The 115343-nt window shown below is 66.6% G+C and carries 103 protein-coding genes and 2 tRNA genes (2 of these 105 only partly in view); 45 read left to right on the top strand and 60 right to left on the bottom strand.

Annotated features, from left to right (window positions below; all coding sequences use genetic code 11):
- A protein-coding gene (locus tag WFL22_RS04820; RefSeq protein ID WP_336991691.1) for a PAC2 family protein crosses the window boundary here: on the bottom strand, window positions 1–826 show its 5' portion. The gene continues 143 nt to the left of window position 1, outside the view; the window shows 826 of its 969 coding nt (coding positions 1–826); its start codon is at window positions 824–826; its stop codon lies off the left edge, out of view.
- Window positions 827–985: 159 nt separating this feature from the next.
- Between WFL22_RS04820 and WFL22_RS04815 the strand changes: the two genes are divergently transcribed.
- The 8 genes from WFL22_RS04815 (at window position 986) to lnt (ending at window position 11020) form a co-directional block, all read left to right on the top strand.
- Entirely contained in the window at window positions 986–1693 is a 708-nt protein-coding gene (locus WFL22_RS04815; protein ID WP_336991690.1) for an HAD family hydrolase, read from the top strand.
- Window positions 1690–2847, top strand: coding sequence for a tRNA (adenine-N1)-methyltransferase (locus tag WFL22_RS04810; protein ID WP_336991689.1), 1158 nt, complete (start codon window positions 1690–1692; stop codon window positions 2845–2847). Before WFL22_RS04815 ends, WFL22_RS04810 begins: the two co-directional genes overlap by 4 nt.
- 74 nt (window positions 2848–2921) lie before the next feature.
- Window positions 2922–3848 carry a peptidylprolyl isomerase gene (locus tag WFL22_RS04805; RefSeq protein WP_336991688.1) on the top strand — a complete coding sequence of 309 codons (927 nt, stop codon included), beginning with the start codon at window positions 2922–2924 and terminating at the stop codon, window positions 3846–3848.
- Between the two features lie 7 nt (window positions 3849–3855).
- The gene (locus tag WFL22_RS04800) at window positions 3856–4959 is read left to right on the top strand and encodes a helix-turn-helix transcriptional regulator (RefSeq protein WP_336991687.1); all 1104 of its coding nucleotides are present in this window, start codon (window positions 3856–3858) and stop codon (window positions 4957–4959) included.
- Window positions 4952–5923: a helix-turn-helix transcriptional regulator gene (locus WFL22_RS04795; RefSeq protein ID WP_336991685.1), complete on the top strand. Its 972-nt coding sequence runs from the start codon at window positions 4952–4954 to the stop codon at window positions 5921–5923. Before WFL22_RS04800 ends, WFL22_RS04795 begins: the two co-directional genes overlap by 8 nt.
- A gap of 9 nt (window positions 5924–5932) precedes the next feature.
- Window positions 5933–6796, top strand: a complete 864-nt coding sequence (gene tatC / locus WFL22_RS04790) for a twin-arginine translocase subunit TatC (RefSeq protein WP_336650880.1) — start codon at window positions 5933–5935, stop codon at window positions 6794–6796.
- Window positions 6797–6834: 38 nt separating this feature from the next.
- The gene (locus WFL22_RS04785; RefSeq protein WP_442918960.1) at window positions 6835–9195 is read left to right on the top strand and encodes a DEAD/DEAH box helicase; all 2361 of its coding nucleotides are present in this window, start codon (window positions 6835–6837) and stop codon (window positions 9193–9195) included.
- Between the two features lie 13 nt (window positions 9196–9208).
- A complete protein-coding gene (lnt, locus tag WFL22_RS04780) occupies window positions 9209–11020 on the top strand; it encodes an apolipoprotein N-acyltransferase (protein ID WP_336991683.1) in 1812 nt (603 codons plus the stop codon).
- A gap of 102 nt (window positions 11021–11122) precedes the next feature.
- On the opposite strand, the gene WFL22_RS04775 is transcribed toward lnt, so the two are convergent.
- Window positions 11123–11479 (bottom strand): RNA polymerase-binding protein RbpA, encoded by a 357-nt coding sequence (locus tag WFL22_RS04775; RefSeq protein WP_336650883.1) that lies wholly within the window; start codon window positions 11477–11479, stop codon window positions 11123–11125.
- Window positions 11480–11659: 180 nt separating this feature from the next.
- Between WFL22_RS04775 and WFL22_RS04770 the strand changes: the two genes are divergently transcribed.
- The 5 genes from WFL22_RS04770 to WFL22_RS04750 all read left to right on the top strand — a co-directional run bounded on the left by WFL22_RS04770 (window position 11660) and on the right by WFL22_RS04750 (window position 21356).
- Window positions 11660–12427, top strand: coding sequence for an SDR family oxidoreductase (locus WFL22_RS04770; RefSeq protein ID WP_336657448.1), 768 nt, complete (start codon window positions 11660–11662; stop codon window positions 12425–12427).
- A gap of 362 nt (window positions 12428–12789) precedes the next feature.
- On the top strand, window positions 12790–17445 hold the full coding sequence (gltB, locus tag WFL22_RS04765) for a glutamate synthase large subunit (RefSeq protein ID WP_336991682.1): 4656 nt from the start codon (window positions 12790–12792) through the stop codon (window positions 17443–17445).
- Window positions 17438–18907, top strand: coding sequence for a glutamate synthase subunit beta (locus tag WFL22_RS04760; protein WP_336991681.1), 1470 nt, complete (start codon window positions 17438–17440; stop codon window positions 18905–18907). Before gltB ends, WFL22_RS04760 begins: the two co-directional genes overlap by 8 nt.
- Window positions 18908–18995: 88 nt before the next feature.
- Window positions 18996–19640 carry an NAD(P)-dependent oxidoreductase gene (locus WFL22_RS04755; protein WP_336991680.1) on the top strand — a complete coding sequence of 215 codons (645 nt, stop codon included), beginning with the start codon at window positions 18996–18998 and terminating at the stop codon, window positions 19638–19640.
- Between the two features lie 111 nt (window positions 19641–19751).
- Window positions 19752–21356 (top strand): DUF7059 domain-containing protein, encoded by a 1605-nt coding sequence (locus tag WFL22_RS04750; protein WP_336991679.1) that lies wholly within the window; start codon window positions 19752–19754, stop codon window positions 21354–21356.
- Window positions 21357–21369: 13 nt separating this feature from the next.
- Here WFL22_RS04750 and WFL22_RS04745 read toward each other — a convergent pair whose 3' ends face one another.
- On the bottom strand, window positions 21370–22122 hold the full coding sequence (locus tag WFL22_RS04745) for a sulfite exporter TauE/SafE family protein (RefSeq protein ID WP_336991678.1): 753 nt from the start codon (window positions 22120–22122) through the stop codon (window positions 21370–21372).
- Window positions 22123–22274: 152 nt separating this feature from the next.
- Here WFL22_RS04745 and hisD point away from each other — a divergent pair, with 152 nt between their 5' ends.
- From hisD to WFL22_RS04730, 3 genes are read left to right on the top strand one after another with little or no spacing between them, the layout of a single operon-like run.
- Window positions 22275–23600 (top strand): histidinol dehydrogenase, encoded by a 1326-nt coding sequence (hisD, locus tag WFL22_RS04740; RefSeq protein ID WP_336991809.1) that lies wholly within the window; start codon window positions 22275–22277, stop codon window positions 23598–23600.
- Entirely contained in the window at window positions 23600–24082 is a 483-nt protein-coding gene (gene nrdR / locus WFL22_RS04735; RefSeq protein ID WP_336991677.1) for a transcriptional regulator NrdR, read from the top strand. The genes hisD and nrdR overlap by 1 nt, the downstream gene beginning before the upstream one ends.
- Before the next feature lies 1 nt (window position 24083).
- Entirely contained in the window at window positions 24084–25130 is a 1047-nt protein-coding gene (locus WFL22_RS04730; RefSeq protein ID WP_336991676.1) for a quinone-dependent dihydroorotate dehydrogenase, read from the top strand.
- A gap of 82 nt (window positions 25131–25212) precedes the next feature.
- Here WFL22_RS04730 and WFL22_RS04725 read toward each other — a convergent pair whose 3' ends face one another.
- Window positions 25213–25791 (bottom strand): DUF3043 domain-containing protein, encoded by a 579-nt coding sequence (locus tag WFL22_RS04725; protein ID WP_336650892.1) that lies wholly within the window; start codon window positions 25789–25791, stop codon window positions 25213–25215.
- A 164-nt stretch (window positions 25792–25955) separates the two neighbouring features.
- On the opposite strand from WFL22_RS04725, the gene erpA reads away from it, so the two are divergent.
- From erpA to WFL22_RS04695, 6 genes are all read left to right on the top strand, one after another.
- Entirely contained in the window at window positions 25956–26327 is a 372-nt protein-coding gene (gene erpA / locus WFL22_RS04720) for an iron-sulfur cluster insertion protein ErpA (RefSeq protein WP_336991675.1), read from the top strand.
- Window positions 26328–26479: 152 nt separating this feature from the next.
- Window positions 26480–27334, top strand: a complete 855-nt coding sequence (gene ctaC, locus WFL22_RS04715) for an aa3-type cytochrome oxidase subunit II (RefSeq protein WP_336650893.1) — start codon at window positions 26480–26482, stop codon at window positions 27332–27334.
- 16 nt (window positions 27335–27350) lie between these two features.
- Window positions 27351–28988 carry an aa3-type cytochrome oxidase subunit I gene (gene ctaD, locus WFL22_RS04710; protein ID WP_336650894.1) on the top strand — a complete coding sequence of 546 codons (1638 nt, stop codon included), beginning with the start codon at window positions 27351–27353 and terminating at the stop codon, window positions 28986–28988.
- Between the two features lie 20 nt (window positions 28989–29008).
- Window positions 29009–29431 carry a cytochrome c oxidase subunit 4 gene (locus WFL22_RS04705; RefSeq protein WP_336650895.1) on the top strand — a complete coding sequence of 141 codons (423 nt, stop codon included), beginning with the start codon at window positions 29009–29011 and terminating at the stop codon, window positions 29429–29431.
- 10 nt (window positions 29432–29441) lie between these two features.
- Window positions 29442–29885: a GNAT family N-acetyltransferase gene (locus WFL22_RS04700; protein WP_336650896.1), complete on the top strand. Its 444-nt coding sequence runs from the start codon at window positions 29442–29444 to the stop codon at window positions 29883–29885.
- Window positions 29882–30337: a TetR/AcrR family transcriptional regulator gene (locus WFL22_RS04695; RefSeq protein ID WP_336991673.1), complete on the top strand. Its 456-nt coding sequence runs from the start codon at window positions 29882–29884 to the stop codon at window positions 30335–30337. Before WFL22_RS04700 ends, WFL22_RS04695 begins: the two co-directional genes overlap by 4 nt.
- Window positions 30338–31230: 893 nt before the next feature.
- On the opposite strand, the gene qcrB is transcribed toward WFL22_RS04695, so the two are convergent.
- The 4 genes from qcrB to ctaE are packed head-to-tail and all read right to left on the bottom strand — an operon-like array spanning window position 31231 to window position 35448.
- Window positions 31231–32844 (bottom strand): cytochrome bc1 complex cytochrome b subunit, encoded by a 1614-nt coding sequence (gene qcrB, locus WFL22_RS04690; protein ID WP_336650899.1) that lies wholly within the window; start codon window positions 32842–32844, stop codon window positions 31231–31233.
- Window positions 32841–33956 (bottom strand): cytochrome bc1 complex Rieske iron-sulfur subunit, encoded by a 1116-nt coding sequence (gene qcrA / locus WFL22_RS04685; protein ID WP_336650900.1) that lies wholly within the window; start codon window positions 33954–33956, stop codon window positions 32841–32843. The genes qcrB and qcrA overlap by 4 nt, the downstream gene beginning before the upstream one ends.
- Window positions 33957–34002: 46 nt before the next feature.
- Window positions 34003–34812 carry a cytochrome bc1 complex diheme cytochrome c subunit gene (gene qcrC / locus WFL22_RS04680; protein ID WP_336650901.1) on the bottom strand — a complete coding sequence of 270 codons (810 nt, stop codon included), beginning with the start codon at window positions 34810–34812 and terminating at the stop codon, window positions 34003–34005.
- A gap of 21 nt (window positions 34813–34833) precedes the next feature.
- Complete coding sequence (gene ctaE / locus WFL22_RS04675; RefSeq protein WP_336651628.1) at window positions 34834–35448, bottom strand: aa3-type cytochrome oxidase subunit III; 615 nt, start codon at window positions 35446–35448, stop codon at window positions 34834–34836.
- Between the two features lie 266 nt (window positions 35449–35714).
- Between ctaE and trpD the strand changes: the two genes are divergently transcribed.
- Entirely contained in the window at window positions 35715–36782 is a 1068-nt protein-coding gene (gene trpD / locus WFL22_RS04670) for an anthranilate phosphoribosyltransferase (protein WP_336991672.1), read from the top strand.
- 69 nt (window positions 36783–36851) lie between these two features.
- Here the strand turns inward: trpD and WFL22_RS04665 are convergent, their stop codons facing one another.
- From WFL22_RS04665 to WFL22_RS04640, 6 genes are all read right to left on the bottom strand, one after another.
- The gene (locus WFL22_RS04665; protein WP_336991671.1) at window positions 36852–37730 is read right to left on the bottom strand and encodes a M23 family metallopeptidase; all 879 of its coding nucleotides are present in this window, start codon (window positions 37728–37730) and stop codon (window positions 36852–36854) included.
- 60 nt (window positions 37731–37790) lie between these two features.
- The gene (locus WFL22_RS04660; RefSeq protein WP_336991670.1) at window positions 37791–38513 is read right to left on the bottom strand and encodes an alpha/beta fold hydrolase; all 723 of its coding nucleotides are present in this window, start codon (window positions 38511–38513) and stop codon (window positions 37791–37793) included.
- Between the two features lie 125 nt (window positions 38514–38638).
- Window positions 38639–39247 (bottom strand): phosphoribosylanthranilate isomerase, encoded by a 609-nt coding sequence (locus WFL22_RS04655; RefSeq protein ID WP_336991669.1) that lies wholly within the window; start codon window positions 39245–39247, stop codon window positions 38639–38641.
- Between the two features lie 46 nt (window positions 39248–39293).
- Window positions 39294–40598 carry a DUF418 domain-containing protein gene (locus WFL22_RS04650; RefSeq protein ID WP_336991667.1) on the bottom strand — a complete coding sequence of 435 codons (1305 nt, stop codon included), beginning with the start codon at window positions 40596–40598 and terminating at the stop codon, window positions 39294–39296.
- Between the two features lie 436 nt (window positions 40599–41034).
- Window positions 41035–41817 carry a phosphatase PAP2 family protein gene (locus WFL22_RS04645; RefSeq protein ID WP_336991666.1) on the bottom strand — a complete coding sequence of 261 codons (783 nt, stop codon included), beginning with the start codon at window positions 41815–41817 and terminating at the stop codon, window positions 41035–41037.
- 233 nt (window positions 41818–42050) lie between these two features.
- Window positions 42051–43283: an MFS transporter gene (locus WFL22_RS04640; RefSeq protein ID WP_336991665.1), complete on the bottom strand. Its 1233-nt coding sequence runs from the start codon at window positions 43281–43283 to the stop codon at window positions 42051–42053.
- Between the two features lie 221 nt (window positions 43284–43504).
- On the opposite strand from WFL22_RS04640, the gene WFL22_RS04635 reads away from it, so the two are divergent.
- Entirely contained in the window at window positions 43505–44170 is a 666-nt protein-coding gene (locus WFL22_RS04635) for a FadR/GntR family transcriptional regulator (RefSeq protein WP_336991663.1), read from the top strand.
- Between the two features lie 51 nt (window positions 44171–44221).
- Here WFL22_RS04635 and WFL22_RS04630 read toward each other — a convergent pair whose 3' ends face one another.
- Both WFL22_RS04630 and WFL22_RS04625 read right to left on the bottom strand, forming a co-directional pair.
- Window positions 44222–45043, bottom strand: coding sequence for a TrmH family RNA methyltransferase (locus tag WFL22_RS04630; protein ID WP_336650910.1), 822 nt, complete (start codon window positions 45041–45043; stop codon window positions 44222–44224).
- A complete protein-coding gene (locus WFL22_RS04625; protein WP_442918959.1) occupies window positions 45040–45888 on the bottom strand; it encodes an alpha/beta fold hydrolase in 849 nt (282 codons plus the stop codon). The genes WFL22_RS04630 and WFL22_RS04625 overlap by 4 nt, the downstream gene beginning before the upstream one ends.
- A 141-nt stretch (window positions 45889–46029) precedes the next feature.
- On the opposite strand from WFL22_RS04625, the gene WFL22_RS04620 reads away from it, so the two are divergent.
- Window positions 46030–46728 (top strand): exonuclease domain-containing protein, encoded by a 699-nt coding sequence (locus WFL22_RS04620; RefSeq protein WP_336991661.1) that lies wholly within the window; start codon window positions 46030–46032, stop codon window positions 46726–46728.
- Window positions 46729–46786: 58 nt separating this feature from the next.
- Here WFL22_RS04620 and WFL22_RS04615 read toward each other — a convergent pair whose 3' ends face one another.
- Entirely contained in the window at window positions 46787–47035 is a 249-nt protein-coding gene (locus WFL22_RS04615) for a type B 50S ribosomal protein L31 (protein WP_024355846.1), read from the bottom strand.
- Window positions 47036–47173: 138 nt separating this feature from the next.
- The gene (locus tag WFL22_RS04610; protein ID WP_336991660.1) at window positions 47174–47959 is read right to left on the bottom strand and encodes an ABC transporter ATP-binding protein; all 786 of its coding nucleotides are present in this window, start codon (window positions 47957–47959) and stop codon (window positions 47174–47176) included.
- Between the two features lie 24 nt (window positions 47960–47983).
- Between WFL22_RS04610 and serB the strand changes: the two genes are divergently transcribed.
- Window positions 47984–48622, top strand: a complete 639-nt coding sequence (serB, locus tag WFL22_RS04605; RefSeq protein WP_336991659.1) for a phosphoserine phosphatase SerB — start codon at window positions 47984–47986, stop codon at window positions 48620–48622.
- Between the two features lie 80 nt (window positions 48623–48702).
- On the opposite strand, the gene fabG is transcribed toward serB, so the two are convergent.
- Window positions 48703–49413, bottom strand: a complete 711-nt coding sequence (fabG, locus tag WFL22_RS04600; RefSeq protein ID WP_336650915.1) for a 3-oxoacyl-ACP reductase FabG — start codon at window positions 49411–49413, stop codon at window positions 48703–48705.
- 96 nt (window positions 49414–49509) lie between these two features.
- On the opposite strand from fabG, the gene WFL22_RS04595 reads away from it, so the two are divergent.
- The 5 genes from WFL22_RS04595 (at window position 49510) to WFL22_RS04575 (ending at window position 52591) form a co-directional block, all read left to right on the top strand.
- The gene (locus tag WFL22_RS04595; protein ID WP_336650916.1) at window positions 49510–49914 is read left to right on the top strand and encodes a DUF3099 domain-containing protein; all 405 of its coding nucleotides are present in this window, start codon (window positions 49510–49512) and stop codon (window positions 49912–49914) included.
- A complete protein-coding gene (locus WFL22_RS04590; protein ID WP_336650917.1) occupies window positions 49911–50156 on the top strand; it encodes a hypothetical protein in 246 nt (81 codons plus the stop codon). Before WFL22_RS04595 ends, WFL22_RS04590 begins: the two co-directional genes overlap by 4 nt.
- Window positions 50149–51018, top strand: a complete 870-nt coding sequence (locus tag WFL22_RS04585; protein WP_336650918.1) for an SURF1 family cytochrome oxidase biogenesis protein — start codon at window positions 50149–50151, stop codon at window positions 51016–51018. The genes WFL22_RS04590 and WFL22_RS04585 overlap by 8 nt, the downstream gene beginning before the upstream one ends.
- A gap of 37 nt (window positions 51019–51055) precedes the next feature.
- The gene (locus WFL22_RS04580; RefSeq protein WP_336991658.1) at window positions 51056–51952 is read left to right on the top strand and encodes a cutinase family protein; all 897 of its coding nucleotides are present in this window, start codon (window positions 51056–51058) and stop codon (window positions 51950–51952) included.
- Between the two features lie 141 nt (window positions 51953–52093).
- Window positions 52094–52591 carry a hypothetical protein gene (locus WFL22_RS04575; RefSeq protein ID WP_336991656.1) on the top strand — a complete coding sequence of 166 codons (498 nt, stop codon included), beginning with the start codon at window positions 52094–52096 and terminating at the stop codon, window positions 52589–52591.
- 36 nt (window positions 52592–52627) lie between these two features.
- On the opposite strand, the gene WFL22_RS04570 is transcribed toward WFL22_RS04575, so the two are convergent.
- From WFL22_RS04570 to sufB, 10 genes are all read right to left on the bottom strand, one after another.
- Window positions 52628–54226: an ABC-F family ATP-binding cassette domain-containing protein gene (locus WFL22_RS04570; protein ID WP_336650921.1), complete on the bottom strand. Its 1599-nt coding sequence runs from the start codon at window positions 54224–54226 to the stop codon at window positions 52628–52630.
- A 135-nt stretch (window positions 54227–54361) separates the two neighbouring features.
- A complete protein-coding gene (gene pgl / locus WFL22_RS04565) occupies window positions 54362–55096 on the bottom strand; it encodes a 6-phosphogluconolactonase (protein ID WP_336991655.1) in 735 nt (244 codons plus the stop codon).
- Window positions 55096–56547: an NADP-dependent phosphogluconate dehydrogenase gene (gene gndA / locus WFL22_RS04560; protein ID WP_336991654.1), complete on the bottom strand. Its 1452-nt coding sequence runs from the start codon at window positions 56545–56547 to the stop codon at window positions 55096–55098. The genes pgl and gndA overlap by 1 nt, the downstream gene beginning before the upstream one ends.
- Window positions 56544–57476: a glucose-6-phosphate dehydrogenase assembly protein OpcA gene (locus WFL22_RS04555; protein ID WP_336991652.1), complete on the bottom strand. Its 933-nt coding sequence runs from the start codon at window positions 57474–57476 to the stop codon at window positions 56544–56546. The genes gndA and WFL22_RS04555 overlap by 4 nt, the downstream gene beginning before the upstream one ends.
- On the bottom strand, window positions 57473–59002 hold the full coding sequence (zwf, locus tag WFL22_RS04550; RefSeq protein ID WP_336991650.1) for a glucose-6-phosphate dehydrogenase: 1530 nt from the start codon (window positions 59000–59002) through the stop codon (window positions 57473–57475). Before zwf ends, WFL22_RS04555 begins: the two co-directional genes overlap by 4 nt.
- A gap of 12 nt (window positions 59003–59014) precedes the next feature.
- Window positions 59015–59374, bottom strand: coding sequence for a metal-sulfur cluster assembly factor (locus tag WFL22_RS04545; protein WP_024355859.1), 360 nt, complete (start codon window positions 59372–59374; stop codon window positions 59015–59017).
- Window positions 59375–59391: 17 nt separating this feature from the next.
- Window positions 59392–60150 (bottom strand): Fe-S cluster assembly ATPase SufC, encoded by a 759-nt coding sequence (gene sufC, locus WFL22_RS04540; protein ID WP_336650926.1) that lies wholly within the window; start codon window positions 60148–60150, stop codon window positions 59392–59394.
- A complete protein-coding gene (locus tag WFL22_RS04535) occupies window positions 60147–60479 on the bottom strand; it encodes a non-heme iron oxygenase ferredoxin subunit (RefSeq protein WP_336650927.1) in 333 nt (110 codons plus the stop codon). Before WFL22_RS04535 ends, sufC begins: the two co-directional genes overlap by 4 nt.
- Complete coding sequence (sufD, locus tag WFL22_RS04530; RefSeq protein WP_336650928.1) at window positions 60479–61657, bottom strand: Fe-S cluster assembly protein SufD; 1179 nt, start codon at window positions 61655–61657, stop codon at window positions 60479–60481. The genes WFL22_RS04535 and sufD overlap by 1 nt, the downstream gene beginning before the upstream one ends.
- A 2-nt stretch (window positions 61658–61659) precedes the next feature.
- Window positions 61660–63078 carry a Fe-S cluster assembly protein SufB gene (sufB, locus tag WFL22_RS04525; protein ID WP_336650929.1) on the bottom strand — a complete coding sequence of 473 codons (1419 nt, stop codon included), beginning with the start codon at window positions 63076–63078 and terminating at the stop codon, window positions 61660–61662.
- Window positions 63079–63328: 250 nt separating this feature from the next.
- Between sufB and WFL22_RS04520 the strand changes: the two genes are divergently transcribed.
- Window positions 63329–64285 carry a COX15/CtaA family protein gene (locus tag WFL22_RS04520; RefSeq protein WP_336991646.1) on the top strand — a complete coding sequence of 319 codons (957 nt, stop codon included), beginning with the start codon at window positions 63329–63331 and terminating at the stop codon, window positions 64283–64285.
- Window positions 64286–64302: 17 nt separating this feature from the next.
- On the opposite strand, the gene WFL22_RS04515 is transcribed toward WFL22_RS04520, so the two are convergent.
- Both WFL22_RS04515 and WFL22_RS04510 read right to left on the bottom strand, forming a co-directional pair.
- Entirely contained in the window at window positions 64303–66150 is a 1848-nt protein-coding gene (locus tag WFL22_RS04515; protein WP_336991644.1) for a KAP family P-loop NTPase fold protein, read from the bottom strand.
- A 35-nt stretch (window positions 66151–66185) separates the two neighbouring features.
- Entirely contained in the window at window positions 66186–67124 is a 939-nt protein-coding gene (locus WFL22_RS04510) for a heme o synthase (RefSeq protein ID WP_336650932.1), read from the bottom strand.
- A gap of 83 nt (window positions 67125–67207) precedes the next feature.
- Here WFL22_RS04510 and tkt point away from each other — a divergent pair, with 83 nt between their 5' ends.
- Genes tkt through WFL22_RS04495 form a run of 3 tightly spaced genes read left to right on the top strand, consistent with a single transcriptional unit; the run spans window position 67208 to window position 72019 of the window.
- Window positions 67208–69304, top strand: coding sequence for a transketolase (gene tkt / locus WFL22_RS04505; RefSeq protein WP_336991642.1), 2097 nt, complete (start codon window positions 67208–67210; stop codon window positions 69302–69304).
- Entirely contained in the window at window positions 69301–70401 is a 1101-nt protein-coding gene (gene tal / locus WFL22_RS04500; protein WP_336991640.1) for a transaldolase, read from the top strand. Before tkt ends, tal begins: the two co-directional genes overlap by 4 nt.
- Window positions 70402–70432: 31 nt before the next feature.
- Window positions 70433–72019 (top strand): glucose-6-phosphate isomerase, encoded by a 1587-nt coding sequence (locus tag WFL22_RS04495; protein WP_336991638.1) that lies wholly within the window; start codon window positions 70433–70435, stop codon window positions 72017–72019.
- Window positions 72020–72111: 92 nt separating this feature from the next.
- Here WFL22_RS04495 and WFL22_RS04490 read toward each other — a convergent pair whose 3' ends face one another.
- The 9 genes from WFL22_RS04490 to uvrA all read right to left on the bottom strand — a co-directional run bounded on the left by WFL22_RS04490 (window position 72112) and on the right by uvrA (window position 82485).
- A complete protein-coding gene (locus WFL22_RS04490; RefSeq protein WP_336991636.1) occupies window positions 72112–72468 on the bottom strand; it encodes an RNA polymerase-binding protein RbpA in 357 nt (118 codons plus the stop codon).
- A gap of 84 nt (window positions 72469–72552) precedes the next feature.
- The gene (gene secG, locus WFL22_RS04485) at window positions 72553–72801 is read right to left on the bottom strand and encodes a preprotein translocase subunit SecG (RefSeq protein ID WP_336650937.1); all 249 of its coding nucleotides are present in this window, start codon (window positions 72799–72801) and stop codon (window positions 72553–72555) included.
- A 93-nt stretch (window positions 72802–72894) separates the two neighbouring features.
- On the bottom strand, window positions 72895–73692 hold the full coding sequence (gene tpiA, locus WFL22_RS04480; RefSeq protein WP_336991635.1) for a triose-phosphate isomerase: 798 nt from the start codon (window positions 73690–73692) through the stop codon (window positions 72895–72897).
- Window positions 73689–74891 carry a phosphoglycerate kinase gene (locus WFL22_RS04475; RefSeq protein WP_336650939.1) on the bottom strand — a complete coding sequence of 401 codons (1203 nt, stop codon included), beginning with the start codon at window positions 74889–74891 and terminating at the stop codon, window positions 73689–73691. Before WFL22_RS04475 ends, tpiA begins: the two co-directional genes overlap by 4 nt.
- 12 nt (window positions 74892–74903) lie before the next feature.
- Complete coding sequence (locus tag WFL22_RS04470) at window positions 74904–75521, bottom strand: superoxide dismutase (RefSeq protein WP_336650940.1); 618 nt, start codon at window positions 75519–75521, stop codon at window positions 74904–74906.
- 116 nt (window positions 75522–75637) lie between these two features.
- On the bottom strand, window positions 75638–76618 hold the full coding sequence (whiA, locus tag WFL22_RS04465; RefSeq protein ID WP_336650941.1) for a DNA-binding protein WhiA: 981 nt from the start codon (window positions 76616–76618) through the stop codon (window positions 75638–75640).
- Window positions 76619–76673: 55 nt separating this feature from the next.
- A complete protein-coding gene (rapZ, locus tag WFL22_RS04460) occupies window positions 76674–77552 on the bottom strand; it encodes an RNase adapter RapZ (RefSeq protein ID WP_336650942.1) in 879 nt (292 codons plus the stop codon).
- Complete coding sequence (uvrC, locus tag WFL22_RS04455) at window positions 77549–79567, bottom strand: excinuclease ABC subunit UvrC (protein ID WP_336991632.1); 2019 nt, start codon at window positions 79565–79567, stop codon at window positions 77549–77551. The genes rapZ and uvrC overlap by 4 nt, the downstream gene beginning before the upstream one ends.
- The gene (gene uvrA / locus WFL22_RS04450) at window positions 79564–82485 is read right to left on the bottom strand and encodes an excinuclease ABC subunit UvrA (RefSeq protein ID WP_336991807.1); all 2922 of its coding nucleotides are present in this window, start codon (window positions 82483–82485) and stop codon (window positions 79564–79566) included. The genes uvrC and uvrA overlap by 4 nt, the downstream gene beginning before the upstream one ends.
- A gap of 181 nt (window positions 82486–82666) precedes the next feature.
- Between uvrA and WFL22_RS04445 the strand changes: the two genes are divergently transcribed.
- The 3 genes from WFL22_RS04445 (at window position 82667) to WFL22_RS04435 (ending at window position 84760) form a co-directional block, all read left to right on the top strand.
- Window positions 82667–83308, top strand: a complete 642-nt coding sequence (locus tag WFL22_RS04445; protein ID WP_336650944.1) for a hypothetical protein — start codon at window positions 82667–82669, stop codon at window positions 83306–83308.
- Window positions 83305–83991, top strand: coding sequence for a hypothetical protein (locus WFL22_RS04440; protein WP_336991631.1), 687 nt, complete (start codon window positions 83305–83307; stop codon window positions 83989–83991). Before WFL22_RS04445 ends, WFL22_RS04440 begins: the two co-directional genes overlap by 4 nt.
- A gap of 358 nt (window positions 83992–84349) precedes the next feature.
- Complete coding sequence (locus tag WFL22_RS04435) at window positions 84350–84760, top strand: VOC family protein (protein ID WP_336650946.1); 411 nt, start codon at window positions 84350–84352, stop codon at window positions 84758–84760.
- Here WFL22_RS04435 and WFL22_RS04430 read toward each other — a convergent pair.
- The 13 genes from WFL22_RS04430 to WFL22_RS04370 form a co-directional block, all read right to left on the bottom strand.
- On the bottom strand, window positions 84746–85480 hold the full coding sequence (locus WFL22_RS04430) for a helix-turn-helix transcriptional regulator (protein WP_336991630.1): 735 nt from the start codon (window positions 85478–85480) through the stop codon (window positions 84746–84748). The two genes, WFL22_RS04435 and WFL22_RS04430, sit on opposite strands and share 15 nt — an antisense overlap.
- A 64-nt stretch (window positions 85481–85544) precedes the next feature.
- Window positions 85545–87635, bottom strand: a complete 2091-nt coding sequence (gene uvrB, locus WFL22_RS04425) for an excinuclease ABC subunit UvrB (protein ID WP_336650948.1) — start codon at window positions 87633–87635, stop codon at window positions 85545–85547.
- Window positions 87636–87707: 72 nt separating this feature from the next.
- On the bottom strand, window positions 87708–88913 hold the full coding sequence (locus WFL22_RS04420) for a winged helix-turn-helix domain-containing protein (RefSeq protein ID WP_336991629.1): 1206 nt from the start codon (window positions 88911–88913) through the stop codon (window positions 87708–87710).
- A gap of 10 nt (window positions 88914–88923) precedes the next feature.
- Window positions 88924–89340 carry a nucleoside-diphosphate kinase gene (gene ndk, locus WFL22_RS04415; protein ID WP_336650950.1) on the bottom strand — a complete coding sequence of 139 codons (417 nt, stop codon included), beginning with the start codon at window positions 89338–89340 and terminating at the stop codon, window positions 88924–88926.
- An 84-nt stretch (window positions 89341–89424) separates the two neighbouring features.
- On the bottom strand, window positions 89425–89967 hold the full coding sequence (locus WFL22_RS04410; RefSeq protein ID WP_336991628.1) for a DUF4233 domain-containing protein: 543 nt from the start codon (window positions 89965–89967) through the stop codon (window positions 89425–89427).
- Complete coding sequence (locus WFL22_RS04405; protein ID WP_336991806.1) at window positions 89964–91310, bottom strand: bifunctional folylpolyglutamate synthase/dihydrofolate synthase; 1347 nt, start codon at window positions 91308–91310, stop codon at window positions 89964–89966. The genes WFL22_RS04410 and WFL22_RS04405 overlap by 4 nt, the downstream gene beginning before the upstream one ends.
- A gap of 5 nt (window positions 91311–91315) precedes the next feature.
- A complete protein-coding gene (gene ileS / locus WFL22_RS04400; protein WP_336991627.1) occupies window positions 91316–94735 on the bottom strand; it encodes an isoleucine--tRNA ligase in 3420 nt (1139 codons plus the stop codon).
- A gap of 345 nt (window positions 94736–95080) precedes the next feature.
- Window positions 95081–96145 carry a hypothetical protein gene (locus tag WFL22_RS04395; protein ID WP_336991626.1) on the bottom strand — a complete coding sequence of 355 codons (1065 nt, stop codon included), beginning with the start codon at window positions 96143–96145 and terminating at the stop codon, window positions 95081–95083.
- Window positions 96146–96201: 56 nt separating this feature from the next.
- Complete coding sequence (locus WFL22_RS04390; protein ID WP_336991625.1) at window positions 96202–97533, bottom strand: hypothetical protein; 1332 nt, start codon at window positions 97531–97533, stop codon at window positions 96202–96204.
- Window positions 97530–98528 (bottom strand): class C sortase, encoded by a 999-nt coding sequence (locus tag WFL22_RS04385; RefSeq protein ID WP_336991623.1) that lies wholly within the window; start codon window positions 98526–98528, stop codon window positions 97530–97532. The genes WFL22_RS04390 and WFL22_RS04385 overlap by 4 nt, the downstream gene beginning before the upstream one ends.
- A 314-nt stretch (window positions 98529–98842) precedes the next feature.
- On the bottom strand, window positions 98843–99265 hold the full coding sequence (locus WFL22_RS04380) for a SpaA isopeptide-forming pilin-related protein (protein WP_336991622.1): 423 nt from the start codon (window positions 99263–99265) through the stop codon (window positions 98843–98845).
- Between the two features lie 46 nt (window positions 99266–99311).
- Complete coding sequence (locus tag WFL22_RS04375) at window positions 99312–100013, bottom strand: hypothetical protein (protein ID WP_336991621.1); 702 nt, start codon at window positions 100011–100013, stop codon at window positions 99312–99314.
- Between the two features lie 234 nt (window positions 100014–100247).
- Window positions 100248–102149, bottom strand: coding sequence for a hypothetical protein (locus tag WFL22_RS04370; protein ID WP_336991619.1), 1902 nt, complete (start codon window positions 102147–102149; stop codon window positions 100248–100250).
- Between the two features lie 531 nt (window positions 102150–102680).
- Between WFL22_RS04370 and WFL22_RS04365 the strand changes: the two genes are divergently transcribed.
- The 7 genes from WFL22_RS04365 (at window position 102681) to WFL22_RS04335 (ending at window position 110245) form a co-directional block, all read left to right on the top strand.
- The gene (locus WFL22_RS04365) at window positions 102681–104018 is read left to right on the top strand and encodes a quaternary amine ABC transporter ATP-binding protein (RefSeq protein ID WP_336991618.1); all 1338 of its coding nucleotides are present in this window, start codon (window positions 102681–102683) and stop codon (window positions 104016–104018) included.
- A complete protein-coding gene (locus WFL22_RS04360) occupies window positions 104018–104932 on the top strand; it encodes an ABC transporter permease (protein ID WP_336650959.1) in 915 nt (304 codons plus the stop codon). The genes WFL22_RS04365 and WFL22_RS04360 overlap by 1 nt, the downstream gene beginning before the upstream one ends.
- 77 nt (window positions 104933–105009) lie before the next feature.
- Entirely contained in the window at window positions 105010–105909 is a 900-nt protein-coding gene (locus WFL22_RS04355) for a glycine betaine ABC transporter substrate-binding protein (RefSeq protein ID WP_336650960.1), read from the top strand.
- Between the two features lie 297 nt (window positions 105910–106206).
- Complete coding sequence (locus tag WFL22_RS04350; protein WP_336650961.1) at window positions 106207–106680, top strand: GyrI-like domain-containing protein; 474 nt, start codon at window positions 106207–106209, stop codon at window positions 106678–106680.
- 177 nt (window positions 106681–106857) lie between these two features.
- On the top strand, window positions 106858–109446 hold the full coding sequence (gene valS, locus WFL22_RS04345; RefSeq protein ID WP_336991617.1) for a valine--tRNA ligase: 2589 nt from the start codon (window positions 106858–106860) through the stop codon (window positions 109444–109446).
- 2 nt (window positions 109447–109448) lie between these two features.
- Window positions 109449–109730 carry a Fe-S oxidoreductase gene (locus WFL22_RS04340; RefSeq protein WP_336991616.1) on the top strand — a complete coding sequence of 94 codons (282 nt, stop codon included), beginning with the start codon at window positions 109449–109451 and terminating at the stop codon, window positions 109728–109730.
- Between the two features lie 11 nt (window positions 109731–109741).
- Window positions 109742–110245, top strand: a complete 504-nt coding sequence (locus WFL22_RS04335) for a hypothetical protein (RefSeq protein ID WP_336991614.1) — start codon at window positions 109742–109744, stop codon at window positions 110243–110245.
- 44 nt (window positions 110246–110289) lie between these two features.
- Here WFL22_RS04335 and clpX read toward each other — a convergent pair whose 3' ends face one another.
- The 7 genes from clpX to WFL22_RS04300 all read right to left on the bottom strand — a co-directional run.
- Entirely contained in the window at window positions 110290–111561 is a 1272-nt protein-coding gene (clpX, locus tag WFL22_RS04330; protein ID WP_336650965.1) for an ATP-dependent Clp protease ATP-binding subunit ClpX, read from the bottom strand.
- 151 nt (window positions 111562–111712) lie between these two features.
- Window positions 111713–112351 (bottom strand): ATP-dependent Clp protease proteolytic subunit, encoded by a 639-nt coding sequence (locus WFL22_RS04325; RefSeq protein ID WP_336991613.1) that lies wholly within the window; start codon window positions 112349–112351, stop codon window positions 111713–111715.
- Between the two features lie 27 nt (window positions 112352–112378).
- Entirely contained in the window at window positions 112379–112999 is a 621-nt protein-coding gene (locus tag WFL22_RS04320) for an ATP-dependent Clp protease proteolytic subunit (protein WP_336651631.1), read from the bottom strand.
- A 130-nt stretch (window positions 113000–113129) separates the two neighbouring features.
- Window positions 113130–114488, bottom strand: coding sequence for a trigger factor (gene tig / locus WFL22_RS04315; protein WP_336650967.1), 1359 nt, complete (start codon window positions 114486–114488; stop codon window positions 113130–113132).
- Window positions 114489–114539: 51 nt separating this feature from the next.
- A tRNA-Pro gene (locus WFL22_RS04310) sits at window positions 114540–114617 on the bottom strand.
- A 381-nt stretch (window positions 114618–114998) separates the two neighbouring features.
- A tRNA-Gly gene (locus WFL22_RS04305) sits at window positions 114999–115069 on the bottom strand.
- A gap of 77 nt (window positions 115070–115146) precedes the next feature.
- Window positions 115147–115343 carry the 3' portion of a gamma carbonic anhydrase family protein gene (locus WFL22_RS04300; RefSeq protein ID WP_336991612.1) on the bottom strand. Its footprint extends 361 nt past the window's final position, so the window shows 197 of its 558 coding nt (coding positions 362–558); the start codon falls outside the window, past its right edge; the stop codon is at window positions 115147–115149.

The following is a 115343-nucleotide window of genomic DNA, read 5'->3' as shown; positions in this document are numbered from 1 at the left end:
CCATCGCTTCGTCACGCGACTCTTCCAGGCCGCGAATGTAGCGCGACATGTCTTCGTCTGCCGCCGCAATCCGGTTGATGTTGGCCTCCCACTCGTTGGCCTGCACCAGGAGTTCGCCGCGCGGAATGACCACGTCGAGCAGCTCTTCGAGCTTGTCGAGCAGAGCGAGCGTGGCCTTCGGCGAGGGTGCGCTGTGCACGTAGTGGGGCACCTGTGCCCAGAGCGAGATCGCCGAAATGCCCGCCTGCGCGAGCGCGAGATCGACCACCGTGGCAATGCCGACGGGGCCTTCGTAGCTGCTGCGCACGGCCCCGGTTTCGGCGCGCAGCTCGGGGCTTTCGGTGGAGACCGAGACCGCGATGGGGCGCGAGTGCGGGGCGTCGGAGAACATCGCACCGAGGATCACGACAGTGTCGACACTCCACACATCGACAAGTTCGACGATCTCGTCGGCGAAGTTCTGCCAGTCGCGGGCTGGCTCCACTCCGGCAAGCAGCAGCAGTTCGGTGACGGGGCTGCCGTCGATACGCCGCAGCGTCTCCTCGTCGGGCCGAGGGGTGGCTACCGCTTCACCGGGCCGCTGCACGGTGCCGTAGAGGCGCGTGTCCGGCCACTCGAGCACCCTGTTGCCGTCGGCGTCGAACACGAGCTTGGGGCGGTGCACCTGGAAATCGACGTAGCCCTCGGAGCCGATGACGTGCAGCACTTCCGCGTCGATCAGCCCGCCCAGGTGCTGCAGCACCTCGGTGGTGGCGTCGCCGGCGTCGCTCCAACCTTGGAAAGCGACGATGAGCACGCGGGGCTGGGAGGAAGCGGTCTCGGACATACCTTCCAGGATATCGATACCGCTCCCTGTCTCAGACGCGGGAGCTGCCGTTGCTATGGGATCTGCCGACGCTATGCCGATTCGGGGCGGATCAGGCATAGCGACGGCAGATCCCATATCTTGGGCGCCGGCTCCAGCCGCGCCGCTACACTGAGGCGGATGAGCGTTCTTTCTCTGCACGAAGCGCCCGCGGCCGTCCTCTGGGACATGGACGGCACTGTGATCGACTCTGAACCGCTGTGGCTCAACGCCGAGCTGTCGATGCTCGCCAGGTACGGCATCGAGTTGAGTGACGAGACCCGCGACCGTCTGATTGGGTCGGGTCTGCGCCGCGCGGCGCGTATCTTCCAGGAGTTGGGCGTGCCGCTCGGCATTGACGAGATCATTGCAGAGTGGGAGGCCAGCGTGATCGCGGGCCTGCGTGAGGCAGGCCCGCAGTGGCGGCCTGGTGCCGTGGAACTGCTGGAGTCTTTGGCGGGGGCGGGAATTCCGAGCGCTCTGGTGACGATGGCGGTGCGTTCGATCGCCGATGCGGTGGTGGAGTTGCTGCCCGAGGGGGTGTTTCGGGGAATCGTCGCGGGTGACGAGGTCGCCCATGAGAAGCCGCACCCCGACCCCTATCTGCGTGGCGCGGGGCTCCTCGGGGTGCCGATTGGTCGCTGCCTTGCGATCGAGGATTCGCCCACGGGTCTCGCCTCGGCGCAGGCGTCGGGTGCGATCGCTATCGGCGTGCCGAATCTGCTTGAACTTGATGAGGCCTCGGCGCATGAGCTGTGGCCGACACTTGTCGGCGTCGACGCGGATAGACTTTCGGAGCGTTTCCGCGGTCTGCGGAACGCCGATCAGACGACGGGAGCGCAGCGGTGAGCGAGCAGCAGATCATGGACGACCAGGTCTCGGAGGCGGGTATCGCCGGGCACGAGCCGGCCGGCCAGGCCTCGGCGGAGCATGCGCCCGCCACGCGCGGCCCGCTGGGATACGGCGACAGGGTTCAGCTGACGGGCCCGAAGGGGCGCCTCAATACGATCACGCTGGTGCCCGGCGGTGAGTTCCACAGTCACCGCGGCATGATCCGCCACGAAGAGATCGTGGGCCTGCCCGACGCCTCGGTGCTGACCAACAGCAACGGCGAAGAGTACCTCGCACTGCGCCCGCTGCTGTCGGATTTCGTGATGTCGATGCCGCGTGGCGCGGCGATCGTCTACCCGAAGGATGCCGCGCAGATTTTGTCGCTCGCCGATATCTTCCCCGGCGCTCGGGTGGTTGAGGCCGGTGTCGGATCGGGTGCGCTGTCGTTGCACCTGTTGCGCGGGATCGGCACCGAGGGGCAGTTGTTCTCGTTCGAGCGTCGTGAGGAGTTCGCGGATATCGCCCGCGGCAATGTGGCGGCGTTCGCGGGGCGTGCTCCCGAGAACTGGACGGTGACCGTCGGTGATCTGCAAGAGACGTTGCCCTCGACGTGCGAGGCAGGGTCGGTTGACCGCGTGGTGCTCGACATGCTTGCGCCATGGGAGTGCGTGGATGTTGCGGCGCAGGCGCTGGCCCCTGGTGGGGTGCTGATCTGCTATGTCGCGACGGTGACGCAGCTTTCGCGCACGGCTGAGGAGATTCGCCGCATCGGCTTGTTCACGCACCCGCAGTCGTCGGAGACGATGGTGCGCGGTTGGCATGTTGAGGGTCTCGCGGTGCGTCCGGATCATCGCATGGTGGCGCATACCGGCTTCTTGATCACTGCGCGCAGGCTGGCGCCTGGCACGCAGTTGCCTGAGCTGAAGCGTCGTGCTTCGAAGAGCGAGTTCACCGAGGAAGATCTCGCGAGCTGGCTGCCCGATATGGGGGAGCAGGGCGATGCTGGTGCGTGGACGCCGCAGGCTGTGGGTGAGCGAGGCAAGAGCGACAAGGTGCTGCGCAAGAAGGTGCGGGAGACGCAGCGTTTCGCGCGCGAGCGCGGGGCTGACTCCGGGGCCGTGTCTGGTGCCGAGGCTGACGCGGATGCCAGCGACGCGCATTCCGCCAGCTGAGGTTCGATAGGATAGCCGGGTTCAGTTCGGCCGGCCAGCTTCGGCGGTCGAATCGGCTTCTCCGAGAGGTGCTCATGCTTCGTCGACTCGTTCCCGCTACTGCAGCCGCCGCGCTGCTCCTCGCCGGTGCTACAGGCTGCAGCGCGCAGCAGGCTTCGGCGGCAGATTGCGAGCCGACGCTCCACCCCGGTGCGCTGAGCGACAGCGTCACGGTGACGGGCAGCTTCGGTGAGGCCCCTGAGGTGTCGATTCCTGATGATCTGCGGGTGCTCACCACGCAGCGCACGGTGGTTGAGCAGGCGGCGGATCGCAGCAACCTTGTCGAGGATCAGTCGCTCGTGGGTGTCAACATGGCGTTCTTCGATCAGGCGAGCGGTGAGCGCATGTACGAGAGCCCCGGTTTTGCTGCCGCAGATCAGTCGGCGGAGTTCCTGCTGGTGTCTGATGATGCCTCGAACCCGTTGAGCGAGTCACTGCGTTGCGCGGCTCCCGGTGACCGTGTGGTGGTTGCGATGGCGCCTGATGAGGGCGGCCAGCTGGCGATGCAGCTCGGCGGCGATCCTGAATCTCCGCTGATTGCGGTGATCGATGTGGTATCGGCGGGTCCGCTTGCGGCCAAGGGCCCGGTGCGTGGTCTTCCGAACGGCTTCCCGGCTGTGGTGACCAATGATGAGGGTCGCCCCGGCATCGTGTTGCCTCCGCGGTCGGCCCCTGAGGGCACCACTGCGGCGGTGCGCGTGGAGGGCGATGGTGCTGAGGTCGGTGCCGACGACAATGTCATCGCGCAGGTGCTCAGTGTCGGCTGGGATGGCACGGTGCAGACCAACAGCTGGGAGTCCGGCCTGACGGGCTTGGGCAATGAGCAGCAGGTTTCGCAGTCGGGCAATACCTTCCGCAATCAGCTGACCGGGGCGAAGGTGGGTTCGCAGCTGGTGATCATCGAGAACGAGGCTGACGCCGAGCCGCGCGTGGTGGTCGTCGATATCATCGGGGTCGGCTGAGGTTCGGGTGACCGGTCGCGTTCCTGGCGAGCAGCGCGTCTTCAGCCTGGTTCTCGCACTCGTCGTGAGCCCGCAGGGGCTCACGAAGCAGGAGCTGCTGTCGACGGTGCACGGCTACGCCGAGCGATCGGGGTCGTTGTCGGCGTCTGAGCGTGCGGCTCGTGACAGGCTGTTCGAGCGCGATAAGGAGCAGCTGCGCGAGCTCGGCATTCAAATCGAGACGCTCGATTCGCCGATGCAGCCTGGCAATAATCAGCTCACCAGGTATCGCATTTCGAAGGAGCAGCTCGAGTTTCCGAGCGAGTTGCGTTTCGATGAGCAGGAGTTGATGCTGCTTCGTCTTGCCGCGTTGGCGTGGAGCGAGGGCAGTTTGAGTGCGGCGTCGCGTCGTGCGGCGATGAAGCTTGAGGCTTTGGGTGCTGGACTCGATGTGCAGCATTTGGGGGTTGCTCCAAGTTTGGGCACGGCTGAGCCTGCGGCGGTGCCGTTGCAGCGCGCGATCGATGAGGTTCGTGTGGTGCGTTTCGATTACGCGCTTCCTGGCCGGGATGCTCCGCTTGAGCGTCGGGTGGCTCCGCTGCGGTTGCACCGGGTGGATGGGCGCTGGCATCTGATTTCTTGGGATCTTGATCGCGAGGCGGATCGGGTGTTTTTGCTGTCTCGCATCGTGGGTGGTGTGCGCTTGGGGTCTGAACGTTTCGATTCGGCGCTGCTAGATCGTGGGGAGTCGGCGGTTGCTGATCTGCTGGCGCTGCGTGAGCGGCAGCAGACGGTGGTGTTGGTGCGACGCGGCAGTGTCGCTGAGGCGCGGCTGTCGCCGAGGGCCGTTGGCTCCGAGCGGGATGTGCGCCGCGAGTGGGTGCGGCTGACGGTCGGGGTGCTCGACCTCCACCTGTTCGCCGAGGAGCTGATCGGCTATGGTGCTGATGCTGCGGTGGTGTCGCCGGATTCGGTGCGGGGGCTGGTGCATGATGGTTTGCGGCGGATCGCGGCGGTTCACGGGACTGGCCTTTCTGGGCCTGTTTCTGCCCCGGGGCCAGAACCGAGTGGGGTGACCGAAGCGGAGGCGCCGGCGGGCTCTGCTGAGCCGAAGGGAGTCGGCGATGCGTAAGCGTGTGCTCGCCCCGGATCGTGTGATGCTGCTGTTGGCGCTGGTGCCGTATTTGCGCGAGCACGGCCCGACGCCCGTGCCGCAGCTCGCTGCGGCGTTCAATGTCGCCCCTGATCTGCTGCGGGAGCTGGTGCGCTTTTTGGGTACGGCGGGAGTGCCAGGGGAGACGCTGAGCTACCAGGATGAGGATCTTTTCGATATTGATTGGGATGCGCTCGAACGCGACGATGTCGTGAGTGTGACCCGCACGGTCGCCGTCGATGACGCACCGCGCTTCGCGCCCGCCGAGACTGCGGCGCTGATTGCTGGGCTGCAGGCGCTCACACCGATGCTGCCCGATGAGTACGCGCGTGGCGCGCAGCAGGCTGCGGCGAAGCTGGGCACGGCTTTGGGGGCTGCGGCGCCGATGTTATCGGTGACGGCGGATCCGCAGGACCCGCGGATCCCTCTGGTGGTGTCGGCGATCGATGCCGGCCGGGTGCTGGCCTTTGAGTATCGCGATGCCGCGGGGCGTTCGAGCCGACGCACGGCCGACCCGATCGCGCTCACGCAGCATGCTGGATCCTGGTATTTGCGGGCGCACTGCCGCGATCGCGACGCGGAGCGCAGGTTCCGTGTGGAGCAGATGAGCGGGGTGCGGGTGCTTGACATTGCGGCTGAACCGCATGCGCCGGCGGGTGAGGAGACGCGGCCTGCGTTCGATCTGGTGGTGTCGCTTCCCGCGCACGTGGTGCCGAAGGTTCGCGGCTTCGATCCGGAGGTGATCGGCGAGGATGCGGCCGGTCGGGTGCGCGTGCGCGTTGAGGCTTGGCATGAGGGGGCTGCGATCAGGCTCGTGCAGGCTGCTCCTGGCGAAATTGTGGTGGAGGCGCCTGAGCGTGCCCGTGAGGCTGTGCGGGCGTGGGCTGTGCGTGCGCTCGACGCCGCTGAGCGGGTGCCCGGTTCTGCAGGGTCGCTGGGATAAACTGAGCGAATGGCAGAACAGGCGCGGAAGAAGCGCAATCCTGAGGCGAGGATGAGCCTCGGGGACCACCTCGTCGAACTGCGCAAGCGTCTCATGATTTCCGCTCTCGCGATCGTCGTGGGCCTTGTGGTCGGCTTCATCCTCTCGCCGTACGTGTGGGATGTGCTGCGCCAGCCCATTTACGACATCGCTCGGGAGCAGGGGCGCACGGCGCAGATCAATTACGACGACATCACCGGCGCCTTCGACACGCGGGTGCAGATCGCACTGTTCATCGCGGTGATTATCTCGTGCCCGGTGTGGCTCTACCAGATCTGGGCGTTCCTCGCCCCCGGTCTCACCAAGCGCGAAAAGCTCTACGGGGTGGGGTTCCTGTGCACGGCCATCCCGCTGTTTTTGCTGGGTGCTTACGCCGGCTGGCTGGTCATCCCCAATATTGTGCGCCTGCTCACGAGCTTCGCCCCGCCCGAAGACGCGGCGTTCATGAGCGCCCGCAAGTACCTCGATTTCTCCACGAAGCTGTTGCTGGCCATTGGTGTCGGTTTTGTGATGCCGGCGCTGCTGGTCATGCTCAACTTCCTCGGTGTGCTCCGCGGCAAGTCGATTCTGAAGAGCTGGCGAGTCGCGATCCTCGTCATCATCTTGTTCGCCGGGATCGCGACGCCGGCTGTCGACCTCATGAGCATGTTCCTGTTGGCGGCACCGCTGATCGTGCTCTACTTCGGCGCTGCCGGGATCGCGATTCTGCACGATCGGCGCGTCGACAAACGCCGTGCTGCCGATCTGGCCGAGTACGGCCTCGACGACTCCGATCCAGACGAGAATGCCGATGGCGGCGGTCGCACGCGGGGGCGCCTGGGGAAGCAGTCGTGACGCAGCCGACCGGGGCAGAGGCCGGGCCGAGCGGGCCCGTGACCGGGCCAGACACGACCGGCCCGCAGACGGCGCTCGATGCGTTCGCGGCACGCGTCGGCTATCCGCTCGACGCCTTCCAGCGCACCGCCTGCGAACGGCTCGAAGAGGGGCGCAGCGTGCTCGTGGCGGCACCTACGGGCTCAGGCAAAACCACCGTCGCGGAGTTCGCGGTCTATCTCGCGCGCCGCGAACGCGATGCCCGCATCTTCTACACGGCCCCCATTAAGGCGCTCTCGAATCAGAAGTTCCACGAGCTCTGCGACGAGTACGGCGAAGATGAGGTGGGCCTGCTCACGGGTGACGTGAACCTGCGCGGGGACGCCCCGATCGTGGTGATGACCACCGAAGTGCTGCGCAACATGATCTACGCCGAGGGCGATGCAGGCCGTGCAGGCAGCCCGCGTGATGCGCTCGACGGTCTCGCTTTCGTGGTGCTCGACGAGGTGCACTATCTGGGCGACCGCTGGCGCGGTGCTGTGTGGGAGGAGATCATCCTGCACCTGCCGCCTGAGGTGCGGCTGGTGTCACTGTCGGCCACGGTGTCGAACGCCGAGGAATTCGGCGACTGGATGCACGCGGTGCGCGGCGACACCGATGTGATCCTCTCGGAGCACCGTCCCGTGCCGCTCTACCAGCATGTGCTCACCTCGAAGGCGCTGCTGCCGCTCTTCGTGGGCCGCGACGGCGAGACCGCCGCGTCGGGCGGAGGCGGTCGCATCAACCCCGAGCTGCGCCAGCTCGACGGTGGGCGACGCGGCGACGATCGTGGCCGCGGGGGTCGCTCCGATCGCGGCGCGAGTGAGCGCGGGCGCGACCGCGGTCACGGCTTCGCTGATCGTGGCCGCACCCGGGGCCGTCCGCCGGTGCGGCGCACGCGCCGCGTATCCCGCGCCGATATCGCGCGCGCCCTCGACGAGACGCGGCTGCTGCCCGCGATCGTGTTCGTGTTCAGCCGCAACGGTTGCGACCAGGCGGTGCGACAGTGCCTCTTCGAAGGCATCGCACTGACCACGCGCGAAGAGCGCGAGGAGATCAGGCGTGTGGCGCGATCCGCCACCATCGACATGAGCGATGAGGAGCGCCGCGTGCTCGGCGTGCGCGAGTGGATCGCGGGCCTCGAGCGGGGCATCGCTGCCCACCACGCGGGGCTGTTGCCCACGTTCAAGAGCGTTGTTGAGCAGCTCTTCCAGCGGCGCCTCGTGAAGCTCGTCTTCGCCACCGAGACCCTGGCCCTCGGCATCAACATGCCGGCGCGCGCCGTGGTGATCGAACGGCTCGACAAGTTCAACGGCGAGCAGCGCGTGCCGCTGTCCTCGGGGGAGTACACGCAGCTGACGGGTCGTGCTGGGCGACGCGGCATCGACACCGAGGGCCACGCGGTCGTGGTGTGGAGCGACGGGGTCGACCTCGAAGCGCTCGCCCACCTCGCCGGTGCGCGGTCGTTCCCGGTGCGGTCGAGCTTCAGGCCAACGCCCAACATGGCCGTGAACCTGCTACAGCGCATGGACATGGAGCGCGTGCGCGAAACCCTCGAACTCTCCTTCGCGCAGTTCCAGGCCGACCGCGCCGTGGTTGATCAGGCCCGCGAGCTGCGCGCCGAGCAGGAATCCCTCGCCGGCTATGACGCCGCGGCGGCGCGGTCGCAGGGGGCGGATCGCCGGCGCTGGGAAGACCGCGCGCGCAAACTGCGGCGACGCATCGAGCGCGGCCGCCGCCAGATTGCCTCGCGCACGGGCACCATTGCGCGCACCTTCGACCGAGTGGTCGAATTGCTGTTCGACCTCGACTATCTGCGGGGCCCGTCGTCGGAGCCTGAGGTGGCGCCGTGGGGTGAGTTGCTGCGCCGCATCTACGGCGAACGCGACCTGCTCGTGGCAGAGTGCCTGCGCCATGACGCACTGCGCGGTCTCGATGCCGCCGGTCTCGCCGCGATGTGCTGCGTGCTCAGCTATGAGCCGCGACGCGACGACGAGGGCGAGCCGCGCCTGCCGGGAGGGCGCCTCTTCGCAGCCGCGCTCGACAGGGTGCTCGACCTGTGGGTCGAACTCGACGACCTCGCCGAACGGTATCGGCTGCCGCGCAGCGAGATGCCGCACGCGGGACTTGCCGCTGCGATGCATGCCTGGGCGGCGGGCACCCCGATCGAGCAGGTGCTCGAACGTTCGGGTATTGGCGCGGGCGACTTTGTGCGATGGAGCAAACAGACCATCGATATGCTCGACCAGATCGCGCAGGCGTGCGAAACCGCCGTGCGCGGCGGCCTCGACGAAGATCGCCTGGGGGAGCTCGCGAAACTCGCCCGCGAAGCGAAGCGCGGCGTGCGCCGCGGCATCGTCGAGGCGTCGAGTGCTTCGTGAGCGGCGTCGTGTGATGGGTGCTGTGCAGCGTTTGCCGTGGTGGGCGTCGCTGATCGCGGCCGCCGCCGGCGGTGCGCTGCTCGACGTGGCTAGCCCGGGTGTCGCCTGGTGGCCGGCGGCGTTCGCCGGAGTCGCGCTCGTGCTCGCGGCGGTGTGGCAGCAGCGCTGGCCGATCGGGTTGCTTGCCGGTATCGCTGCCGGTGCCGCGTTTTGGATGCCGCACATCTCCTGGCTCACCCTCTATCTGGGGCCGGTGCCGTGGTTAGGGCTCAGTGCGGTGATGATCTTCTGGTTCGCGCTGTTCGGGATCGCGGCTGCTGGTACTACTTCCGCGTTGGGTTCCCGCGCGCTTGGAGAGATCGCTGAATGGGGGCGTTCCATCCGACTCGCTTCGCTCGCTGCCAGACCCAGCCAGTCACGCCCCCATTCGGCGATCTCCCCAAGCACTGACCGGTTCGCCGATGTCTCCGAGACTGCGCGAACTCGCCGGTGGCGAGGGTGGAAGGTTGCGGTGGCGCAGGCGCTTGCGGTGGCGGGGCTGTGGGTGCTCCGCGAGCAGGTGCAGGGATCGTGGCCCTACGGCGGTTTCGCGTGGGGTCGTCTTGCGCACACGCAGGCCGACGGGCCGCTCGCGCAGGCGGTGTCGTGGACCGGCTTTGCCGGCCTCTCTGGGCTGATCGTGTTCGCCTGCGCGCTGCCGGTCGCCGCAGCGTTTGCGGGGCTTTCGGTGCGCGGTGTGCAGGCGGGGGCGGATCCGGCGGCGCGAGGGACGCTGAGTGCTCGCCCCAGGCGCATCATTTTGGCGGGGGGTGCCGCAGGGGTGGTGATCCTGCTGGTGCTCGCGCTGCTTCCTGCTGCATCGCTGCAGCAGACCGGATCGCTGCGGGTTGCCGCCGTGCAGGGCAACTCGAAGTCTGGCATTTTCGATGATCGCGAATCGGGTGATGTGCTGCGCGACCACATCGCGGCAACCGAAGATCTGCTCGATCGTCTCGAAGCCGATGACGAGACCGTCGACGTGATCGTGTGGCCTGAGAACAGTGCGGAGTTCGGTCTGCCGGCCAGCCCGCTGGCGTCGCAGCGGGTTGCGAAGCTTGCGAAGCGGGCCGGGGCACCGATCGTGGTCGGCACGATCCTCGAGAATCCCGACGGCAGCTACACGAACAGCTCGCTCGTGTGGGGCTCGTCGGGCTCCGAGCCCGCACGGTATGACAAGCGCTACCCGGTGCCCTTCGCCGAATACATGCCGAACCGCGAGTTCTTCCACATGCTCGCCCCCGACCTCGTCGACCTCGTGCAGTTGGAGTACACGGCGGGAACGCTTCCGGCTGCGTTCGAGGTGCCGACAGCGGTGGGCCCGGTCAAGGCCGGAATTGCGATCTGCTTCGACATCATTTTCGATGCGCAGGCTGTCGCGATGGTCGATGCCGGCGCTGAGGTGATCTTCGCGCAGACCAACAACGCCGACTTCGGCCGCACTGATGAGAGCGCGCAGCAGCTCGCCATCGCCCGGCTGCGTGCGATCGAAACGGGGCGCGCCCTCGTCAACATCTCCACGGTCGGCACGAGCGCCGTGGTCGCGCCTGACGGCCGCGATCTCGCCGCACTCGAACCGTTCACCTCCGGCGCGATGGTGGCCGAGGTGCCGCTCGTCACTGGGCGCACCCCCGCACTTCTTGCCGGATCCGCCATCTCCAAAATTTGGATGGTGCTGGGCGGCCTGGGGATCGCCGCGGGCGTCGCCTCAGCGGTGAGGTCGCGGGTTCAGCGCGGGGCTGTTGAGGCCGATGGAGATCACGGCGGCGAGGCTCAGAGGGATGCGTAGCGGATCGACGTGTTGAGTGGCGGGCAGCAGCAAGCCGGTGGGGGAGCGATCGAAGCTCCCTCACCGGGTTGCTGCTGCGCCAGCGGTGGGTGAACGGCTCGGCTACTTCGCGCCGCGGCGGGCGCGCAGCAACTGCAGTCGCTCTTCGAGCAGTTCCTCGAGCTCTTCTCGCGTGCGACGTTCGATGAGCATGTCCCAGGGCGTGCGCTGAGAAGATTCCTTCTCCTCGAACTCGGCCCGCGCCGCGCGACCGGCCTCGTCATCGAGGAAGCCGATCTCGCCGCTCTTCTGGTCAACCCATTCGGCCGGCGGTTCGGCGTCAGCGTCGAAGAGCACCCTGAATCGCACCCCCCGGTCGGTCAGATACTCGACGGCGCGTCTGGGCGAGAGCTCAACGCCCTCCTCGCCTTGCAGACTCGTCGCGCCGATGCGCGTTCCTCGTAGAGTTCGATCAGCCATGCTGGACCTCCTCGCCGGTGGTGAGCGGGCCGGAACGCTCGCAGACTCTGCGGGTGCCCCTGCCGTTCATTGCAGCGTACTCGCTCGCGTCGGGTTCGCGATACCCCTGTGCATGGGGTGCTCGGGATGCTGGGTCCACTACTCTGGGAAGCACGTAATTCGAAACGACGAGGAGCACTTGTGACTCAGATTCTTGAACCGGGCAGCCTCGCCGGCCGCCGCGCGCTCGTGACGGGCTCGTCGCGGGGCATCGGCGCCGACACCGTCCGGTACTTCGCCGAGGCGGGAGCCGACGTGGTCGTGAACTTCCGCAACAAGGCTCCGCGCGCCGAAAAGCTAGCGGCGCAACTGCGGGAGCTGGGCGTGCGCGCCCTCGTGCAGGGCGCAGACCTCACCGATCCCCAGTCGGTTGCGGCGATGATGGACGCCGTGCGCGAGGAGTTCGGCGGCCTTGACGTGCTCGTGCTCAATGCCTCGGGTGGCATGGAGGGCGGCATGGAGGAAGACTACGCGCTGAAGCTCAACCGTGACGCGCAGCTTGCGGTGCTCGACGCCGCGCTGCCGCTGATGGGTGAGGGATCGCGTGTGGTGTTCGTGACCAGCCACCAGGCGCACTTCATTCGCACCACGCCCACGATGCCGGAGTATGAGGGCGTGGCGCTCTCGAAGCGCGCCGGTGAGGATGCGCTGCGCGAGCGCATTCCCGCTCTCGAAGAGCGCGGCATCGGTTTCACCGTGGTCTCGGGTGACATGATCGAGGGCACCGTCACCGCGACCCTGCTCAACCGTCTCAGCCCCGGTGCCATCGAGGAGCGCCGTGAGCAGGCTGGCAAGCTCTACAACGTCTCTGAGTTCGCGGCAGAGGTGGCGCGTGCAGCGGTCGATCCCGTTCCTGCCGATCACACCCGCCTGGTGGGTGATACCCGGAGCTTCAACGGCGAGGGCTGAGGCTCCGCGACATCGACCAGCCGGTGTCCGATAGTCGAACGCGCTGCGGCGCGTCATGGTGACTATCGGACACCGTTTTTTCTACGCCTGTTTCATCGGGGCGACAGCAGTGTTTCGGTTGTGTTTCGTGAAATGCCCTCGTTCGGAAGTCGTCAAGATCCTCCGAAGATAATTCTGAAAGTTTGGGTCGGTCGGCGAATCATGTGCATAAAGTGCGTTGCTCAATTCGTTTCACCGAAGAAGCTGCTGGTAACCTGAACTCTCCGCAGTCACTGCGGGCCTCCGCGACGGCGCTGTTGCGGGTGCGGCTCGTGCGTGGCTCCGCCCGGGCCGCCGACGTCCCGCTGAGAGAGAGGACGTCGATGAGCCACACCGCCGCGACCCCCACCGCACGCCCAGCAGGCTTCCCGGAGCGCACCGGGCTGTACGATCCCGCTGATGAGCGCGACGCCTGCGGCCTCGCCTCGGTCGTATCGCTCACCGGAGAGCCCAGCCACGAAATCGTGTCGCTCGCACTCGCCGCGCTCGAACACCTCGAACACCGCGGCGCAGTCGGTTCCGACGCCGGCACCGGTGACGGTGCAGGCATCCTCACCGACCTGCCAGACCATCTCATCCGCGAATCGTTGCACGAGAGAGATCCCGGCCTCCGACTGCCGGCTCCAGGCGGTTACGCCGCGGGCCTCGCCTTCCTGCCGCAGGCCTCCACCGAGCGGCAAGCCGTGCGCTACCGCATCGGCGCGATCGCTGCAGAAGAAGGTCTCGCCGTGCTCGCCTGGCGCCCCGTCGCCGTGCGGCCCGAGGTGCTGGGGGAGAGTGCTCGCGCGGTGAGCCCGGTGATCGAGCAGCTGATCCTCGTGCCGCAACCGCGTGCTGGCGACAGCGGCGGGCGCAGCGGATCACCGGCGCTCGACGGGGCCGCACTCAGCAGCGCCGCACTCGATACCGACGCCCTCGAACGCCGCGCATTCCGCGCCCGCAAGCGCATCCAGCACGAAACCGGCTGCTACTTGCCCTCGCTCAGCGCCCGCACCATCGTCTACAAGGGCATGGTCACCACGCTGCAGCTGCCCGGCTACTACCCGGAGCTCTCTGACGAGCGCTTCGAGAGCCGTTTCGCCATCGTGCACTCGCGCTACTCCACCAATACCTTCCCCTCGTGGCACCTCGCACAGCCGCTCCGGCTCGTTGCACACAACGGCGAGATCAACACCGTGCGCGGCAACCGCAACTGGATGCGCGCCCGCGAAGCCAGGCTCGAAAGCCCGCTGCTCGGCGATCTGCGACAGCTCTCGCCGATCTGCTCCGAAGGTGGCAGCGACTCCGCCAGCTTCGACGAAGTGCTTGAACTGCTGGTGCGCGCCGGCCGCTCGCTGCCGCACGCGCTCGCCATGATGGTGCCCGAGGCCTGGGAATCCGAAACCGGGCTGCACCCAGACCTCGTGAACTTCCTCGAGTATCACTCGCTCGTCATGGAACCGTGGGACGGGCCGGCCGCGATGATCGCTACCGACGGCGTCGAACTCGTCGCCACCCTCGACCGCAACGGCCTCCGGCCCGGCCGGTTCCTCATCACCGACGACGGCATTCTCGTGATCGCCAGCGAAACCGGCGTGCTCGACATCGCGCCCGAACGAGTGATCCGCCGCGGCCGCCTGCAACCCGGCCGCATGCTCGCCGTCAACCTCGCAAGCGGCACCATCCGCGACGACGACGCAGTCAAGCGCGAACTCGCGCAGCTCGCGCCCTGGGGCGAGTGGCTTGAGGAAGGGCGGATCCGCCTCTCCGAGCAACCCGAGCGCGAGCACCTTGTGCACCCGCCCGCCTCGATCAGCCGACGCCAGCGCACCTTCGGATACACCGAGGAAGAGCTGCGGTTGCTGCTCACTCCGATGGCCCGCGACGGCGTCGAACCCATCGCCGCAATGGGCACCGACACTCCCATCGCCGTGCTGTCAGAACGCCCCCGCCACCTCTATGACTACTTCGTGCAGCAGTTCGCACAGGTCACCAACCCGCCACTCGACGCACTGCGCGAAGAGCTCGTCACGAGCCTCGTCACCAGCATCGGGCCCCAGCAGAACCTGCTCAACCAGTCGGCCGAGCACGCGCGCCAGGTGATCCTCGACTTCCCCGTCATCGACAATGACGCGCTCGCTCGCATCCAGCACTTCGGCGACGACCCCGAACGGGAGCGCGCCGTCACCATCCGCGGCCTGTACCCGGTCGACTTCGCGGCGAGAGGCCTCGCCGACAGGCTCGAAGCGATGTGCTGGGAGGCGAGCGCCGCAATCGACGCCGGTGCCGAGTTCATCATCCTGTCCGATCGCGACTCCAACAAAGACCTGGCGCCAGTGCCGTCGCTGCTCGCGATCTCTGCCGTGCACCACCACCTCATCCGCGAGGGGCAGCGCATGAGCGTCGCGCTCATCGCCGAGGCGGGTGACGTGCGCGAGGTACACCACGTCGCCGCACTCATCGGCTACGGTGCCGCAGCCGTCAACCCCTACCTGGCGATGGAGACCGTCGGCCTGCTCGTGCGCGACGGCTCGATCACGGGCGTCACCGAGCAGGAAGCGATCGCCGGCCTCATCAAAGCACTCGGCAAGGGCATGCTCAAAGTGATGAGCAAGATGGGCATCTCGACAGTCGCCTCCTACTGCGGCGCGCAAACCTTCGAAGCGATCGGCCTGTCACAGCAGCTCGTCGACCGCTACTTCACCGGCACCGCCTCCCGGCTCGGCGGCGTCGGCCTCGACGTGATCGCCGCAGAGGTTGCCGCCCGCCACCGGGCAGCATACCCAGACGACCCCGCACCGCTCGCGCACAAAAAGCTCGAAACCGGCGGCGAATACCGATGGCGGCGAGGCGAAGAGCCCCACCTCTTCGACCCCGAAACCATCTACAAGCTGCAGCACGCCACCCGCACCGGGCGCCGCGAGATCTTCGCCGAGTACACCCGCCGCGTGAACGAGCAGGAGCAGCGCCTCATGACGCTGCGGGGGCTCTTCGACTTCGCACCGCAGCGGCCGCCTGTGCCGCTCGGAGAGGTAGAGCCGGTGAGTGAGATCGTGAAGCGCTTCGCCACCGGTGCCATGAGCTACGGCTCAATCTCTCCTGAAGCGCACCAGACGCTCGCCATCGCCATGAACCGGCTCGGCGGTAAATCGAACACCGGTGAGGGCGGCGAAGCCGAAGAACGGCTGCTCGACCCAGAACGGCGCAGCGCCATCAAACAGGTTGCATCGGGCCGCTTCGGCGTCACCTCGATGTACCTCTCCCACGCAGACGAAATCCAGATCAAACTCGCCCAGGGTGCGAAGCCGGGCGAGGGAGGCCAGCTGCCACCGCAGAAGATGTACCCGTGGATTGCCCGCACCAGGCATGCCACCCCGGGCGTGGGCCTCATCTCGCCGCCGCCGCACCACGACATCTACTCCATCGAGGATCTCAAACAGCTCATCTTCGACCTCAAACGCGCCAACCCCGCCGCGCGCATCTCGACGAAGCTTGTGGCGCAGAGCGGCATCGGCCCCGTCGCCGCGGGTGTCGCGAAGGCGCTCTCCGACGTGATCCTCGTCTCCGGCCACGATGGCGGCACCGGCGCGAGCCCCATGAATTCACTCAAGCATGCCGGATCGCCGTGGGAACTCGGTCTCGCCGAAGCCCAGCAAACGCTCATGCTTAACGGTCTGCGCGAGCGCGTCGTGCTGCAGGCCGACGGACAGCTGAAGACCGGCCGCGACGTGGTGATCGCCGCGCTGCTGGGCGCCGAAGAGTTCGGTTTCGCGACGGCCCCGCTCGTCGTCTCGGGCTGCATCATGATGCGCGTCTGCCACCTCGACACCTGCCCCGTGGGCGTCGCGACGCAGAACCCCGAACTGCGCGAGCGCTTCACCGGGCAGGCTGAGCATGTGGTGAACTTCTTCCGATTCATCGCAGAAGAGGTGCGCGAACTGCTCGCGCAGCTCGGCTACCGCACCCTCGCCGAAGCCGTCGGAGACACCGCCGCCCTCGATGTTGACGCTGCGATCCGCCACTGGAAGGCCGAGGGGCTCGACCTCACACCGATCCTGCGCGGGCCTCAGTTTCCCGAGCACGCGCCGCGCCGCAGCGGCCGCCAGCAGGATCACGAGCTCGACGCGCACTTCGACCGCCGCCTCATTGAGATCGCAGCCGACGCCCTCGAGCGCCGCGAGCCCGTGGTCGTCGAACTGCCGATCCGCAACATCGACCGCGCCGTGGGAACCATGCTCGGTCATGAGGTCACGAAACGTCATGGCGCCGCCGGTCTCGCACCCGAAACGATCGACGTCACCCTGACGGGCTCGGCCGGGCAATCGCTCGGCGCATTCCTGCCCGGCGGCATCACGCTGCGGCTCGTGGGCGACGCCAACGACTACGTCGGCAAAGGTCTTTCCGGCGGTGAGATCGTAATCCGCCCCCACCCCGATGCCGGACATCCTGCCGCGGGCAACGTGATCGCGGGCAACACCATCGGGTACGGTGCCACGAGCGGCAGCCTGTGGATCGCGGGGGCCGTTGGCGAGCGCTTCCTCGTGCGCGGATCAGGGGCGACCGCCGTGGTGGAGGGCACAGGCGACCACGCCCTCGAATACTTCACGGGCGGTTTCGCCCTCATTCTCGGCCCTACAGGCCGCAATATCGGCGCCGGCATGTCGGGCGGCGAAGCCGTGATCCTCGACCTCGATCCTGCAGATGTGAACTCAGCAGAACTCGGCTCGGGTGCGCTCGCGCTCACCCCGCTCGATGATGTGTTGCGGGTGCGGATCGCGGCTCTGCTGAAGCGGCACGCCGAGCAGACGGGTTCTGAGCTGGCAGCTGAGCTGCTCGACGAGATCGACCGTGACCCCGAGCAGGTCTTTGCACGCTTCACCAGGCTGATTCCGCGCGGCTACTCGCGCGTACTCGAGATCCGCGAGCGCGCAAACGATCAGGGCCTGGACCCCGATGGCGAACGGGTCTGGTCTGAGATTCTGGAGGCGACCCATGTCTGATCCCCGAGGCTTTCTGAAGGTGCGCGAGCGCGAGCTCGCCCCGAAGCGTCCTGTCGCGTTGCGGCTGAAGGATTGGCGCGAGGTCGTCGACCCGGCCGACCCCAAGCTCGTCGCCAGGCAGGCCGCACGCTGCATGGATTGCGGTGTGGCGTTCTGCCATCAGGGGTGCCCGCTCGGCAACCTCATCCCCGAGTGGAACGACCTCGTCACCCGCGACCGCTGGCAAGACGCGATCGAGCGGCTGCACGAGACGAACAACTTCCCGGAGTTCACTGGGCGAGCGTGCCCGGCGCCCTGCGAATCGGCGTGCGTGCTCGGTATCAACCAGCCCGCCGTCACCATCAAACAGACCGAGAACGGCATTATCGACCGCGCCTTCGAAAACGGCTGGGTGCAGCCGCAGCCGCCGGCCAGGCTCACCGGCAAGACCGTCGCCGTCGTCGGGTCGGGGCCAGCCGGCCTCGCCGCAGCGCAGCAGCTCACCCGGGCCGGCCACACCGTCGCCGTCTACGAGCGCGACGAGCAGCCCGGTGGCCTGCTGCGCTTCGGCATCCCCGATTTCAAGCTCGAGAAGCATCTTGTGGCGCGTCGCATCGACCAGCTCAAGGCAGAGGGCACGCGCTTCCGCTGCGGCATCGAGATCGGCACGGACATGTCGTGGGGCGAGCTGCGTCGCCGCTTCGATGCCGTGGTGGTGGCGACCGGGGCGACAGTGCCGCGGGAGTTGCCGCTGCCGGGTCGCGATTTCGCGGGGGTGCACTACGCGATGGACTACCTCACCGCCCAGAATCGTGCGCTTGCGAGCGACGGCGCACCCCTTGAGGCGACCGTGCCGGCCGAGTTCGACGCGGCAGGCAAGCACGTTGTGGTGATTGGTGGTGGCGACACCGGGGCCGACTGTGTGGGCACTGCCCACCGCCAGGGCGCAAAGTCGGTGACGAACCTCGCAATCGGGCGCCGTCCATCGCCCACCCGCACCGACACCCAGCCCTGGCCCGTGCACCCGACCCTGTTCGAGGTGACGAGTTCGCACGAGGAGGGAGGCGAGCGCCGCTACCTGGCGTCTACCGTCGAGTTCGTGGGAGACGCCGAAGGGCGGGTGCGAGCGCTGCGGGTCGCCGAGACCGGGTTCACCGATCGCGGGCGCGAACCGATCGCGGGCACCGAGCATCTCATCGACGCCGACCTTGTGCTGATCGCGATGGGCTTCACCGGCCCTGAAGCGGTCGAAGATCCCGGCCTGGTGCTGCCTCGCGGATCGCGCGGCGCCTTCGAACGCGCAGCCGACTACGCGACCGAGGTGCCGGGGGTGTTCGTTGCCGGCGACGCCGGCCGCGGGCAGTCGCTCATCGTGTGGGCGATCGCCGAGGGGCGGGCCGTCGCGGCGGCTGTTGATGCCCACCTCACCGGGCAGAGCGTGCTGCCGAGCCCCGTCACCGCTCACGACCGAGCCTTCACCTGACGGCGGGCAGGCGGAATAGCCGCGAGCGGATCGCGGTTGTAGCAGACGGCCCGCCGCAGCGGCGGTCCGCGACTTCGAGGAGGCAGACATGACCCAGGTGACGGTAATCGGCGGCAGCGGCTACGCTGGATCGCACATCGTTGAGGCGGCGGCGGTGCAAGGGCTCGACGTGACGAGCATGAGCCGCGGTGAGAGCGCGCAGCAGGTGCCGGGCGTCAACTACGTGCAGGGCTCCATCACTGAGGCCGCGGATCGTGCCCGGGCCCTTGCCGGCGCAGACGTTGTGGTTGTCGCCGTCTCACCCCGCGGCGATTTGGTCGGCCGGGTGCGCCCCGCGATCGCCGAGCTGGCCACCGAGGCTGCTGCCGCCGGTGTGCGTCTCGGTGTGGTTGGCGGGGCCGGATCGCTGCTGCAGAGCGAGGGCGGCGACCTCGTGATGAACGGCCCCGACTTCGCAGACGCAGTGAAGCCTGAGGCCTCCGAGATGGGCGGCGTGCTCGACGATCTGCGTGCCACGCCTGAGACGCTCGACTGGTTCCTCATCAGCCCGGCTGCCACCTTCGGGGCCTGGGCTGCGGGGGAGCACCGGGGCGAGTACCGTGTGGGCGGCGACGTGCTGCTCACCGATGCCGAAGGCAAGTCTGAGATTTCGGGCGCCGATTTCGGTGTCGCCGTGGCCGACGAGATCGCGAAGCCGCAGCACCGCCGCGCACGCTTCACCGTCGCGTACTGACCGCGGCTGCCTGAGGGGTATCCGATCCTCATGTGAGAGATGGTGCCCGATGAGTTCTGGTGCTCGCCGGGCAACGCCGCAACACGGCCCGGGAGCACATACCCTGGTGGGGTGGATCCTGAACTCATCGACAGCCTGCACGCCGACCTCAACGCAGCCGACTACCGTGCCGACTCGATCACGGCTCTGCTCGGTGCCGGAGCAGACGCTGCCCGTCAGCGCGGGGTGTTCGCGCCGGCGCTGCGGGCGCTTGCCGAGCGCGGCGCCAGTCCGTTGGCGACACTGGTGCGACTGTTTCTGCTCGCGGGCCGCGTTGAACGCGCCGAACTCGACGCGGCAGTGCCGGCGCTCGGTACTGTCGGTGCGCTCGCGCTCGGCCTGGTGCGGGCCGATGACGCTGACGGTCTTCGCGCGGCTCTCTCGCTGAATCCGGTGCTCGTCGCCGATGCGTGCCGCGAGCGACCGCTGCACTGGTGGATCATTTCTGACCTCGACGATCAGCTGCGACGCGGTCCTGCCCGCCCCGATCACGTCATGGGTGTCGGAGGTGCCACGCGCTCTCTGATCTCCCAGGCCCCGCCCGCTGAGGCAGCTCGCTGTCTCGACCTGGGCACCGGTTGTGGAATCGTCGCCATGCATCTGGCGCTGCGCGGCGACGTAGTTGCGACAGACATCTCCGAGCGTGCGCTCATGCTGGCCAGGGCGAACGCCAGACTGGCCGGTCTGGAGCAACGGATCGAGTTTCGTCTCGGCGACCTGTTCGAGCCGGTCTCGGGCGAGCAGTTCGATCTCGTGCTTTCAAATCCGCCGTTCGTGATCACGCCCAGGGGTGACGGCGACGCGCCCGTCTACGAGTACCGCGACGGCGGAATGGCCGGTGACGGCCTCGCGGAGCGTGTGGTGAGCGAAGGGCCCGCGTATCTCGCGCCCGGCGGCACGCTGCTCTGTCTCGCCAACTGGGAGTCGCCGTGGGGATCCAACGGTCTTGAACGCGTGCGCGGCTGGATCGCGGCGGCGGCAGGCGCCGCCGGCCCACTTGATGCCTGGGTGATCGAACGCGACAGAGTCGACCCCGCGCAGTACGCCGAGACCTGGGCGCGGGACGGCGGCGCCCGGCCGGGCACCGCCGAGTTCGAGGGGCTCATGGGTGCATGGCTTGACGACTTCACCACCCGTCGCATCACCGCAATCGGCCTGGGTGCGATCCGCGTTCGCAGACCGGCTCAGGCTGCGGCCGCGCCGATGTTCGCCGCGGCCGAGGAGAGCCACGGCGCAGCGGGCACCGTTGTTGAGGGCACCGTCGTTGAGATCGACCAGGCCGCCGGCGCCTACGCCGGCGATGGTCTCGGCGCGGGGCTCGCCGCGGCCTTCGACGCCGGCGTGCGCGCCGCCCGCATGAGCGATGCGGAGGTGCTCGACACCCACTGGCTGCGCTCCGAGTCTGTGGTCGAAGAGCGCGAACACACGCCGGGGGAGGAAGCGCCCCGCGCGATCCGCCTCACCACCGATCGACCGATTGCGCGTCGTGTGGCAGCGGATCCGCTCATCGCAGCTGCGGTGGGAGTGTGCGACGGCGAGCTGTCACTCGGCCGCATCGCAGACGCGCTCGCAACCCTGCTCGAAGTCGATGCGGACGCGGCGGCCGAGGCACTGACCGCGGGATTCCGCGAGCTGGCCTGGCTCGGCATGCTCGCGCCGGCCGAGCGACCGCTCTGACCGGGCTGCCGGCTCAGCCGAACAGTTCCCAGAGACCCCGCACCAGCGTTGCAGCAGCCCCCACAAACGCGAGCACGATGACGAAGCGTCGCACTTGACGTGAACTCACCACCGTGAGCAGCCGCTCACCGAGCGCGATCCCGCCGACAAGCACGGCCAGCACAATCACCCAAAACCACCAGGGCGTCGCGGGCAGCGCCGCCGGGTCGAGCACCAGTTTCGCAGCGGTCGCCGTGGCGCTGATGAGTAGAAAATAGGGTTGCAGCGTTGCGGCGAAGGAAGCCTGTGGCCAGCGCGTCAGCACCGCGTACGCACTGACAGCCGGGCCACCCACACCCGCGAGCGCGCTAGTCACCCCGGAAAGCAGCCCCGCGAGCGCGCGCGGCATGCGCTGCTCAGTCGAGAAACGGCCGCCCCGCACCGCGAGCGAACCGCCGAGCGCAACGATCACGATCCCACCCACGGCGACCGCCAGCACCGCAGCTGAGAAGAGCTGCGACAGCCACGCGCCAACGAGCGAACCGACAACGGCGAAGCCGCCGAGCCAGCGAAACAGCGACCAGTCGATCGAGCGCCACACCCGCGGCAGAATCAGCGCGCTCGACATGATCGACAGTGCGTTTACGAGCACCACACCAGAGTGCGCACCCAGCACCAGCACCATGAACGGTGAGACGAGCATCGCGAAACCGAGCCCCGCCATCCGCTGCGCCACCGACCCCAGCAGGATGAGCCCGATGATCAGCACCCCCGTCAGAAGCGTCACGAGGCTGCCCCTGTGCGTGGCGCGCCGTGCGTCCCGCGTCGCGTGTCGGCGTGCTGCATGCGTCCCCCGCTTCGTCGCCTCCATCCTGCCAGATGCCGCGCGCCGCCCTCACTGGAACGCGGGTGCCGCGCTGCCGGTAAACTAGGCGGGTGATGCGAACGATTGATCTGCGGGGGCAGCACCTCTCGCGCGCCGACCTGCTGCGGCTCGTACCGCGCGCCGCACTCGATATGGGCACCGCGGTGGACCGCGTGCGCCCCCTCGTGGACGCTGTGCGAGACCGAGGCGAGGAGGCGCTGCGCGAACAGGCGCGCGATTTCGACGGCGTCGAAGGGCATTCCCTGCGCGTGCCAGCAGAACGCATCGCGGCGTCGCTCGAAACCTGCCCGCCCGAGATTCGTGCCGCACTCGAACTGCTCATCGAGAAGCTGCGCCTCGCCTCAGCCGCGCAGGTGCCCGCCGAGCAGCTGACCCGCTTCGGAGACGGCGCCGTCATCAGGCAGCGCTGGCAACCGATGGGCCGAGTGGGGCTTTACGCCCCCGGCGGCAAGGCCGCATACCCGTCATCGGTGATTATGAACGCCGTCGCCGCGCAGGCCGCCGGAGTGCCTGAGCTCGCACTCGCCTCACCAGCGCAGTCCGACAACAATGGCCTGCCGCACGAGGTCGTGCTGTGGGCCGCCGCCCTCGCCGGTGTCGAAGAGGTCTACGCGATCGGAGGCGCGGGCGCCATCGCCGCCTTCGCGCACGGCGTTGAGAGCATCGGCCTCGCGCCCGTCGACAAGATCTCGGGGCCAGGCAACGTGTTCGTCGCCGCTGCGAAGCGCGTGGTCAACGGAATCGTCGGTATCGACTCCGAGGCGGGCACCACCGAGATCCTCGTGATCGCAGATCACACCGCCGACCCCCGGTTCGTTGCCGCTGACCTCATCAGTCAAGCCGAGCACGACGAAGCCGCCGCCTCGGTGCTCGTCACCGACTCATCCGAGTTCGCCGAGCGTGTGATCGCCGAGATCGCGACACGCTCGGCAGGCACGCAGCACGCCGAGCGTGTCGCCACGGCGCTCGGTGGCCCGCAGTCTGCCGTGATCTTCGTCGATGATCTCGCAACGGCCGCCCGCGTCAGCGACGCCTACGGCCCTGAGCACCTCGAAATCCAAACACGCGATGACGACGCCGTGCTCGCCAACATTAGCGACGCCGGCGCGATCTTCGTGGGGGCCTACACGCCTGTGAGCCTCGGAGACTACCTCGCCGGCTCCAACCACGTGCTGCCCACAGGCGGCACCGCCCGCTTCGCCTCCGGCCTCGGTGCCCACACCTTCCTTCGCCCCCAGCAGGTCATCTCCTACGATGGCGCCGCACTGGCCCAGGTCGAACAGCCCCTACTCGCACTCGCAGCGGCGGAGGGCCTGCCCGCCCACGGCGAAGCAGTCAGCGCCCGCTTCGAATCGACGGGCGAGGGGGATCAGGCCTGATGCACTGCCCCTTCTGCCGCCACCCAGACAGCCGGGTCATCGATTCCCGCACCGCTGACGACGGCCTCTCGATCCGCCGCCGCAGGCAGTGCCCCGAGTGCGGCCGCCGCTTCACCACAACCGAAACCGCGAGCCTCACCGTCATCAAACGATCAGGCGTGGTCGAGCCGTTCAGTCGCGAAAAGGTGATGAGCGGCGTGCGAAAGGCCTGCCAGGGTCGCCCCGTCACCGAGGCAGACCTCGCCGTGCTCGCCCAGCGTGTCGAAGAGTCGGTGCGATCCAGTGGGGTTGCGCAGTTCGACGCCAACGAGATCGGTCTCGCGATCCTGCCGTACCTGCGCGAGCTCGATGAAGTGGCTTACCTGCGTTTCGCCAGCGTCTATCAAGCCTTCGAATCGCTCTCCGACTTTGATGACGCGATTGCCGAGCTTCGCGCCCACCCCGCGGGCGAAGCCCCCGCATCGACCCTCACGGAGGATTGACATGCGTCTCTACCCGCTGCTCTTCAGCACCGTCCTGCGACGTATGAACCCCGAGCCCGCGCACCACCTGGCCTTCAAGGTGATCCAGGCGGCGCCCTTCACCGCAGGCATTGTGCGCCGCGCCTGCGCGCCGCACCCCTCGCTGCGCACCCGCGCGCTCGGCATCGACTTCCCGAGTCCCTTCGGCCTCGCCGCCGGCTTCGACAAGAACGCCGAAGGCATCCTCGGCCTCGGTGCCTTCGGCTTCGGCCACGTCGAGGTGGGCACACTCACCAAACATGCGCAGCCGGGCAACCCGAAGCCGCGCATGTTCCGCCTGGTGGGAGATCGCGGGCTCATCAACCGTATGGGATTCAATAACGGCGGATCGGCCGCAGCGGTGCCGCGCATCGAGCGCGCCCGCCTGTCGAGGCGACGCCCGGTGATCGGTGTGAACATCGGCAAGAGCCGCGTCACAGAGGTCGAAGACGCCGTGCAGGACTACGTCTGGAGCGCGCAGCGGCTCGCCCCGATCGCCGACTACCTCGCGGTGAATGTCAGCTCTCCCAACACGCCCGGACTGCGCGGCCTGCAAGAACTCGAGATGCTCGAGCCGCTGCTTGCCGCCGTGCGTGATGCCGCCGGCGGCACCCCGCTGCTCGTCAAGATCGCGCCGGATATGAGCGACGACCAGATCGACGGCATCGTGGCACTTGCCAAGCGTCTCGGCCTGGACGGCATCATCGCCACCAACACCACGATCTCGCGCGAGGGGCTGAGCGTCTCAGAAACAGAAATCGAGCGTATGGGTGCCGGTGGTCTCTCCGGTGAACCGCTGTGCGAGCGCTCGTTGCAGGTGTTGCGCCGCATCCGGGCCGCTGAGCCCGACCCAGACTTCTGCGTGATCTCCGTCGGTGGCGTCGCCACGGCGGAGGACGTGCTCGAGAGGCTGCGTGCCGGCGCCACGCTCGTGCAGGGCTACACCGCCTACATCTACGAGGGACCGCTCTGGGCCCGTGCCATCAACCGCGGCCTGCTGCGCGCAGGCTGGCGCCAGCCGGGGGAGTAGACCGCAGCTGCGCACAACGAAGAACCCCCTGTCGATGCTCTCGCAACGACAGGGGGTTCTTATGCACCAGGCCGGTGCCGAATCAGCTCGGGAAGTTGCCGCGCTTGACCTGCGGCTTCGGCACGCGCAGCGGGCGGAACTGGAACGCGCGCATCGCGGCGTACCAGCGGAAGCCGGGCTGCACGCGATCCTCACCAAACTTCTCAGCCAAGCGCTTCTTCAGACGCATGCCGAGGAACACCGCATCGAGGATCGCAAGACCCACGAACGCCCAGATCACCACCAGGCTGATGATCTGCATGATGCCCGGGATGAACGTCATCACCAGCACTACCAGCATCATCGGAATGAGCAGCTCGCCGACACTCCAGCGGGCATCGACGTAGTCGCGCACGTAGCGGCGCTGCGGGCCCTTGTCTCGCGGGGTGAGAAAGCGCTCATCGCCCTGCATCATGCCGAGGCGAGCGCGCTCGCGGGCCTCGGCCTGCTGGCGTCGCTGCTCCTTCATCATGGCCTTGTCGCGGGAGCCCACGATCGGCCGCGCATTCGCGGCCTCCGCCTGCTTGCGCGAGGGAGTGGGGCGACCTTTGCCCGTGCTCGCCCCATTCCGAGCGTCATTCTCGCCCGCGGCGGTCGCGTTGTCAGCGCCCTTCTTTGCCACGCCTGTCCTCTCGATCGATGCGCACTGCGCGCGTATGCATATGAGACGTCCGTCGATACGGTCGACTGCTCCAATAAGACTACCGTGCGCGGCTGACGCGATCCCCTGCGAGCGGCGTAGAATCGATGCGCAAGGGTTCAACACGCGAGCGAGGAGTTACCCGCATGAGCACTGACACGATCGCAGCGGAGACCGCGGCTGAGGAGCGCGCGCACGGTGTCGCGCTGAGCGACACCGCGCAGGAGAAAGTGCGCAGCCTGCTGGCACAGGAGGGGCGCGACGATCTGCGCCTGCGTATCGCCGTGCAGCCCGGCGGATGCTCCGGCCTGATTTACCAGCTGTTCTTCGACGAACGCCAGCTTGAAAACGACGCCGTCGTTGACTTCGACGGGGTCGAGGTCGTGGTCGATGCGATGAGCATCCCGTACCTGAGCGGTGCCACGATCGACTTCGAAGACACCATCCAAAAGCAGGGTTTCACCATTGACAATCCCAATGCTCAGGGCAGTTGCGCCTGCGGCGACAGCTTCAGCTGAGCAGAGTCGAGCATTCGGAGTTCGCGACACCCGGTGTCGGTTCGGGGAATGCTCAGCTTCGCGCTAAGCTGTCAGGGAGTCATCAGCTTCGCCTGCCATCCGAGCCGGCGAGAAAACAGTTCGAAAGGTATGCGGTGCGTTCCAATCGTCGAATGAAGTGGGTCGCGGCCCCGGTGGTGCTCTCGGCAGCACTGCTGCTTGCCGGCTGCACCCCCGAGCAGCAGCGGGGCTTCTTGCCCGAGGGTTCCGAGGGAGCCACCAACCACACGGACGGTGTCACCGGCTTGTGGGTCACCTCCTGGATCGTGCTGCTCGCCGTCGGCGTCATCACGTGGGGCCTCATCATCTGGGCCACCATTGCGTACCGCCGTCGCAAGGGGCAGACGGGCCTGCCTGTGCAGCTCCGATACAACATGCCGATCGAGACCTTCTTCACCGTCGTGCCGGTGATCTTGGTGCTCGGGTTCTTCGCGTTCACCGCGCAGGAGCAGAATAAGATCGAAGCCCGCATCGACAACCCTGACAACACCGTCGAGGTCATCGGCAAGCGCTGGGCCTGGGACTTCAACTACGTTGATGACGACGTCTACTTCCAGGGCGTCCAGGTGCAGACCGACGCAGAAGGCAACGCCAAGGAAGACACCATGCCGGTGCTCTACCTTCCGGTTGACAAGACCACCGAGATCCGTCTCGAGACCCGCGATGTCATCCACTCTTTCTGGGTGGTCGAGTTCCTCTACAAGAAGGACATGATCCCGGGTCAGACCAACTACATGAGCTTCACGCCGACTAAGACCGGCACCTTCATGGGCAAGTGCGCCGAGCTTTGCGGCGAATACCACTCCATGATGCTCTTCGAAGTGCGCGTCGTCGAGCAAGACGAGTACGACGCGTACATCGAGTCGCTGCGCGATGCGGGCAACACCGGCCAGGTGACCGCCGAGTTCAACCCGAACCAGGAGCGCCTCGCGATCGACAACGACAACGCGAAGTCGCAGAACGACTAACGAGGGAAACAGAAACATGAAGAAGGGCAACGTCATTGTCTCGTGGCTGACGTCCACGGACCACAAGGTGATCGGGTACATGTACCTGATCAGCTCCTTCGTGTGGTTCCTGATCGGCGGCCTCATGGCGCTCCTGATCCGTGCGCAGCTGTTCGCGCCGGGTCTTGAGATCATCGCTACCAAGGAGCAGTACAACCAGCTGTTCACCATGCACGGCACGATCATGCTGCTGATGTTCGCCACCCCGCTCTTCGCGGGCTTCGCGAACGTCATGATGCCGCTGCAGATCGGTGCTCCCGATGTCGCGTTCCCGCGACTCAACGCCTTCGCGTTCTGGCTCTACACCTTCGGCTCCCTGATCGCCGTCGGCGGCTTCCTCACCCCGCAGGGTGCAGCCTCCTTCGGCTGGTTCGCCTACGCACCACTTTCGGATATGACCTACTCTCCGGGAGTCGGGGGCAACCTCTGGGTGCTCGGTCTCGGTGTCAGCGGCTTCGGCACGATCATGGGCGGTGTGAACTTCATCACCACCATCATCACGATGCGCGCCCCCGGTATGACCATGTGGCGTATGTCCGTGTTCACCTGGAACACGCTCATCACCTCGATCCTCGTGCTGCTCGTCTTCCCCGTGCTCGCCGCGGCGATGTTCGGCCTGGCAGCAGACCGCATCTTCGGTGCCCACATCTACACGGGTGAGGGAGGGGCAATCCTCTGGCAGCACCTCTTCTGGTTCTTCGGCCACCCCGAGGTGTACGTCATCGCACTGCCGTTCTTCGGTATCGTCTCCGAGATCTTCCCCGTGTTCAGCCGTAAGCCGCTCTTCGGCTACAAGACGCTGATCTACGCAACCATCGCGATTGCCGCGCTGTCGATGACCGTGTGGGCGCACCACATGTACGTCACCGGTTCGGTGCTGCTGCCGTTCTTCGCGCTCATGACCATGATGATCGCTGTGCCCACGGGTGTGAAGATCTTCAACTGGCTCGGCACTCTGTGGCGTGGATCGATCACCTTCGAGACGCCCATGCTGTGGTCGCTCGGCTTCCTGGTGACCTTCGTCTTCGGTGGCCTGACCGGCGTCATCCTCGCCTCGCCTGCACTCGACTTCCACCTCTCGGACACCTACTTCGTGGTTGCTCACTTCCACTACGTGGTCTTCGGCACCGTGGTGTTCGCGATGTTCGCCGGATTCTACTTCTGGTGGCCCAAGTGGACCGGTCGCATGCTCGACGAGCGTCTTGGCAAGATTCACTTCTGGGTGCTGTTCATCGGCTTCCACATGACCTTCCTCGTGCAGCACTGGCTGGGCGTCATGGCCATGCCCCGCCGCTACGCGACCTACCTCCCCTCCGACGGCGTCACCTGGGGCAACCAGCTGTCGACCGTGGGTGCGATGATCCTCGGCGCTTCGATGATCCCCTTCCTGCTCAACGTGTACATCACCGCACGTCGTGCTCCGAAGGTCACCGTCAATGATCCGTGGGGATACGGCCGCTCGCTCGAGTGGGCCACCTCCTGCCCGCCGCCCCGTCACAACTTCACCTCGATCCCGCGCATCCGCACGGAGTCGCCGGCGTTCGATCTCAACCACCCCGAGATCAGCGGCGTCGAGCAGCCGGTTCGCGAGCCAGCGCTCGCCGAGAAGAAGTGATCTCGAGGAAAGACTGACTCATGAAATCCAATATCGTCATCTTCTGGATCCTCACCGCGTACTTCGTGCTTCTCGCTGCGATCTACACGGTCTGGAATCTGCTCGAGCACGGCTACCCCGAGTGGGCAGGCTCCGTTGCGATCCTCCTCTCGGGTGGTCTGACAGGCTTCATCGCCTCCTATCTCGGCCTCGTCAAGAAGAAGCAGGGCGGGGTGCTTCAGGAGGACCGTCCCGATGCTGACATCGATGACGGCGATCCTGAGCTCGGTGAGTTCAGCCCGTGGAGTTGGTGGCCGATCTTCCTCGCATTCGGTGCTTCGATGGTGGTCCTCGGCCTCTGCGTCGGTTTCCATTTCTGGCTCTCCTTCCTCACCCTGCCGCTCGTAGTCGTCGGCATCGTGGGTTGGGTGTACGAGTACTACCGCGGCCACTTCGCTCGATAGAGGCACACGCGTGAGCATTATCATCCGTCGCGGCCAGAGCGAAGACGTCAACGCCGTCTTCGCTCTGGCCCGCCAGTTCACTACCGGTCGCGAGCCGATCGGGCGTGACGAGTTTCTGATCGCCTTCGATAACGTGCTGCGGCACCGTGACCAAGAGACGAACGTGCTCTTCGTCGCCGAGCTTGAGCATCGCGTGGTCGGCTACTCGCTGATGACTGTCTCGCGCCTGCTGCATGCTCCCGGTCTCACGGCACACCTGCAGGAGATCGTGGTCGACGAGGGTTCACGTCGCCATGGAGTCGGCGATCGTCTCATGCAGGCTTGTGAGAAGTACTGCATGGGACGCGGGGTGCGCCAGCTCTCCGCATCGACGGCGCGCATCGGCTCGTTCTACAATCACCGCGGCTTCGAACCCGTGGGTGAGCATTACCGCAAGGTTCTCGACCTGGGGTGAGCGACTCACAGCGTCGCGCTCGACGACGGCCCGGCGAGAACCGGGAACGCCTGATAGAGGCCGGACTCACGGAGTTCGGCCTCTTCGGCTACCACGGCGCCTCCACAAGCTCGATAGCCGCCAGAGCCCAGGTGCCGCAGCCGCACGTTTACGCCAACTTTGAGACGAAGCAGCAGCTCTTTCTGGCCTGCTTCGACAGAGTCTGCGATGCTCTGCTCGCCGAAGAGCAAGATCCGGATTCTGAGGGCATCCAGCGCTTCCTCTTTCAAGCGGTGAGCGCAGCGGCACACCCGGTGCTGCGGTTTGCGTTGTTGGGCAGCCTCCTCGAGCTGCGCGACGCACTTGGAGACTCCGAATTTGACGCGCTGCTCGCTGCCGGCGCGCACTCGATGCTGCGCACCGATGCGGATGCTGGTGCTGACGCCAAGGTGGGAGCCGATCCGTGCAGCTAAGTTCCTCGCATGGAGGCCGTAGCGCAGTATCGTATGCTTTGCGGCGCCCAAGCCTGCGGCGATGCAGCTGACGGCTGTTCTTCGACGCCTACGGTGCACAAGCGTGCCTCTCGCCGGGGGAGAGACTGCACTCAGCGGTCCGGACGTGAATAGTGCCCGCTCACGCGATGCCGCCGACATACGACGGCGGATGAGCGCCCGGGGCGCTCGTGTTGGCCGCAGAGAGCTGCAGAGAGGCGCGGAAAGCCACAGAGAGCTGCAGAGAGCTGCAGAGAGCTGCAGAGAGGCGCGGAAAGCCGCAGAGAGCCGCAGAGAGCCGACGCGCTGGCGGCATGTCGTAGCGGCTCGGCTGCCGAAGCCGGAGTGCCCCCAGGCACGGATGCTGATCACCGCGATACATGCGCGAATGGGCGAGCTGACCGTGTTCGACAAGCTGAGCGGCGTAGCGCTCGTGGACGCGGTGGCGGCAAGTTGCTTGAGCTGTGACGCGTGCCACATCGGAGCGAAGACCGACATCGATAGTGGGTACCGCTCCAACGCCGACAACGCCGGCCCGCAGCCGGGAGTGCGCGGGTGCTCCTGACCTCGCCCTTCGGCGGAAGATCGCGCACGCCACAGGGGTGGGGGCTGCACCTCGCCGAGCAGATCGACGAGCTGCGGCGCGGTGGAAGTCGCATCGAGACGGTGCTTTCGCTGCCGGATGCCGAGCAGATGGTCGGGGAAACGTTATGAATCTTGCCCTGCGGCCCGTCGAGGTGAGATCCGGGTATGCACAGTGGAGAGCGTTCGCAGCTACTTGGGCAGGCTTCTGGATTTGAATCTCCGGTGGAGTAGCGAAAATGCGTGAGGCCCCGCAGGAATGAACCTGCGGGGCCTCACGCTTTCGCGGTGGATCAGTGGCCGTCGTGGTGGCCCTGTTCCAGCTCGCCCTGGGTGGGCGGCACGATGCGATCTTCGAAGAACCAGCGGCTGAAGCCTGCGCGCAGGCGCTTCGAGAACGGAATGCGGCCGTCGTCGTTGGGACGGAGCATGAGCGGTGCGTAGTCGTGGTAGCTGACCAGCTCCCAGCGCTCGTAATCCGTGACGGGCTTGTGCACCTCGATGTACTCGCCACCGGGCAGGCGCACGATGCGTCCCGACTCGTAGCCGTGCAGAGCGATCGCACGATCCTTCTTCTGCAGGCCGAGGCAGATGCGCTTCGTGACCACGTAGGCGAAGATCGGGCCAAGGATCAGCAGTGCCTGGAGTGCATGGATCACGCCTTCCATCGACAGCTGGAAGTGGGTTGCCATGAGGTCCGAGCTCGCGCCGGCCCACATCACCGCGTAGAAGACCACACCGGCTGCACCGATGGCGGTGCGGGTGGGGGCATTACGCGGACGATCGAGGATGTGGTGCTCGCGCTTGTCACCGGTCACCCAGGCTTCGATGAAGGGGTAGGCGGCAACAATGACCAGGAAGATCGCGATGACGATCAGCGGAATCAGCATGTTCCACGACCAGGTGTAGCCGAACCACTCGGTTTCCAGCCCCGGCGGCACGAGACGGAGCATACCGTCGGCGAAGCCGATGTACCAGTCAGGCTGGGTACCAGCCGAAACGGGGGAGGGATCGTAGGGGCCGTAGTTCCAGATCGGGTTGATGCTCACGAAGGAGGCAATCAGGGCGATGACGCCGAACACGATGAAGAAGAAGCCGCCAGCCTTCGCCGCGTACACGGGGAGGACGGGGAAGCCGACCACGTTCTGCTGGGTCTTGCCCGGGCCGGGGTACTGCGTGTGCTTGTGGATCACCACGAAGGCCAGGTGCAGTGCCACGAAGAGGATGACCATCGCCGGCAGCACCATGATGTGCAGCATGTAAAGACGGCCGACAATATCGGTGCCGGGGAACTCTCCGCCGAAGAAGAAGTACGACAGGTAGGTGCCGATCACCGGGATGGCCTTGATAATGCCGTCGATGATGCGGAGACCGTTGCCCGAGAGCACGTCATCCGGGAGGGAGTAGCCGGTGAAGCCCTCGGCCATTGCGAGCACGAAGAGCACGAAGCCGATCACCCAGTTGAGCTCACGCGGCTTGCGGAACGCACCCGTGAAGAAGATGCGGAGCATGTGCAGGCCGATGGACGCGACGAACAGCAGTGCGGCCCAGTGGTGCACATGGCGCATGAGCAGGCCGCCGCGTACTGAGAAGGAGATATCGAGGGTCGACGCCATTGCTGCCGACATCTCGACGCCCTTCATCGGCACGTAGGGGCCGGTGTAGTGCGTCTCGACCATTGAGGCCTGGAAGAACAACGTGAGGAAAGTGCCCGACAGCAGGATGACGACGAAGCTGTACAGGGCGACTTCGCCGAGCAGGAACGACCAGTGATCGGGGAAGACCTTGCGGCCGAACTCCTTGACGGCGACGCCGATCTTGGTGCGCTCGTCGATGTAGTTCGCTGCGGCGGCGGTGAAGCGGCTCGAACCGCTCTGCGCGGGGGATTCAGTTACGGTGCTGCTCACTTGAGGCGCTCCCAGAAGCTCGGGCCGACAGGTTCATGGAAATCGCTCTGCGCGACAAGGTAGCCCTCGTCGTCGACGGTGATCGGAAGCTGGGGCAGCGGGCGCTTCGCGGGGCCGAAGACGACCTTCGCGTGCTCCGAGACGTCGAACTGTGACTGGTGGCACGGGCAGAGCAGGTGGTGGGTGTGCTGCTCGTAAAGTGCCACAGGGCAACCAACGTGCGTGCAGACCTTGGAGTACGCGATGATGCCGTCGTACGACCAGTTCTTACGCTCAGGGAGCTCCTTGAGCTCGGACTGATCAAGACGCATCAGCAGCACGATGGCCTTGGCCTTCGCGTCGAGCAGCGTTTCGCTGCCCCCGCGCTCGTCGAGGCTGAGGTTATGGAAGTCTTCGTGGTTGAGCGTCTCGGGGATGACGTGGAACGCGGAGCCGATGGTGACCTCGCTGGCCTTGATCGGCACACCGGAGGGGTCGCGAGCGAGACGGACGCCCTTATCCCACATGGTGTGCTTCAGCAGCTGCACCGGATCGCGATCCTGCGGTGCGAGACCGCGGAGGAGAGTGATGCCGGGAAGCGGGAAGGCGATGAGCGCACCGATCAGGCTGTTGCGCACGAGCGAGCGGCGGGAGAAGCCCGACTCTTCATCAGCGAGTCGGAAGACCTCGGCCGCAGCCTCGCGGGTGGGCTCGTCGCTCGGAACCGGGTGACGCACGTCGATCGACTCGTGATCGGCCATGATGGCCTTGCCCCAGTGCACCGCGCCAACACCGACGGCGAGCAGTGCGAGGGCCATGCCGAGGCCGACGAACATGGTGTGCAGTCGGATCGCCAGCATCTCGCCCGTTTCAATCGGGAAGAACATGTAGGCGAGGACGGCGCCGAGGCTGCCTGCGATCGAGATGTAGAAGAGCGTGTAGACGGTGCGCTCGGCGCGCTTCTCTTTCTTGGGATCGAGATCCGTGACGCGCTTCCGGTGCGGGGGAAGGCCCGGATTCTGCACAGCATCGGACGCGATGACTGCAGTTCCTGCCGCAGCTTCGACCGAGCTGTGGCCCTGGGCGGCGACAACGGCGTCAGTGCCGCCGTTGTTCTTCGCTTCCTCTGCCATGTTGCTCCTTGACTCCTGACTCATGAACTCTATGTGCGCCGTCGAACTAGTTCGACTTCGCGGTGACCCAGACGGTGAGGCCGACGATTGCGCCCAGACCGATCACCCAGATGAAGAGGCCCTCGGCCACGGGGCCGATCGACCCGAGGGTCAGGCCGCCGACGGCGGGCTGGTTCTCGATGTACTTCAGGTACGAGATGATGTCGGCCTTCTCCTGCGGCGAGATGTTCGCATCGCTGAAGACGGGCATGTTCTGCGGGCCGGTGACCATGGCCTCGTAGATGTGCGTCGCGGGAACGCCGGTGAGCTTAGGGGCGAACTTGCCCTGCGTGAGCGCACCGCCGGCCGCTGCAACGTTGTGGCACATTGCGCAGTTGATGCGGAAGAGCTGACCGCCGCGGGCGATGCCCTCGTCGTCGCTATCTGCCTGGATGTACCGGCTGTCCGGGAGTGCCGGGCCGGGAGCGAGGGAGGCCACGTAGGCCGCCATCTGCAAGGTCTGCTCCTCGGTGAACTGCTGCGGCTTAACCATGCCCTGGGGGCCCTGGAAGGCGAGCGGCATACGGCCGGTGCCGACCTGGAAGTTGACCGAAGCAGCACCTGCGCCGATGAGTGAGGGTCCGTCCTCAGTGCCCTGGGCATTGGCCCCGTGACAGGTGGCGCAGTTAGCACCGAACAGCTTCTCGCCCGCCTCGATGGTGGCGGGGGACTCAAGGTCGATCTCGGCGGTCGCAGAGGTCTGGCTGAAGCCGGTGTAAGCGGCGCCGGTCACGAGCAGGCCGACCGCAACGAGAGCAGCGGTGGCAAGCGGATGCCGACGGCCGGACTTGCGAACGTTTTTCTTGGCGCGAGCCATGATCTCGATTACTCCTGACCCCTACTTGAGGACGTAGATGACGATGAAGAGGATGATCCACACGATGTCGACGAAGTGCCAGTAGTAGGACACGACGACCGCGGTGGTCTCCTCCTTGTGCGTGAAGTTCTTGACGGCGTAGATACGGCCGATAACCAGCAGGAAGGCGACGAGGCCGAGCGCGACGTGGATGCCGTGGAAGCCCGTGGTCATGTAGAAGGCTGCGCCGTAGGGATCCGAGCTCAGCGTGATGCCTTCGGAGACGAAGGTGGCGTACTCCCACACCTGGCCCGAAACGAAGATCGCGCCCATGAAGAAGGTGAGGAAGAACCACTCGACGGTGCCCCACTTCTTGGGGCTCGCGCCCGTAGCACGGGGCTGCATGCGCTCCGCCGCGAACACGCCTGCCTGTGCGGTGAAGGATGAGGCCACCAGGATCAGGGTGTTGACCAGCGCGAAGGGGAAGTTGTGCAGCTCGGTCTTCTCGGCCCACAGCTCAGGATTCATCGCGCGGAGCGTGAAGTAGATGGCGAAGAGGCCCGCGAAGAACATGACCTCGCTGCCGAGCCACACGATCGTGCCCACGGCGACGATATTCGGTCGCTTCACCGAGGGCACGGCTGACTTGGTATTCATAGTGGTCGTTGTCACCCCTCCATTATGGCTGAAAGTTTGGTGTGCGTTTTCACTCGGTCCCGGCGCGCCGAACTTTCTGCGAGTTTCCTGATCAGCCTACCGTGCCGGAGGGGGTGCGGCGTCCACTCTGGCACGGTTCTTCATCTGATGATTGTGGCCTCTCGGTCGCGATTCTGGCGCGGCCTGGGGGAAGGGTTCCTGCGCACTCTTCTGGCAGCCTTTCAGTGCTGAAGAATCGACACCCGCTCCGCCGATAAGATGTCTACATGATCGACGAACGCACCTGGCCGACCGTGCTCACAACGCTCCTCGAGGGCGACGATCTCAGTGTCTCTCAGGCCGAGTGGGCTATGTCCGGTTTCATGACAGGCGAGGCCTCCGGTGCTCAGATGGGTGCGTTTCTCGTGGGTCTACGCGCGAAGGGCGTCACCGTCGACGAGATTGTCGGGTTCCGTGACGCGATTCTTGCCGAAGCCGCTCCGATCTCGTTGCCGACCATGTCGCTCGACATTGTCGGTACCGGCGGTGATCGCTTCGGCACGGTCAACGTGTCGACGATGGCGTCCATCACGGCCGCCGCAGCCGGTGCGCCCGTGGTCAAGCACGGGAACAAGGCAGCCAGCAGCAAATCGGGCTCTTCTGATGTGCTCACCGCGCTGGGAATCGGTCTTTCCCTCGACGCTGCGCAGCTCGCAGAGGTGTTCGAGCAAGCGGGCATCGCATTCGTGCACGCCGCACGATTCCTGCCAGGGTTTAGGCACGTCGCGCCGGTGCGCTCCCAGCTCGGCATCCCCACCGTTTTCAACTTCCTCGGGCCGCTCTGCAACCCGGTACGCCCCGAAGCTTCCGCGGTCGGTGTCGCAGATCCTGCGGCCGCGCCGCTCATCGCGGGAGTCTTCCGCATTCGCGGAGCCTCCGCCCTCGTCTTCCGAGGTGACGATGGCCTCGACGAATTGACCACCACCGGTCACTCCCGTCTTTGGGAAGTCACCCGCGGCGGGCTCACTGAGCATGACATTGACCCACGTGACCTCGGGATCGCGCGCGCTTCTATCGAAGATCTGCTCGGCGGCACCCCCGACGAGAACGCGAAGATTGTGCACCGCGTACTTGCGGGGGAGCAGGGCCCCGTGCGCGACATCGTGCTGCTCAACGCCGCAGCCGGTCTCGTGGCCTACGAGCTGGCGAAGGTGCCTGAGTCTGCCGAGCGGCCCCTGCTCGAACGGCTCGACGAGAAGCTGCGCGTAGCGGCGGAGACGATCGATTCCGGCAAGGCTGCGGAGAAGCTCGCCGCCTGGGTGCGCGCAACCGGAGAAGCCGGCGCAGCGGCCTGAATCGGCATGCCCTGCGGGGTTGAATGCTGCCGGCCCATTACACCGGTTCGGCAGCTGTGCCAGACAAGATCAAGAGCCGGCAGACGAGTCCTGCTGGCGGTCCATGCGCGTGTACTTCGCAAAGAACGGCATCGGGTCGGCGGGCTGATCGTCGACCCTGATAGCGAGGTGCAGGTGCGGGCCGAACGACATGCCCGTGTTGCCCACTGATCCTGCGCGGTCGCCCATCGAGACGGTGTCGCCGACACGGTATGAGTGCGAAGCCATTTCCATGTGGCAGTAGCGACTCGTGGCTTTCGTACCGGCGAGATCATGTTCGACCTTCAGGCCGAAACCGCAACCGTCACTCGCGAAGCCCGCTTCGACAACCTTGCCGTCGGCGATCACCTGAATAGGGGTGCCAGCGGGGGCTGCGAAATCCTGCGCGTCGTGGAACTGTTCGACGGGGGCGGTGCGGTAACCGAAACCGTCGGTGAGGGTCACCGTCGACGCGAAGGGGTAGTTGACGAGAGCCTGCGGCCGGAACGTGAAGTTGGTGGGTGAGCCGTCGTCTGAGACGGAGGCGCTGATTTCGCTGAACGAGGTTGGCAGCTCTTCGAGTGACAACTCGGAGAACAGCTCCTGGCCGGGCACGATCCCACCGGCTGGCGACGCCGCATCAGTGGGGGAGACCATGGGGAGTGAGATGGTCAGCACCAAGCCGCAGACGCTCGCCGCGGCAGCGGCCGCTGCAATGCGGCGGCGCAACGGCATGCGGGCCGGGGGAGCTGCGACAATCGGAGCCTGGGCGGCAGGCACATGCTCGACCAGGGGAACGCGAATCGACCCGGTTGCGGTCACTACGGGGTCTTGAGGCGGGTCCGTCTGCTGACCTCTCAACGATCTGCGTGACGGGTAGCTGGAACCGACGGAGCTGCGGGGCTCGTTGCGGTCGGAGGCGTCTGTCATTCGGGCTTTCAGGAGTGTCGTGCAGGGCGGCGTGAGCCGCGGTAAAAGATAACGCTTAGGTTACAAGGTCTGCGTGGGAAACACCAGATCGCTCGGATTCGAGGGGTGCAATGGGGCGCCCCCGGCAGCGATCCAGTCAAGCACAAGCTGCGCTACAGGCTGCCCAGAACTGATCAGCGCCTCGTGGCCGCGATCCGGAATCTGCCGCATCTCACCGCGGGGGAGCAGGCCTGTGATCCGCACCGCCCAGCCACGAGGGCAGACGCGATCCAGCGTGCCGCGCAGCACCAGCGTCGGCTGCGAGATGCGAGGCAGACACCGTTCAAGACGGTGCGCAAGCATCTGACGGAGCTTCCGCATAAACCAGACGGGGCCCGCCTGGAAATAGGTCTTCGTCGCGCGGGTGACGACCGAGAACGGTTCGCCCTCCGCGAGATCCTGCACCATGCGAAACGCCTGTTGCGGCAGCGATCGCTCATCCGGGTTCACCGAGGCCGCGATGAGCACGAGGCGCTGCACCAGCTCAGGATGCCTGGCCGCGAGCTCAGCCACCACCTGCGCACCCATTGAGTGGCCTACGGCGACAAGCGGCGCAGCATCCTGGTCGCGCAAGGCGTCTGCGACAAGATCGGCGGTCGCCGGTATTGAGAGCGGATCGGCGGGCTCGGGGCAATCGGCAAACCCGGGAAGGTCAATCGCGATCGCCTCGCAGGAGGAGCGGATCTCGGCGAGAAAACGATCGTACACGCTGTGCCCCATGCCGATGCCGTGCACCAGCAGCACGCGCGGCGCACCTGGCCGAGGCCAGCGAAAGACATGGAGTTCGTGCGAGCCTGCGCGAAAGCGAGAGCGCTCAGGCCGGGGGAGCGGAGGGGCCTCGTCATCAGTGCCTCGCGCGCGAAACGCGCTCATGCGCGCGCAGCCCTGATGAAGCGCGTGATCAGCTCTGGATCCTTCTCGCCAGGCGCTCGCTCGACGCCGCTCGAAACGTCGACCCCGCCCGGATGTACCGAGGCGATGGCCTGGGCGACATTGCCCGGGTCCAGCCCACCCGCCAGCAGCCACTGATCGCCCAACTGGGCGCCGGCGATGAGCGACAGATCCCAGGCCTCGCCAGAACCGGGGGAGGCGCCATCGACGAGGAGACGTTCTTCGCCGAAGTCGCCGGCCCGCAACGCTGGAAACTGTGCCAGCGAAGTTGCACGCCACACTCGGGGCAGGATCTCGCGGGCGGCGGCGAAATCGTCGGCACCATAGGCACCGTGCAGCTGCAGCACATCGAAGCCGAGCTCTTTCGCAGTCTCAGCGGCGGCAACAGCATCCATGCGGTTCACCACGAGCGCCACATCGACCCCGCGATCCGCTGCCCGCGCCGCCGCAACCACCTCGGCCGCCTGAGCCGGCGTCGCATGCCGTGGGCTGCGCGGGCTCATCACGACACCCAAGGCATCGGCCCCGGCCACGATCGCATACTCGGCCATTCGGGCATCGCGGAGGCCGCAAATCTTCACGTACATCGATGCATCCTTTTCGAGAGCTCTTACCGCCGTCAGCGTAGCGGCTTCACGAGGGAAGGCGCAGTTTCTGCGTCGCAGCCGGAGCAGCCGGAACGGCCGGGGGAGCCGCGGGAGTGGGCGCGGTGTCGAGCCGCGCATAGGTGAGCCGTCGCAGCAGCACCTCAGCGGGCCCGCGAGCATCCCGGCGCTCCAACAGCATGGCCAGCAGCAGCGAGATCAGCCATGCCGCCAAGGCGATACCGAACGCAGCTGCCGTGCCAATCTGCGCACCCAGACCGAAACCCCACGCCGCGAGCAGGGGAGCGAACACCACCGACTGCAGCAGATAGCTGCTCAAAGAGCGCTTGCCCACCGCCGCCACCGACCGCGACACCGGCCCAGCCCGGCCCTGCAGTCGCATGCCGAGCATCCCGAACAGCGCCGCATACGCGACACCGCCCGCAGCGCCCGCGATCTGACCGAGCAGTGCCACCGCCCACGCGATCGACTCCAGCCCGGGCAGGAGGTCGAGATACACCAGTGCGATCGGAGCCGCACCGAGCAGGCTCACCACGATGCCCCAGAACGCCACCGCGCCCAGGCCGATGCGCGATCCCGAAACCTCGAGCCAGCGGTGCCGGCCCGCCAGCCAGCCGAGCAGCACGCACAACGGCACCACGAGCGACAGCACCGTCGCCGGCGTCGACACCAGCCACATGCCGACCCGCGCGAGCATCGCCCAGCCGTAGTTCTCCACACCGTTCAGCAGATCAGCGGTGCTGCCGAAGCCCGTGCCCAGCATCAGCGCCTGCGACTCCGGTGGCAGCAGCGCGCTTATGAGCAGGGCCAGCCCGAGCATCGAAAGCGCCCCGAACACGATCAGCCCAAACATCGCCCACACCGCGAACTTCAGCACGCGATCGGAGCGCCAGAACAACGCGGCCGTGAGCGCGAGACCCGTCAACCCGTACGCGCCGAGAATGTCGCCCGCGAACAGCAGCGCCGCGTGCACGAACCCGAACGCCAGCAGCCACCAGTGCCGACGCCAGAACATGCGGCGCACCGCAAGCGGCGGCACACCCCGAGCCTCACGAGCCCGAGCGAACTGCACCATGCCGTACCCGAAGAGGAACGCGAACATCGGGTACACGCGCGCATCGACGAACAGAATCGTCAGCGCACCCAAGGCCCGATCCAGCACAGAACCATCAACTGGGTGCACCGTGTACGACGGCACTTCATGGCCCCACAAAAACGCCGACACATTCGCCACAGCGATGAGCAACAGCATCCAGCCGCGCGCCAGATCAGGCGCCAGTGCGCGCGAGCTTGGCGCCGCAGCGGGTGATGAAACGGAAACGGCCTGCGGCACGCGAAACCTCCAGAGTGAGAATGGTGCCGAGTCGTCGGCTGTTCCGATACCCATGGTAAGGGTGAGAGCGTGCGAGCGGGGGCGGTGCCCGTCTCTTCAAGCTGACATAATATTGATTATCATGCACTGGGCGCGGGCGCCCTCGTGCATGATAATCAAGCTGGAAATTTGGGGGTTGAGGGTGGGGCTTGGGGTGCGGGGTTGGGGATGCTCGGGTGATTTGTGCTTCGGGATTTGGGGTGTGGATCGCGGGGTGTTGTGCACCTGGCATTTGGGGGCCGCTTCGGGTGAGCACACCATGGCGGATTGCGGTGTGTGGACTCGCTCGAGCTTGGTGCGCGGTGGCTCGGTGAACGGCGGCTCGGTGAACGGTGGGCGGTCAACGCCTGGCGATCCGCATGAAGCGCGGCGGAACACCATAGCCGTGGGTGTTATGTCAGCTGCGTGGAGTGCTGAGCAGTAGCAGAGCGCGCGACGCGAGCGTTGCGGCGCCGATGCAACCGAACTGACCGGCGCTCAACAGCGTTGCGGCATTGCCGTTCCAGGCAGCGATAGCCCCGAGCACGAGTGCCGCGGCGACGACAATCCATCCCGCCAGCACCAGACCGACAGCGAAGGTGCGGCCCAGAACAACGCTCCCCCGTGATGTCACCGGGCGAATCAGGCACGCCAGCGCGAACGCCGCGGTGCCCAGCGCGATGCCGCCCAGCACATCGCTCGGACGATGCCAGCCGTACGCCAACAGTTGCCAGCCGACCGCTGAGAGCAGCACTGCTCCCGCGATGGTCACGAAACCGCGAATCGCAGACGGCACCGCCCAAATCAGCGCAGCGGTCACCACTGTGAACACTGTCATATGCCCGCTCGGAAACGTGTTCGGCACATCGAGCTCGAACAACTGCGGCCGCGTCAACCACACCTGCTTCAACAACTGCGATGCAATAATCGCAAGCACCGGCACCACGGTGACCACGAGCGCCCGTCTGATCCCGTGCGCGACCAGCGCAATCAGCGCCACCACGCCGAGTGCGATCGCCACCGACGGGATCGAGACCAGATTCAGCGGAGGTGGCGGGCTCGTAGTGAACTCTGCAGCATCAAGCACCGTGTCTTCAGCGCGCTGCCCCATCTCCAGCTGCACGCCGAGCACATACGAGCCGACGCCCACCGCGATCCAAAAGCATGCAAACCACAGCGCCCGCCTACGATCCGCAATCACGCGCGACTCCCCCGGCCGACCCCGTGGAAAACGAGATCCCCCGGCACCGGGCGCGACACGTCGGCCACGGTGAAACATGGTGCATGAAAGCTCCGGAGCAACACGACCTCCAGATCAGGGAATGCTGTACGGCTTCGATTCAAAGCGGCTGTTCGATTCAACGCCTATGCGATGACCAACCCCAGCCTATCCGCGCTCCCAGTGGCGCACCTGGGAGCGCGGAGCTCGGCGCGTCAAGACTGGGCCGGCGCAGCTTCTGTGACCTCGGCGAGCAGCTGCAGATCGGCGCGGCGCTCGCGCAGCGCAAACGACAAACCGAAACCGACGACGAGCAGCGCCGCCATGATCACGAAGACGATCCGCACATCCGAGGCGTCGGCGACCTTGCCGAGCAGTGGGCTGACCACGCCCCCGAACGACAGTGTGAGGCCGAGCGTCACCCCGCTCGCAATGCCGATGCGGTTCGGTAAATAGGAGTGCGAGAGCGTGATCTGCGCCGCGAACGGCAAGAACAGGGCCACTCCGAGCGCGCCGGTGGCGACGATCACTACCGCCGGGTTCGGGGCGAGCACGATCGCCCCGACCGAGAGCGCAGCGAGTAGATAGCCTGCCCGCACTACGCGCAGGCGGCCGAAGCGGTCAGCCAGCCAGCCGCCGATGAGCGTGCCTGCGGCACCAGCCGCGGGAAATACCGAGAGCGCGATCGAGGCGAAGGCAGTGCTGACCGCGAAGCGCTCGATGGAATACAAGGAGACGAAGGTGGAGGTCCCCACATACGCGACCGACCACATGGCGAGCACCACCGTCAAACGGCCGAAGGCGCGCCAATCGTCGGGCTGTCGCGGCGTCGCCTGAGCTGCGCGAGAGGCCCCGAGCGTCACCGTGGGGCGGCCGAACAGGCGACGCCACGAGACTGCGGCGTAGACGAGGCCCAGCACGAGAGCCGGCACGATGAGCAATGCGGTGCCCGGCAGGCCGAACCACCCCACCACCAGAATCACCCCGGCAGGCGCCAGTGCTACGCCCACATTGCCGCCGACCGAGAACAGGCTCATCGCGCGGCTCGTGCCGCGCCCGGCCTCCCGGGCTTCGACCGTGGCAGCGGGGTGATAGGCGGCGACGCCGATGCCCGAGATCGCCACGACGATCCAGACCAGCGGGTAGGAGTCTGCGACGAGGCCGCTGGCTGCGATGCCGGCGCCCGCGGCGAGCAGGCCCGCGAGGGTCATCCAGCGCAGTTGGAAGCGGTCGCTCAGGTAGCCGAAGACAGGCTGCGCAACGCTCGACAGCGCGGTCGCCGCGAGGGTGATCCCCGCGACGGCGGCGTAGCTGTACTGGGCGTGCAGCACGAAGAACGGCAGCAGAGCGGCGAAGGCCCCGGTGTAGAAGTCATTCGCGACGTGGGTGGCGGTGAGTGTCCAGAGCTGCAGGCGATGCTGGGTGGGCGGGGTTGTTGCGACGTCCATAGGGGTCCCTTCGGATTCGCGGCACGGCGGATTGGCGCCCGCTCCTCCCCCAGAGGAGCCAGGCGCGGCCGGGAGTGCGGCGGCGTGGTGACGGCAGGCGGTGGTGCGCCGCAGCAGGGGTGCCGGTCGGGCTAGATCCTGCTGCGGCGGCGAAGGAGGAGCCGTGCGGTCATGGGATAGACTGTACACGACTTCTCAGACAAGTAGACAGGTGGGGATTCATGGCCCAGATCACGCGCACCTCCCTGGCCGAGCAAGCCGCGGACATGATCCTGGAGCGCGTGCGCGCCGGCGAGTGGCCACTCGGTTCGAAACTGCCTGGCGAGAACACCCTCGGCCCACAGCTGGGTGTGGGGCGATCCACGGTGCGAGAAGCGATCCGCCGCCTCGCAGGTCAGGGCGTGCTCACTACCCGCCAAGGGGTCGGTGTGTTCGTCGCCGCGCTCGATGTCGTCGAAGACTGGGAGGGGCTGCTGCGTCGCGCCGACATCGTGGAGGTGATCGAGGCCCGCACCGCTATTGAGGCGGAGGCTGCGTTTCTCGCGGCGGAACGTCGCACCGCCGCGGATCTGCGTGCGATGCGACGCACCCTGTCCGAGCGCGATATCGCTGTGGGCATCGAGGCCCACGTCGATGCCGACGCCGGGTTCCACCGCGCGGTCATCGTGGCCGCCCACAACGCGGTGCTGCTCGAGATGTTTGACCGTTTCGTGCCCAGGATCCGCGAGGCCATGATCGCGATGCTGCGCATCCGCGGCGACTACGGCGACCCGCACGACCAGAACGCGCACGCCGTGATCGTCACCGCCATCGAAGCGCAGGACGCGTCCGCAGCAGCATCCCTCGCGCGCGACCACCTGCGCTCACTCCGCGCAGCGGTCAGCTGAGCGGTTGCGTGGCGCGCCTCTCCCCTGCCCCGCTCAGTTCGCGGTGCCCGCTCACCGCGTGGCGTAAAAGGTGACGGCGGAAGCGGCGGCTACGTTCAGCGAGTCGACGCCGCCCATCATCGGAATCGTGACGCGCCGATCGAGGCGGCGGTCGACTCGGGGCGTGATGCCGTGCCCTTCGGTGCCGAACACGAGGCCGAGCTTCGGGTGATCTTCGGCGACGAGCTCGTCGAGGGTGATCGCGCCCTCCCCGAGCGTCATCCCCGCGACGATGTAGCCCGCGTCGGTGAGGGCGTCGAGGCCTGCGGGCCAGCGCTCGAAGCGCGTCCACGGCACTTGGAATACCGTTCCCATCGACACCCGCACGGAACGCCGGTAGAGCGGGTCGGCGCAGTCGGGTGAGGCGAGCACCGCGTCGACGCCCAGCGCGGCGGCCGAACGGAACACGGCCCCCACGTTCGTGTGGTCGGTGAGGCCCTCCAGCACCGCGACACGGGACCGCGGCTGCGCCGACGTTGCGGGTGCGCGCAGCAGCTCGGCTGGGTCGAGCAGCGTCGGCCGGTGCATCGAGGCGAGCGCGCCGCGGTGCATGTGGAAGCCGGTGAGCGCTTCGAGCTGATGCGACTCCCCCACGAAAACGGGCACCTCGGGGTGCTCGGTGAGCAGTGGTTCCACCCGCGGCAGCCACTCTTCGAGCAGCAACACCGAACGAGGGCGGTGCCCGGCGCGCAGCGCCCGCTCGATCACCTTTGGGGATTCGGCGAGGTACAGGCCCTCCTCAGGCTCGAGCACCCGTCTCAGCGCGACATCGGTGAGCTTGGTGTAGTCGGCGAGCTCGGGTGCGCCGAGGTCGTCGATGCGGATGATCCTCATGCCGCAGCCTCCTGGGCCTGGGCTTGGGCCTCGGTGAGGAATCCCGCGATGAACGCGACAGCGTCTTCGACGGCCTCGTAATGCACGAGATGGCCGATGCCGGGAATGATCCGCAGGCGCGAGCCGGGAATGCGGTGGCGAAGCTCAAGCTGCTTTACGAGCGGCGTGATGTCGTCGCGCTCCCCCGCGATGAGCAGGGTCGGCATGGTGAAGGCGCGCGCGAATTCGGGCACCGTGTGGGAAACGGATGCGCGGAACGCTTGCAGCAGAGTTGTCGGATCCGAGAAGGTGCTGAAGTAGGCGCCGTGTTGGCCGTGGATCCAGCTTCGCAGCTCGGGGTCGCCCGTCTTTGCCATCACCTCGCTCATCACGCGCACGATCACCGGGTTGCCGAGCAGGCGGCGTGCGGCTCGCGGTGGCAGCAGTTCGGCGGCACGGTAGTAGCCAATGGCGAGTTGTGTGAGCGCTGCCTGCGGCCCTTCCAGCGCGGGGGCCGAGATCGGGTTGATGAGGATCAGCCGGCTCGGCTGCAGCCCACCAGCGATCGCTGCTGACACCACGAGCGATCCGAAGGAGTGGCCAAGTACGGCGAAGCCGTCGGGGGCAACTGCAGCGGCGAAAGCTCGTAACCACTCGCCGTACAGTTCGATGGTGTGTTCACGCCCCGGAACAGCGGGAGTCTGACCGAAGCCGGGCAGGTCTGGCACGATGGCCCGCACCCCTGGCAGCGTTTCTGCGAGCCCCTGAGCGATGCCCTGGAGGCCGTGGTGGTCGCCTCGGAAACCGTGCACGAGCAGCAGCGGGGCTCCGTCGGGGTCGCCGTACTGCCAAGCGCGGGTGTCCATACCGAGCGTGGGCACACGCAGAAGAGTGGGAGAAGCGGTCACGCTTCGATGCTACCGGCGTGCTGCTGGCAGCGCGCTGCGGGCGTGGTCGATGCGGGTCGGCGGTGCTCGATAGCATCGTGGAGAACGAAAGGATCCCCTGTGACCCAAGAACTCCCCCTCTGGGCGGCGAATCTCGCGGTGTTCGACACCGAGACCACAGGCATCGATACTGCCCACGCCCGCATCGTGAGTGCCACGATCGCGCTGCTCGGCCCGTCGGGTGAGGTGCAAGAGCGCTATGACTGGCTGCTCGACCCCGGTGTCGAGATTCCTGAGCCCGCGGTTCGTGTGCACGGGATCACCACCGAAATCGCCCGCGCAAGCGGCATTGCCGCGACCGTCGGCGTGCAGCAGATCGTGACGCGGCTGCTCGAAATGTTCGAGCGCGGTTTCCCTGTCGTCGCCTACAACGCACCCTTCGATCTCAGCCTGCTCGCCTCCGAGGCCGTACGTCACGGGGTGGCGTGGCCGAATGACCTCTCCCCCGTCATCGATCCACTGATCCTTGACAAGCAATTCGATCGTTACCGCAAGGGCAAGCGCACGCTGGAAGCTGTCGCCGCGCACCACGGCGTCGAGATCGGCAACGCGCACGATGCCGGTGACGATGCGATCGCCGCGGGGCGGGTGCTGCAGCGCATCGCCCGCAAGTACGCCGATGTTATCCCCGGAGAGCTCGATGAGTTGCATCGAGCTCAGATCGGGTGGGCTGCGGCGCAGGCCGAAAGCTTCCAGGAGTACATGCGTCGCGTGCGCGACCCCTCGTTCGTCGCCGATGGGCGTTGGCCGGTGCGGTAACCCGCGGGCACAAAAAATGGCGGAGGCAATGCCTCCGCCATTTTTGTGGGATCGTGCCTTAGGCGCCGAAGCCCTTGAAGCGCTGGTTGAACTTCTCGACGCGACCGGCCGAGTCCATGATGCGCTGCTTGCCCGTGTAGAAGGGGTGCGAGGCGCTGGAGATTTCGACGTCGATGACGGGGTAGGTGGCGCCGTCAAGCTCGATGGTCTTTTCGCTGGTGAGCGTCGAGCGCGTGAGGAACGTCTCTCCCGAGGCGAGGTCGCGGAAGACGATTGCGTTGTACTCGGGGTGGATTTCGGTCTTCATGAGTGTTCCTTATATTGCCTTGGAGTGGGCGTGTAACAGCACGCCCTGAGGTCTTGGGATTGGCGGATCGATCCGCACCAAAGAACCACTTTACCAGAACACCCCAAATTCGGGTGTGACGGGCTTCGGGCGTGGCGCTTACGGCTTGGCGGTGGCGGCGTAGCGGCCGTTCGAGACGCTGAGGTCAAAGGGCATGCCGAAGGTGGCTTCGAGGTTTGCCGCGGTGAGGGTTTCGGCGATGGGGCCGGCGGCCTGCACGTGACCGTCGCGCAGCAGCAGAGCGTGGGTGAACCCCGGGGGCACTTCTTCGACGTGGTGAGTGACCATGATCATGGCAGGCGAGTGGGGTGACTGGGCGAAGCCGGAGAGCATCTGCAGCAGCCGCTCGCGCGCGCCGAGGTCGAGGCTCGCGCTCGGCTCGTCGAGCAGCAGCATCTCAGGGTCGGTCATCACAGCGCGGGCGATCAGTGCGCGCTTACGCTCCCCGTCGCTCAGCGTGCCGAAGGCCCGGTCGACGTAGTCGGCAAGATCCCACTCGCTCAGGATGCGTTCGGCTTGGCGCACGTCGACGTCGTCGTACTGCTCGTTCCAGCGCCCCTCGACGCCGTAGGCGGCGGTGAGTACGATATCGCGCACGGTCTCAGAGGCGGGCAGGCGGTTTCCGGTCGCCGAGGAGACGAAGCCGATGCGGTTGCGCAGCTCGAAGATGTCGACGCGCCCGAGGCGCTGATCGAGCACCTCGACCGAGCCCGTGGTGGGATAGTCGTTCGCAGTGGCGAGCTTCATGAGCGTGGTCTTGCCGGCGCCGTTCGGGCCGAGGATGACCCATCGTTCCGAGTCCTGGACTGCCCAGTCGATCCCGGAGAGGATCGGGCGGCGGTCGCGCACGTAGGTGACATCGCTGAATCGGAGCACGTTGACCATAGGCACAAGCCTAGACTGGATCGCATGACCCTTTCACCGCTTGTTGTGCTCGATTGCGACTCCACCACCATTCAGGATGAGGTGATCGAGTTGCTCGCCGAGGCTGCGGGCAGCCGAGATCAGGTGGCAGAGGTGACGGAGCGCGCGATGCGCGGCGAGCTTGACTTCGCCGAAAGTCTCGCCGAGCGGGTTTCGACCCTGCAGGGCACCGCTGAGACGGTGTTCGCACAGGCCTACGGTCGGGTGCGCCTCTCCCCCGGTATTCGTGAGCTTATTGCGGCGGTGCACGAGCGCGGCGGCAAAGTGGGTGTGGTCTCCGGCGGCTTCCACGAGGTGCTTGATCCGCTCGCCGAAGATCTGGGGCTCGACTTCTGGCGCGCGAACAGGCTTGAGGTGATTGATGGTCACCTGACCGGGCGCACGGTGGGGCCGGTGATCGATGCGGCTGCGAAGGCGGCGGCGCTGCGCGAGTGGGCTGAGGCAAGCGGGATCCCGCTCACGGCGACCATCGCGATCGGCGATGGTGCGAACGACCTCGAGATGATGGGCGTTGCGGCGATCGGCGTCGGTTACAACGCCAAGCCGGTGGTGCAGGATCGCGCCGATGTTTCCATCACCGATGATCTGGCGCTCGCGATCCCGCTGCTCGACCGCCTGGCCTGATCCGCCATCTCATACATATGTGAGGGCCTGCCGATTCAGCATGAATCAGCAGGCCCTCACATATGCGGTGAGCTGCGAGCTCAGTGCCCCATGCCGAGGCCGCCGTCGACGGGAATGACGGCGCCCGAGATGTAGGCTGCGTCGTCGCCCGCGAGGAATGAGGCGGCGCCTGCGATCTCGGCGACCTGGCCGAAACGGTTCGCGGGGATGTTCGCGAGGTACTGCTGCTGCTGCTCTTCGGGCAGCGAAGCCGTCATGTCGGTTTCGATGAAGCCCGGGGCGATGACGTTGGCGGTGATGTTGCGGGCGCCGAGCTCGCGAGTGAGCGAGCGGGCGAAGCCGACGAGGGCCGCCTTCGACGAGGAGTAGTTGATCTGCCCAGGCGATCCGTACAGTCCAACGACGGAGGAGATGAGGATCACGCGGCCGAAGCGGCCCTTGAGCAGGCCCTTCGCAGCGCGCTTCACGACGCGGAAGGTGCCGGTGAGGTTCGTGTCGATGACGGAGGTGAAGTCTTCCTCTGACATGCGCAGCAGCAGGGTGTCGCGCGTGATGCCCGCGTTCGCGACGACCACCTCGACGGGGCCGAGCTGCGCTTCGATCTCGGTGAAGGCGGCGTCGATCGATGCTGCGTCGGTCATTTCGGCGCGCACCGTGAGGGAGCCTTCGGGCCCCTCGCCCGAGCGGGCGGTGACGGCGACGCGGTGGCCATCGGCGATCATGCGTTCGGCGATTGCGTAGCCGATGCCGCGGTTGCCGCCCGTGACGAGTACGGTGCGCGAGGTGCTCATAGGGGTCCTTCCGTCAAAACTGGACCCCAGCCTATTGCATGTGAGCGCGGTCACAGCGGGACGGCGTAGGCTGGTGCGGTACTGAGGAAAGGGCGCATGGCGAAGAGCTACAGTGTGACATCGGCTGGGGTGAATCCGGCTGAGGATCGCGCGCACCGCATGCGCATGTATTTCATTGCGATGAGTTTGCGCGTGGCGTGCGTGACCTCGTTGATCTGGGTGCGCGGCTGGTGGGTGCTGCTCGCGGCAGCTGGGGCCGTGTTCTTGCCGTGGTTCGCGGTGATGGTGGGTAACGCTGTCGCGCACGATGGCGGGCAGGCTCCCGACGCTCCCGAGCCGTTGATGCTTGAGGGTGCAAGCGCTGACACGCCGGCAGAGGCACCGTCTGAGACGCTGCTCGTCATCGATGTAGAACCTGAGCGCCGCGCCTCGACTCCTGCTGATGGGAATGCGGATCCCGTCCGTCGAGACGCAGACGACTCCTCCGGCGGCATCGCGTGACCGCCGCGACGCCGTCGGGCCTGACGCTGGGCGGTGCCCCGCAGCACCGCTTCGAGTGCTCCCGGGCTGCGTGTCGAGACGAGGCGGTGTGGGCGATTCTGTGGCGCAATCCGAAGATCCATACCGCTGACCGTCGAAAGACGTGGCTCGCCTGCGAGGCGCACCTTGATACTCTGCGCGACTTCCTTGCGGCGCGCGATTTTCCTCTTGAGACTCGGGCGATTGGTGAGCTTGATGAGTGACAGCACTCCTGTGGGGTGGAGCTTTTTGCGGTCGAGCCGGTGGATCGGCTATTTCGCGATGCTCGTGATTTTTTCGATTGCGTGCGTGTTCCTGGGTAATTGGCAGTTCGAGCGCCGGGCCGAGGCTCGCGCCGAGATCGACCGTATCGACGCGAACTACGATGCCCCTGCGGTGCCGCTCTCCGATGAGCTGCCCGACCCGGCAGCGTTCGATGAGAACGCGCAGAAGTGGCGCACTGTCGAGGCCGTGGGTGAGTATGTGGGCGACCCCTATCTTGCGCGCAACCGGCCGGGGCGCGAGGGTGTTGGGTCGAATGTGATCCAGGCGCTGCGCACTGACGATGGTCGGGTGTTCTTCGTGGATCGCGGCTGGGTGCCGATCGACGGCCACGAAGCCGAGACCGGAGGCATTGCGCCGGAGGAGCTGCCTGAGCCGCCGAGCGGCGAGGTGCGGGTGGAGGCCCGCCTGCGTGCCTCAGAGCCGGCCATTCCTGGCCGCACCTCGGCGGGTCGCACCGTCGCGAGTATCGAGCTGCCCGAGCTGGCGCGCTTGACGGGCACCGAGGGCGAGGCCTACACGGGCGCGTACGGGATGCTCGTCACGGAGACGCCTGCGGGTGAACACGGCGTGCTGCCGGCGAAGCCGGAACGCGATGAGGGGCCGCACCTCTCCTACGCTCTGCAGTGGTATGTCTTCATTGTGATTGCTTGCATCGGCGTCGCTTACGCCGCGCGCCGCGAGTACCGCGGGCTCAACCCCGACAGCAGCGCGGTGCGGGAACAGGATCGCCGCAGTGCCGAGCGCCGCCGCCGCCGCGGGCCGAGCGACGCCGAGGAGGAAGACGCCCTGATCGGCGGCTGACGCTCCGCAAGTCGGGCTATTCTGGAGTGTGGTTTTAGTGAGTTCTTCCCAACGCTTTGCGGCCCTCGGCGCGATGGGCGCCATCGCCCTGGGCGCGGTTGCGCTGCTGGCAGGCTGCGCCGCCCCCATCGATCCGAGTGCGGCACGCGAATCCCTCACCGAGGTGACCGAGAATCCGACGCCTCCGGTGGCGGCCGAACTGTACGATGCCGCACTGCACCCCGACCCGATCGTCGATCCGCGCGACTGCACCGCAGTGCTCGTGGTCACCGCGCGCGGCACCGGGGAGCCCTCCAAAGGGCAGTTGCTTTCACCAGTGGCTCGGGCGATTGCGAAGGCGAAGCCCAAAGATGTTGATGTGCTCGACCTCGACTACCCCGCCGACGGCGACGTGAACGAGGGCGGCACGCTGGGAGCGCGAACGCTCATCGACACCCTCAATGTGCAGGCCGAGGCCTGCCCCGAGCAGCGTTTTGTGCTGCTCGGGTACTCGCAGGGCGCTTTCGTGATCGGTGATGCGCTGTCGGTGCCGGAGGCGCGACTCGTCGGCGGCACCGTCGGTTCTGTGTCGGAGGCGGCGGCGGAGCGGGTGCTCGCAATCGTCTTCTACGGGGATCCGAGATTCGTCGGCAGCGAGCCCTTCAACGTCGGCAGCTTCGATCCGACAGCGAACGGACTGCTCCCCCGAGCTCCCGGCACCCTTGACGCCTTCGCCGATCGTCTGCGCGACTACTGCGTTGCCCGAGACTTCATCTGCCAGAGCGGCAGTCTCGACCTCGACGAGTCGGGCCACGTCGAGTATTTCAGCAACGGGATGCAGCAGGATGGCGCTGCCTTCGTGCTCGCACAGCTCGATACGCTTGCCGAGCGCGATCGTTCAGCCGGTGTGGGTGGCGACGTTGTGGAGCCCCCGCAGGCGAATCCCACGCCGTGATGCGCGGATCCGGTTGCCAGCGGGCGCAGAGGCGTTGACCCCGGGCGCTCCGTTGCGTACCGGGCGTTTCGGCCGCAGAGGCGGCAGCCCTACTCTCGAAGCGTGTGCCCGCACCGTGGCGGGTGCCGTGAGGAGGCGACCGTGTCGAGTACCGGCAGTCAGTACGACCACCTGTTCGTGAAGCACATGCCCGTCTGCGGGCCCGACGACTTCAACAATGAGGGCGAGGCCGCCGAACTCGAGCCGCCGAAGAACCTCGGCGAGCCGAACTGGCTCGTGCACGCGGGGCTCGTGCCAGATGCCAAGATCAACATGACCCACATCTGGATCCACGAGACCGAGGTGCCCGAACTGTGGGTGGTGCCGCATGTGCACGACTACGACGAGATCCTCATCTGGACGGGCGGCGATCCCGACAACCCGCACGACCTCGGGGCCGAGATCTACATGGATATCGCTGGCGAGCGCCACACGATCACCACCTCGGGCTGCGTGTACATCCCCGCGGGCGTCGAGCACTGCCCGCTCGGCTTCACCCGGGTGGATCGCCCCTTCCGCTTCAGCGCGCTCTCGCTGGCCCCGCACTACGTGTCAGACCGCGAGGAGCGGGCGGCGGAGCGGGCCGGCGAAGCCGGATGATCCGCCACCCGAGCTGAGAACCGCGAGACCCGAAGCTCAAGCGAGCTCGATGAGCTCCAGGTACTCCTTCGACCAGTGATCCTCGGTGGCCTCAGGCATGATGAGCACCCGCTCAGGGTTGAGCGCCTCGACAGCCCCAGGATCGTGCGAAACCAGAATCACCGCACCCGTGAAGTGCGCGAGCGCATCAAGGATCTCAGCACGGCTGGCGGGATCGAGGTTGTTCGTGGGCTCATCGAGCAGCAGCACATTGGCGCTCGACACCACCAGCATGGCGAGCGCCAGGCGCGTCTTCTCGCCGCCTGACAGCACCCCGGCGGGCTTGAGCACATCATCACCGGTGAAGAGGAACGAACCCAGCACCCGTCGCGCCTCAGTCTCGGTGAGATGCTGCGACACCGAAACCATGTTCTGCAGCACGCTCGCGCGCACATCAAGCGTTTCGTGCTCCTGCGCGTAATAGCCCACCTTGAGGCCGTGGCCGGCGATGATCTCACCGGTGTCGGGCTCATCGACCTGCGCGAGCAGGCGCAGCAACGTGGTCTTGCCGGCGCCGTTGAGGCCCAGCACCACCACCTTCGAACCGCGGTCGACCGCGAGATCGACACCCGCGAAAATCTCGAGCGAGCCGAAGGACTTCGAGAGCCCCTGCGCCATAATCGGAGTCTTGCCACACGGCGCCGGATCGGGGAAGCGCAGCTTGGCCACGCGATCCACCTGACGCTCATCTTCAAGACTCGAGAGCATTTTCTCGGCGCGCGCCACCATCTGGTGCGCTGCAGCCGCCTTCGACGCCTTCGCACCGAACTTCGCTGCCTGCTCCTTCAGCGCCGACGCCTTCTTCTCGACGTTCGTGCGCTCCTTGCGGCGACGCTCCTCATCGGCGGCGCGCTGCCGCAGGTACAGCTTCCAGTTCATGTTGTAGACATCGATGACCTGGCGGTTCGCATCGAGGTAGAACACCCTGTTGACGGTCTCCCCCACGAGGTCAATGTCGTGGGAGATGATGATGCAGCCGCCCTTGTAGTTCTTGAGGAACTCGCGCAGCCACACGATCGAATCGGCGTCGAGGTGGTTGGTCGGCTCATCGAGGATCATCGTGTCGGCATCGCTGAACAGGATGCGGGCGAGCTCGATACGGCGGCGCTGGCCACCGGAGAGCGTCTTCAATGGCTGGTCGAGCACCCGATCGGGTAGGCCGAGGTTGTTGGAGATCGAGGCAGCCTCCGACTCGGCCGCGTAGCCTCCGAGCGCGTGAAAACGGTCGGTGAGGTTACCGAAGCGCTTCATGGCTTTCTCCGCCACCGCTGGGTCTTCGGAGGCCATGTCTTCGGTGGCCTGTGCGATGTTCTTCGTGAGCGTGCCGAGACCGCGGGCGTCGAGGATGCGGTGCCTGGCGATCTGCTCAGGATCACCGGTGCGGGGATCCTGCGGCAAGAAGCCCAACTCGCCTGACACGGTGACCTTGCCCTCCGCAGCCTGCAGCTCACCCGAGAGCGTGCGGGTAAGTGTGGTCTTACCAGCACCGTTACGGCCCACAAGCCCGATCTTGTCACCCGGATTCACGCGGAAGGTGACGCCCTCCATGAGGCGTCGCGCGCCGACGTCGATCGCGAGGTCTTCGACGGTGATCATGCTGGGCGGCTCCTAGGACTGACCGGCGGGGCCGGCTGGCTGGTGGACAACCTCACTAGTCTACTCGGCAGCAGCCGCAGAAGGCTCAGAGTGTGTCGAGTGGGGCGTTGGCACGGGTGTTGCGCAGAGGCGCGCTCAGTGAGCCCCGTCTGATCCGGTCGTGAGGCCCAGTGCTGCGGTGTCGGCCCAGAGCACGGTCTCGCTCCGGCCAGTGAGACGCGCGGCGGGCGGCAGCGGCTCTGATCCGCCAAGCACAGCCAGCACCGCCTCGGCCTTGCCCTCCCCCGCTGCGAGCAACCACGAGCGTTCGGCCCGGTTCAACGCCGAAAGCGACAGGGTGACCCGCTCAGGCGGAGCTTTCGGTGAATCGCGTACCGGCAGCGTCTCCGCCTCTTCGTCGCCGAGCAGCAGCTCAGAACTGCCCGGAAACAGCGAGGCGACGTGGCCGTCCTCTCCCACGCCGCTGAGCTGCACATCGATGCGCGGCACCCGCGCCACCGTTTCGGCGTAGGCCGCGGCCGCCGCATCGAGACTCATCCCCGAATCGGATGCGGCGACACGGTGCACGAGCGTCGGGTCAGTATCGACAGCGGCGAACAGCGACTCATCGGCAAGCCGATCGTTGCGGTCGGCGTGCCCGGCCGGCACCCAGCGCTCATCGCCCCAGAGAAAGCGCACCCGACTCCAGTCGACGGTATTGCGGTCGCGATGGTCACGCACGGCGAGCAACACCTGCGCTCCTGCGCGCCCTCCGGTGAGCACGATGCAGGGCACCGCACCAGCGCGCTGCCGCTCGCGGCACACCGCGATGAGCCCGCTCGCGACAACCTCGCCGAGCGCGGGCAGGTCAGTGACCCGCTCGACGCGCACTACCGCTGCACCTCGCTGCGATCCCCCGACCACAGCGTGTGGAAGCTACCCGGCCTGTCGACGCGGCGATACGTGTGGGCGCCGAAGAAGTCGCGCTGCCCCTGAATGAGAGCGGCGGGCAGCCGTTCGGCGCGCAGCCCGTCGTAGTAGGCCAGCGACGATGAGAACGCGGGGGCCGGAATACCGGCCGCGGTCGCAGCGATCACCACCCGCCGCCAGGCCGCCTGGCCCCGGCTCAACGCCTCGGCGAAGTAGGGCGCCGACATCAGCAGCGGCAGCTCAGGCTGCTCGCCGTAGGCCTCGGCGATGCGACCGAGAAACTGCGCGCGGATGATGCAGCCCGCCCGCCAGATGCGCGACACTGCGCCGAGGTCGATACTCCAACCGTACTCAGCGGCGCCGGCACGGATCTCGTCAAACCCCTGCGAGTAGGCCACGATCTTCGAAGCGTAGAGCGCTTGGCGCACGTCTTCGATGAAGGCTGCTTCGTTGTCTGATGCCCAAGCTTCGTCTGGGCCAGGCAACTGCGCCGCCGCGGCACGCTGCTCGGGGTGCGAGGAGAGTGAGCGCGCGAACGTAGCCTCGGCGATCCCGGAGACGGGCACGCCGAGCGACAGCGCCGTCTGCACGGTCCAGGCGCCGGTGCCCTTCGCCCCGGCCTGGTCGAGGATCACGTCGACGAGCGGCCGACCGGTGTCGGCATCGATCTGCCGCAGCACCTCGGCGGTGATCTCGATGAGGTACGACTCGAGCTCGCCGCGGTTCCACTCGGCGAAGACGTCGGCAATGTCGGCCGGGCTCTTCCCGGTGCCGCGGCGGATCAGATCGTAGGCCTCGGCGATCAGCTGCATATCGGCGTACTCGATGCCGTTGTGCACCATCTTCACAAAGTGGCCGGCGCCGTCGTGGCCGATGTGGGTGACGCAGGGCTCGCCATCGGCGACGGCGGCGATGGAGGTGAGGATCGGGCCGAGCGTCGTCCAGGCCTCATCGGATCCGCCCGGCATGATGCTGGGACCCAGCAGGGCACCCTCCTCGCCGCCCGAGATGCCGGCACCCACGAAGTTGATGCCGGTGTCGCGCACGGCGCGCTCGCGGCGGATCGTGTCGGGGAAAAACGCGTTGCCTCCGTCGACGATGATGTCGCCTGGCTCGAACACCTCGACAAGCGCGTCGATCACGGCATCGGTTGCCGCCCCCGCCTGCACCATGATGATGGCAGTGCGCGGCCTCGTGAGGCTCGCTGCGAACTGCTCGTAGCTGTGCGCTGGCACGAAGCCCGCCTCGGGGTGCTCCGAAACGAGGGCGTCGGTGCGCTCGCGGCTGCGGTTGAGCACCGCCACAGTGTTGCCCTCGCGGCTCGCCAAGTTGCGGGCGAGGTTCGCCCCCATCACGGCGAGGCCGACGACCCCGATGTTCGCCGTGGCTTCGGTCGCTGCTGCTGTGGTCACCGCTGGGGCTCCGTTCGATCGTTGGCGTCAAGCTGTCGCATCACGCGGCCGTATATCTCGTCTTCATCGAGGATTCTGAGTTCTTCGGCCAGGCACTCACGCAGGGTGCGGCGCGGCAGCGAGATCTCATGTTGGGGCTGGCCCGGCTGTCGCAGCACTGCCTGTGCTGGCGCGACACGCTCCAGCACGGCGTCGCCCGAGGCGCGGCGCAGCGTGACCGAGCGCACGCCCTCGATCGAGGGCACTTCGTGGTGCAGGCGGCACTCCGTGGGCACCTGCAGCATGAGCCCGAGCCACGTGGCGAGCAGACGAGTTGAAGGAGAGTCGGCGCCGCCGAGCACTTCCACCGAGGTGACCGGGTCAAACGGCGGCTGGTCGAGGATCGCGGCCAGGTACTCGCGCCACCGGGTGAGACGGGTCCAAGCGAGGTCGGTGTCGCCAGCCGCGTACCCGGAGGTGCGGGCGGAGAAGATGTCGGCGGAGGATGCGGCGCTGTCGGTGATGCGGCGCTGCGCGATGCGGCCGAGCGGATGTGCGCCGGGTTCGTGCGGGGCCTCACGCGGCCACCAGACGACCACGGGCGCGTCTGGCAGTAGTAGCCCGGTGACGAGGCTTTCGATACCGCTGCACACCTCGCCGTAGGCGCGCAGCACCACGACATCGCTGGCGCCGGCATCTGCCCCCACACGAATCTCGGCGTCGAGACGGGGCGCGGCTGCGTCAGGGTTCGCGACGAGCACGATGACACGCATTGGGTGCTCGCTCGACGCATGATTCGCGGCCTCGACCACAGTTTCGTCGATGGGGTCTGAGGTGGCGATGATGAGGGTCAGCACCCGACCGAGCGCAGACACGCCGCCCTCGAGACGCATCGCGACCAGACGCCTAGCAACGGCGCTCACCGTGGTGTTGGGGAGCTGTTCGATCACGGACGCCTCCAGCTTCGGCCGTCGCGGGCCAGCAGATCGTTCGCGGAATCGGGGCCCCACGAACCGGGGGTGTACTGCTCGGGGGCGCGGCTCTCCGCTGACCAGAACTCCTCAATGGGATCGAGGATCCGCCACGACAGCTCCACCTCGGCCTGCCGCGGAAAGAGCGGAGCATCACCGAGCAGCACGTCGAGAATGAGCCGCTCGTAGGCTTCCGGGCTTGCCTCGGTGAAGGCGTGGCCGTAGCCGAAGTCCATAGTCACGTCGCGCACGCGCGTGCCTGTGCCCGGAACCTTCGCGTCGAAGCGCATCATGATGCCCTCGTCTGGCTGCACCCTGATCACGAGCGCGTTCGATCCCTGGTCGCTGCCGTGCGCCTTTGCGAACAGCTCCCCCGCTTCACGGCGGAACACCACGGCGATCTCGGTTACGCGGCGGCCGAGTCGCTTGCCGGTGCGCAGGTAGAACGGCACATCAGACCAGCGACGGGTGTTGACGAACAGTTTCATCGCGGCGTACGTCTCGGTGCGGGAAGCGGGATCCATGCCTTCCTCTTCGAGGAAGCCGCGCACTAGTTCGCCGCCCTGCCAGCCGCCGGCGTACTGGCCGCGCGCGGTCGCCGTGGCGAGATCGTCGGGCAGTCGCACCGCTTCAAGCACCTTCTCTTTCTCAGCGCGCAGGTGGTCGGCGCTGAGCGAGATCGGCTCCTCCATCGCGGTGAGCGCGAGCAACTGCAAGAGGTGGTTCTGGATCACATCGCGGGCGGCACCCACGCCGTCGTAGTAGCCGGCGCGGCCGCCCACGCCGATGTCTTCGGCCATGGTGATTTGCACGTGGTCGACGTAGTTGCGGTTCCAGATCGGCTCGTACATCGAGTTCGCGAACCGCAGCGAGAGAATGTTCTGCACCGTCTCTTTGCCGAGGTAGTGGTCGATGCGAAAGATCGAGTCGGCGGGAAAGGCTGACTCCAAGGTCTCGTTGAGTTCGAGCGCCGACTGCAGGTCTTGCCCGAAGGGCTTCTCGATAATGACGCGGCGCCAGCGCTGGTCGTCGACGGTGCGGTCGACGAGGCCGGAGCTGCTGAGGTGGTGAGCCACCTCGGGGAACGACTTCGGCGGGATCGACAGGTAGAAAGCGTGGTTGCCCATCGTGCCGCGTTCGCTGTCGAGCGCGTCGACGGTCTCGCGTAGGCGAACGTAGGCATCAGGGTCATCGAAGCGCCCCTGCACGAAGCGGATCCCCTCGGCAAGCTGCCGCCAGGTGGCCTCGCGGAAGGGGGTGCGCGCGTGCTTGCGCACGGCGTCGTGCACGATCTCCGCGAAGTCGCGGTCGGCCCAGTCACGTCGGCTGAAGCCCACGAGCGCGAAGCCCGGCGGCAGCAGGCCGCGGTTGGCAAGGTCGTACACCGCGGGCATGAGCTTCTTGCGCGATAGGTCACCGGTGACCCCGAAAATAACGAGCGCGCTCGGCCCGGCGATCCGATTGAGGCGGGGATCGCCGGGCGAGCGCAGCGGGTTGTGGGGCACGATGGTGGGGCCTTAGATAGCGAACCCCAGAGCTCTCATCATGTCGCGGCCGTCATCGGTGATGCGCTCGGGAGTCCACGGCGGCATCCACACCCAGTTGATGCGGAAGGCGGCCACGAGCCCGTCAAGCGCCTCGGCGATGTCGTTCTCGATCACGTCGGTGAGCGGGCAGCCGGCGCTCGTGAGCGTCATGCTGATGACGAGCGCGTCGTGCTCCTCGTCGTAGGCGAGATCGTAGATCAGGCCGAGATCGACGATATTGACGCCGAGCTCGGGATCTGACACGTTCTTGAGCGCCTCGGTGGCCTGCTCGCGGAACTCCGGGTCGATCGACTTCGGGGCCGTCGTGGTGTCCGTGGTTTCGTCGCTCATACGACCAGCCTACGCGCCTAGGCCGACGCGAGGAAGCGGTCGTAGCCCTCTTCCTCGAGACGCTCAGCAAGCTCCGGGCCGCCCTCTTCAGCGACGCGACCGTTCACGAAGACGTGCACGAAGTCGGGCTTGATGTAGCGCAGGATGCGGGTGTAGTGGGTGATGAGCAGCACGCCGAGGCCGGTGTTCTCCTTGGCGCGGTTGACGCCCTCGGAGACGATCTTCAGGGCGTCGACGTCGAGGCCGGAGTCGGTCTCGTCGAGCACCGCGAACTTCGGCTTCAGCAGTTCGAGCTGCAGAATCTCGTTGCGCTTCTTCTCGCCGCCCGAGAAGCCCTCGTTGACGTTGCGCGCTGCGAAGGACTCGTCCATACGGAGGTTGCCCATCGCCTCCTTGACGTCCTTCATCCAGGTGCGGATCGCGGGTGCTTCGCCGTCGATTGCGGTCTTGGCGGTGCGCAGGAAGTTCGCGTTGGTCACGCCGGGGATCTCGACGGGGTACTGCATGGCGAGGAAGAGGCCTGCCTGTGCACGCTCGTCGGGCTCGAACTCGGTGATGTCTTCGCCGTCGAGCAGCAGCTGGCCGCTGGTGATCTCGTAGCGCGGGTGACCGGCCACGGCGTAGGCGAGGGTCGACTTGCCGGAGCCGTTGGGGCCCATGATGGCGTGGGTCTCACCCTGCTTGATGGTGAGGTTGACGCCCTTCAGGATCTCCTTGGGGCCCTGCTCGGTTTCGACGCTGACGTGCAGGTCCTTGATTTCAAGAACTGAGCTCATTGTTCAATCTCTTTCGTAACGTTGGTGTCGATGTACACGTCGCCGTCTTCGATCTCGACAACGTAGACGGGGACCGGCTCGTAGGCCGGAAGGTTCTGCGGGTAGCCGGTGCGCAGCGAGAACGCTGAACCGTGCGCCCAGCACTCGAGGGTGTCGTCTTCGACGAAACCCTCGGCGAGGCTGATCTGGCCGTGCGTGCAGGTGTCGCCGATGGCGTGCACCTCACCCTGGCCGTCGAGCACGAGCGCGATCGGCACGTCGTCGACGACGACGCGGATCGCCTGATCCTGTACCAGCTCGCCCAGCGCGGCTACTTTCTGGCGCGCCATTATGCGAGCACGCTCTGCTGCAGCTCGGCCTCGATCGCCTCCTGCAGCCGAGACTCGACCTGCTCGTTGCCGATGCGCTGGATGACCTCGAAGAGGAAGCCGCGCACCACGAGCTTGCGGGCATCGTCCTCGGAGATGCCGCGGCTCTGCAGGTAGAAAATGTGCTCCTCGTCGAAGCGGCCGGTGGTGGAGGCGTGACCCGCACCCTCGATGTCGCCGGTTTCGATCTCGAGGTTCGGGATCGAGTCGGCGCGGGTGCCCTCGGTGAGAGTGAGGTTGCGGTTCTCCTCGTAGCTGTCCGTGCCTTCAGCGACGCGGCGGATCAGGACATCGCCGATCCACACCGCGTGCGCGCCCTCGCCCTGCAGTGCGCCCTTATAGGCGACGCGGCTGCGGGTGCGGGGAGCATTGTGGTCGATGTAGACCTGATGCTCGAGGTGCTGGCCGGCATCGGCGAAGTAGGCGCCGTAGCTTTCGCCATTGGCTCCCTGCCCGTCGAGGTGGATCGAGGGGTTGACGCGCACCACGCCGCCGCCGAGCGAGACGACGATGTGCTGCAGGTTGCCGTCGCGGCCCACGGTCGCGTTGTGGCTGGCGAGGTGAATCGCGTCGTCGGCCCACTCCTGGATGGAGACGACGGTGAGGTTCGCCCCGTCACCGACAACGATCTCGACGTTCTCGGTCAGGTTCGCATCACCCGAGTTCTCGAGGATTACGAGCGCGTTCGCGTTCGGGGCCGCCTCGATGATGGTGTGCGCCGCTGTGGGGTTCTGGCTGAGCCCGGTGCGGTCCACGATGACGGTCTGGCGCTCCTCGCTGGTGAGCAGGATGCGCATGGCGGTGCCGGCCTGGCCCCAGGCGTTCGCAGCGGCCTGGTCTTCGGGGATGCCGGCGCGGCCCACGAGCTCGGAGTCCATGGGAACGCTCGTGACCTCGACGCCGGGGGCGTCGGAGACGACCGGCGCGTGAGAGCCTGCCTCGAGCGGGCCGCCGATGAGCGCCTTGATCGAGGCGATCGGGGTGAACTTCCAGTTCACCTCACGCCCGGTGACCTCGGGAAAATCTGCGAGATTCGTCGACTTGAAGCGTTCGGAGCGGGTCTGCACCGGCGCGCGGTTCTCCCAGTCGCCGTCGCTGTGAGCCTTGAATCCGTGCTGTTCTGTCTGCAGGGTTGACATCTTTAACCGACGGATCCTTCCATGCTCATCTCGATGAGCTTATTCAGTTCGAGCGCGTACTCCATGGGCAGCTCACGTGCGATGGGCTCGATGAAGCCGCGCACGATCATGGCCATCGCCTCCTCCTCGGAGAGCCCGCGGCTCATGAGGTAGAAGAGCTGGTCTTCGCTGACGCGGGTGACCGTCGCCTCGTGCGCGAGCGTGGCATCGTCGGTGCGGATGTCGATCGCGGGGTAGGTGTCGCTGCGCGAGATCGTGTCGACGAGCAGGGCGTCGCAGACCACCGAGTTGGCGGCGTGGTGGGCGTTCGCCTCCACGCGCACTTCACCGCGGTAGCCGGTGCGGCCGCCGCCGCGCGCGATCGACTTCGAGAGGATCGACGACTTGGTGTGCGGGGCGAGGTGGATCATCTTCGCGCCGGCGTCCTGGTGCTGGCCGGGGCCCGCGAACGCGACCGAGAGGGTTTCGCCCTTGGCGTGCTCGCCGGTCAGGTAAATCGACGGGTACTTCATGGTCACCTTGGAACCGATGTTGCCATCGACCCACTCCATGGTGGCACCCTCTTCTGCGATGGCGCGCTTGGTCACGAGGTTGTAGACGTTCGTGGACCAATTCTGGATCGTGGTGTAGCGCACGCGGGCGTTCTTCTTCACGATGATCTCGACGACCGCGGAGTGCAGCGAGTCGCTCTGATAGATCGGGGCGGTGCAGCCCTCGATGTAGTGGACGTAGCTGTCCTCGTCGGCGATGATGAGCGTGCGCTCGAACTGGCCCATGTTCTCCGTGTTGATGCGGAAGTAGGCCTGCAGCGGGATCTCGACGTGCACGCCCTTCGGTACGTACACGAAGGAACCGCCCGACCACACGGCAGTATTGAGCGCCGCGAACTTGTTGTCGCCCGAAGGGATGACGGTGCCGAAGTACTGCTCGAAGATCTCCGGGTGCTCGCGCAGCGCGGTGTCGGTGTCGAGGAAGAGCACACCCTGAGCCTCGAGATCTTCGCGGATTTGGTGGTAGACGACCTCGGATTCGTACTGCGCAGCAACACCGGCGACGAGACGCTGACGCTCAGCCTCGGGGATGCCGAGCTTCTCGTAGGTCTCCTTGATCTCCTCCGGCAGCTCCTCCCAGGTGGTGGCCTGCTTCTCGGTGGAGCGCACGAAGTACTTGATGTTGTCGAAGTCGATCTCAGAGAGGTCGGCCCCCCAAGCGGGCATCGGCTTCCTGTCGAAGATCTGCAGCGCCTTGAGGCGGCGCTGCAGCATCCACTCGGGCTCGTTCTTCAGCGCCGAGATCTCGCGCACGACCTGCTCGCTGAGGCCGCGCTTTGCTGCCGCGCCCGCCTCATCGCTGTCGTGCCAGCCAAACTCGTACTGGCCCAAGCCTTCGAGCTCGGGTCGGTCGATCAATACCTCTGGCATGATCACTCCCTCAATTCTTCGTCTCGCCGAGCGCAGACCGCGTGAGCGTGCGAAACGAATCGAGCGCACAGGTCTGGCTCTGCAGCGGTGCAGTAGTCTGGGCTTCGGACGGAGCCGATCCGGTGCAGAGCACCTGACCACGGCTCGCCGTACGCAACCACAGCTTCCCATTCTACAGGTTTCGGCCTGAAATGGGCGGGGACTCGCCCACGGCGAACCCGCGCGCGGGAAGCACCCGAGAGGAGCTTCGTTGTCCACCCCGAGCAGTTCGATCGCCACTTCCGCATCCGGGTCACGCGGGAAGGACTTCGGCTTTGTCGGAGGCGCCGCCCGACCGTCGTTGCTGCTGCGCTTTTCAGCCTGGGCCTCGTTCGTGCTCAACGTGTTGATCATCGGCACAGGAGGCGCGGTGCGCCTGACGGGATCCGGCCTCGGCTGTAGCGAGTGGCCGCTCTGCACTCCGGAGTCGCTCACCCCTACCCCTGAAATGGGCATCCACGGCCTGATCGAGTTCGGCAACCGCACGATCAGCGGACCGATCCTCCTCTTCTCCGTGCTCGTGGTGGTGTTGAGCTGGCGGATGCTCAGCAAGCTGCGTTTGCGCCGCGATCTTGCCGTGCTGTCGACGCTGGTGCTCGGCCTCGTGCTGCTGCAGGCTGTGGTGGGCGGCGTTATCGTGTGGCTGCACCTGAACGCCAACCTCGTAGGCTTCCATTACGTTGTGTCGCTGCTGCTCGTGTGCCTTACTGCGGCCTACCTCGTGCGCATGTATGAGTCGCCGCTGCCCCGCGAGCTGGCGGTGCCGAGGCCGTTCGCGATCCTCACCCACATCACCACCTTCGTCATGGCGATCAGCATCTTCGTGGGCGTGCTCACCACGGGTGCAGGCCCGCACTCGGGCGATGAACGGGTCGTGCGCGACGGCTTTGACGCCTCGGTGCTTGCGCATGTGCATGCCTGGCCGGGCTATGCGGCTCTGGCTCTCACCGTGGCGCTGGTGATCTGGTCAACGGTGCAGCGGTTGCGGCCCCGGGCGTGGACCCTTGCGCTGCTGGGGGTGCTGCTGGTGCAAATCCTGGTGGGTGTGTATCAGGCGCGCAACGGTTTGCCGCCCCTCGCGGTGGGTGTGCACATGGTGCTCGCCTCGCTCACGGCCGCCTCGATGACCGTTGTGGTGCTGCGGCTCAAGCGGCCCGTGTCGGCGTAGCGCTCCCCGCGGGGTGCTCAGAGCTCGAGCGACGATTCAAGGTCGATGCGCTCGGTGAAGAGGGTCTTCCACAGCTCGGCGAGCCGGTCCACCTGCTCGTCCGACTCGATCCGCTTCATGCAGAAGTCGTTGACGCCGTTGGCGTCGCGCACCTCCTCCGTCAGCCACTCCATCCAGGGGCGCGGACCGAAGTAGACGTGGAAGAACTTCTGGTGCACGTGCATGACGCCCACCCGCTTGCCGGAGCACTCGATCGTCCAGTTGCGGGTGTTGCCGACCTGCATGCCGACGCGCAGCGAGACCTCCGAGGGAAGCGGCACCTCCGACAGTGCGCTGACGAAGCGCTCCGCGAGCCGGTAGGTGTCGGCCAGTTTCGGCTCCTGGCCGAAGCGGTCGCGCCACTCGGTCCGTCGCTCCTCGGCACGGTAGAACTTGTGCCCCCAGACATAGTCGTCTGTCCCGGCCTCGGAGGCCTGCTTGCCGACGCCGGTGATCGCCGAGAGGCTGACGGTGCGGTCGAAAGCGGTACGGTCGAAGCCGCCGTCCTGGTTCAGGAAGACCGTGCGGAAGCAGGTCGCGAAGTGCTGCATCGCGCGGCGTTCGGCGATCGACCAGAGGCCCCAGAGCCGCAGGGTGGCCTCCACCGATCCGGCGTCCATCTCGAGCTCGTCTTCGAGAGCGCCGGTGAGAGCTGTGGTGCCCTTCTCCTGCTCGAAGACGCGTGAGAGGGCGTCCGAGAAGGCGTCGGAGTGCAGGTCGTTGTAGAGGTTGGGGTAGGCGATCTGCAGGCAGAGCACCGCGAAGAGTCGCTCGTGGTTCTCATCGGTGTCGAGGATGCCGCGCAGCAGCATGAAGGTGTTCATGAGGCGCTTGATGGAACGCGGGTTGTTGCTCACCGACGACTGCACGAGGGCTTTGAAGTGACGCTTCTGCTCGGGGCTGAGCTCGATGCCGGCGCTGGCGTAGGTGTCGTCGAGGAGTTCGTCGGTGCGGTAGTTCTCGATCGGCATGTGGAAGGGCACCTGGATGATCTTGTCGAAGAACGATCGCGCTTTCTTCGCCCCGAGCTTGTCCGCCCCGTACTTGTCGCTCACGCCCTGGGCTACCACGTCGAAGTCGATCGCCAGCACGAAGACGCAGTGCTCCAGGTCGAGGAAGAGCTTCAGGGTCTCCATGAGTTCGACGGCCCGCAGCGGGTTGAGTCTGTCGAGATCGTCGATGAAGATCACCACGCGGCCGGGCCCGTCGCGGTGCGCGACGGCGCTGCGCACGAGCTCTGCGAGGTTCTCGCGCAGCTCGCCGAGCATTTCGAGTGCGAGCAGCGGGTCGCCCGCGTGCTGGGGGTCTTGCCTGGTCGGCAGGATCTCGCCGACGCCGCTGCCGAAGGTCAGGTTGGAGACGACGTTCGCCGCGGTGTTGACGCTGAACCGAGCGAGCTGCACGAGCTTCGCCTTGGTCTTCGTCATCGCGTCGCTCGGAGGTGAGGTCTTCTCGAGTTCGGTCACGAGTGCCCGCAGCATGGCGACGGCGAGCATGCTGTCGAGGTTGAATTGCGCGTACTGCCAGGTGTTGAAGCTGACGGTGTAGAGCGGAGGTCGGTCGATCTCAGGCGGCTTCTGCAGAGCCTCGCGGGCTTCATTGCTGCGCACCTCGGAGAGGCGGGCGGTCGGTTCGAGGGCCTGCTCGATGAGCAGCATCGTGTTGGTCTTGCCGGATCCCCAGTCGCCTTGGATCGCGAGGGTCAGCGGTGTACTGCAGCCGCGGATGAAGTCGGCGATGCCATCGATGTAGGGGGCGAGTCCGAGCTGGTCGCGTGCTCGCGGCTGGTCGGACAGTCCTCGACTCGGGTTACGGGTGTTGCTCACATTGGGTAAGCATAGCGCTTTGTATGTCCCGGCAATCAGAAGGGCAGCAGCGGATCGAGTGCAATCGCGAGTGAGAGCACCGAGAGGTAGGTGATCGAGCCGTGGAAGACCTGCATCGGCTTGCCCTCCTGGCCTCGGATCGCGCTGCCGTAGAGTCTGTGCGCCTGCAAGATGAAGTAGCCGCCTGAGACCAGCGCCACAATCGTGTACAGCCAGCCGATGCCAGGTGCCGGGATGAGCAGCAGGCTCGAAGCGACCGTGGCCCAGGTGTAGAGAATCACCTGCAAGCCGACGGTGACGCGGCCGCGCACCACGCCGAGCATGGGAACGCCGGCCGCAGCATAGTCGTCGCGGTAGCGCATCGACAGCGGCCAGTAGTGCGCCGGGGTCCAGAGGAAGATGATGGCAAAGAACACCCAGGCCGGCCAGTCGAGCGACCCTGTCACCGCAGCCCAGCCGATCAGCACCGGGAAGCAGCCGGCGATGCCGCCCCAGATGATGTTCTGCTCGCTGCGACCCTTGAGCCACATCGTGTAGACGACCACATAGGTGAAGATCGCGGCAGCACCCAGCACGGCAGCCAGCCAGTTGGTGGTCGCCCACAGCCAAGCGATCGACACCACGCCGAGCACCCAGGCAAACACGAGCGCGTTGCGGTCGGAGATCTCGCCGGTGACGAGCGGGCGGTTCTTGGTGCGCTGCATGAGGCGGTCGGCCTCACGGTCGATGTAGCAGTTGAAGGCACCAGCCGATCCGGCGCTCATCGCGCCGCCGATCAGGGTCGCGAGTACCAGCCAGAGATTGGGCAGCCCCTGCTCGGCCAGAATCATGGCGGGCACCGTCACCACCAGCAGCAGTTCCATGACGCGCGGCTTCGTGAGTGCGACGTAGTTCTTGACGACGCGACCGAAGGAGCGGCGGGGCTGCTCGGTTCGCGCGGCGGTCTGCGACTGGGCTGAGATCTCGGTGGACATCACACCCTATGGTACCCCGCCTGCCGTAGGATTGCTGAGGTATGCGCGAACGCGCTCGGATTCTTCCCGTCGAAAGGTGACTCTTGGGAAACGAACTGCAGTGGGACGAGCTCGACGATCTCGCGGTGAACACCGCGCGAGTGCTGGCGGCTGACGCTGTCGAGAAGGTGGGCAACGGCCACCCCGGCACCGCTATCAGCCTGGCGCCTCTCGCCTATCTGCTGCACCAGCGGGTGATGCGCCACGATCCGAGCGACGCCGACTGGCTCGGTCGCGACCGCTTCATCCTCTCGGTGGGGCACTCCTCGCTCACCCAGTACGTGCAGCTCTACATGGGCGGCTACGGGCTTGAACTCGAAGATCTCGAGGCACTGCGCACCTGGGGTTCGAAGACCCCCGGCCATCCTGAGTACGGCCACACGGCTGGTGTCGAGATCACCACGGGCCCGCTCGGCCAGGGCCTTGCCTCGGCCGTGGGCTTCGCCTATGCGGCCCGCTACGAGCGCGGTCTCTTCGACCCTGAGGCTGCTCCCGGCACGAGCCCCTTCGACCACTTCGTCTACGTCGTCGCCGGTGACGGCGATCTGCAGGAGGGCGTGACCGCCGAGGCTTCGAGCCTCGCCGGCCACCAGGAGCTCGGCAACCTGATTGCCATCTACGACTCCAACCAGATCTCGATCGAAGACGACACCGACATTTCGTTCTCGGAAGACGTCGCCCAGCGCTACGAGTCCTACGGTTGGCAGGTCATCGAGGTCGACTGGAAGAAGACGGGCGAATACGTCGAAGATCTCGCCGAACTGCACGCCGCAATCGAGGCCGCGAAGGCCGAGACTGGCAAGCCGAGCCTCATTATCCTGAAGACCATCATCGGCTGGCCCTCCCCCGGCAAGCAGAACACGGGCGGCATCCACGGTTCGAAGCTCGGGGGTGAAGAGCTTGCGGGCCTGAAGCGGGCGCTCGGCTTCGATCCCGAGCAGCACTTCGCGGTCGCCCCCGAGGTGATTGCGCACACGCGCAAGGCAGTGGATCGCGGTGCCGAGAAGCGCGCCGAGTGGCAGCGCTCCTTCGACGCGTGGGCGGCGGCCAACCCCGAGCGCAAGGCACTGCTGGACAGGCTCGAGGCCGCTGAACTGCCCGAGGGAGCCCTCGAAGCGCTGCCGGTCTTCGAGCCCGGTGAGAGCATCGCAACGCGTTCCGCGAGCGGCAAGGTGCTCGCCGCGCTCGGACCGATCATGCCCGAGCTGTGGGGCGGATCCGCCGATCTTGCCGGCTCGAACAACACCACGATCCCCGGTGCGCCCTCATTCGTGCCGAGCCGCCGTTCCACCTCGTCATGGCAGGGCAACCCCTACGGCCGCGTGCTGCACTTCGGCATCCGCGAGCACGCGATGGCGGCGATCCTCAACGGCATCCAACTGCACGGCAAGACCCGCAGCTACGGCGGCACCTTCCTGCAGTTCGCCGATTACATGCGCCCCGCAGTGCGACTCGCGGCGCTCATGAACGTGCCGAGCATCTTCGTGTGGACCCACGACTCCATCGCTCTCGGCGAGGATGGCCCCACCCACCAGCCCATCGAGCACCTCGCATCGCTGCGTGCGATCCCGAACCTTGCGATGGTGCGCCCGGCCGACGCGAACGAGACCGCGATCGCCTGGCACGAGGTGCTGAGCCGCCACGCCGGCCCGACCGGCCTCGCACTCACCCGCCAGAACGTGCCCGTGCTGCCCCGTGGCGGCGAGTTCGCAACGCCCGAGGCAGCCGCCGAGGGTGTGCGCCGCGGTGCCTACGTGCTTGCCGACTCCCCCACTGGGTCGGTGGACGTGCTGCTCATCGCTACGGGCTCCGAGGTGCAGCTGGCCGTTGAGGCCCGGCAGCGGCTTGCCGCCGAGGGCATTGGCGCGCGAGTGGTCAGCGCACCTTGCCTGGAGTGGTTCGCGGAGCAGAGCGCCGAGTACCGCGAGAGTGTGCTGCCGGCGTCGGTGCCCGCGCGCGTCAGTGTCGAAGCCGGCCTCGCGCTCGGCTGGGAGCGCTACGTGGGCGATCGTGGCCGTTCGGTGTCGATCGAGCAGTTCGGCGCATCCGCCGACTACGAGACCCTGTTCCGCGAGTTCGGCATCACCACCGAGGCCGTCGTTGAAGCGGCGAAGGAGAGCCTCGCCGAGGTGGCGCGATGAGCGAGTCGACCCGCGCCCTCAGCCGAGCCGGTGTCAGCATCTGGCTCGACGATCTCTCGCGTGCGCGTCTTGAGAGCGGTGAGCTGCGGGCGTTGATCGCGAGCCACGACGTCGTCGGGGTGACCACCAACCCGACGATCTTCGCGGGCGCGATCGGCGGCGGCATCGGCTACGGTGAGCGGATCGCGGCGTGCGCCGCACGCGGCCTCGACGTCGCGGCCACCATTGTCGAACTCACCACAGCCGATGTGGCCGACGCCTGCGACGTGTTCGCCGAGGCATACGCCGAGTCGAATGGTCGTGACGGCAGGGTGTCGATCGAGGTCGAGCCTGGCCTCGCTCGCGATACCGCGGGCACCGTTGCGCAGGCGCGCGAGCTGTGGGCGAAGGTTGACCGCCCCAACGCAATGATCAAGATTCCGGCGACTGTCGAGGGCCTCGAAGCCATCACCGAGACTATCGCCGCCGGGATCAGCGTGAACGTGACCCTCATTTTCAGTCTGCAGCGTTACCGTCAGGTCATCAACGCCTACCTCACCGGGCTTGAGCAGGCGCGGGCTGCGGGCCATGATCTGTCAGCCATCCACTCGGTGGCGTCGTTCTTCGTGTCGCGGGTCGACACCGAGATCGATGCCCGGCTGCACGCTGTGGGCACGGCAGAGGCACGGGCCCTCACCGGCCAGGCGGGTGTCGCGAACGCGCGCCTCGCCTACGAGGTGTTCGAGCAGGCCTTCACCACGGAGCGGGCGCGTCTGCTGCTCGATCTCGGGGCGAATGTGCAGCGGCCGTTGTGGGCGTCGACCGGGGTGAAGGATCCGTCGCTGCGCGACACCCTCTACGTCGAAGAACTCACTGCCCCGCAGACCGTCAACACGATGCCGGAGGCGACGCTGCGGGCGTTCGCCGACCACGGTGAGGTGCGCGGCGAGACCATCACCTCTGAATACCTGGAATCGAATCAGCTGCTCAACGCGATCGACGCGCTGGGCATCGACTACGCCGAAGTGACCGAGAAGCTCGAACTGGAGGGGCTGCAGAAGTTCGAAGCCTCCTGGGATGACCTCTGCGGCACTGTGGCGCGGGCGTTGCAGGCGTAAGGATCGCGCGGCTTTGAAGGAGGTGCACAGCATGGGTGAGATCGAGATTGCGTTCGGAGCCGACGTCGCACACACGAATGGTAGCCGAGCAGGCGAGCTCGTCGATGCGCTGGTGCGGGATCGCGCGGCGAGCCGGCTGTTCGCGCATGATGCTGGCCTGTGGGGCGGCGAGGCAGAGGCTGAGGCTGCGATTAGGTTGGGGTGGACGGATTTCGCGCCGGATGCGGAGCTGTTGATCCCTCGGATCGAGGCGTTGCGCGATGAGTTCGCGGGTGACGGCGTTGACCGCTTTGTGCTGTGCGGTATGGGCGGATCCAGCCTCGCACCTGCCGTGCTTGCCCGTTGGGCTGGTGTCGAGCTCACCATGATCGACTCCACCCACCCGGCGGTGGTGTCGCGTGCGCTCGGCGGTGACCTTGCCCGCACGGCTGTCATCGTGAGTTCCAAGTCGGGCAGCACGATTGAAACCCGCAGTCATCTTGCGACCTTCGAGCAGGCCTTCCGTGAGGCGGGCATCGACCCGGCTTCGCGGGTGGTGATCGTCACCGACCCCGGTTCACCTCTTGATGAGGAGTCCCGCGCTGCTGGGCGCCGGGTCTTTACCGCCGACCCTGAGGTCGGTGGGCGCTTTTCGGCGCTAACGGCTTTCGGCCTGGTGCCCTCTGGGCTCGCCGGTGTCGACGTGCGGCGTCTCGTTGATGAGGCGCAGGCGGTGCGCTCCACGCTGGCTCGCGACGACGTTTCGAATCCTGCGCTGCAGCTTGCCTCGGCGATCGCGGCGGGTTTGCCCCAGCGTTTTGTATTGCTGGTTGGCGAGGCCGCGAACGCGCGGTGGGGGCTCGGCAGCTGGATCGAGCAGCTCGTCGCCGAGTCGACGGGCAAGGAGGGGCACGGGGTGCTGCCGATTGCGCTGCGCCTCGACGCACCCGAGTTCAGTGAGGTGCCTCAGCAGGCCGTGGTTGTGCAGGTGTCTGACGGCGCAGGGCACCCCGGCTCCCCCGATGCCGCCCCCGCCGTCGACAGGGGGGTCGTGGTTTCCGCGCCGCTCGGTGCTCAGCTGCTCTTGTGGGAGACGGCCACCGCGCTGCTGGGCAGGCTGATGGGCATCGACCCCTTCGACCAGCCCGACGTCGAGGCTGCGAAGGTGGCGGCTCGGGCAGCGCTCGCTGAGGCTGGCAGCTCGACGTCGCCGGCACCGGCTGCGCCGCCGACCGCGGAGATCCTGAACCGACTGCGTGAGTCGGTGCCGCCCGGTGGCTACCTTGCGATCCAAGCCTACGTTGACCCGCAAGGCGTGATCGCGGCGGCGCTCGCCGAGCTGCGAGACCGCCTCGCCTCGCATCTCCGTGTGCCTGTCGCTCTGGGCTTCGGCCCGAGCTACCTGCACTCCGTGGGCCAGCTCCACAAGGGCGGGCCTGCGCTCGGTGCATTTCTGCAGATCGGCGACACTGGGACCCCCGAGGTGCCGATCCCCGATTCTAAAGGCTTTGGGGTGCTCATCGCGGCTCAGGCGCGCGGCGACAGAGAGGTGCTTGCAGAGCGGGGGCGGCCGGTCATCGCGATGACGCTCGCCGCGGGCGATCGATCAGTGATCGACGCGCTGCTCGCCGCGCTCTGAGTGTGCAGCTCACGGCTCCTTACAGCTACGAGAAAAGCCCCGATCCGTGTGGATCGGGGCGTTTTCGGTGAACAGGGTTCGAACCGCTACACCTACTTGGCGGTGCCGCGACGCGCGCGCAGCTTCTGCAGCGCAGCATCGAGCAGTTCGTCGGCCTCCTCGGGGGTGCGACGCTCCTTCACATATGCGAGGTGCGTCTTGTACGGCTCGTTCTTGAGGAGCTGCGGCGGGTTCTCGCGGTCACGGCCGGCCGGAAGGCCTGTCGTGGGCGAATCGATCTGCTCGGGGATTTCGTCGAGGGAGACGTCGGCCGCGAAATAGCGGATCGTCTCGTTTCCGAGCGCGTCCCAGTAGGAGATCTGAACACGTTCGGCGCGTGCTCCGTGGTCCTTCTCCCCCATGGGGCCGGATCCGACACGGGCGCCGCGAATGGCGTTACTGCCTGGCAATGGATACCTTTCTGCTACTGAACTGCGAAGATCGTGGCGCGACGGTCTCGCAGTGAGACGCCGGCACTGGCTGGAATCGGAGGATCAGACCACCGAGAAACGGGCAAGCAGCCCAAGACCAACGATCGACGCGACCCACACCAGCGATACGACGATGGTGATGCGGTTGAGGTTGCGCTCAGCGACGCCCGAGGAGCCGAGGCTCGAGGTGACGCCGCCGCCGAACATGTCGGAAAGACCTCCGCCGCGGCCCTTGTGCAGCAGGATGAACAGGGTGAGCAGCAGGCTCGTGATCACCAGGATGACGATCAGAGCGATCTTGAGGATGAGCACGCAGGTCACCTTTCAATGGTTGAGGGCGCGGGAGGCCAACGTCTAGTATACCGATCGTGAGCTGGGGCCGGGCGCGTCGCACCCGGCCCCAGCTCAGGAACCGGTGACGTGCTTCTTGAACTGGATGATGCGGGTGAACTCGTCTGACTTCAGGCTGGCCCCGCCGACGAGCGCGCCGTCGACGTCGGGCTGGCGCAGGAAGCTTGCAACGTTCTGGCTCGACACCGAGCCGCCGTAGAGCACGCGAGTGGTGTCGGCGATCTCCTCGCCCCGCAGTTCGCGAAGTGAATCGCGAATGGCCTTCGCCACCTCCTGAGCCTGCTCCGGCGTGGCGGCCTGACCGCTGCCGATCGCCCACACAGGCTCATAGGCGATCACGAACTCGGCGTCACGAGGAAGCGGAGCGAGTGCTGCTGCAAGCTGCGCCAGCGGGATCGCCGCCGCGCCGTGCTGGTCGAGATCTTCGGCGGTTTCGCCGACGCAGATCATCGGCACCATGCCGGCGCGGTGGGCGGCAAGAGCCTTCTGCCCGACGAGCTGGTCACCTTCGCCGTGGCCGTGGCGGCGCTCCGAATGGCCCACGAGCACGTACCGCACCTCAAGCTTGCGGAGCATCTGGGCCGAGACGTCGCCGGTGTAGGCGCCGGCCTCGTGAGGTGACACATCCTGAGCCCCGAGCACGAGCGATAGCTTATCGGCCGCGACAAGGGTCTGCACCGAACGAAGATCGGTGAAGGGCGGGAAGACAGCCACTTCGGTGCTGGCGTAGTCGTGCTTGACGTCTTTGAGCGCCCACGACACCTTCTGCACGAGAGCGATGGCCTGGAGATGATCGAGGTTCATCTTCCAGTTCCCTGCAATGAGCGGGGTGCGCTGAGCGTTCGCGGTCACGCGAGCACCTCCAATCCGGGAAGGGGCTTGCCCTCGAGGAACTCGAGGCTTGCGCCGCCGCCCGTCGAGATGTGGCCGAACTGATCGTCGGAGAATCCGAGAGCACGCACCGCGGCCGCCGAGTCGCCGCCTCCAACAACGGTGAAGCCGTCGGTTTCGGTGAGCGCCTTCGCCACGGCACGGGTGCCCGCAGCGAATGCCTCCATCTCGAACACGCCCATCGGACCGTTCCAGAAGACCGTCGCGGATTCTGCAATGACCTTCGCGAATGCCGCGGCAGAATCGGGACCGATGTCGAGGCCGATTCCGGCCTCGCCGAAGCTCGACGACTCGATGGCGTCGGCGGGCACAACCTCGTGAGCGGCGTCGGCCGCGAAGGCCTCGGCCACGACGACGTCGCTCGGCAGCACGATGCGCACACCGCGCTTCTCAGCCTCGGCAAGATAGCCGCGCACGGTGTCGAGCTGATCCTGCTCGAGCAGGCTCGCCGCGACGGCGTGGCCCTGGGCTGCGAGGAAGGTGAACAGCATGCCGCCGCCGATGAGCAGGGTGTCGACGCGCTCGAGGAGGTGTGCGATGACGCCGAGCTTGTCGGAGACCTTCGATCCGCCGAGCACCACCGTGTAGGGGCGCGCAGGGTCGACGGTGAGGCGCTGCAGCACCTCAAGCTCGGCCGCGACGAGGCGGCCGGCCGCGCTGGGCAGCAGTTCGGCGAGGTCGGTCACGCTCGCCTGGCGGCGGTGCACAACGCCGAAGCCGTCGGAGATGAAGGCGTCGCCGAACTCGGCGATCTGCTCGGCAAAGGCGCGCCGTTCGGCATCGTCCTTGCTGGTCTCCCCCGCGTTGAAGCGCAGGTTTTCGAGCAGTACGACGTCACCGTCGGTGAGCGCTGCAACCGCCGCCGATGCCTCGGCACCGACGGTCTCGTTGACGAACTCGACGGGGGCGCCGAGCAGCTCCGACATGCGCACCGCCACGGGCTTCAGCGAGTAGCGGGCTTCTGGTTCGCCCTTCGGTCGGCCCAGGTGGCTGATGAGGACGACCTTCGCGCCCGCATCGCGGAGTTCGCGGATCGTGGTGAGCGAGGCGCGAATCCGGCCGTCATCGGTGATGACGCCGTCGGACAGCGGAACGTTCAGATCGCAGCGGACAATGACGGTGCGGGAACGCAGGTCTCCCAGTGATTCAATGGTGCGCATGTCGGGCGGAGCTCAGATCAGGCCGGGGGTCTGCGAGCGGGCGGTTTCGAAGCGGCGAGCCACATCCTGCCAGTTGGCGATGTTCCAGAACGCCTTCACGTAGTCAGCGCGCACGTTGAGGTAGTCGAGGTAGTAGGCGTGCTCCCAAACATCGAGCATCAGCAGCGGCACGGTGCCTGCGGGCAGGTTGCCCTGCTGGTCGAAGAGTTGCACGATGTTGGGGCGCTGACCCAGCGCATCCCACGCGAGCACTGCCCAACCGGAGCCCTGCACGCCGAGCGCGGTTGCCGTGAAGTGGGCCTGGAACTTCTCGAAGGAGCCGAAGTACTCGTCGATTGCTGCGGCGAGCTCGCCCTCGGGGCGCTCCCCGCCTTCGGGCGAGAGGTTGTTCCAGAAGATGGTGTGGTTGACGTGGCCACCCAGGTTGAAGGCGAGATCTTTCTCGAGCTTGTTGACCGCGGCGAGGTTCTCGGCGTCGCGGGCTTCGGCAAGCTGCTCGAGCGCGGTGTTGGCACCGGTCACGTAAGCCTGGTGGTGCTTGTCATGGTGCAACTGCATGATCTTGCCGCTGATGTGCGGCTCGAGCGCGGCGTAATCGTAGGGAAGCTCGGGGAGTGAATAGGCGGCCATGAGGCGCTCCAATCTCTGCGTTCGACAGTTGACAGTTCAAGTCTAGGGCTCCGGCGTTGGGAAAGGCGGAGAATCGTTTCCAGCCCGAGGGGGGTTGACGCGCCGAGGCGCGGCGGTCACATCGAGTCGAGCTCTTCCGGCAGGCTTGCCTCGGTGCCGGGGATGCCTCGGGCTTCGGCCTCTTTGTCGGCCATTGCGAGGAGGCGTCGGATGCGGCCGGCGACGGCATCTTTGGTGAGCGGTGGATCGGCGCGGGTGCCGAGGTCGTCGAGGCTGGCTTCGCGGTGCGCGAGGCGCAGCTGACCTGCGTAGAGCAGGTGCTCGGGAACGCCGTCGCCGAGAATTTCGAGCGCCCGCTCGACGCGCGCGCACGCCGCGACGGAGGCCTGTGCCGAGCGTCGCAGGTTGGCGTCGTCGAAGTTGACGAGACGGTTCGCGGTTGCGCGGGTTTCGCGGGCACGGCGCAGTTCGTCCCATGCGGTGCGAGCCTGCTGGGCGCCCATTGCGCCGAGCATCTCGCCGATCGCCTCGCTGTCGCGGATCATAACCTTGTTCTGACCGCGGATCTCGCGGCTCTTTGCGTCGATGCCGATGCGGCTGGCAGCGCCCACGAGAGCCATGGTGACCTCGCTGGTGGGGCACACGATTTCGAGAGCGGCGGATCGGCCCGGTGCGGTGATGCCTCCGCGTGCGAGGAAGGCGCCGCGCCAGAGTGCTGCGAGTTCGGCCTGCGCTCCCGTCGTGAGGCGGTTCGGCAGGCCGCGGATCTGGCGGCGTCGCTGATCGAGCAGGCCGAGCTGGCGTGCAAGCGTTTCGCCGTCGAGCACGCGAACGAGGAACTGCGGAGCGCCGGGCCTGGTGCTCGAGGGGGGTAGCTGCTTGGCCTCCGAACGCACGCCGTAGAGTTCGGCGAGATCTTTGCGTACCCGCTGCACGATCTGCGGGGTGTGGAGTTCTGCCTCAAGCGCGATACGACCCGAGATCGTGTGGAGGCCGCCCGCGAGACGCAGAATCGTGGCGACTTCGGCGACGCGTTCGCCGGTGCGCTGCACCGGGAACCGTACGAGTTCGCTCTTCACCTCGGGAGTAGACAGCACGAATCGGATCCTTTCGGAGAATGAGGGTTGAAGAGGGGGCGCTGCGGCGCGCGGGCTACTCGCGGCCGAGGTCGCGGTGGCGCAGGCTGACGCTTACGCCCGGCAGGCCGGCGAGGCGGTCGGCGAGCTCGCGGGCCGTCGCGACCGAGCGGTGCTTGCCGCCGGTACACCCTACCGCGAGTGAGGCGTGTCGCTTGTTCTCCCGCTGGAAACCAGCGAGAACCGGGGTGAGTGCTGCGACGTAGTTGTCGAGGAATTCGTCGGCTCCGTCGCGGCTCAGCACGTAGTCCTTCACCTCAGGATCGACGCCGGTGAGTGGGCGCAGCTCAGGGATCCAGAAGGGGTTGGGCAGGAAGCGCATGTCGACCATGAGGTCGACGTCGGTAGGGGCACCGTACTTGAAGCCGAAGCTCAGCACGGAGAGTTGCAGGCCGGGCGTGTTGTCGTCGGAGAAGAGATCGCGGGTGGCTGTTGAGAGATCGTGCACGTTGTAACGGGAGGTGTCGATCACCACGTCGCTTGAGGCGCGCAGTTCCTGCAGGCGCTCACGTTCGAGGCGGATCCCTTCGAGCAGGCTGCCGGCCTCCCCCTGCAGCGGGTGCGGGCGGCGCACCGACTCGTAACGCCGCACGAGGATTTCATCGGTGGCGTCGAGGAACACGACGCGCACGGTCGCCGAGGAGCGCAGTTCGTCGATGACATCTTGGATTTCGGCGAAGAGGTCGCGACCGCGCACATCGACCACGGCGACGATGCGCGGCAGCGCCCCGCCTGAGCGGTCGGCCATGTCGGCGAGGGTTTTCAGCATCGAGAGGGGCAGGTTGTCGACGACGTACCAGCCCAGGTCTTCGAGCGTGTTCGCGACCGTGCTGCGCCCGGCCCCGGACATGCCCGTGACGATGAGGATTTCCTGCCCGGATACCTGCTCGTTCACGCCGTGTTCCCCTCGTCTGGCGCCCCCTGGGGGTCGCCTGCTGATGCCTCGATGTTCGGTGCCTCAAGTTTAGCCGTAGCGGCTGTGCCCGGTTCTGCGCCTGCGGGGTCGGGGGCCGGCTCGGGGGTTGAGCTGTCTGAAGCGGCGAGGTGGGTGAGGATCTGCTCGGCGAGCTTCGGCCCCAGACCGGGGGCCGAAGCGAGTTCGTCGTGGGAGGCGGCGCGCAGCCTGGCAACGGAACCGAAGTGCTTGAGCAGGCCCTGCACGCGTTTGGGGCCGAGCCCTGGAATCTCGGAGAGACGGCTCGCGATGGAGGTACTGCGGCGTTGGCGCTGGAAGGTGATGGCGAAGCGGTGGGCTTCGTCGCGGATGCGCTGCACGAGAAACAGTGCCTCGCTCGTGCGGGGAAGGATCACGGGGAAAGGATCGTTCGGCAACCAGATTTCTTCGAGACGCTTCGCGATGCCGCACAGTGCGACGTCGGTGATTCCTGCGGCGTCGAGCGCGCGGGCCGCAGCCCGCACCTGGGGTTCGCCCCCGTCGACGATGAGCAGCTGGGGGCGGTCGCGGTAGACGCCGCTGGGCTGCTCCCCGGCTTCGCGTGCGGCGTTGAGCTGCGCGGCGCGGCGCGAGACGACCTGGTGGATCGAGTCGGTGTCGTCGCGAGTCTGCTCGATGCGGTACTTGCGGTAGGCACCCTTCGCGGGCAACCCATCTTCGAAGACCACCAGCGATGCGACAACACCTGTGCCCTGCAGGTGCGACACGTCGATGCACTCGATGCGCAGGGGGGCCTCCTCCATGCCGAGGGCCTGCTGCAGTTCGGCGAGGGCGTCGGTGCGCGCCGTGAGATCCGCCGCCCGCTTGAGCTTGTGCCTGATGAGGTTCTCCCCAGCGTTCAGCACGGCGCGATCCATGAGCTGCGCCTTGTCACCCCGCTCGGGCACCCGCACGTGCACGCGCCCGCGGCGCGGCCGCTGAGCGCTCAGAGCCTCTTCGAGCGCGGGAGTGTTCTCGGGCAGCAGCGGCACAAGAATCTCGGGCGGTGGCTCTCGTTCGCCGTCGTAGGCGGACTGGATCACCTGCTCCAGCAGCGTTGCCGGCGAATCGTCGAGTTCGACGTCCACAATCCAGCTGCGCTCGCCACGAATCCGTCCCTCACGAATGATGAACTGGTGCGCGGCAGCGGCGAGTTCGTCGCTGCGCAATCCAAACACGTCGAGATTCACATCGAACTTCGACCCGGTGCCGAGCACGACGGCGTTCTTCTCCATGACGTGCTCGACGGCCTGCGCCTGATCCCGCATTCGGGCTGCGTCTTCGTAGCGCTGCTCGGCCGCCGCCTCGCGCATGGCGCGCTGCAGTGCCCGCAGATGCCGGGTGTCGCCGCCGGCGAGGAAGGCTACGAGCTCGTTCACGCGTTCGCGGTGCGCTTCGATGGTGATGAGGTGGGAGCAGGGGCCGTGGCAGCGGCCGATCTGGCCGGCGAGGCAGGGCCGGCCGCTCTGCATGGCGCGTTTGTAGTCGGCGTCGTTGCAGGTGCGGATCGGAAAGGCTCGCTGCAGCAGCTGCGTGGTTTCGCGCAGCGCCCACACTTTCGGGTAGGGGCCGAAGTAACGGGCGCCCCGGATCCGCTCATTGCGGGTGATGATGAGCCGTGGTGCCTCTTCGCGCAGTGTGACCGCGAGATAGGGGTAGGTCTTGTCGTCTTTGAACTGTACGTTGAACGGCGGCTTGAACTCGGTGATCCAGGTGTGCTCGAGCACGAGCGACTCGGTATCGGTGGCGACAACGGTCCAGTCAACCTTCGCCGCAAGTGACAGCATGGTGCGGGTGCGCGGCATCAGCGAATGCAGCGGCTGGAAATAGTTGGAGAGCCGCGCGCGCAGGTTCTTCGCCTTGCCGATATAGAGCACGCGTCCGTGCTTATCGCTGAAGCGGTAGACGCCAGGGCTCGTGGGAATTTCGCCCTGGGCTGGCCGAAACGCGGCGCGGTTGTCGAGGGGCTCGATCAAGCGGAGGCCTTCGCCGTGGCTGTCGCTTCGAGCGCGCGTGCAGACTTCGCCGCCCAACCGTCGAGCACCTCGGCGAGGAAGCGACCGGTGTGGCTTTCGGGATGCTTGGCAAGTTGCTCGGGGGTGCCTGTGGCCAGGATCGTGCCGCCACCCGATCCGCCCTCGGGGCCGAGATCGATCACCCAGTCGGCGCTGCGGATCACATCGAGGTTGTGCTCGATCGTGATGACGGTGTTGCCCTTATCGACGAGACCGTTCAGCACGAGCAACAGCTTGCGCACGTCTTCGAAGTGGAGACCCGTGGTGGGCTCATCGAGCACGTAGATGCTGCGACCGTTGGAGCGCTTCTGCAGCTCGGTGGCGAGCTTGACGCGCTGCGCTTCGCCGCCGCTGAGGGTGGTGGCGCTTTGGCCGAGGCGCACGTAGCCGAGGCCCACATCGACAAGCGTCTTCATGTAGCGGTGGATCGACGAGATGGGGCGGAAGAACTCTTCAGCCTCGGCGATCGGCATCTCGAGCACCTCGGAGATGTTCTTGCCCTTGTAGCGCACCTGCAGCGTCTCGCGGTTGTAGCGCTTGCCGCCGCAGGCCTCACAGGCCACGTAGACATCGGGCAGGAAGTTCATCTCGATCTTCAGGGTGCCGTCGCCCGAGCAGGCTTCGCAGCGGCCGCCCTTGACGTTGAAGCTGAACCGGCCGGGCAGATAGCCGCGGGTCTTGGCCTCGGGGGTGTCTGCGAAGAGGTTGCGGATCTTGTCGAACACGCCCGTGTAGGTGGCCGGGTTGGAGCGTGGGGTGCGACCGATGGGTGCCTGGTCGACGTGCACTACCTTGTCGAGGTGTTCGAGGCCGGTGACGCGGGTGTGCTTGCCGGGCACGAGACGGGCGCCGTTGAGTTGATTCGCGAGCACTCGGTAGAGGATGTCGTTGACGAGGGTGGACTTGCCTGAACCCGAGACACCGGTGACCGCGGTCATGACACCGAGCGGGAAGACGGCGTCGACGTTCTGCAGGTTGTTTGAGCGTGCGCCGACGACTTTGAGCTCGCGGTTGCGGTCGCGCTTGCGACGCTTCTTGGGGGTGGCGATGCTGCGGCGGCCGGCGAGGTAGTCGCCGGTGATGGAGTCGCGATTCTCGAGCAGCTCGCGGTACTCCCCCGAGTGCACGACGGTGCCGCCCTCGACGCCGGCGCCGGGGCCGATATCGACGATCCAGTCGGCGGCTTCGATGGTTTCTTCGTCGTGCTCCACAACGATGAGGGTGTTGCCCAGGTTGCGCAGTTTGATGAGGGTCTCGATGAGGCGGCGGTTGTCGCGCTGGTGCAGGCCGATGCTGGGTTCGTCGAGCACGTAGAGCACGCCGGTGAGGCCGGAACCGATCTGAGTCGCGAGGCGGATCCGCTGCGCTTCACCACCTGACAGTGTGCCCGCGGCGCGCGCCAGGGTGAGGTAGCCGAGGCCGACCTCGATGAGGAAGTCGAAGCGCAGCCTGATTTCGCGCAGCACCTGAGCGGCGATGCGGGCCTCGCGTTCGGTGAGGATCACTTCGTCGAAGAAGCGCTTTGCGTCGGTGAGGCTGAACTCGGTGACCCCCGAGATCGACTCTCCGTTGACGGTGACCGCGAGCACCTCGGGCTTGAGGCGCTGGCCGTGGCAGGCGTGGCAGGGCACCTCGCGCAGGAACTCCTGCCAGCGGTCGCGTTTCGTGTCGCTCTCTGCTTCGGCGTATTGGCGCTCGATGAAGGGGATGACGCCTTCGAATCCGCTGGAGTATTTCACCTCACGGCCGAAGCGGTTCTTCCAGCGCACATTGACCTTGAAGTTGTTGCCGTAGAGCACGGCGGCGCGCACGTCTTCGTCGAGCTCGGACCAAGGGGTGTCGAGTGAGAAGCCAAGGTCTTGGGAGAGGCCGGTGAGCAGCTTTTCGTAATACTGGTAGAGGCTTTTGCCCTGGCTTGTCCACGGCACGATGACGCCGTCGGTGATAGAGAGTTCTGGGTCGCCGAGCACGAGATCTTCGTCAACCGACATGCTCGTGCCCAGCCCGGAGCAGGCGGAGCAGGCACCGAAGGGGGCGTTGAAGGAGAAGGTGCGGGGTTCGATCTCGGTGAGCTGGACGGGGTGCTGGTTGGGGCAGCTCAGGTGCTCGGAGAACAGGCGGGTGCGCTCTGAGTCTGTGGCTTCGAGGTCGACGAAGTCGATTGCCACGATGCCGCCTGCGAGCCGCAGTGCGGTTTCGAGGGAGTCGGTGAGCCTGCCCAGCATTTCGGGGCCGGCTACGAGGCGGTCGACAACCACTGAGATGTCGTGCTTGATCTGCTTCTTGAGCTTGGGCGGATCGCTGAGCTGCACCATCTCGCCGTCGACGAGAGCGCGCGAGTAGCCGGCTGCGGCGAGCTCTTGGAAGAGGTCGACGAACTCGCCCTTTTTCTTATTGACCACGGGTGCGAGCACCTGGTAGCGGGTACGTTCGGGCAGCTCCATGAGCCTGTCGGCGATCTGCTGCACGGTCTGCGATTCGATGCGCTCACCGCAGATGGCGCAGTGGGGCACGCCGACGCGCGCCCACAGCAGGCGCATGTAATCGTAGATCTCGGTGATGGTGCCCACGGTGCTTCGCGGGTTGCGGTTGGTGGATTTCTGGTCGATTGAGACGGCGGGGCTCAGGCCCTCGATGAAGTCGACGTCGGGGCGATCTACCTGGCCGAGGAACTGCCTGGCGTAGGCGCTGAGTGATTCGACGTAGCGGCGCTGGCCCTCGGCGAAGATCGTGTCGAAAGCGAGGCTCGACTTGCCGCTGCCTGACAGCCCGGTGAAGACGACCATGGAGTCGCGTGGGATTGCGAGATCGACATTCTGCAGATTGTGCACTCGGGCGCCCTGCACGCTGATCTGAGCATGCGCGGCCGATGACCGGATCTGGCTGGTGTGTGCGGGTGCGGTGCTGTTCGAGGTCACTGATCCATCCTATGTCGACCGGCCTGAAAATTCGAACGTGTGTACGAGTGAAGTTGTCGATTTCGCCGCTGGCGCACTTCCCTGCCGAGGGGCTTTCGCGTATTATTGACGCAAGTAGATGCAATGTGCAGAAGGAGGCGCCATGTCGATCGCTCAGCTGCCCGCCCGGAGCCCGCGCGAGGGCCGCGGCGCAGGCACTGCGCGGCCTGGCCGCGACCGTCTCACCGCGCTCATCACCCAGCTCGAAGATGATCACATCGACATCGCGGCAGAGCTTCTCACCGACATCCTGGCCCATCAGCGTGCCGATGTGCGTACACTGACCGAGGCTGAAACCGCGGTGCTCGCACGGCTCGATGTCACTGAAGCCGAGATGCAGCAGCCCAGTTCGCTGCCCGCCAGCCGGCGCAGTCGGCTCTGGGAGCGACAGCACGCTGAGCGCAGTCTCACCGTTGGCGAGGCCGCCGAGATGATCGGGGTGACCCCCGCGCGGGTGCGGCAGCGCTGCGCGGCGCGCACCCTGCTCGCCCAGCGCCGCAGCGACGGCTGGCGCCTGCCCTCGTTCCAGTTTCTCGACGGGCGCGAACTGCCGGGCTGGTCCGAGGTTGCTGCCGCGATTCCGGCTGGCACCCCGCTGTCCCTTGTCGAGCGGGTGCTCACCTCCCCCGCGATGCGTCTGCGGGTTGACGGCGAAGAGCTTGCGCCCTTTGAGTGGCTGGCGCAGGGAGGCGATCCGGCCCTTGCAGCTGCCGCCGTTGATGACGCGCTGAACCGACTGCCGTGAGCGAGCAGCTGCCGGCACCGGATCCGGCCCGCTTCCCCGCGCTCGACGCCGACCCGAGCTGGGTGCTGAGCGTGCCGGAAGGAACCCTCATCGCACGCATTTTCCGCGCCGGCGGCACTCACCCCGTGGCGTGGCATGAGTTTCGCACCTTCGGGCCGCTCGATGGGCGCTTCGACCCCCACCCGCTGCCTGTCGGCGAGCACGAGGGCGCGGGGGTGTTGTACGGGGTGCTCGAACGGGGGCGCGGTGGTGGCGTTGCTGATGGTGGTGCGCTTGGTGGGGCTTTTGCCGCAGCTCTGCTGGAAGTGTTCCAGGCGCAGCGCATGATCCGCCTGCGCGATGGTTCACCCACGCTCGCCGCGTTCGAGGTGACGCGGCCGCTGCGTCTCCTCGATCTTTCCGACAGCGATTGGATCGCTGTCGCCGGCGGCAATTCCGCGATCTCTTCCGGCGATCGCGAGCGGTCGCGTGTGTGGGCCCGCGCGATTGCGCAACGCTACCCCGAGCTCGATGGCGTGGTGTCTGCGTCGTCGCTCGTGCCAGATGCGCGGGTGGTGGCGCTCTGGGCCGGTGCTGCCGATGCGCTCCCCCGGTATCCTGCGGCGCTGCTCCCCCTCGGCCGGGATGAACTCATCGGTGTGATCGACAGGATCGCGGATCGCTACGGGTATCTCGTGTTGTGAGGCCCGCCCGAGTCATGAATGTCAGTGGTCTCGTGAAGACTGCGGTGCTGGCAGGGCATGGCCCATTGGATAGTGCGACGGTGCGGTGCGTGGTCGCGGTCGCTGCAGCTGGGGAATCAGCCTTTATCGATCGTGAGTTCGACGAGATGACGCGGGTGGACCGCTATCGCGCCTCATCGGTGTCGGAGTGCGGGCCTGTGGGTGCTTCGGTTCCTGTTAATGTGCCCGTGTGGGGGTTGATTCGTGAAACAGTTCACTGCGCTTGATGGCGTCGCTGAGCACCTGATGTGCGCCACGCAAGCGGCAGCGTCCGTTTTGTTCTATCGGCCCGGGCGGTGTGGCGCGTACGCTTTCCCCCATGACCCTGAGATTCGACTTCATCGCCATCGTCACCGCTGATTTGCCGGCCTCGCTCGCGTTCTACCGCGCTCTCGGGGTGGACATTCCCGCGGGCCAGGATGAGGCACCCCACGTTGAGGCCACGTTGCCGGGAGGGATGACGCTCGCCTGGGATCCGGTCTCGACGATCCAGAGCTTCATGCCCGATTTCGAGCTTCCCGCTCCCGGTGGCGGTCGGATCGGCTTCGCCTGTCGGGCGGAGAGCCCCGAAGAGGTCGACCGCGCCTACGCCGAACTCGTGGGGCAGTATCCCGCGGCTGCGCACACCGCGCCCTGGGTTACGCCGTGGGGCCAGCGCTACGCGACCGTGCTCGACCCTGACGGCAACTCGATCGACCTCTACGCGCCGCTCCTCTCAGACCCCGCCTGAGGTCGGGTCACCCGGCCGCCCTGGCGGCTCGGGTGCCGTGAGCCTTCCGGGAGTGCTGCCGATGATGCGTGTGAAGTCTCGAGTCATGTGCGACTGGTCGGCGTAGCCCGCGCGCTGAGCGACCTCCGCGGGAAGCGCGCCGCTCACGAGCATGCCGCGGGCGCGCTCTGCACGCAGCACGCCGCGCAGAGCGGCGTAGCCGTAGCCGAACGACTGCTGCATACGTCGCCGCAGTTGACGTTCCGAGTAGCCGAGTCGCGCGGCGAGTTGAGGAAACGGATCACCGCGCACTGCGGCTGAGCTGACGATCGCGGTCCACCGTAGATCAGCGATATCCGGGTCGAGGTCGAGGCTGCCCGCCACCGCGCCGGCCGCTTCGTGCAAGTTGCGGGAGCTGAGCGGTGCGCGCAGTGCTCGCTCCCCGCGATCAGAGTGCGAGGCCGAGAGCAGATCCCGTGCGGGAAGGACGCGATCCCGCACCTCGGCGACATCGGCGCCGAACAACGCGCCTGCGAAGCCGGGCGTGAACCGCAGCCCCACTGTTGCGCCCTGCCTGCTCCCCTGCGCGACGAGCCACCGCGTCGAGGGCCCGGCCACGATCAGTTCGTCATCGCGCAGGATGAGGTCAGCGCAGCCGTCTGCCGGAATGGTGGTCGCGTGCTCGCTCGGGCTGGCCATCCACAGGACGCCGAGGCCCGGGATGGCGACTTCGCGGTACACGGCGGCTCCGATCCGGGGCTGGGCTCGATGGGCGGGTGGGACGAGCTATGGGAGTTTGCTGCTCCTACAGGTGCCCCGCCGCGTCCATGCTGCGCAGTTCGCGCTTGAGCTCGGCGACCTCGTCTCGGAGACGCGCGGCGAGCTCGAACTTGAGCTCTTCGGCGGCAACAAGCATCTGATCCGTGAGATCGGAGATGAGCTCTTCGAGCTTCGCCGCGCCCTCGGCGCCGATTGCACCGGCCCGAGATGCGGCCTTTCCCTTCGCCCGCTGCGCGGAGCCGCCCTTGCGCTGAGCGTGGGCGCCCGTGCGCGAGAGCACATCCTCGGTGTCGGCGGCCTCGCGAGCGAGCATCTCGGTGATGTCGCCGATCTTCTTGCGCAGCGGCTGTGGGTCGATGCCGTGTTCGGCGTTGTAGGCCTGCTGGATCTCACGCCGGCGGTTGGTTTCGTCGATTGCCTCGCGCATGGAGCGGGTGACGGTGTCGGCGTACATGTGCACCTGGCCCGACACGTTTCGGGCGGCACGACCGATGGTCTGGATGAGTGAGGTGGAGGAGCGCAGGAAGCCCTCTTTGTCGGCGTCGAGGATCGACACGAGCGAGACCTCGGGCAGGTCGAGACCCTCTCGCAGCAGGTTGATGCCGACGAGCACGTCGTAGACGCCTGCACGCAGCTCGGTGAGCAGTTCGACGCGGCGCAGAGTGTCGACATCGGAGTGCAAGTAGCGCACCCGGATGCCGGCCTCCTCCATGAAGGTGGTGAGCTGCTCGGCCATCTTCTTGGTGAGCGTGGTGACGAGCACGCGCTCGTCGCGCTCGGCGCGCACGCGCACCTCTTCGAGGAGGTCGTCGATCTGGCCCTCGGAAGGCTTGACCACGATCTCGGGGTCGATGAGGCCGGTGGGGCGGATGATCTGTTCGACGACGCCGTCTGCGCGATCCATCTCGTAGCGGCCGGGGGTGGCCGAAAGGTACACGGTCTGGCCTACGCGCTCTTTGAACTCGTCGAACTTCAGTGGCCGGTTGTCGAGCGCACTCGGCAGACGGAAGCCGTGGTCGACGAGCGTGCGCTTGCGGGATGCGTCGCCCTCGAACATGGCACCGATTTGCGGCACGGTGACGTGGGATTCGTCGATGACCACGAGGAAGTCGTCGGGGAAGTAATCGAGTAGGCAGTGCGGTGCCTCCCCCGGCTGGCGCCCGTCGATGTGCCGCGAGTAGTTCTCGATGCCTGAGCAGAAGCCGATCTGCTCCATCATCTCGAGGTCGAAGGTGGTGCGCATGCGCAGCCGCTGCTCTTCGACCAGTTTGTTCTGCTGCTTGAGCTCGCGGGTGCGCACGTCGAGTTCTTCTGCGATCGTGCCCATGGCGCGGTTCATCACATTGCGGCTCGCGACGTAGTGCGAGCCGGGGAAGACGGATACCGTCTCGACCTGCTTGATCACGTCGCCGGTGACCGGGTGCAGGTAGTAGAGCGCCTCGATCTCGTCGCCGAAGAACTCGATGCGGATCGCAAGTTCCTCGTACATGGGGATGATTTCGACGGTGTCGCCGCGCACCCGGAAGTTGCCGCGCACGAACTCGATGTCGTTGCGCTGATACTGCATGTCGACGAAGCGCCGCAGCAGCACATCGCGGTCGAGGGTATCTCCCACCACGAGCGGCACCATTGCCTCGTAGTACTCTTCTGGTTTGCCGAGGCCGTAGATGCACGAGACGGTGGAGACGACCACGACGTCGCGGCGGGAGAGCAGCGCGTTGGTGGTGGAGTGGCGCAGTCGCTCGACCTCGGAGTTGATCGAGGAGTCTTTCTCGATGAAGGTGTCGGTCTGCGGCACGTAGGCCTCGGGCTGGTAGTAGTCGTAATAGCTGACGAAGTATTCGACAGCGTTGTGGGGCATGAGCTCTTTGAACTCGTTCGCCAGCTGCGCCGCCAGGGTCTTGTTGTGGGCCAGGATAAGCGTGGGCCGCTGCACCTGCTCGATCAGCCAAGCGGTCGTGGCCGACTTGCCCGTGCCGGTGGCACCGAGCAGCACGATGTCGGTCTCGCCCGCGTTGATGCGCCCGGCCAGCTCTTCGATGGCCGCCGGCTGATCGCCGCTGGGCTCGTATTCGCTGACCACTTCGAAGGGGCGAACGCTGCGCGTGGGTTCCATGGTTTCGAGGGTACTCGGGACCACTGACATTCTCGCGTCGGTTCGCGAGAGGCGATCTTCGTTACCGCTGCTCTAGGCAGCATCGAAGCCCGCGGGCAGTTGCAGATTGCCCACGCCGCTCACCCGCACCTCATCGAGTCCCTGCCAGCGTGCCGCGCGTGCCAACAACGACACTGCTGCCTCGGCAGTGCGCGCAGGCGCCCGATCCTCCATCCACGCAGCCTGCACCAGCAGCGCACCGCGCTCACCTAGCTTCCGGGGGCGCTCCGCCTTGAGATCGATGCGGCCCGCGAGGCGCCCGCCGACCATCAGCGGCAGGCAGTAGTAGCCGTAGCGTCGCTTCGCTTTCGGCGTGTAGATCTCGATGCGGTAGTGAAAATCGAACATGCGCTCGGCCCGAGGCCTGAACCACACCACCGGATCGAACGGAGTGAGCAGCGCGTCAGGGGCGAGCCGCGCCGGCACCCGCGCAGCCCGGTGCAGCCACGCAGCCTCCGGTGCACCATCACTGCGCTGCCAGCCGGCGACGGTCACCGGAATCAGGATCCCCTGCTCCTCCAACGCCCCCACCGCCGCACGGGCATCAGCCGTCTTCAAGCGGTGATAGTCGGCGAGGTCGGCGAGCGTCGCGACCCCGAGAGAGCGGGCCGCCTGCTCGACGAGCGCACGCTGCGCCTCCTCCCGCTCCACCGTTCGGAGCGCATCGGCGGGGAGCACCTGCTCGGCGAGGGCGTAACGCCGCTGAAACCCCTCGCGGCCTGCAGACACCACCTCGCCCCAGGCGAACAGCATCTCGACGGCCTGCTTCGTCTCGCTCCAGTCCCACCACGGGCCCCGCCCGTTTCGCGGGCCATCCTCAAGCTCGCGCACGAACTGAGGCCCGCCAGCCGCGAGCGCCGAATGCACGCGCTCGATCGTTGGCGCCAGCGCCTCGGCGCGGCCGTTGCTGGTGAAACGATCACGGAACTCCCCCATGCGCCACCCGAACAGGGCCCGATCACGCACTGGAATGAATGCCGCCTCGTGCGCCCAATACTCCGTGAATTCGCCGCCGCGCCACAGATGCCTGTCGAGTGCCGCCGCGTCATAGTCGCCGCGACGGGAGAATACCGGCAGATAGTGGCTGCGAGCGAACACGTTGACCGAGTCGATCTGCAGCACATGCAGCGCGTCAAGCACCGCATCGAAGGGGCGTCTGCGCCGCAGCCGCGGCGCGTTCGAGAACCCCTGAGCGGCGAGCCCGACGCGCCGGGCCTCTGCAGCGCTCAGGGATTCCACGAGCGTGCGACTACGCGAACCAGAGGCCGAGCTCGCGCTGGGCCGAGAGCGTCGAATCGCTGCCGTGCACCAGGTTCTGCTGCACCTTCAGGCCCCAGTCACGGCCGAGGTCGCCGCGGATCGTACCCGGAGCGGCGGTGGTCGGATCGGTGGCACCGGCCAGTGCACGGAAGCCCTCGATCACGCGCTCGCCCCTGGCACGCACCGCAACCACGGGGCCCGAACTCATGAAATCGATCAGCGGCTCGTAAAAGGGCTTGCCCTCGTGCTCGGCGTAGTGCGCGGCGAGCAGCTCGCGATCCGCGTGCACCATGCGCAGATCGGCGATGGTGTAGCCCTTCGCCTCGATGCGGCGCAGGATCTCCCCGGTGAGGCCACGGGCCACGCCGTCGGGCTTCACCAGGATGAGGGTCTCTTCAGCGGACATGCACGCTCCTTCAGTACAGGGTCGGCGGGGTGCGTGTCACCCCGCCACAGATTCTATCGAGGCCGCAGGCCCCGAAACTTGCGGTCAGGCGCCCTGCGCGGCAATCCAGGCAGCACGATCGCGATCGATCTGCGCGCCCTTCACCATGCAGTACACCCACAGCGCGGTGAAGACGAGCCCTACCAGCAGGGCCATCGGCAACAGGATCGCCGTTGCGAGCATGAGGGCGTGCACCACCCAGCCGATGATGATCCCCACTCGGCCTACGCGCATCACACCCAGGGCCACGATGATGAGCAGGCCCAGGCCACCGCCGATCACGAGGCCCAGCTCGCGCGGCTCCAGCGTGCCGAGACCGAACAGCGAAAGACCGATCAGCACCACCACGATGAGTTCGAAGCCGAGCACGATCGACGCGAGCGCCTTTTGCGTGGACTGTGTGCCGCGGCGCGCACCCGCCACCCGCATTGCCGAATTGTGGGCCATGGTCTCCGAAGGAGACAGCTGCAGCTCCTCAGCAGCATCTGGGGTGGAGGGGCTGGTGGGGTTCGCAGCGTTGGCCAGGTTCGCTTGCCGCTTCGGATCGCCGTTCAGGCCGTCGGCGGCGCCGGTCTGCTTGCCTGTCATGCGATCCCCCAGCCCTCGGCGCGGGCGTGAGCGATTGCCTCGCCCGCAAGCAGCACCGAACCGACGACGAGCACTCCGCGGCCCTCAGCCCGGCCAGCCCAGGCGCGTGCCTCATCGAGTGCTTCGGGCAAGCTGTCAGCAACCTCGATAGGCGTATCAGGGATCGCCTCTTCGGCGATCTCGCGCAGAGCCGACGCATCGAGCGAGCGGGGCGACTCGACGGGGGTGACGGTGACGCGGTGCGCGATCGGCGCGAGAGCGCGCAGCAACCCGAAGGAGTCCTTCTCTTCGAGCACGCCAGCCACGAGGGCCAGCTCCTCGAAGTTGAACGACTCGGTGACGGCCCGCGCGAGCGCTTCGGCACCGTGCGGGTTGTGCGCGGCATCCACGTAGACCACGGGATCGGTGCCGATGAGCTGCAGGCGGCCGGGTGAGGTGAGCTGGCCAAGACCCTCGTCGAGCACCTCTTCAGGAACGGGTCGTTCCGCACCGAAGAACACCTCGACGGCTGTGACGGCGAGCGTGACGTTCTCAGCCTGGTGCCGGCCGAAGAGCGGCACGAAGGCCGGATCGTAGGGGCGGCCGGTGATGCCGACGAACTCGATCTGGCGGCCGCCTACGGCGACGCGATCTTCGATGAGGCGGAAGTCGCGCCCCTGCACGATGAGGGGCGCGCCCGCTCGTTCGGCGGCGTCTTCGAGCTCGGACAGCGCCTCGGGCGCCTGCTCAGCCGAGACGACCGCGCTGCCGGGCTTCACAATGCCTGCCTTGGTGCGCGCGATAGTTTCGATGTCTGGCCCGAGAATTGCCGTGTGGTCGAGGTCTATGGGCGTGAAGACGGCGACGCGGGCGTCTGCGATGTTCGTCGCGTCCCACTCGCCACCCATGCCTACCTCGATCACCGCCACCTCGACGGGGGCATCGGCGAATGCCGCGTAGGCCAACACAGCGAGCGCCTCGAAGAAAGTGATCGGCCCCTGGCCGGCAGCGGCGAGTTCGGCGTCAACCACTTCGAGGGGCAGTCGAAGCTCATCCCAGGCCGAGGCGAGCACAGCACCGTCGATGGGGGTGCCGTCGATCTGGAAGCGCTCCGTGAAATCAACGAGGTGCGGGCTTGTGAACAGACCGGTGCGCAGACCGTGCGCGCGCAGCAACGACTCGATGGCGCGGCTCGTTGAAGTCTTGCCGTTGGTGCCGGCGACCTGGATAACCGGGTAGGACAGCTGTGGGCTGCCGGCGAGCTCGGCGAGCCGACGCACCGGCTCGATGCGCGGGCGAGGATTCGCCTCACCGACGCGGGTGAGCAGCTCTTCGTAGACCCGCGCGGCGGCGTCGGTGTTCATGGCGTTCACGCTGCGTCCTGCTTTCCGTGCTCGGTGGCATCGATCGTGATGACGAGCGGATCCTTAGCGGTGCCGAGCGCATCTGCACGGGAGACGAACACTCCGGCACCCGGCTCGGGAAGCGCGCCCAGCAGCTCGGCGAAGTCGTCGTCGGCGACGGCCCTGACGGCGAAGCCGATGGCCAGAGTGTCGGCAGCGATGAGTTCGGCGTGCGCTTCGAGGGCGCTCGCGTGCTCGGGCGTGGTGTTCAGGGCGAGCACAATGCGGTCGCTGACGTCGAGGCCTGCGTTCTTGCGAGCTTCTTGCACGGCGCGGATGGCATCGCGGGCGACACCCTCGGCCTCCAGCTCGGCTGTTGTTTCGGTGGAGAGCAGAATGAAACCGCCGCCGGGAATGAGCGAGAGCGCCGGGCCGCCGTCAGCGTCTGCCGCAGTGCCGGTGCTCAGCGTCAGCTCGTACTCGTGCGGCTCCAGGGCGATGCCGCCAGCCACTACAACGCCGGCCTCTTCTGACCAGTCACCCGATTTGGCGGCCTTGATGGCCTGCTGCACCTGCTTGCCGAGGCGCGGGCCTGCGGCGCGGGCGTTGACAGCGAGCGTCTGCACGATGCCGTGCTCTTCGGCGCTGGTTTCGGTCTGCTGCACGAGACGCACGGCCTTGACGTTGAGCTCGTCGCGCAGGATGTCCGCGAAGGGTTCAAGGGCCTGCGGGCGTGCCGTCACCACCGTGAGTTCTGCAAGCGGCAGGCGCACCCGCAGACGGCGGGCCTTGCGCAGTGCGAGCGCCTGCGAGGTGATGAGGCGCACCTCATCCATGGCCGCGACGAGATCTTCATCGGCCGGGAAGGCGTCTGCCGAGGGCCAGTCTTCGAGGTGCACCGAGCGACCCTTGCTTGCGCCTTCGGTGTAGCCGAGGCCCCGCCACAGCTCTTCGGTGACCAGAGGTGCCAGGGGTGCGGCGACGCGGGCGACGGTCTCGAGCACGGTGTACAGGGTGTCGAAGGCCTGCTTGTTGCCGGGCTTGCCGTTCTCTCCGTGCACGCCTTCCCAGAAGCGGTCGCGTGAGCGACGCACGTACCAGTTGGTGAGCACCTCGGCGTAGGCGCGCAGTGCCTCGGCCGCCGAGGTGGTGTCGAGCCCTTCAAGGTGAGCCTCGACATCGCGCACGAGCCTGCCGGTCTTCGCGAGGATATAGCGGTCGAGCGGGTCGTTGGAGTCGGTGCGCCACTCCCCTGTCGCGCCATCGGCGTTGGCGTAAAGGCTGAAGAAGTACCAGGTGCTCCAAAGTGGCAGGATGAACTGGCGCACGCCCTCGCGGATGCCCTCTTCGGTGACGATGAGGTTGCCGCCGCGCACCACCGGTGATGCCATGAGGAACCAGCGCATCGCGTCAGAGCCGTCGCGGTCGAACACTTCGTTCACGTCGGGGTAGTTGCGCAGGCTCTTCGACATCTTGTTGCCGTCGCTGCCGAGCACGATGCCGTGGCTGATGACGTTCTTGAATGCGGGGCGGTCGAAGAGTGCTGTGGCGAGCACGTGCTGCACATAGAACCAGCCGCGGGTCTGCCCGATGTACTCGACGATGAAGTCTGCGGGCTGGTGGGTGTCGAACCACTCCTGGTTCTCGAAGGGATAGTGCACCTGCGCGAACGGCATGGACGCGGAATCGAACCAGACATCGAGCACATCCTCGATGCGGCGCATCGTCGACTTGCCCGTGGGGTCGTCGGGATTCGGCCGCGTCAGCGAGTCGATGTAGGGGCGATGCAGGTCGACCTCGCCCGAGGCACCGCGCGGCAGCTCGCCGAAATCGCGCTCGAGTTCGGCGATCGAGCCGTACACGTCGATGCGAGGGTACTCGGGGTCGTCGCTCTTCCAGACCGGGATCGGGCTGCCCCAGAAGCGGTTGCGACTGATCGACCAGTCGCGCGCCCCCTCGAGCCACTTGCCGAACTGGCTGTGCTTCACGTTCTCGGGAACCCAGGTGATCTGCTCGTTCGTTTCGAGCATGCGCTGTTTGAGCTCGGTGACGCGCACGAACCAGCTCGACACTGCCTTGTAGATCAGCGGGTTGCGGCAGCGCCAGCAGTGCGGGTAGGAGTGCTCGTAGCTCGCCTCGCGCAGCAGCCGACCGCGCTCGCGCATGAGGCGGATCAGCGGGCGGTTGGCATCCATCCACAGCTTGCCTGCGACATCGGTGACTGCCTTCAGGAAACGGCCTCCGTCGTCGACGCTCACGATCACGGGGATGCCAGCGGCGGCGGTGATACGCATATCGTCTTCGCCGTAGGCGGAGGCCTGGTGCACGATGCCGGTGCCGTCGCCCGTCGAGACGTAGTCGTCGACGAGGATCTGCCAGGCGTTCTCGGTGCCCCACTCCTCGGCGTCGGCGTAGTAGTCGAAGACCCGCTCGTAGCGCACACCGGCGAGCTCGCTGCCGGGCAGCGTGCGTGCGATGGCTTCGCGTGCGGCGTCTGCGGATGCGTAGCCGAGATCTTTCGCGTAGTTGCCGAGCAGTTCGACGGCGATCAGGTAGTGGGCGTCACCGGCGGCGCCCCCGTCGGCGGCGCCTGCGGGGCCTGCGGGCACGACGGCGTAGGCAATCTCGGGGCCGACCGCAAGAGCCAGGTTGGTGGGGAGGGTCCAGGGGGTGGTGGTCCAGGCCAGGGCTCGCACGCCCTCCAAGCCCAGTTCGACCGCGTGCTCACCGGCGAGTGGGAAGGTGACGGTGACCGAGGGATCCTGTCGCATCTGGTAGACGTCGTCATCCATGCGCAGCTCGTGATTCGACAGCGGGGTCTCATCGCGCCAGCAGTAGGGCAGAATGCGCGAACCCTCGTAGGCGAGACCACGATCATAGAGCTGCTTGAATGCCCAGATCACGCTCTCCATGTAGCCGAGGTTGAGCGTCTTGTAGTCGTTCTCGAAATCGACCCAACGGGCCTGTCGGGTGACGTACTCCTGCCACTCGCGCGTGTACTGCAGCACCGACTCGCGAGCCTTCTCGTTGAAGGCGGCGACGCCCATCTGCTCGATCTCGGCCTTTTCGGTGATGCCCAGCTGCTTCATCGCCTCGAGCTCGGCGGGGAGACCATGGGTGTCCCAGCCGAAGCGGCGCTCGACCTTCTTCCCGCGCATGGTTTGGAAGCGAGGGAACACGTCCTTGGCGTAGCCGGTGAGGAGGTGTCCGTAGTGAGGCAGACCGTTCGCGAAGGGAGGGCCGTCGTTAAACACCCACTCTTCGTGGCCGTCACGGCGACGGATCGACTCACGGAAGGTGTCGTCTCGCTTCCAGAATTCGAGCACCTGCTGCTCGATCTCGGGGAGCCGCGGGGACGGGCTCACGCCGGCGGGGATCGCCTGCGCGTCAGCGGGTGACGACCCTTCGGAAGGGCTGGCTCCGGTCGACTGCTGGGGGTACGGCATTGCTCGCTCCTGGCTTCTCGGTCTGTCTGCCGCCAGTCTGACGAAGACCACTGACATTCATGGGTCTCGGTGTCGGATCGGCGGTGTGTCAGTGCCGGGACGAGCTCAGAGATGCTGGATCCCTCACCCGCGGTACCACCCCGCTTGCCCGGCGCGCTGGTCGCACGGGCCTCTTCATTCGGCTGTAACGGGCCGTACCCGTTCGGGTCTAGTGAGTGCGCGATCCGAAGATCACGCGCCGTTCTTCCGAAGACTCACCGGTGATAGCCGGATCGCAGTCGATGGGCTCTACTCTAGCGCACTGCGACCGCGCACCCACTGAGTGCGCGGCCGCAAGGTCGGTGCTCAGGCGTGGTGACGCAGTTGCTCTTCGAGCTCGGCGATCACCGCGTCGGTGGTGCGTGCGGCCTTGCGGCGGTTGACAAATTCCTGCACGTAGTCCATCTCGCCGCGCATCTGCTCCAGGCGGGTGAGTGCGCGCCCGAAGAGACGCTCAGAGAACTCCTCGGATTCGCGGGTGACAGCCTCGGCCTGCAGCCTCGCGGCCTCGACGAGATTGTGGGCCTTTTCGAGCGCTTCGCGGCGCTGCTGCTCCACGAACTGCTGTACGCGGGTGTGCAGCGACTCGCTCTCCTGCGAGACCTCGTAGGCGCGGCGGTTGATCTCAGCTGCCTTCGCGTTCGACTCGTCGAGCACGGCCTGCGCTTCGCTCAGCGCAGCCTCGTGGCGCTGCGCGTACTCGGCCTCGGCCTCTTCCTGGCGATGGGCGATCGCGCGCTCGGCGGCGAGCACGGCGTGCTCCGTTTCGAGTCGCATGCGGTTGATCTCGGTGCGCTGCTCGTCGATCTGCTGCTGCGCGGCGGTGCGCATCTGCACGATCTCGCTCTCGGCCTCGGCCTGCAGGCGCGACACCTCGCGCTTGGCCGATGCGAGTGTTTCGCTGGCCTCGGTCAGGCGCTTGTTGGCGAGGCTCGACATTTCTGCGGCGTGTGTTTCGCTGGAGAGGCGGATCTCCTCGGCGCGGGCGGTGGCATCGCCGATCAGCTGGTTCGCGCGTGCCTCGCTCTCACGGGTGCGCCGCTGCGCCTCTGCAGCGGCCTCCGAAGCGATCTGCTCGGCCTCCGCGTGCGCGTCGGTGATCATCTTCTCGGCCTGCGCCTCCGCGATGCGCAGCACCTCTTCGAACTTCGAACCGAGACCCGAGAAGTTCGGCTTGCTCTGCTGCGCCTTCGAAAGCTGCTTCTTCGCAATGTCGAGTTGCGCCTCGAGATCGAGCACGCGATCGGCGATGCCGTCGCGATCGCTCTGCATCTGCTGCACCTTCGCCTCGAAGTTGCGGAGGAGTCGATCGACAGCGTAGCGAGAGTAGCCGCGCACTTCGCGGGGGATCTCATATTCGTGTAGCGACATGCTGTGCTCTTTCAGTCTGCGGGATTAGGGCTGTCGATGCGTAGCGCTCAGGCAAGCTATTCTGCCGGTGTTTCTTCGCCGGTAGGAGGATCGGCCACTTCTTCAGAGGGAGCTTGCTGAGAAACAGTCGGATCCACCCCAATACTCAGTGTACCGGCGTTGATGATGATGTGCTGCGATTCCCGGTAAAGAACCGCGAGGCGGCTCTCCGGGAAGATGAGAACGCGGTCGCCGGTCTCAGCTCGGGCGAAGAATGGTTCGGCGCTGAGCGTCGCCGGGTCTTCGACGGTGGCGATGGTCGGAGTCTCCTCGGGGAGCACCATCAGGGTGCCCACTTCGGCGAGGAGATCCTCGCCCGACAACCCTTCCGCGGTGCTTGACTCCCCCGCGCCCGCGGCGCCGGAGCGCGCGGTGAGTTGCGTCACCACCGGCACGGCGACGGCTCCGAGCAGCAGCGCACCGCCCACAGCGATCGCCGTGAGGCGCACTCGGCGGAGCTGCCACAGATCGCGCAGCACGCCGAGTCCTTCAGTGAGGCGGATCCGCGTGCGCTTATCTGCTGCGGGCTTGCGCCGCGGCTTCTTGTCGGTGGTGCCGCTGCGTGGTGCGGAGCGCCGCTGCTGGTCGAGCTGCCGTGGTGCCGACTCGGTGATGGTGCTCGCCGCGATGGTGTGCTCGGGAGCCATGTGCGCTGCGGGAGTGCGCGCCTCAGGCTCATCGATGCTGACGCTGTCGGAGAGCGCTGCTTCGGCGGTGACTCGCGGCATCGGTGTGTCGTAGGCGCTCGGCAGCTCGTTGAATGCGTGCGTAGCAGGCTGTTCCCCCGCAAGCAGCTGGTCGAAGCTGCGGGGCTCCGATGCTGCTCCGGCGGTGCGCGGGTCGTTGGGTTCGCGGCGCACCGGCGCAGTATCTACCGCGGTTGTCGGGGCGGGAAGCAGATCGGCCTCGAAGTTCGGTCGCGTATCTGAGGCGACGGGTCGCGCGGAGTGGCCGGCGCTGGGGCGTCGGGGTGATGCGGTCCTCGGCTGCCGAGGCGCCGGTTCGATGCGGGCGTGGCTACCCGTGTGCGGTTCCGGCGAGGCTGCTGCGCTGGTCGCAGGGACGGTGCGCGGCTGCGAGGCGACGCTCGGGCCCGCTGGTGCGGGAGTGATGCGGGCCGTGGCAGGCTCTTCAAATGTCACCTCGGGGGGCGGATCGGCCGCCTCTGCGAGCGCGGTTTTGCTCTCCGCGAGCACGCTGCGCAGACGCGCCATGGCCTCGTCGAGCGCAGTTGACGCGTCCCACGGAACGCGCTCGGTTGATGGGTTTTCGCCTCCGGGGGCTTTGGATTGCGGAGGGGCGGCGTTTCCCTGCGGCTGGCGGGGGTGGTGTGCGGGCGTGCTGGTCATTGGGGGGTCTCCGTTCCGCGGTGTGCTGCGCCGTTCGGAGCGACGGGAGTGGGGTCATGTGCGACGCTCTCGCTCAGCTTGGCGAGACCGGCTTCGAAGGCCGCGAACTTGTCGCGCTTCACCTCGCGGCGCGCGAGCACGATCACGGTGATGAGGCACAGCGTTGCAGCTCCCGCAGCCACTGCCCACCAGGGGAACCTGGGGAGCGCCGACGGCAGGCCGGCGCTCTGGTTGACGGGCGGGGGCATGAGGCGGTCGGCGGTCACTACGAAGCGGTGCGAGTTCACGCCGAGGGGCGTGCAGGTGATGAGGGAGATGATGTCGCGGTCGGGGTAGACCGGGTGCATGGCGGCCTGCTGCGGCTCGAGCACCTCAGTGGAGGTCACGCGGTAGGTCAGCACCTCGTCCATTACCTCGATGTACACCAGGTCGCCCACCTTCACCTCGGGAAGATGCGTGAAGCCGACCGATTCTGCAACGCCACGGTGTGCGCCGAGCACGGCATGGGTGCCGTCGCCGCCGACGGGCAGGGAGGAGTTCTCCGAGTGCCCGACACCGCGAATCAGGGCGCTCTCCGCGAGGGTGTGGCGGATCGGCTGGTCAAGATCAATGGAGGGCACGCGCAGGCGCGCGATGACGTCGCTGCCCGGCAACAGCAGCGTTTCGGCGTAGTCTTCACCCGGAAGGCCGGTGCCCACAGCGAAACGCTGATTGTAGGCACGCGCTTCCTCCAGTACCTGATGCCGCTGCGTTGGGCCCACCTTCTCAAGGGTGCTGGAAAGCTCTCGGGTGGCATTGGCCTGATCCCGCTGTTCGAACCACTGTGCCGCGGCTGGGTAGAGCAGCACCAGCACGCCCAGCCAGACCATTGCCGCCACAACGACGCGGCGCCCCGGAGGAAGCGACCACCGCCCGCGGGGTCGCTTCCTCGCCGCCCCGGAGTGCGGGGCGGCGACCGCGGAGCCCTGCGGCTCCGCTGCGGTGGTTACGGTCATGGTCTCCTGCGTGGATTCCGGCTGGAACGGGGGTGCGATTTCGGTTGTGTTTATCTTATATGTCGGCTAATGAAGGATCGAGGATCAGCGTTGCGTCAAATCTGCGATGCGAATGCCTTCACTAAGCGTGGGGCCTTCGATGTCCTCGCGCTCCCCCGATGCACTGCGGGACCGGAAGGTTCGCACTACTGCGGCGCGGTGTCGCGCTTGCGGCGGCCGAAGATGGCGAAGAGCACTCCGCCTACGATGAGGATCGCTCCCCCGATTCCGATTGCGGTCATGCCGGCCCCGCCGAGCACGGGCAAGGCGCCGGCCTAGCGCATCTGGTTCGGCACGTGCACCGCGGCGGTGCCCGTCGGGGTTGCGCCAGGGGTGACGGTGAACTCGATCGGAGTGGTCGAGGCGACGTAGCCCGCGGGTGCCTTCGTCTCTACAGCCCAGTACTTGATACCGGCCTGCGAGGCATTGAGGCCGGGAACGGTGACAATGCCGTTCGCGTCGGAGGTGAGGCCTGTGGTGACCGGCTGGTCCGCGGCAACCCTCGCAGCGTCGGCTGCGGCCCTGTCGGCGAAGACCTGGAACTCGGCACCGGCGAGCACCTTCGACTGGTCACCCGCCGCGTGCTTCGTGAACTGCGCCTTGCCACACAGCGTCTGCGACTCAGACATCGAGGCCGCGCCGTTGACACCCACCTCTGCTTGGTTGCGCACGACTCCGTTCGCAGGAAGCTGGTTCATCTTTATCTCATAGACGATCTCCACCAGCGAACCGGGCTTCAGCGCGTCAAGATAATCTTGCCCGCAATAGTGGTCCGCGCAACCCCGGGGTAAAGCACCCATCGGTTCTGACACGAGCCCCGCCAGGCTCAGTGACATAGATCGCATCGGGGTTGCTCTGGGTGCCGCTCGTCCAGTCTTTTCCGGGATCCGCGCGCAGCAGATTCGGAAGCTTGAAGGTATCCCACGTCCACCCCTCAGGGATGTTCTTAAAGCTCAAGTCGGTGACCACATAGCGGGGGCTGTCAGGGATGAGCACAGGGACCGTCCAGGCGATCCTTTCCCCCAACGCGTGCGCGGAGCGGTCATCAACGGTCTTCACCGCGTATGGCTCATCACCGAGCGTCGCGCTGCCCGGCACGAAGGGGGTGGTGCCGTTGAGGTAGGGCTGGATCGTTGCCCACCCGGCATCGGTGGCGAGGTCGACAGACTTGCCTCCGATAGCGGTGAACTGCTGCACCGTGAACTCAACCCCGTTCAGAGGAAGCGCATCAGCCGGCAGGCTCCCCGGGGCCAGCTCCGAACCGTCACCAGCAACACCGGCCTTGGTGGGCTGCGACAGCTTATGAATCGTGAGACTGCGCGGCCTATTCGGGTCGATATTCGACGGCGCCGCCGAAGCAGCGCTGACGGCCACCCCCATCAGCGCGGTCGCACCGAGCGCCACAGCCGCCACCGCGGCAGACAGTCGCCTCGTGGTTCTCGACATACTGTGATTCCTTCCGTTCCCCAGGGAAAGTTCATTGCACCGCGGCATCCCCGTGGCCGCGTTGCACCCCACGCAACGCACAGTCCTGCCCGTAATTTCAGAGTCCAAGATTAGCTACGCGATACCCCGTGTCACGCTCATCGACGGCGAATATCACCCTTGAAACGCCATTTTTCACCCTCAGCGGTGAGATAATTCACCCCCAGGTTCGGCAAGCAGCGGATGTCGTGTCGCTCAGTCGCGCAGCTGAGACAGGGGCACCCACCTGATCTTGCCGTCAACCACGGTGAGCACTTCACCTTCATCGCCGATGCTGCCCTCTGAATCGCGCAGGGTCTCCACCTGAAGGGCCTTTGCGAACAGGCCCGTGGCATGGTCGAAGCGCAGCACCGAGGGATCGGCCCACGCCGTCGCGGTGCCATCCCAGGGAAGGATCTGACCGCGGTTGTCGGAGCGGGTGGTCGCCTGCTCGCCCGTGGAGCATGCTGCTTCGCTGCGGGTATAGGGCTGCAGGCCCTCAACGGCGGGCATCGCCACGAGATTGCGGTGATGATCGCTTGCGTGCAGCAGACGCAGTTCGAGCACTGCTGCAGCCGAGTCGCTTACCGCGGCCCGGCTCATCACGAGTCGGTACTGGCCGAATTGCTGGGGCGAGATGACCTCGAAGGTCTTCTCCTCGAACGGCGCCCAGGCCAAACCAGAGCGCGTATCAAGCGCGGTCCAGACGCTGCCGTCGTTCGAACCTTCGAGCCTGAACTCCGCCGGGGCGGAGGTCGCCTCTCCCGACGCTCGAAGCACATAGTGCGTCACGGTGCGCTGTTCCGGCAGCGAGACGGCAAGCCACTCACCGAGCGGCGGGGTGCCTGTCTGCCAGGCGGGAACGGAGGCTGGGTCGATGCCGAGTTCGCCGATCCGCCCGAATGCCGAGAACGCGGCCGGAGCGCTCCCCCCGTCGCCTGCGGCGCGTGAGGACGTCACCTTGAACCCACCAACCACATCGGCGTCCATGGCGGGCGTCACCACCGGAGTCACCTCGGTGAAGAGCGCATCGGGAACCTCGGCGAAGTCGCCGCGCACCAGCTCCTGGCCGTTGAGTCGCAGCCAGCCACGTCCCTGCGCGTCAGTGAAGCGCAGGGCTCGCTCGTCGAAGTAGCTGACCTCACCGGGTGCGGGGCACGCATCGGCGGGGATCTCGGGAGATATGCCGCAGGCGTAGGCCGAGCCGGTCCACCGGATACGCTCCCCCGACACGCAGCTCGGCACCGGGATGCCGAGTGCGCCGCCGATCTCCGGGCCCAACGACAGCTGCGCGAGAGGCGACCGGGGGTGTTGAGCCGCGACCGCGCCCTGCTCGGCGGGAGCTTCCGTTGCCGGGGGCTGCTCGACGGGCTGCTCGGCCGGCTCCGCATGCTCATCGGGGGCGGGATCTGGGGTCGTGGAGGATTCAGCCGGGGGCGCGGTGCACGAGAGTGCGCCATCGACAACGGCCAGGCTCTGCGCCATGTTGGTGCCGCAGTTTTCAATGGTGAGGGGCGGATCCGCCGCGGTATCGGCCGCGCCGTCCGAGCACGCCCAGCCACCTTCGGCAGTGGCGACGAGCGTGTGTCCGGCGGGGCAGCTCATCAGGCCGAGACCGCCGGCATCGATCCGCAGGCCGGACCCCTCTCCAAGCAGCGCCGGGGAGCCTGCAGCACCGGTCGCACCCGTTGCACCCTGCGCGCCAGCGATGCCCTGTCCCCCGGCTGCCCCGGTCGCGCCAGCGGCGCCGCGCGCTCCAGTAGCGCCAGTGGCTCCCGCGGCTCCTGTAGCGCCCGTGGCTCCTGTAGCGCCAGGCTTTCCCGGGAGACCTCTCTCGCCAGGCTCACCGGCCTCGCCGCGCTCGCCCGCAGGCCCAGGTGGGCCCGTGACCGACAGAGCACTGAAGCTGCTGATCGCGTGCGGCAGCACCACCACAACGACCCCGCCCAGCACGAGTGCGATCGCTGCTGCACCGCCGATGAGCAGGGCACGTCGGCGCCGCTGCAGACGCTCCAGCTCGGCAAGATCGTCGTTGCTAAAGCCGATGGTGAACGCGTCGCCCATCGAGTCGCGTTCTGCGACCCCGCGACCGTCTCGGGGCATTCGTTGATAACTCATGCCGGTGTGCACCTCGAAATCATCGCAGCTGATGCGTGCGATATCGAGAGAACTGACACGGGAACCTCATCGAGTAAATATAGATGGATGCAGTGTCAACTGTAGCGGCACTGTCCGTCGCGTGGCGAGCCCCTGTGCTGCGAGCGCCCCGAAAGGTGCCTTTCAGAGCGCGAGTGTAACGTCCGCGTAACGATGGCGAATGCGCGAAATGCCTGATCAGAGTCAAGTATTCTGTCGGTTCTGTGAGTCTGAGCGCCTCCTTCGCCTTGCATGTCGCCTCTCGACGTTGTTAGCGTCGAAGCAGCGTCGAGTGCACATCTGATGCCGCTCGTCGCGCCCCTCGGAACGAAATCGCTGAGCTACAGCGAGCCGAAGGCGGGCGCGACGGCAGGTGGCCGGTGAACACTCCGCAATACGATATCCGGCCTGTTGGGAGGCCGCGGATCTGGGCTGCCGTTTTTCGGCGCACGGTACGAGCCGCGCTTCGACGCGCCCGCGATCCGCGCCCTCCTTCGCCAGAGGAGTTGAAAAGTGAACAAGATAACTGAACAGTCCAACCGGGCGCGCGCCGACGCGCCCGCCATCGAAGTCACCCACGCCACCAAGGTGTTCGGGCGGCGCCCGAAAGAAGCAGTCAAACATCTCAAACGAGGTGCGTCTCGCGACGATGTGCGCCCGTACGGCACCGCGGCGGTGATCGACGCGAGTTTCACCGTGAGCCGGGGCGAGATCTTCGTGGTGATGGGCCTCTCGGGCTCCGGCAAGTCCACGCTGATCCGCATGCTCAACGGCCTCAACCCCACCACTGACGGCTCCATCACCGTCAACGGGCGAGAGGTCGTTGGCCGCACCGCAGCCGAGCTGCGCGAACTGCGTCGAGACCACATGTCGATGGTGTTCCAGCACTTCGCGCTGCTCCCCCACCGCACCGTGCTCGATAACGTCGCCTACGGCCTCGAACTGCAGGGTGTACCCGTGGCCGAACGTCACGAGAAGGCCCGTGGCTGGCTCGAACGGGTCGGGCTCGCAGGCTGGGAGCGCAGCCTCCCAGGCGAACTCTCCGGCGGCATGCAGCAGCGCGTCGGCATCGCCAGAGCCCTCACCGCCGACACCGACATCCTGCTCATGGACGAGGCATTCTCAGCGCTCGACCCCCTGATCCGCCGCGAGATGCAGGAGCAGCTCATCGAGCTGCAGCAGGAACTGGGGAAGACGATCGTGTTCATCACCCACGACCTCAATGAGGCGATGTTCCTGGGCGACCGCATCGCAGTGATGCGCGACGGCCGCATCGTGCAGGTTGGCACCCCCAACGACATCCTCACCGACCCCGCGAACGACTACGTCGCCCAGTTCGTACAAGACGTGGATCGCGCCCGCGTGCTCACCGCCGGCGACGTCATGGAGCCGCCGCACGCCGTCGTCTTCGCCTCGGCCGGCCCCCGCACCGCACTGAAGACCATGCGCGATCTGCAGACCTCAGCCTGCTTCGTGACCGACTCCGCACGCCGCCTGCTCGGCGTGGTGCGGGACAAGGACGTGCTGCGCCAGGTGCGCGAGGGCAGCACCGACCTGACCGAGCGGCTGCGCCCCACGCCGTCGATCGTGCAGCGCGACCAGCTCATCGCCGACCTCTTTGAGCTCGCGGTCGAGAGCCCGCTGCCCGTTGCCGTCACCGATGCGCAAGGTCGGCTCATCGGCGTCGTGCCCCGCGTCACGCTGCTCGCAGCGCTCGCAGATCTACCCGCCACCACCACCGAGATCCCCGTCATCGAACCCACCCCGGAGGTGTCCGCCGCCATGATCACGCAAACACTCGAGGAGAGCGCGATCGCCGGCGCCGCGGCGACGAGCGGGGAGGTGCGCTGATGGAGGGCTTCCGCATTCCCCTGGGCGACTGGGTCGCCGATGCGCTCGACTGGTTCAAGAGCACCTTCACCTGGCTGCTCGACTTCATCACGCTCGTGGTCGGCTGGCTCGTCGAAGGGCTCGCCGACACGCTCGTCGCGATCCCGTTCGCCGCGCTGATCATCATATTCGCATTGATCGGATGGCTCGTGCGCTCCTGGCAGCTGGCGGTGGGCACGGCCCTGACGATGCTGCTGATCGTTGCCATGGATCAGTGGGAGAACGCCATGCTCACGCTCGCGCTAGTGCTGGTTGCCGCCGTGATCGCCGTGCTCATCGCGGTGCCACTCGGCATTCTTGCAGCGCGGAACGACCGCTTCAGCGCGGTGATCCGCCCCGTGCTCGACTTCATGCAGACCATGCCGTCGCTGGTGTACCTGATCCCCGCCGTGGTGTTCTTCAGCGTCGGCTTCGTGCCAGGCGTCTTTGCCACGCTGCTGTTCTCGCTGCCCCCGGGCGTGCGTTTCACCGAACTCGGCATCCGCGGGGTCGACTCCGAGACCGTCGAGGCCGGTCAGGCCTTCGGCGCGACCCCCGGCAAGATCCTGCGTGGCATCCAGCTGCCGCTCGCCACGCCCACCATCATGGCCGGCATCAACCAGGTCATCATGCTCGCGCTGTCGATGGCCGTGGTCGCGGGCATGGCCGGTGCCAACGGACTGGGGAAGGAGGTCGTGGCCGCGCTGTCCACTCTCAATATCGCGAAGGGCGTCGAGGCCGGCCTGAGCGTGGTGATCCTCGCAGTCTTCCTCGACCGCGTGACCGCCGCGCTCGGCAACCCTGCCGAATACAAGTCGTCGCTGCTCGGCGTGCTGCGCAAGCAGCGCAACGAGCGCACGCCCTCCCCCGCGCCCGTGCCGGCCGCGGCCCAGTGACCCGCAAGACCACGAATGAACAGTCGGGGCGGCAAGCCCCGTTCCGCGCCACCGGGCGCGGAAAGAAAGGAAACACGATGATCAAGCGCAAGCTCACCGGAATCCTCGCCCTCGGCGCGGCTGCCAGCCTCGCTCTCGTCGGCTGCTCCAGCGACAGCGGATCCGCCAACGGCGGCGGCGACAAAGGCACCATCACCCTCGGGTACCTGCCCAGCTGGACCGACGGCCTCAGCACCGCATACCTGCTCGAGAACCAGCTCGAAAAGCTCGGCTACGACGTCGAGATGGAAGAGCTCACCGAAGCCGCCGTGCTCTACACCGGGCTCGCGGGCGGCGACATCGACGTGTACCCCTCTGCCTGGTCTGAAAAGACGCACGCCACCTATATGGAACAGTACGGCGACCGCCTCGAAGACCTCGGTGCCTACTACGACAACGCGGTGCTCACCATTGCGGTCCCCGAGTATATGGACGATGTGAACTCGATCGACGATCTCGTCGGCCAGGCCGACCGCTTCGATGGCGAGATCATCGGCATCGAGCCGAGCGCCGGCCTCACTGAGCAGACCGAGACCGTCATGATGCCCGAATACGGCCTTGAGGGAGACTACTCGCTCGTGACTTCGTCGACCGCGACCATGCTCGCGACACTGCAGGAGAAGATTGATAAGAAGGAGGATGTCGTCGTCACTCTGTGGCGTCCCTTCTGGGCGAATGACGCTTTCCCGGTGAAGGATCTCAAGGATCCGAAGGGTGCGATGGGCGAGCCCGAAGCGCTGCACTTCCTCGCCACCGACGGATTCTCCGCACAGTACCCCGAGGCCGCGGAGCTCATCAAGGGCATTCAGCTCGACGATGCCAGCTACGGCGCACTCGAAGCGCTCGTGACCGGCGACGACTACAAGGGCGACCCGGAGGGCGCCGTCGAAGCTTGGCTCACCGAACACCCCGACGCCTTCCCCGGCCTCATCGCCTGAGCGATCTCCTGAGAGGGGCGGCCACAACGCCCCACTGATCGACGGGGAGTCCGTGCTGCTGTTGCCGCTTCGGCGGCATCGCGGCGCGGGCTCCCCGTCGTTGCGTTGAAGGGCGACTGCGGGCTACGCTTCGGCCCTGGCGCGCTGCCGCGTGGCCAGCTGATGCGGCCGGTGATTCGAGGATCAACATCATCCCTCGCACGGCGGCCGATGTGTGCGTAGGATCGGGCGTGACGCAGCAGCGCACGGCGAGAAACCACCGATCCTCGCCGAGCACCTTGAGCAGAGGAGCCCACCGTGACCGAGCAGTTCTCCGTTCCCGAGGTCGTCGAACGCCCAGCACAGCACCTCGCCGTCGTAAGACAGACCGTGAGCTTCGACGCGATCCCGGGGCTCTACGACAAGGCCTACCCCGCGATCTTCGGCGCCCTCGCACGAGCCGGCATCACCCCAGCCGCGGCCCCCATGGGTGTGATGCACGGGCAGCCCGGCCCCGATCTCGACCTTTCCGTCGCCGTGCCCGTCGCGGAGCCCTTCGGGGGCGATGGCGAGGTCTCTTCCGAGACACTTCCCGCGGGACGCGCAGCCACCCTGCTCGTGCGCGGTGACTACAGCCTCCTCGCAGCGGCCTACGAACACCTCTTCGGATGGATCGCCGAGCAAGGGCTCACCCCGACCGGGCTCTCCTGGGAGCAGTACCTCACCGAACCCGCACCCGGCGGTGACCCCGCAGCGAACGAGACACTGATCGCAGCAGGTCTGCGCGACTAACCCCTCACACACCCACACGGCGCCGGGCTTGAGCGCGGCCCTGCGCCACGCGATCCGCGTCCAACACGCTCCGAAACGCTCCGATAGACTGGCCCGGTTGACCATTCAGGCACCAGAGTCGCCCCCTCGGGCGGCGCACTGACGCGGTGCCGCCCATAGCGAAGACGGAGCCCCTGCATGAGTGCGATCCCCGACAAGCCGAAACTCGAAGGCCTCGAAGCCAAGTGGGGCCCGGTATGGGAGGAGACCGGCACCTACCGCTTCGACCGCGACGGCGCCGAACGGGCCGAGGTCTATAGCATCGACACGCCCCCGCCCACCGCTTCGGGCTCGCTGCACGTCGGCCACGTGTTCTCGTACACCCACACCGACACCGTCGCCCGCTACCAGCGCATGCAAGGCAAGCGCGTGTTCTATCCCATGGGCTGGGATGACAACGGCCTGCCCACCGAGCGCCGCGTGCAGAACTACTACGGTGTGCGCTGCGATCCGTCACTCCCCTACGTCGAGGGCTTCGTTCCCCCGCACGAGGGCGGTGACGGGAAGAGCATTAAGGCAGCGGATCAGCAGCCCATCTCCCGCCGCAACTTCATCGAACTGTGCGAGAAGCTGACCGTCGAAGACGAAAAGCAGTTCGAAGATCTCTGGCGCACGCTCGGTCTCTCGGTCGACTGGTCCCAGACCTACCGCACCATCGGGGCTGAATCGCTGCGGGCCTCGCAGCTCGCATTCATCCGCAACGTCGAGCGCGGCGAGGCCTACCAGGCCCAGGCCCCCACGCTGTGGGATGTCACCTTCCGCACCGCGGTGGCTCAGGCCGAGCTGGAGGATCGGGATCAGCCCAGCGCCTACCACACGCTTGCCTTCCACCGCACCGACGGTGGCGGTGACATCCTCATCGACACCACGCGCCCCGAGCTGCTCGCCGCGTGCGTGGCGCTGGTCGCGCACCCCGACGATGAGCGCTACAAGCCGCTCTTCGGCTCCACCGTGCGCACCCCGCTCTTCGAGGTCGAGGTGCCGATCGTCGCACACCACCTCGCTCAGCAGGACAAGGGCACCGGCATCGCGATGATCTGCACCTTCGGCGATGTCACCGACGTGGTGTGGTGGCGAGAGCTCGACCTGCCCAACCGCGCCATCCTCGGCTTCGACGGCCGCGTCATCTCGGAGGCCCCCGAGGCGATCACGAGCGAGCGGGGCCGCGAAGCCTACGCGCAGATCGCGGGCAAGACCGTGTTCAGCGCGAAGGCCACCATCGTCGAGGCGCTGCAGGCCTCAGGCGAGCTCGTCGGCGAGATTCGCAAGATCACCCACCCCGTCAAGTTCTTCGAGAAGGGCGACAAGCCGCTCGAAATCGTCTCCACCCGCCAGTGGTACATCAAGAACGGTGCCCGCGACGAGCAGCTGCGTGAGCGCCTGCTCGCGCACGGCCGCGAACTCGCCTGGCACCCCGACTTCATGCGCGTGCGCTACGAGAACTGGGTCGAAGGCCTCTCGGGCGACTGGCTCATCTCCCGCCAGCGCTTCTTCGGCGTCCCGATCCCCGTGTGGTACCCGCTCGATGCCGAAGGCAACCCCGTCTTCGACCAGCCGATTCTCCCCGACGCCTCGCAGCTCCCCGTCGACCCGTCGAGCGACCTGCCCGCCGGCTACACCGAAGATCAGCGCGGCGTTCCCGGCGGCTTCCTGGGTGAGGTCGACGTGATGGATACCTGGGCGACCTCATCGCTCACCCCGCAGCTCGCCGGCGGCTGGGAGCGAGATCCCGAGCTCTTCGGCCTCGTGTTCCCCTTCAGCCTGCGCCCCCAGGGTCAGGACATCATCCGCACCTGGCTCTTCTCGACACTGCTGCGCTCCGAGCTCGAAGCCGGTCAGCTGCCCTGGCAGAACGCCGGCATCTCGGGCTGGATCCTCGATCCCGACCGCAAGAAGATGTCGAAGTCGAAGGGTAATGTGGTCACCCCCGCGGGCATGCTCGAACAGCACGGCTCTGACGCGGTGCGCTACTGGGCGGCCTCAGCGAAGCTCGGCACCGACGCTGCGTTCGACCCGCAGAACCCGACGCAGATCAAGATCGGTCGCCGCCTCGCCATCAAGCTCCTGAACGCGGCGAAGTTCACCCTCTCCTTCGACGCCTCAGGCGCCGGCACGGTCAGCGAAGCGCTCGACCGTTCCATGCTCGCAGGCCTCGCCGGCGTTATCGAGGGAGCCACGCGCGCCTTCGAATCGTATGATCACGCCCGCGCGCTCGAACTCACGGAGTCGTTCTTCTGGACCTTCTGCGACGACTACCTCGAGCTCGTCAAGGAGCGCGCACACAACGGTGAGGGGCAGTCTCAAGCATCGGCAGTGACCGCGCTGCGCACAGCACTCTCCGTGTTCGTGCGTCTGCTCGCACCGTTCCTGCCCTACGCGACCGAAGAGGTGTGGTCATGGTTCGGTGAGGGTTCCGTTCACCGTGCGGCCTGGCCCATCACCTCAGAGGCGCTCGACCACGCCGGCTGCAACGCCGACGCCGATCTGCTGGGCCTGGTGGGCGGTGCCCTCGTGGGTGTGCGCGGTGCGAAAACCGCCGCAAAGGCGTCACAGCGCACACCCGTCACGCTCGCCGTGGTGCACGCCCCGGTTGACGTGCGCGACAGGCTGGCTCTCGCAGCCGACGACCTCGCTGCGGTGGGGCGCATCGCGGAGCTGCGCATCGAGGTCGCCGAGGTCGACGCCGTAACCGTCGCTCAGATCGAACTCGAAGAGACCGAGGCCTGATCATGCAGCTGGGGGTGCGCTGGCGTGCGGGCGATCCGCCCCACCGCAGCGTGCCCCCGCAGTTGCATCCCGCCATCGCAGCGCAGGAGGCCGAGCACCCCGACGCCGCCTCCTGGACGCTCACCTGGCTTGAAGGGCGCCCGCGCTGCGCGCTCGAAGACGTCGTCATCGTGACCCTCGATGCCGGTGGAGCCGTCGCGGTGCTCGATGCTTCCACGGAGTCGCTCACGGGGCTCCCCACCGAAGGGTCTTCCGGCGCTGAAGACGACGATTGGCTGCTGTGAAAGGCAACGACATGACCTCTCCCTTTCGCCCTCGCGCACTGCTGGCTGCGGCACTCGCCGGTCTCCTCGCAGTTTCGCTGTCCTCCTGCGCGCCAGAACCCGATGAGGTCGCCGGCGCGACGACGAAAGAGCAGATCGCGAAGGGCAAGACGCCTGATGATGCCGGTCAGCGCGCAGAGGTTCCCGATGAGGCACTGCAGAAGCAGGCGACACTGCCGGCAGGCTTCCCGTCGAACAGTTTTCCGCTGCCGAATGGTGCCGTCATCGACGACGCCGGTGAGCGCGGGGCCGGTGTCTGGTTCGTGGTGCTGCGCGCGAAGGATGCCGTGCAGGCCTCCACGCAGTGGTCGGCGATCATCTCGGACGGTGGATTCGAGCTCACCGATGCGCAGGGCGACCCTGCCTCGGCAGATGCCTCAGCCTCGTTGCGAAACGACAAGCTCGACGTCTTCGCACTGATGCTGCCGCAGGATGACGGCTCGGTGCTACTCAGCTACGACCTCACCGAGCTGTAGCGATCGGGGCGCCGCTGCCGCTGGCGGCCATGGTGAGGCTGCGGTCAGGCGCTTTCGCGGCCGCGATGCGATTGCAGCACGCGCGGCGGTGCCTCGCCCAGCACCGACTCGCGGGTGACGATCACCTTGGTGACATCACCGTCTGAGGGCACTTCGAACATCACGGGCCCCAGCAGCGTCTCGAGGATGGCTCGCAGCCCTCGTGCGCCGGTCTTACGGGCGACGGCCTGCTCGGCGATTGCTTCAAGAGCGGCGTCTTCGAATTCGAGGTCGACGCCGTCGATCTCGAACATGCGCTGATACTGCTTGACGAGGGCGTTGCGAGGCTCTGTGAGGATGCGGGTGAGCGCCGGCACATCGAGCGGATCGACGGTTGCGACAACCGGCAGACGGCCGATGAACTCGGGGATCAGGCCAAACTTGTGCAGATCCTCTGGCTGCACCTCAGCGAAGAGTTTGTCGTCGTCGCGTTTGCTTGACACTGGCGAGCCGAAGCCGATGCCGCCCTTGCCGAGGCGTGAACCGATGATCTCTTCGAGACCGGCGAAGGCACCGGCGACGATGAAGAGCACGTTCGTGGTGTCGAGCTGCAGAAACTCCTGATTGGGGTGTTTGCGGCCGCCCTGCGGCGGGATCGAGGCGACGGTGCCCTCGAGGATTTTGAGCAGCGCCTGCTGCACACCCTCGCCCGACACATCGCGGGTGATGGAGGGGTTCTCGGCCTTGCGCGAGATCTTGTCGATCTCATCGATATAGATGATGCCGGTTTCGGCGCGCTGCACATCGAAGTCTGCGGCCTGCAGCAGCTTCAGCAGGATGTTTTCGACGTCTTCGCCGACGTAGCCTGCTTCGGTGAGGGCCGTCGCGTCTGCGACGGCGAAGGGAACACCCAGTTGCCGTGCGAGCGACTGGGCGAGGTAGGTCTTGCCGCAGCCGGTGGGGCCGATCAGCAGAATGTTGGACTTCGCGATCTCGACCTGCTCAGCGGCAGCATCGGCGCTTGTCAGGGTGGAGGCGGCACGCACGCGCTTGTAGTGGTTGTAGACCGCAACCGCGAGCGACTGCTTCGCCCGATCTTGGCCGATGACGTATTCGTCGAGGAAGTCTGCGATCTCGCGGGGCTTGTGCAGCGTGAAGTCTGAGGGCTCGGCGCTCTGATGCTCGGCCATGCGCTCTTCGATGATCTCGTTGCAGAGCGCGACGCACTCGTCGCATATGTAGATCTGCGGGCCGGCGATGAGCTGCTGTACCTGCTTCTGCGACTTGCCGCAGAAGGAGCACTTGAGCAGCTCGCTGCTTTCGCCGATTCTCGCCATGCGGGGCTCCTTCACACTCGAACGGAAACGAGACACTCAGAGACTATCCGGCGCCACTGACATTCACCGGCGGGGCGCGCCGTGAGCAGGCCTTCAGACGGGACCGGCGGGTCTGGGCTGGAGTGCCCGGACCCGCCGCGATCCGTGTCGACTACTGCGAAATGACAGGCTGCGGGTTCTTGCGGCTTGTCAGCACCTGATCAACGAGGCCGTACTCGAGAGCCTCCTGTGCGCTGAGGATCTTGTCGCGATCGATGTCGCGGTTCACCTCTGCAACACTGCGCTTCGAGTGCTTTGACAGCGTCTCCTCAAGCCACTCGCGCATGCGCATGATCTCGCGAGCCTGGATCTCGATGTCCGAGGCCTGGCCGTGCCCGGCCTGCCCCGTCGAGGGCTGGTGGATCAGCACACGCGCATTCGGCAGCGCCAGGCGCTTTCCCGGGGTGCCGCCGGCGAGCAGCACCGCAGCTGCCGAAGCAGCCTGGCCCAGGCACACCGTCTGCACATGCGGACGAATGTACTGCATAGTGTCGTAGATCGCCGTCATCGCGGTGAACGATCCACCGGGCGAGTTGATGTACATGGTGATGTCGCGCTCGGGGTCCTGGCTTTCGAGCACGAGCAGCTGCGCCATCACATCGTCGGCCGAGGCGTCGTCAACCTGCACGCCGAGGAAGATGATGCGATCCTCGAACAGCTTCGCGTAGGGATCCTGCCGCTTGTAGCCGTAGGCCGTGCGCTCCTCGAAGGAGGGCAGCACGTAGCGGGCGCTGGGCATCTCGATCTTCATATGACCTTCGTTCACTTTCTGTTGCGCCTACCGCTGGGTTCCGCCGCCGCCGACCACGTCGGCAGCAGAGTCACGGATGAAGTCGACGAAGCCGTACGCGAGCGCCTCATCGGCCGTGAACCAACGGTCGCGGTCGCCGTCCTCGTTGATCTGCTCGACGGTCTTGCCCGTCTGGGCTGCGGTGATCTCAGCGAGGCGGTTCTTCATCGAGGTGATGAGCTGCGCCTGCGTCTGGATATCGCTTGCCGTGCCGCCGAAGCCGCCGTGCGGCTGGTGCAGCAGCACGCGCGCGTTCGGGGTGATGTAGCGCTTGCCCTTGGTGCCTGCGGTGAGCAGGAACTGCCCCATCGAGGCCGCCATGCCGATGCCCACGGTGACGATGTCGTTCGGCACGAAGGACATCGTGTCGTAGATCGCCATACCCGCGGTGATCGAACCACCGGGCGAATTGATGTACAGGTAGATGTCAGACTCGGGGTCTTCGGCGGCGAGCAGCAGGATCTTGGCGCAGATCTCGTTTGCGTTATCGTCGCGCACCTCGGATCCGAGCCAGATGATGCGATCCTTCAGCAGGCGTTCGAACACGCTGTTCGGTGGCGTCTGTTCTGCCATTCGGTGCTCCTTCGTAGTTGCTTGATTCGAGCGTATCGATTCGGTGCGGATCGGGCGCGCGTGTTCGCCCTAGGCGTGTTTCAGCCCCACAAACTGAGAATCCCCCGGAGCGCTGACAGGTCAGCGCTCCGGGGGATCCGCAATGCTCGAAAGCGAGATGCGTGAGTTACTTCTTGTCGGCGGCCTCGGCCTCTTCGACGATCTCCTCGGCCTCTTCGACGACCTCGGCCTCAGCCTCGTCCTCGGAGTCGACAGCGGTGAACTCGCTCAGATCGACGGTGTTGCCCGCCTGATCAACGACCTTCGCCTTGGCGAGAGCGATCGCGAGCGCCTTGTTGCGGGTGACCTCACCGAGGATGACGCCCATCTGGTTGCCCTGGCTGATCGCCTGCAGGAACTGGGTGGGCTCCATGCCGTACTGCTGAGCCGACTGGAAGATGTACTGCGACAGCTCGTTCTGGGTGGGGGTGACGCCCTCAGCCTCGACGATCGCGTCGAGCAGTAGCTGCAGCTGAATCTGCTGCTCAGCCGACTTGCGCACCTCGGCGCGGTGCTCGTCGTCCTCGAGACGACCCTCGCCCTCGAGGTGACGGTGCACTTCCTCCTCGACGAGCTCCTCGGAAACCGGGATGCCGGCCTTCTCGATGAGGGTCTCGGTGAAGAGGTCGCGAGCCTGCTGGCCCTGGGCAAAGACCGAGGCCCGTGCGACCTGATCCTTCAGGCTCTCGCGCAGCTCAGCGATGGTGTCGAACTCGCTCGCAAGCTGAGCGAACTCATCGTCGGCCTCGGGAAGCTCGCGCTCCTTGACAGCGGTGAGGGTGACCTCGACCTCGGCATCACGGCCCTCGTGCTCGCCGCCGAGCAGCTGCGAAGTGAAGGTGGTCGACTCGCCTGCTGTGAGGGTCTCGATGGCCTCATCGGTGCCCGCGAGGAGGTTGCCCGCGCCGATCTCGTAGGAGACGCCGCTGGCCTGGTCGACCTCGTTGCCGTCGATCTTGGCGGTGAGATCGAGCTCGACGAAGTCGCCGGTCTTGGCGGGGCGATCGACGGTCACGAGGGTACCGAAGCGCTCGCGCAGCTTGGTCAGCTCAGCCTCGACGGCTTCATCGTCAACCTCTGCGTTGTCGACGGTGAGCTCGATGCCGTCGTAGTCGGGAAGCGTGAACTCGGGGCGCACCTCGACCTCGAACGCGAGCACGAGGGTGCTCTTGTCGTCCTGCGCATCGGGCCACTGCTCGACGTCGGCGGTCGGGCGACCCATGGGGCGCTCGTCAGCCTCGGCGAGTGCGGCCTGGTAGAAGTCGTCGAGCGAGGCGTTCACGGCCTCCTGCACCACGGCCTCACGGCCGACGCGCTGGTCGATGATCGGTGCCGGAACCTTGCCCTTGCGGAAACCGGGAATCGAAACCTGCTCGGCGATGGTCTTGTACGCCTGCTTGAGGTAGGGCTCCAGTTCGTCGAGCGTGACCTCGACGCTCAGCTTGGCGCGGGTCGGAGTGAGCTTCTCAGCGGTCGTCTTCGGCAATTTGGCCTCTCATCATCGGTGTGTGGTGCTGCTTATCGGGCCGGATGGCCCTGGTCGGGGCGACAGGATTCGAACCTGCGACCTCCCGCTCCCAAAGCGGGCGCTCTAGCCAAGCTGAGCTACGCCCCGAAACCCACAGGTTTCCGGTCGAGACGCGCAAAAGCGCGCAACCTGAGCAAGTCTAGCCGAAACTGCCATGAAAACGCATACCGGGTGCCGTCGTTGCCGAGGTGGCTGGCGTCCCAGCCTGCCCCCCCCGAGGCGGTAAGTTCCCATGCGCGGCAGTCGCTCACTGCACCGATCGACGTTTATGCACCTCGAAGCCGAAGCACTCGGGTGCATGGGCGTCGATCAGTGCGGGAGGATCGGAGCGGGAGGATCGGTGCGGGAAGATCGGAGCGGGAAGGTCGGTGCCGAAATAAACAGATCGGCGCCAGTTCCGGGCACTGAAAGATTCCCGGCAGCCTCGAAATACGAAACCCTCCTTCTCGCGAAGGAGGGTTTCTGTAGAGGGGCTGACGGGAATCGAACCCGCGTAGCCAGTTTGGAAGACTGGGGCTCTACCATTGAGCTACAGCCCCGAGCTGCGAGCAGCAAGGGTGTGCAGAAGCACGTCACCGATCATAGTGCATCGTGGGCGCCGCCGAGCACATCGGCCTTACGGCTCGCGCGTGGCGTCTCGGTGATGTTCGGTGTATGCGGCGTAGATCTCGGCGTTCTGCTGCACGCTTTCGCGATCCGCCTCCCTGAGTTCTCGCACCACGCGACCGGGAATGCCGGCGACGAGGGAGTGCGGCGGAATCACGGCTCCCTGGGGCACGAGCGCACCCGCTGCGATGAGCGACCCCTCCCCCA

Source organism: Leucobacter sp. VD1 (genome assembly GCF_037150695.1).
Classification (GTDB): Bacteria; Actinomycetota; Actinomycetes; order Actinomycetales; family Microbacteriaceae; genus Leucobacter.
Note: the sequence above shows the minus strand (reverse complement) of the source record. Positions and strands in the feature narration are given on the sequence as shown.

Excerpts from the sequence above, each read along its gene's own strand:
- sufD (WP_336650928.1), bottom strand. The coding sequence starts at position 61,657 with ATGTCAACCCTGCAGACAGAACAGCACGGATTCAAGGCTCACAGCGAC.
- clpX (WP_336650965.1), bottom strand. The coding sequence starts at position 111,561 with ATGGCGAGAATCGGCGAAAGCAGCGAGCTGCTCAAGTGCTCCTTCTGC.
- WFL22_RS04760 (WP_336991681.1), top strand. The coding sequence starts at position 17,438 with ATGTCTGATCCCCGAGGCTTTCTGAAGGTGCGCGAGCGCGAGCTCGCC.
- WFL22_RS04435 (WP_336650946.1), top strand. The coding sequence starts at position 84,350 with ATGACCCTGAGATTCGACTTCATCGCCATCGTCACCGCTGATTTGCCG.
- WFL22_RS04335 (WP_336991614.1), top strand. The coding sequence starts at position 109,742 with ATGACCTCTCCCTTTCGCCCTCGCGCACTGCTGGCTGCGGCACTCGCC.
- WFL22_RS04630 (WP_336650910.1), bottom strand. The coding sequence starts at position 45,043 with ATGAGGATCATCCGCATCGACGACCTCGGCGCACCCGAGCTCGCCGAC.
- WFL22_RS04775 (WP_336650883.1), bottom strand. The coding sequence starts at position 11,479 with ATGGCTGATCGAACTCTACGAGGAACGCGCATCGGCGCGACGAGTCTG.
- ileS (WP_336991627.1), bottom strand. The coding sequence starts at position 94,735 with ATGCCGTACCCCCAGCAGTCGACCGGAGCCAGCCCTTCCGAAGGGTCG.
- WFL22_RS04665 (WP_336991671.1), bottom strand. The coding sequence starts at position 37,730 with ATGACAGACGCCTCCGACCGCAACGAGCCCCGCAGCTCCGTCGGTTCC.
- erpA (WP_336991675.1), top strand. The coding sequence starts at position 25,956 with ATGAGCACTGACACGATCGCAGCGGAGACCGCGGCTGAGGAGCGCGCG.
- sufC (WP_336650926.1), bottom strand. The coding sequence starts at position 60,150 with ATGAGCTCAGTTCTTGAAATCAAGGACCTGCACGTCAGCGTCGAAACC.
- hisD (WP_336991809.1), top strand. The coding sequence starts at position 22,275 with ATGCGAACGATTGATCTGCGGGGGCAGCACCTCTCGCGCGCCGACCTG.
- WFL22_RS04795 (WP_336991685.1), top strand. The coding sequence starts at position 4,952 with ATGCGTAAGCGTGTGCTCGCCCCGGATCGTGTGATGCTGCTGTTGGCG.
- sufB (WP_336650929.1), bottom strand. The coding sequence starts at position 63,078 with ATGCCAGAGGTATTGATCGACCGACCCGAGCTCGAAGGCTTGGGCCAG.
- gltB (WP_336991682.1), top strand. The coding sequence starts at position 12,790 with ATGAGCCACACCGCCGCGACCCCCACCGCACGCCCAGCAGGCTTCCCG.
- uvrB (WP_336650948.1), bottom strand. The coding sequence starts at position 87,635 with ATGGAACCCACGCGCAGCGTTCGCCCCTTCGAAGTGGTCAGCGAATAC.
- WFL22_RS04595 (WP_336650916.1), top strand. The coding sequence starts at position 49,510 with ATGGCGAAGAGCTACAGTGTGACATCGGCTGGGGTGAATCCGGCTGAG.
- serB (WP_336991659.1), top strand. The coding sequence starts at position 47,984 with ATGACCCTTTCACCGCTTGTTGTGCTCGATTGCGACTCCACCACCATT.
- WFL22_RS04570 (WP_336650921.1), bottom strand. The coding sequence starts at position 54,226 with ATGATCACCGTCGAAGACCTCGCGATCGACGTCGGCGCGCGACGCCTC.
- qcrC (WP_336650901.1), bottom strand. The coding sequence starts at position 34,812 with ATGGCTCGCGCCAAGAAAAACGTTCGCAAGTCCGGCCGTCGGCATCCG.
- ndk (WP_336650950.1), bottom strand. The coding sequence starts at position 89,340 with ATGTCCGCTGAAGAGACCCTCATCCTGGTGAAGCCCGACGGCGTGGCC.
- ctaD (WP_336650894.1), top strand. The coding sequence starts at position 27,351 with ATGAAGAAGGGCAACGTCATTGTCTCGTGGCTGACGTCCACGGACCAC.
- WFL22_RS04355 (WP_336650960.1), top strand. The coding sequence starts at position 105,010 with ATGATCAAGCGCAAGCTCACCGGAATCCTCGCCCTCGGCGCGGCTGCC.
- WFL22_RS04360 (WP_336650959.1), top strand. The coding sequence starts at position 104,018 with ATGGAGGGCTTCCGCATTCCCCTGGGCGACTGGGTCGCCGATGCGCTC.
- ctaC (WP_336650893.1), top strand. The coding sequence starts at position 26,480 with ATGAAGTGGGTCGCGGCCCCGGTGGTGCTCTCGGCAGCACTGCTGCTT.
- WFL22_RS04805 (WP_336991688.1), top strand. The coding sequence starts at position 2,922 with ATGCTTCGTCGACTCGTTCCCGCTACTGCAGCCGCCGCGCTGCTCCTC.
- WFL22_RS04615 (WP_024355846.1), bottom strand. The coding sequence starts at position 47,035 with ATGAAGACCGAAATCCACCCCGAGTACAACGCAATCGTCTTCCGCGAC.
- WFL22_RS04340 (WP_336991616.1), top strand. The coding sequence starts at position 109,449 with ATGCAGCTGGGGGTGCGCTGGCGTGCGGGCGATCCGCCCCACCGCAGC.
- WFL22_RS04815 (WP_336991690.1), top strand. The coding sequence starts at position 986 with ATGAGCGTTCTTTCTCTGCACGAAGCGCCCGCGGCCGTCCTCTGGGAC.
- WFL22_RS04405 (WP_336991806.1), bottom strand. The coding sequence starts at position 91,310 with ATGAACACCGACGCCGCCGCGCGGGTCTACGAAGAGCTGCTCACCCGC.
- WFL22_RS04385 (WP_336991623.1), bottom strand. The coding sequence starts at position 98,528 with ATGACCGTAACCACCGCAGCGGAGCCGCAGGGCTCCGCGGTCGCCGCC.
- lnt (WP_336991683.1), top strand. The coding sequence starts at position 9,209 with ATGGGTGCTGTGCAGCGTTTGCCGTGGTGGGCGTCGCTGATCGCGGCC.
- nrdR (WP_336991677.1), top strand. The coding sequence starts at position 23,600 with ATGCACTGCCCCTTCTGCCGCCACCCAGACAGCCGGGTCATCGATTCC.
- WFL22_RS04705 (WP_336650895.1), top strand. The coding sequence starts at position 29,009 with ATGAAATCCAATATCGTCATCTTCTGGATCCTCACCGCGTACTTCGTG.
- WFL22_RS04395 (WP_336991626.1), bottom strand. The coding sequence starts at position 96,145 with ATGTCGCTACACGAATATGAGATCCCCCGCGAAGTGCGCGGCTACTCT.
- WFL22_RS04410 (WP_336991628.1), bottom strand. The coding sequence starts at position 89,967 with ATGACAGGCAAGCAGACCGGCGCCGCCGACGGCCTGAACGGCGATCCG.
- WFL22_RS04495 (WP_336991638.1), top strand. The coding sequence starts at position 70,433 with ATGGGTGAGATCGAGATTGCGTTCGGAGCCGACGTCGCACACACGAAT.
- WFL22_RS04535 (WP_336650927.1), bottom strand. The coding sequence starts at position 60,479 with ATGGCGCGCCAGAAAGTAGCCGCGCTGGGCGAGCTGGTACAGGATCAG.
- WFL22_RS04625 (WP_442918959.1), bottom strand. The coding sequence starts at position 45,888 with ATGGACACCCGCGCTTGGCAGTACGGCGACCCCGACGGAGCCCCGCTG.
- WFL22_RS04390 (WP_336991625.1), bottom strand. The coding sequence starts at position 97,533 with ATGACCAGCACGCCCGCACACCACCCCCGCCAGCCGCAGGGAAACGCC.
- WFL22_RS04610 (WP_336991660.1), bottom strand. The coding sequence starts at position 47,959 with ATGGTCAACGTGCTCCGATTCAGCGATGTCACCTACGTGCGCGACCGC.
- WFL22_RS04545 (WP_024355859.1), bottom strand. The coding sequence starts at position 59,374 with ATGAGCGACGAAACCACGGACACCACGACGGCCCCGAAGTCGATCGAC.
- WFL22_RS04640 (WP_336991665.1), bottom strand. The coding sequence starts at position 43,283 with ATGGACGTCGCAACAACCCCGCCCACCCAGCATCGCCTGCAGCTCTGG.
- WFL22_RS04445 (WP_336650944.1), top strand. The coding sequence starts at position 82,667 with ATGTCGATCGCTCAGCTGCCCGCCCGGAGCCCGCGCGAGGGCCGCGGC.
- WFL22_RS04325 (WP_336991613.1), bottom strand. The coding sequence starts at position 112,351 with ATGAAGATCGAGATGCCCAGCGCCCGCTACGTGCTGCCCTCCTTCGAG.
- fabG (WP_336650915.1), bottom strand. The coding sequence starts at position 49,413 with ATGAGCACCTCGCGCACCGTACTCGTCACGGGCGGCAACCGCGGCATC.
- WFL22_RS04730 (WP_336991676.1), top strand. The coding sequence starts at position 24,084 with ATGCGTCTCTACCCGCTGCTCTTCAGCACCGTCCTGCGACGTATGAAC.
- trpD (WP_336991672.1), top strand. The coding sequence starts at position 35,715 with ATGATCGACGAACGCACCTGGCCGACCGTGCTCACAACGCTCCTCGAG.
- WFL22_RS04510 (WP_336650932.1), bottom strand. The coding sequence starts at position 67,124 with ATGTCCACCGAGATCTCAGCCCAGTCGCAGACCGCCGCGCGAACCGAG.
- WFL22_RS04380 (WP_336991622.1), bottom strand. The coding sequence starts at position 99,265 with ATGAACCAGCTTCCTGCGAACGGAGTCGTGCGCAACCAAGCAGAGGTG.
- WFL22_RS04585 (WP_336650918.1), top strand. The coding sequence starts at position 50,149 with ATGAGTGACAGCACTCCTGTGGGGTGGAGCTTTTTGCGGTCGAGCCGG.
- WFL22_RS04375 (WP_336991621.1), bottom strand. The coding sequence starts at position 100,013 with ATGTCGAGAACCACGAGGCGACTGTCTGCCGCGGTGGCGGCTGTGGCG.
- tal (WP_336991640.1), top strand. The coding sequence starts at position 69,301 with ATGAGCGAGTCGACCCGCGCCCTCAGCCGAGCCGGTGTCAGCATCTGG.
- WFL22_RS04470 (WP_336650940.1), bottom strand. The coding sequence starts at position 75,521 with ATGGCCGCCTATTCACTCCCCGAGCTTCCCTACGATTACGCCGCGCTC.
- WFL22_RS04755 (WP_336991680.1), top strand. The coding sequence starts at position 18,996 with ATGACCCAGGTGACGGTAATCGGCGGCAGCGGCTACGCTGGATCGCAC.
- ctaE (WP_336651628.1), bottom strand. The coding sequence starts at position 35,448 with ATGAATACCAAGTCAGCCGTGCCCTCGGTGAAGCGACCGAATATCGTC.
- WFL22_RS04655 (WP_336991669.1), bottom strand. The coding sequence starts at position 39,247 with ATGTACGTGAAGATTTGCGGCCTCCGCGATGCCCGAATGGCCGAGTAT.
- WFL22_RS04635 (WP_336991663.1), top strand. The coding sequence starts at position 43,505 with ATGGCCCAGATCACGCGCACCTCCCTGGCCGAGCAAGCCGCGGACATG.
- WFL22_RS04475 (WP_336650939.1), bottom strand. The coding sequence starts at position 74,891 with ATGCGCACCATTGAATCACTGGGAGACCTGCGTTCCCGCACCGTCATT.
- WFL22_RS04370 (WP_336991619.1), bottom strand. The coding sequence starts at position 102,149 with ATGAGTTATCAACGAATGCCCCGAGACGGTCGCGGGGTCGCAGAACGC.
- valS (WP_336991617.1), top strand. The coding sequence starts at position 106,858 with ATGAGTGCGATCCCCGACAAGCCGAAACTCGAAGGCCTCGAAGCCAAG.
- tatC (WP_336650880.1), top strand. The coding sequence starts at position 5,933 with ATGGCAGAACAGGCGCGGAAGAAGCGCAATCCTGAGGCGAGGATGAGC.
- qcrA (WP_336650900.1), bottom strand. The coding sequence starts at position 33,956 with ATGGCAGAGGAAGCGAAGAACAACGGCGGCACTGACGCCGTTGTCGCC.